Source organism: Microbacterium sp. B35-30 (genome assembly GCF_010634855.1).
Taxonomy (GTDB): domain Bacteria; phylum Actinomycetota; class Actinomycetes; order Actinomycetales; family Microbacteriaceae; genus Microbacterium.
This window is the reverse complement of record NZ_MWLQ01000011.1, coordinates 1-113,292: the sequence shown is the minus strand read 5'-3', so window position 1 is coordinate 113,292 and position 113,292 is coordinate 1. Positions and strand designations below refer to the sequence as shown.

Here is a 113,292-nt window from a genome sequence, read left to right as displayed (position 1 = left end):
CTCGGCTCCGAGGCCGCCGTGGTGGCACTCGGGGCGGTGGTGAACGACCGTCCCGTCGTGATCGTCGCGACCAACGACGCCGCGCGGACGGCCGGCGCCAAGGCGGGCGCGCTCGCGAAGGGCGCGGCCGGTGTGCTCGGCGGCGGCGGCGGCGGACGCGACGACGTCGCCCAGGGCGGTGGGACGGATGCCGCGGCCCTGCCTTCGGCGCTGACCGCCGTGAAGGACGCGCTCGCCGCGTGAACGGCCGGTGCCGATGAGCGATTTCAGGCGGGGCCGGCGGCTCGGCATCGACGTGGGCAAAGCCCGCGTGGGTGTGGCGACGTGCGATCCCGACGGTCTGCTCGCCACGCCGGTCGAGACGGTGCCGCGTGACGACGCATCGGTGGCGCGGATCACGGCCCTCGCCGAGGAGTATTCCGCGGTCGAACTGCTCGTGGGCCTGCCGATGAATCTGCGCGGTGAGGACACTGCGTCGACGCAGGACGCCCGGGACTTCGCCGCGGCCCTGGCTGCGGCATCCGCTCTTCCGGTGCGGCTCGTCGACGAGCGGCTGTCGACCGTGTCGGCACACGCGGCACTGCGCAGTTCGGGCAGATCCCAGCGTTCTTCGCGTACCATCGTTGACCAGGTCGCCGCGGTCGTCCTGCTCCAGCAAGCGCTCGACGTCGAGAAGAGCACCGGACGACCCCCCGGAACCCCCGTCCCCCAGGAGCCCGCCTGATGCCCGACTCATCGCCCGACGGCGAAGCAGTTCCCCCGTCGCGCCGCGCTGCCCGCGAAGCGGCGAGGCGAGCGGCGACGGGTGAGACGCCGACTCAGGCTGGGGCTGCGCCGACTCCCGCGCCGGCGGCTCCCGCACCGGCGGAGGCGGCAACGACCTGGGAATCGCTCATCACAGGCGCCACACCCATCGTCGGGAGCGGTCCCACCGCGCCGGCCGCTCCGGCGGCCCCGCCGCCCGCCGCGGAGCCCGCGCCGGGGAGCGGGTTCCAGCCCGTCCCGTTGCGCACGCCCCGGCCGACGACGGAGCCGGTCGACATCGTCGAATCGTCCGCCGCGGACGACTCGTGGATCTTCGCCGGTGCCGGCGTGGGTCCCGCCATGCCGTACAGCCGTTCCGGGGCCGCCTCGACCGCGCCGGCCTCCGCCGCATCGCCGGCGGGGCCGACCGCGTCGGCCCCATCAGCGGCACCTCGGGATGCCCGGCGCGAGCAGGCGCGACAGGCGCCCGTCGCGACCCTCGACGATCTGTTCAGCGGTTCGACCTCGACGGAGGACATCGGGAACGTGCCGCCAGCGAAGAACAAGAAGCGCCGCCGCATCGGCGGCTGGATCGCCCTCGGCGTCGTGCTGCTGATCCTCGGCGGCATCGCCGGCGGCGCGTACTACGTGTGGACGACGTACGAAGACCAGATCCGCGAGGTCATGGGCTGGGAAGAGCCCAAGGACTACGAGGCGGGCCTCGCGAACGGCGAGACGTACGTGACGATCGCCCAGGGCGACACCGGCTCGCCGATCTCGCAGTCGCTGTTCGACGCCGGTGTGACGAAGACCGCCGACGCGTTCTACGACTACCTCATCACGAGCGGGCAGAACCCGATGTTCCATCCGGGCGTGTACAAGCTCCAGAAGCAGATGACGAGCGAGGCGGCGCTGGCGGCGCTCCTCGATGCGGCGAACAAGCAGGAGTTCACCGCGCAGATCCCCGAGGGCTACACCGTCGACGGCACGCTCGAGCGGATCTCCGAGGGCACCGGCATCCCGCTCGCCGATCTGCAGGCCGCCGCCGCCGACGCGTCTGCGTACGGCGTCCCCGTCGATCCGGCGATCGTCGCGACAGGGGGGCAGCCGCTCGAAGGATGGCTGTTCCCGGCGACGTACACGTTCGACCCCAGCGTGACGGCGCAGTCGGCGATCCAGACGCTCGTCGACCGCACGGTGCAGTCGCTCGATGCCGCCGGCGTTCCCGTCGAGAGGCGCCAGGAGATCCTCACGACCGCGTCGATCATCCAGCGCGAGGCGCGCTACGAGGTCGACATGCAGAAGGTCTCGCGGGTCATCCTCAACCGTCTCGATCCCGGCAACCAAGAGACCTTCGGCAAGCTGCAGATGGACTCGACGGCGCAGTACGGCTTCGGCGAAATGCACGACGGCACGGTGAGCTCGTCTGAAGAGGCGCTGAACGATCCGAACCCGTGGAACACGTACTACCACACGGGGCTGCCGATCGGTCCGATCTCCAACCCCGGCGACGTCGCCATCAACGCCGCGATGCACCCGGCGGACGGGCCGTGGCTGTACTTCGTGACGGTCAACCTGGACACCGGCGAGACCCAGTTCACGAGCACGTACAGCGAGCACCTGAAATACGTGGACCAGTGGCAGCAGTGGTGCAGCGAACACCCGGACCAGGGGTGCTGAGCACGCGCGCGACGCGTCTGGAGGTCTGGGGCGATCCGATCGCGCACAGCCGCTCGCCGCAGCTGCACGCCGCCGCCTATGAGGTGCTCGGCCTGGACTGGTCGTACGGGCTCCGCCGGGTCGACGAGGCGTCGTTCGCGGCGGAGTTCGCCGACCTCGACGACAGCTGGCGCGGCCTCTCGCTCACGATGCCGCTCAAGGGCGTCGCGTTCGCGGCGGCGTCCACCCACGACCGCCGGGCCGAGCTGACGGGAGCCGTCAACACACTGCTGCTCGACCTCGCCGGCGCGCGCGGCTTCAACACCGATGTCGGCGGCATCGTGCGGGCCCTGGCCGATGACGACATCACCGACGTGGCACGCGCCCGCATCGTCGGCGCCGGCGCGACGGCGACCTCGGCCCTCGTCGCACTGTCCGAGCTCGGCGTCGAAGAAGTCGACGTGGTCGCGCGCCGGCCGGAGGCGGTGGCAGCGCTGACCGAACTCGGTCGTCGACTCGGGATCGCGGTGCGGACGGCCTCGTTCGCCGTAGGCGACCACTCCGCCGTGCCGCTCACGATCGCGACGCTGCCGGGTGATGCGCCGATCGCGGATGCCGCGGCCGACGCGCTGGCAGGCGGCGGCGGTCTGCTCCTCGACGTGGTTTACGGGCACTGGCCGACGGCACTGTCGGCCGCGTGGGACCGTGCCGGGAACCCGGCGCGGTCGGGACTCGGGATGCTGCTGCACCAGGCACTGCTGCAGGTCCGGATCTTCCGCAACGGCGACCCGGACGCGCCTCTCGCGCGTGAGGACGAATCGCTGGAGGCGATGCGCCGCGTGCTCGAGGAGCCCACGACGGCGTAACGGCGGTCCGGGGCGTGGGAGACTGGACCAATGCTCCGCGTGCTCACGGCCGGCGAATCGCACGGCCCCGAACTCATCGCCGTCATGGAGGGCCTGCCCGCGGGCGTCCCCATCTCCCGCGCCGCGATCCAGGCGGATCTCGCGCGCCGCAAGCTCGGCTACGGCCGCGGCTCGCGGATGAAGTTCGAAGAGGACGAGCTGACCATCTCGTCCGGCGTCGTGCACGGCACGAGCCTCGGCAGCCCGATCGCCCTGCGCATCGGCAACACCGAATGGCCCAAGTGGGTCGAGGTCATGAGCCCCGAGCCCGTGGAACTCACCGAGAAGTCCCGCGGCCGCGGCGCCGCGCTCACGCGCCCTCGTCCCGGCCACGCCGACCTCGTCGGCATGCAGAAATACGGCTTCGACGAAGCCCGGCCGATCCTCGAGCGCGCGAGCGCCCGCGAGACGGCCGCCCGCGTCGCCCTCGGCGCACTCGCACGAGCGTTCCTGGCCGAGCTCGGCATCCGTCTCGTCAGCCACACGCTCTCGATCGGGCCCGTGCGCGTGCCCGAGGGCGCGGCCCTGCCCACGCCGGACGACGTCGAGGCACTCGACGCCGATCCGCTCCGCTGCTTCGACGCCGCGACGAGCGCCGCCATGGTGGCCGAGGTCGACGACGCGCGTAAAGAGGGCGACACGCTCGGCGGCATCGTCGAGGTGCTGGCCTACGGCCTGCCGCCCGGACTCGGCTCGCACGTGCACTGGGACCGCCGCCTCGATGCCAAGCTGGCACACGCGCTCATGAGCATCCAGGCCATCAAGGGCGTGGAGGTCGGCGACGGGTTCGAGACCACGCGCCGTCGCGGCTCCGCCGCCCACGACGAGCTGTTCGTGGCGCGGGACGGCATCACGCGCTCGAGCGACAAGGCGGGCGGCACCGAGGGCGGCATGTCGACCGGTACCGTCCTGCGGGTGCGCGCCGGCATGAAGCCGATCGCGACCGTGCCGCGGGCGCTGCGCACGGTGGACGTCGCGACCGGCGACGCCGCGTCGGCGCACCACCAGCGCTCGGACGTGTGCGCCGTGCCGGCGGCGGGCGTCGTCGCCGAGGCCATGGTCGCCGTCGTCCTGGCCGAGGTCGTGCTGGAGAAGTTCGGCGGCGACAGCGTCGCCGAGACGCGACGCAACCTCGAGGGCTACCTCGCGGCGATCCCCGACGCGCTGCACAGCGCCGCCGAGAGCGACGCCGGCCTCGCCGAGCATGACCTCGCACTCTGACGCCGTCGTGCTGATCGGCCCGATGGGGGCCGGAAAGACCAGCATCGGCAAGAAGGCCGCGCGCGCGCTCGGCCTGCCCTTCTTCGACACCGACGCCGCGGTCGTGCGCGACCACGGACCGATCGACCAGCTCTTCGTCGAACACGGCGAAGCGCGCTTCCGTGCGGCGGAGCGCGATGCCGTCCGCGAGGGCCTGGCCACAGGCGGCATCGTCTCGCTCGGCGGCGGGGCGATCATGGACGCCGACACCCGTGCAGAGCTCGCAGGTCTCCGCGTCGTGCTCCTCACCGTGTCGCCGCGCGTCGTGGCGGGCCGCGTGCGCGACTCGAACCGACCGCTGCTGCAGGGGGGCGACGACGCCATCGAGCGCTGGACCGCGATCTTCGAAGAGCGCCGGCCCGTGTACGAAGAGCTCGCCGACGTCACGTTCGACACGTCCACCGGCCCGCTGCAGGACGTCGTCGACGCCCTCGTCGCGTGGGTGCGCGGCCAGAGCACCCCGCCGCACGACCACGCCGCCGGCGGCTCGGCCGGACCGAGTGAGATCAGCCCGCGCGACAGCAGCCCCCGCGAGAAGGAGCAGACGCCATGACCGACGCCACGACCATCACCGTGAGCGGCGACGCGAGCTACGACATCACCGTGGGCCACGGCATCCTGTCCTCCCTCGGCGAGGCCTTGCCGGCCGCTGCCCGCAAGGTGCTCGTGATCCACCCGCCGACGCTCGCGGCACAGGCCGAGAGTCTGCGCGCGCAGCTGGTCGGCGACCGCGAGGTGCTGCTCGCCGAGATCCCCGACGCCGAGGCGGGAAAGCGCATCGAGGTCGCCGCCTTCTGCTGGCAGGTGATGGGCAAGGCCGATTTCACGCGGACCGACGTCGTCGTGGGCTTCGGCGGGGGAGCGGTCACCGATCTCGCCGGCTTCGTCGCGGCCACGTGGCTGCGCGGCGTCGAGGTCGTGCAGGTTCCCACCACCGTTCTCGGCATGGTCGATGCGGCAGTCGGCGGCAAGACCGGCGTGAACACCGCCGAGGGCAAGAACCTCGTCGGAGCCTTCTGGGCGCCGCGCGCCGTCATCTGCGACCTCGATCTGCTCGGCTCGCTGTCGCGCAACGAGCGCGTCGCAGGCTACGCCGAGGTGGTGAAGGCCGGATTCATCTGGGCGCCCGAGATCCTCGACCTGGTCGAGGCCGACCCCGAGACTGCCGTCGACCCGCAGAGCGCCGCGTTCCGCCGCACCATCGAGCTCGCCATCGAGATGAAGGCGCGCGTCGTGGGGGAGGACCTGCGCGAGGCGGGTCTGCGCGAGATCCTCAACTACGGACACACGCTCGGCCACGCCATCGAGCACGCCGAGCGCTACCGCTGGCGTCACGGCGCCGCGATCTCGGTCGGCATGGTCTTCGCCGCCGAGCTGTCGCGGCTCGCCGGCCGGCTTCCGGATGCCGCCGCCCAGCGCCACCGCGACATCCTCGGCTCGCTCGGCCTGCCGACGACGTACGGCGCCGGGCGCTGGCCTACGCTGCTCGCGACCATGCAGCGCGACAAGAAGAGCCGAGGAGGCATGCTGCGCTTCATCGTGCTCGACGACGTCGCCAAGCCCACGGTGCTGCAGGCACCCGACGAATCACTGCTCTTCGCCGCCTACCAGGAGGTCTCGGGCGGATGAGCACCCGGCAGCACCGCGGTAGGGTGCTCGGATGACGGCATCGCCCGATCCGCGCCTGACGGTGCGCCGCATCCGCTCCGATGAATGGGCTGCCGTGCGGGCACTTCGGCTGGAGTCGACGAGCGACCCCGATGCCGGGATCGCGTTCCTCGAGACGCCCGAGCAGGTGGCCGAGCGCCCCGATGAGTTCTGGCGCGACCGCGCGGACAAGGCGGCGACGAGCGAGACCGCCGCGCAGTTCGTCGCGGTCGTCGACGATGTCTGGGTCGGAAGCCTGTCGGTGCTGATCCGGGCCACGGGACAGAAGGACGCACTCGGCCGGTACGTCGACGATCGCCGAGCCGACGTCGTGGGCGTGTACGTGAACCCCGGCCACCGCGGGACGGGTGCGGTCGACGCCCTGCTCGCCGCGGCCGCCGCATGGGCGGCGAGCCTCGGGCTCGACCGGATCTCGCTCGACGTCCACCGCGACAACCCGCGCGCCGAGGGCGCCTACCGACGTGCCGGCTTCGCGCGCACCGGCGAGACCTACGCCAGTGTGATCGGGCCCCAGATCGTCATGGAGCGCCCCCTGCCGTGACGGGTAACCGGTCCGAGCGCGCTGATATCGTGCGAACATGACCCACCCCCGCCGCCTGCTCCTCGTCAACGGGCCCAACCTCAACCTGCTGGGCACCCGGGAACCCGGCATCTACGGCACCGCGACGCTGGCCGACGTCGAGCGCGTGACGACGGATGCCGCCGCGCAGCGCGGCTTCGAGGTGCGGGCTGTGCAGAGCAACCACGAGGGCGTGCTCCTCGATGCGATCCACGAAGCCCGCGAGGACTGCGCCGGCATCGTGATCAACCCCGGCGGCCTCACTCACACGTCGGTGGTGCTGCGCGACGCACTGTCGGGCGTCGGCCTTCCGGTCGCCGAGGTGCACATCTCGGATGTGAGGTCCCGCGAGGAGTTCCGCCGTCATTCCTACGTCGCCGACGTCGCCGTCGTGCACGTCATCGGCGAGGGCGTGCCCGGCTACGCGACGGCCGTCGCACGCCTCGTGGACATCCTCACCGGGCAGGCCGAGGGCTGAGGAATCGCCCGGGACCAGGCATCCCGTAGAATCGAACGTCGGCGCTGCCGGTCCTCGAGCATGTCGACGGGCAGCGACCGCCTCTCGCTTCACGTCGCTCACACCACAACGAAACGGATTCGCACCCTCATGGCATCCACCGCAGACATCAAGAACGGCGTCGTCCTCAGCATCGACGGTCAGCTCTGGAACGTCATCGAGTTCCAGCATGTCAAGCCGGGCAAGGGTGGCGCGTTCGTGCGCACGAAGCTCAAGAACGTCGTCTCGGGCAAGGTCGTCGACCGCACGTACAACGCCGGCGCCAAGATCGACATCGAGAACGTCGACCGTCGCGACTTCACGTACCTGTACAACGACGGCGACAACTTCGTCTTCATGGACGTCGCCGACTACGACCAGATCAACGTGGGAGCCGCCACGGTGGGCGACGCCGCCAACTTCCTGCTCGAGAACCAGCAGGTGCAGATCGCTCTCAACAACGGCAACCCGCTCTACGTCGAGCTCCCGGCGTCGGTCGTCCTCGAGATCACGTACACCGAGCCCGGCCTGCAGGGCGACCGCTCGTCGGCCGGAACCAAGGCCGCCACCGTCGAGACCGGCTACGAGATCCAGGTCCCGCTGTTCGTCGAGACCGGCACCAAGGTCAAGGTCGACACGCGCACCGGCGACTACCTCGGCCGCGTCAACTGAGGTCGGCGGCCGCTGACCGATGAGTGCCCGCACGAAGGCGCGCAAACGCGCGCTCGACATCCTGTTCCAGGCCGACGTCCGCGGCGATGCGCCGGCGACCGTCCTCGCCGCCGAGGCGAAGCGGGCCGCGAACGAGCCCGCCCGCGAGGCCTCGTGGCTGTACGCCCGTGAGATCGTCGACGGGGTGATCGACAACCAGGACGCCATCGACGAGCAGATCACCACGTTCGCCAAGGACTGGAGCATCGCCCGCATGCCTGCGGTCGACCGCGCCGTCCTGCGAATCGGCGCATGGGAGATCCTCTACAACGACGAGGTCCCGACCGCGGTCGCCATCGACGAGGCGGTCGAGCTCGTCAAGGAGTTCTCGACCGACGAATCGGGACCCTTCGTCCACGGCGTGCTCGCCCGGATCGCGCGCGCAGGCTGACCGCGATGCATCCGCCGCGGTGTCGGCGGGCCTCGGCAGGATGGATGCCGTGACCCCGCCGTCCGCCGGACCCCCGCCGTTCGTCGACCCCGGGCACATCCGCCGGCACACCGACAGCGGCTCGTACGAGCGGGGCGCCGCGTACTTCGCCGACGGCGCGGTGCAGCGACTCGATTGGGACCCGGTCACCTGCGTGATCGAGGCCGTCGTGGCCGGCAGCGCCGGGCGGACGTACCGCTGCCGCGTCCGGCTCGACCCGCAGCGCACGGACCACCCCATCGCCGCGACCTCGTGCACGTGCCCGGTGCAGTTCGACTGCAAGCACACGGTCGCGACGCTGCTCGCAGCCAACCGGCTGGCGGCGTCGGCCCCGGCGTCGCCCGGTGAATCGTCGTGGCGGACGGTGTTCGCGTCGCCGGCGCCCGCGCCGCGGGCCCACACGCCCCTCGCGCTGGGCGTCGAGCTGCGTCAGCGCATCCGTCGCGGCGCGTCGGCGTGGGCACCGGCGCGTGTCGAGTCCGCCACTCCCCGCGGCCTGCATCAGCACGGCGCCGACGTGCTGGTCGGGCTTCGCCCGCTGGAGCGCTCCGCCCGGTCCGACGCATGGATCAAGGGCGGCGTCTCGTGGGATGCCCTGCGGCGGCCGAGCACGGCGTTCGACCCTGTACAGGCGCGGTGGTTCGCCGAGCTGCACAGCATCGGCCGCGACGTCCGCTCGTTCGGCGCCTTCTCCGACGTCTCGGACTGGCTCACCCTCGACGACATCGAGTCGAGCCTTCTCTGGCCGCACCTGGCGTCCGCCGCGGACCGCGGCATCCCGTTCGTCCCGACGAAGCGCAATGCGACGGTCGCACTGGCGTCCGCGGCGACCGTCGCGGTGCAGGCGCAGCGCACCGGGCGCGGCCTCGAGATCGTCCCGGTCGTCACTATCGACGGCGAGCAGACCCTCGCAACGCCCTCTCCGGCCGCCGGCGCGTCGTCCGGAGCCTCGGGGCGCGTAGGCCCAGCCGCGACTCTGCGTCCGGTCGGCCGCACGGGCGTCTACCGGTTCGCGGTGCAGCGCGAGCGTATCGAGCTGGTGCTGGCGGCCGTCGCGCTGCCCGACCCGGTGCCCGCGCTGCTCACCGCCCGCGAAGCCGTGACCGTCCCGGCGGACGAGGCTGAGGAGTTCGTGCGCGAGCACCTGCCGCGCATCGCGCGCCGGGTGGATGTCGACGCGCCTGGAATCGACGTCGCCCCGCCGCCCCGGCCCACGCTCGTGGTGCTGGTGCGATTCGAACCGGGGCATCGGCTCGTCTACACGCTCTCGTGGCGCTACGGCGACGGCGAGCTGCTCGGCCTCGATGCGACCGGCGACGACGGCGACCCGGCGCTGGAGCGCGAGATCCGCGACCGCGTCGAGTCGCTCTGGCGCGATCATGCGCCGGTCGACCTCGCGAGCGCCGACACGCTGTCGGGGATCGTGGCGGCGGAGTTCGCGTCGCAGCTGCTGCCGCTGCTCGAGGCCGACGCCGACGTCCGTGTGGAGATCTCAGGCGAACGTCCGCATTACCGTGAGCTCGCCGGCGATCCGCGCATCGACATCACGTCCGTCGAGACGACCGACGCCGACTGGTTCGACCTGGGCGTCGTCGTGACGATCGATGGCCGCAGCATCCCGTTCGGGACGCTGTTCACCGCGCTCTCGCGGGGTCGCAAGAAGATCCTGCTGAGCGACGGGGCGTACTTCTCGCTGTCGCATCCCTCGCTCCAGCGCCTGCGCGACCTCATCGACGAGGCGGGCGAGCTCGACGAATGGGAGACCGGGCCGCGCATCAGCCGGTATCAGACCGCCCTGTGGGCGGATTTCGAGGATCTCGCGGACGAGGCGCAGCCTGCGGTGTCGTGGCGGGCCACCGTGGAGGCGCTGCGCGACGCCGACGGGGTTCTCTCCGCACCGCTCCCTGCCGCGCTGCAGGCGGATCTCCGCCCGTACCAGCGGGTCGGCTACGACTGGCTGGCCTTCCTGTGGCAGCACCGGCTCGGCGGCATCCTGGCCGACGACATGGGCCTCGGCAAGACGCTGCAGCTGCTCGCCCTCATCGCGCACGCGCGCGAAACCGGTGAGAAGCGCCCGTTCCTGGTGGTGGCGCCGACATCCGTCCTCTCGACGTGGCGGAGCGAGGCGGCGCGCTTCGTGCCCGACCTGCGCGTGGCCGTCATCGACTCGACACGTGCGAAGCGCGGGACGACGGTGACGGATGCCGCAGCCGCCGCCGACATCGTGGTCACGTCGTACACGCTCCTGCGACTGGACGAAGCCGAGTTCGCACGCGTCACATGGGCCGGCCTCATCCTCGACGAGGCGCAGTTCGTCAAGAACAGCCAGACCAAGGCGTACCGGGCGGCGCGCGATCTGCCGGCGGACGTCGTCTTCGCCGTCACCGGCACGCCGCTCGAGAACAGCCTCACCGAGCTGTGGGCCCTGCTCTCGCTGGCTGCTCCCGGGCTGTTCGCCTCCGCGCGGCGGTTCCGGGAGGAGTACGTCGGCCCCATCGAGAAGGGCAAAGTGCCCGAGAACCAGGAAGGCGGCGCCTATCGCGCGGGCCGCCTGGCGCGCCTTCGGCGCCGCATCCGTCCGCTGGTGCTGCGGCGCACGAAGGAACTGGTCGCCGCCGACCTGCCTGCCAAGCAGGAGCAGGAGGTGCGGATCGAGCTCGGGGCGGCCCACCGCGCCCTGTACGACACGGTGCTGCAGCGCGAGCGCCAGAAGGTGCTGGGGCTGTTGGAGGACCTCGACCGCAACCGGTTCATCGTGTTCCGCTCCCTGACGCTGCTGCGCATGCTGAGCCTCGCCCCCGAGCTCGTCGACCCGGCGTACTCCCACATCGCGCCGAGCAAGCTCGGCGCGCTCTTCGAGCAGCTCGACGAAGCCCTCGCCGAGGGGCACCGTGCCCTCGTGTTCAGCCAGTTCACGTCGTTCCTCGGCCTCGTCTCCGCCCGGCTCGACGAGCGCGGCATCCCGTACGCGTATCTCGACGGGTCGACGCGCGATCGCGATGCCGCCGTCGACGCCTTCCGCGGGGGAGAGGCGCCGGTGTTCCTCATCAGCCTCAAGGCGGGCGGCTTCGGTCTCACGCTGACGGAGGCCGACTACGTGTTCCTGCTCGATCCGTGGTGGAACCCCGCAGCCGAGGCGCAGGCGGTCGACCGGGCGCACCGCATCGGCCAGCACCGCAGCGTGATGGTGTACCGGCTCATCGCGAACGGGACCATCGAGGAGAAGGTCATGGCGCTGCAGCAGCGCAAGTCGCGGCTGTTCCGTTCCGTGATGGACGACGACGCCCTGTTCGGCCAGGCGCTCACCGCCGACGACATCCGCGGACTCTTCGACGAGTGATCCGGGCCATCCCGGTCCGGAGCGCGCGGGGACGGGGCGGGATCTGCTTTTGCACGGCCGGGCCGCGCGGTGGCGTCGGCCGGCCTCGCCTAGACTCGTCTGGTTCGACGGTACGACTGCTGGATAGGGGAGGAGTCCCATGCGCATCACGGGCCTCGGCCACGCCGGAATGTTCATCGAGACGGCGGGAGGAAGCATCCTCTGCGACCCGGTGATCGGCCCGACCTTCTTCGGGTCGTGGTTCCCGTTCCCCGACAACCGCGGGCTCGACTGGGCGAAGTACGGCAACGCCGACTTCCTCTACATCTCGCACCGCCACCGCGACCACTTCGACCCGGCGCTCATGCAGCGCCACGTGCCGAAGGACATCAAGGTCCTGCTGCCGGATTACCCGACCGACGATCTCGAGCAGGACCTGCGACGGCTCGGCTACGACAACATCGTCTACACGCAGGCCGGGGTGCCGCTCGAGTTCGGCCCGCTCAAGCTCATGGTGACGCCCCTCCGCGCCCCCAGTGACGGGCCGATCGGCGACTCCTCGCTGAGCGTCGACGACGGGACCGCCAGCATCCTGAATCAGAACGACTCGCATCCGCTCGACCTCGAGAAGCTGATGTCGTTCTCGAAGCCCGAGGCGTACTTCACGCAGGTGTCGGGCGCCATCTGGTGGCCGATGGTCTACGACCTGCCGCAGGATGCCAAGCAGAACTTCGCGAAGCTCAAGCGCGACGCGCAGAACAAGCGGGCGATGTACTACATCGAGAAGGTCGACGCCGAGCACGTCTTCCCGATGGCCGGCCCGCCGATGTTCCTGCGCGAGGAGCTGTTCAAGTACAACGGCTACGGCCTCGACGGCGACGCCATCTTCACCGACCAGCGGCAGTTCCTGCAGCACATGAAGGACCTCCGCCCCGACCAGAAGGGCTACGAGTTCGTGCCCGGCACCGTGGTCGAGCTGAACGACGGCGCGCTCTCGGTCACGCAGACGCTCTACACGGATGCCGAGATCGACCGGATCTTCGACGACAAGTGGTCGTATCTCGCCGAACAGCAGGGCAGCCGCCAGGACGAGATCCGCGCCGAGGAGGCCACCCGCGCAGCGGTGCTGCCTCCGGACGAGATGCTGGCCGCGATCAAGGAGTGGTGGGAGCCGCTACTGCGCCGTGCCCGCACCATCCGCAACGGCGTCGGCGGCGTCGTGCGCTTCCGCATCGGCGACCTCGACATGGTCGTGGACTTCCCGAAGGCGAAGGTCCGCGAGTACCAGGACGACGAGTGCATCTACTGGTACACGATCCCGGCCGACCTGGTCTCGACCAACATCGCCGACCACGAGATCGACTGGTCGAACTCGATCTTCCTCTCGATGCAGTTCGAGGTCGGCCGCAGCGGCAAGTTCAACGAGTTCCTGACGACGTTCCTCAAGTGCCTTTCGCGAGACCGGATCGAGTACGTCGAGAACTGGTACGCGGAGCAGACCGATCAGACCGAAGACGCCCGGCTGGGCGAGTGGAAGGTGCAGCGCCGCTGCCCGCACCTGCGTGCGGACCTCACCAAGACCGGCAAGATCGAGGACGGCGTGCTCACCTGCTCCCTCCACGACTGGAAGTGGGACCTGGCCAGCGGCAAGTGTCTCACCAGCCAGGGGCACCCGATCCGTGCGTCGCTGGTCGAGGACGACGCGCACCGCGAGGTGACGACGCCCGCCGCCTGAGCGGACCGCGGCGCCGTCTGGTTGTAGACCTTCTACAACCAGACGGCGTTTCTGCGCCCGAAGGTGTGTATCCCCGGTGCCAATCCGTGCCGATCCGTATCACCGTGCGGCCGAGGGAGTCCTGATCACCGTGCCCGCGATCGCGGGCGATCAGAACCCGAAGGAGTCACGCCATGACCACCGTTCCCGTCCGCGGCGCCGCCGGCGTCGTCGCCCCCGCACGCACCGGCCGTCCGAGCACGATCCGCACCCTGCTGTCATGGGAGGCGCGCGCCGAAGCTGCGACCAAGACCGCGCTGCAGCGCTGGAGCATCCCGGCGCTGCGCATCGCCCTCGGCGGTGTGTTCGTCGTCTTCGGCGCGATGAAGTTCTTCCCCGGAGTGAGCCCCGTCGAGGCTCTCGTGAGCCAGACGTGGGAGAAGCTGACGTTCGGACTCGTGAGCGGCCAGGCGGCGCTCGTCGCCACCGCGCTGATCGAGGTCGCGGCGGGAGCCCTCCTCATCGCCGGGGGCGCCTTCGCCCGCGTCGGCCTCGTGGTGCTCGCGCTCGCGTTCGTCGGCATCCTCTCGCCGCTCGTGCTGCTGCCTGCCGAGGTGTTCGGCACCGCCGGCCCGACGCTCACCGGACAGTACATCTTCAAGAACGTCGTGCTGATCGCCGCCGCCCTCGTCGTCGCCTCGCAGGTGCTGCGCGGGCCTGCCACGCGCCCCTGACGATCACGAGGCGCACCCCGAAGGCCGGTCCCGATTGGGGCCGGCCTTCGCGGTGACGTAGACTGGGCGGCGATCACAGCAACCTTTAACCCCGTCCCGTGAGGCGGAGAAGGGAGCGGCGGATGAGCACGCGCACCGTGCTGCACGAGGCCGACATCGCCCGGGCCCTGACTCGGATCTCCCACGAGATCCTCGAGTCCAACAAGGGTCCCGAGGGCCTGGTCCTCCTCGGCATCCCCACTCGCGGCGTTACCCTCGCCCACCGCATCGGCGCGCTCGTCGAGCAGTTCGGCGGCGTCACCGTCCCGATCGGGGCCCTCGACGTCACGATGTACCGCGACGACCTGCACCGCAATCCGACGCGTGCCCCGCAGCGCACCCAGATTCCGCCAGGCGGCATCGACGGCAAGGTGGTCGTGCTCGTGGACGACGTCCTCTTCTCAGGACGCAGCATCCGTGCCGCCCTCGACGCCCTGCAGGACATCGGCCGGCCCGCTGCGGTGCGGCTGGCGACGCTCGTCGACCGGGGCCACCGCGAACTGCCGATCCGCCCCGACTTCGTCGGCAAGAACCTGCCGAGCTCCCGCGAAGAGCGCGTGAACGTGCGCCTGCACGAGACCGACGGCGCCGAATCCGTCACGATCGAAGGACGGTGACCGGAGCATGAGGCACCTGCTCGACACCCGGACGCTCGCCCGCCAGGACGCGCTGCGCATCCTCGACGTGGCCGAGGACATGGCCGACACGCAGCGGCGCGAGGTCAAGAAGCTCCCCACCCTGCGGGGCAAGACCGTCGTCAACCTGTTCTTCGAGGACTCGACACGCACGCGCATCTCGTTCGAGGCCGCCGCGAAGCGACTGTCGGCCGATGTCATCAACTTCTCGGCGAAGGGCTCGAGCGTCTCGAAGGGGGAGTCGCTGCAGGACACGGCGCAGACCCTCCAGGCGATGGGAGCGGATGCCGTCGTCATCCGCCACGGCGCGTCCGGCGCCCCCCGCACCCTCGCGACCAGCGGCTGGATCAGCGCCGGCGTCGTCAACGCCGGCGACGGCACCCACGAGCACCCGACACAGGCGCTCCTGGACGCCTTCACGATCCGCAAGCGCCGGTTCGGCGACGACAGCCGCGGCCGCGACCTCGCGGGCATGAAGGTCGCGATCGTCGGCGACATCCTGCACTCGCGGGTGGCCCGGTCCAATGTCTGGCTGCTGCACACCCTCGGCGCTCACGTGACCCTCGTCGCGCCCCCCACCCTCGTGCCGCAGGATATGTCGCGCTGGCCGGTGCGGACGCTCTATGACCTCGACGAGGCGATCGCGTCGGCACCGGACGCGCTCATGATGCTGCGCATCCAGCTGGAGCGCATGAACGCCGCGTATTTCCCCACTGAACGGGAGTATTCGCGCCGCTGGGGCCTCGACGCACGCCGCCTTCAGGCGCTCGGAGCGGATAGCATTGTCATGCACCCCGGACCCATGAACCGGGGTCTGGAGATCTCCGCAGAAGCCGCGGACTCGCCGCGCTCGACCGTGCTCGAGCAGGTGGCGAACGGCGTCTCGGTGCGCATGGCCGCGCTCTACCTGCTGCTGGCGGGCGCGGAGCACGACGCAGCCGACAGCACACCCGCGATGAACGCGCCCGCCCCGGTGGGCTCAGAGAAGGAGAACACCCCGTGAGCGAGACCCTTCTCTTCCGCGGCGCCCAGGTCGAGGCCACCACCCTCGCCGACGTGATCGTCGCGGACGGCGTCATCGCCGAGATCGGCCCCGGCCTGAGCCGCGCCGGCGCGACCGTGGTCGACGTCGACGGCCTCGTGCTGCTGCCGGGCCTGGTCGATCTGCACTCGCATCTGCGCGAACCCGGGTACGAGGCATCCGAGACGATCCTGACCGGATCGCGCGCCGCCGCGGCGGGCGGCTACACCGCCGTGTTCGCGATGCCCAACACCTCGCCGGTCGCCGACACGGCCGGTGTCGTCGAGCAGGAGCTCGCCCTCGGTGAGGCGGCCGGCTTCGTCACGGTGCAGCCGATCGGTGCGGTGACCGTCGGGCAGAAGGGCGAGCGCCTGGCCGAGCTCGGCGCCATGGCCGACTCCCGCGCCCGTGTGCGCGTCTTCAGCGACGACGGCTTCTGCGTCTGGGACCCGCTCATCATGCGGCGAGCGCTCGAGTACGTGAAGGCGTTCGACGGCGTCGTCGCGCAGCACGCGCAGGACCCGCGCCTCACCGAGGGCGCGCAGATGAACGAGGGCGCCGTGTCCGCGGAGCTGGGACTCGCCGGCTGGCCCGCGGTCGCCGAAGAGTCGATCATCGCCCGCGACGTGCTCCTCGCCGAGCACGTCGGCTCGCGCCTGCACGTCTGCCACCTCTCGACGGCGGGCTCGGTCGACATCATCCGCTGGGCCAAGCGCCGCGGCGTGGACGTGACGGCCGAGGTCACCCCGCACCACCTGCTCCTGACCGACGAGCTGGTACGCGACTACGACGCCCGCTTCAAGGTCAACCCGCCGCTGCGCCGCGAGGAGGACGTGCTCGCGGTGCGCGAGGGCCTCGCCGACGGCACGATCGACATCGTCGCGACCGACCACGCCCCCCACCCCGCCGAGTCGAAGGCGTGCGAGTGGCACGCGGCGGCCAACGGCATGGTGGGCCTCGAGAGCGCGCTGCGGGTCGTGCAGCAGTCGATGGTCGACACCGGACTGCTCACCTGGGGCGATGTCGCACGGGTGATGTCGCGCGAGCCCGCGCGCATCGGCCGCCTCGCGGGGCACGGCACCCCGCTCACCGAGGGCCAGCCGGCATCCCTCGCGTTCTACGACCCGGCGCCCCGCCGCACCTTCACGACCGACGATCTGCGTGGTCGGAGCCTGAACTCGCCGTACCTCGGCCGCGAGCTTCCCGGCGAGGTGCGCTGGACGCTCCACCAGGGAACGGTCACCGTCGCCGACGGCGCTCTGCTCGACACCCCGGGGGTGCGCGCGTGACCCGTGAAGGGGCCCTGGCCGTCATGATCGCCGTGGCCGTCGTGCTGCTCGCCGCGCTCGCGTGGGCGTGGTGGCGGCGGACGCGACGGGATGCCGCGCCGCTCGTCCATTCGGGCGAGCTGCCCGCCGACGCACACGTGCGTGCGTCCTTCGACGCCCTGTACGTCGCGACGACCGCCCGCGACACTCCGCTGGAGCGGATCGCGGCCCCCGGCATGGCGTTCCGCTCGAAGGCGACCGTCATCGTCGCCGACGAGGGTGTGGCCATCGGCCTCACCGGACAGGACCCGTTCGTGCTGACGCCCGACCGCATCGTCGACGTCGACCAGTCCACCGTCGCGATCGACCGGGTGGTCGAGCCGGGCGGACTCACCCGGCTGACCTGGCGCACCGACGCCGGCACGACCGTCGACAGCTACTTCCGACCCCAGGATGCCTCGGCCCGCGCTCTCGCGGACGCTGTGGCCGGCATCCTTCCGCCGAACCAGACGGGAACCGACTCATGACCTCCCTCTTCCAGACCGACCCCGCAGTCCTCGTGCTCGAGGACGGGACCCGTCACACCGGACGCGCGTACGGCGCCCAGGGCACCTCCATCGGCGAGGTGGTGTTCTCCACCGGCATGACCGGGTACCAGGAGACGCTCACCGATCCCTCGTACGCGGGCCAGATCGTGCTGCAGACCGCGCCGCACATCGGCAACACCGGCATGAACGACGAGGACCCGGAATCGCGCCGCATCTGGGTGGCGGGGTACATCGTGCGCGACCCCTCCCGCGTCGTCTCCAACTGGCGCGCCGACGAGGAGCTCGACGCGGCCCTGGCGAGGGACGGCGTGGTGGGCATCAGCGGCATCGACACGCGCGCCGTGACCCGCCACATCCGCTCGGCGGGCAGCATGCGCGGCGCGATCTTCTCCGGCGACGCGGCGGGCATCGACGCCGAGGAGCAGCTGCGCCTCGTCCGCGAGGCTCCGCAGATGGCCGGTCAGAACCTCTCCGCCCAGGTGTCGGTGGCCGCCGCCGAGGTGACGAAGGCGACCGGCGAGCGCATCGGCAACCTCGCCGTGCTCGACCTCGGCGTGAAGCAGGCGACCGTCGACAACCTCGCCGCGCGGGGATTCGACGTGCACGTGCTGCCGCAGGACGTCACGATCGACCAGATCCGTGCGATCGACCCGGTGGCCGTGTTCTACTCCAACGGCCCGGGCGACCCGGCGGCTTCGGGCGACCACGTCGACCTGCTGCGCGGCGTGCTCGACGACGGACTCCCGTTCTTCGGCATCTGCTTCGGCAACCAGCTGCTCGGCCGGGCGCTCGGCCTCGGCACCTACAAGCTGCCCTTCGGCCACCGCGGCATCAACCAGCCGGTGCTCGACAAGTCCACGGGCCGCGTCGAGATCACGGCCCACAACCACGGCTTCGCGGTGGACGCCCCGGTCGACGGCGAGTTCGACAGCCCGAACGGCTACGGCCGCATCGAGGTCAGCCACGTCGGGCTGAACGACCAGGTGGTCGAGGGCCTGCGCGCCCTCGACATCCCGGCGTTCTCCGTGCAGTACCACCCCGAGGCCGCCGCCGGCCCGCACGACGCCAACTACCTGTTCGACCGCTTCCGCGACCTCGTCGTCGCGAACCTCCAGAAGAAGGCCGCGAAGTAATGCCCAAGCGCGACGACATCAACTCCGTCCTGGTCATCGGCTCCGGCCCGATCGTCATCGGGCAGGCGTGCGAGTTCGACTACTCGGGCACGCAGGCCTGCCGCGTGCTGCGCGAAGAGGGCGTGCGCGTCATCCTCGTCAACTCGAACCCGGCCACCATCATGACCGACCCCGACTTCGCCGACGCGACGTACATCGAGCCGATCAACTGGCGTGTCATCGAGACGATCATCGCGAAGGAGAAGCCCGACGCGATCCTGCCGACCCTGGGCGGGCAGACGGCGCTCAACGCCGCGATCGACCTGCACACGCACGGGATCCTCGAGAAGTACGACGTCGAGCTCATCGGCGCCGACTTCGAGGCGATCAACAAGGGCGAGGACCGCCAGATCTTCAAGCAGCTGGTGCTGGATGCCGGCGCCGACGTTGCGGCCTCCCGTATCGCGCACACGATGGACGAGGTGCTCGCCGCCGCCGACGAGCTCGGCTACCCGCTCGTCGTGCGCCCGTCGTTCACGATGGGCGGCCTCGGCTCGGGCTTCGCATACGACGAGAAGGACCTCCGCCGCATCGCCGGCGCGGGCCTGCGCGACTCGCCGACCACCGAGGTGCTGCTCGAGGAGTCGATCCTCGGGTGGAAGGAGTACGAGCTCGAGCTGATGCGCGACACGGCCGACAACACGGTCGTCGTCTGCTCCATCGAGAACGTCGACCCGGTCGGCGTGCACACGGGCGATTCGATCACCGTCGCGCCGGCGCTCACCCTCACCGACCGCGAGTACCAGAAGCTCCGTGACATCGGCATCGACATCATCCGCGCGGTGGGCGTCGACACCGGCGGATGCAACATCCAGTTCGCGGTCGATCCGGCCACCGGCCGCATCATCGTCATCGAGATGAACCCTCGCGTGTCGCGGTCGTCGGCCCTCGCCTCCAAGGCGACCGGCTTCCCCATCGCGAAGATCGCCGCGAAGCTCGCGATCGGCTACCGCCTCGACGAGATCCCCAACGACATCACGAAGGTCACGCCGGCGAGCTTCGAGCCGACGCTGGACTACGTCGTCGTGAAGGTGCCGCGCTTCAACTTCGAGAAGTTCCCCGCCGCCGACACGACGCTGACCACCACGATGAAGTCCGTGGGCGAGGCGATGGCGATCGGCCGCAACTACGCCACCGCGCTGCAGAAGGCGCTGCGCTCGCTCGAGAAGCGCGGCTCCAGCTTCCACTGGGGCGACGAGCCGCGCTCGGCCGACGAGCTGCTCGAGATCGCCCAGACCCCGACCGATGGCCGCATCGTCGTGCTCCAGCAGGCGCTCCGCAAGGGCGCCACGGTCGAGCAGGCGTTCGAGGCGACCAAGATCGACCCGTGGTTCCTCGACCAGATCGTGCTCATCAACGAGGTCGCCGAGTTCGTGCGCCAGGCGGGGGAGCTGGATGCCGCCACCCTGCGCATCGCGAAGGAGCACGGTTTCAGCGACGCCCAGATCGCCGAGCTGCGTTCCGACGCCGAAGCCCAGGTCCGCAGCATCCGTCACGCCCTCGGCATCCGTCCCGTGTACAAGACCGTCGACACCTGCGCGGGGGAGTTCCCGGCGCTCACGCCCTACCACTACTCGAGCTACGACTTCGAGACGGAGGTGACGCCGTCGGAGCGGACCAAGGTCGTCATCATCGGGTCAGGCCCCAACCGCATCGGGCAGGGCGTCGAGTTCGACTACTCGTGCGTGCACGCGTCGTTCGCGCTGGCCGACGCCGGCTACGAGACGGTCATGGTCAACTGCAACCCCGAGACCGTGTCGACCGACTACGACACCTCCGACCGCCTGTACTTCGAGCCGCTGACCCTCGAGGACGTGCTCGAGGTGCTGCACGCCGAGGCGCAGTCGGGCGAGATCCTCGGCGTCATCTGCCAGCTCGGGGGCCAGACGCCCCTCGGCCTCGCCAAGGGGATCGAGGACGCCGGCTACACGATCCTCGGCACCAAGCCCGCCGCGATCGACCTCGCCGAGGAGCGCGAACTGTTCTCGCGCCTGCTCGACGACGCCGGTCTGGTGGCACCGCGCAACGGCACCGCGATCGACGTCGACGGGGCCGTCGCGGTCGCCGAGGAGATCGGCTACCCGGTGCTGGTGCGCCCGAGTTTCGTGCTCGGCGGCCGCGGCATGGAGATCGTCTACTCGACCGAGGCGCTGCGCGACTACTTCGTGCGCATCGCCGACGCCGCGATCATCGGCCCGGGGCTCCCGCTCCTGGTTGACCGCTTCCTCGACGATGCGATTGAGATCGACGTCGACGCGCTGTTCGACGGCGACGAGCTGTACATCGGCGGCGTCATGGAGCACCTCGAGGAGGCCGGCATCCACTCCGGCGACTCCAGCTGCACGCTGCCGCCCGTCAGCCTCGGCCGCACCGACATCGACCGCGTCCGCATCGCGACCCACGCCATCGCCGAGGGCGTCGGCGTGCGGGGCCTCCTCAACGTGCAGTTCGCCATCTCGGCCGGCGTGCTGTACGTCATCGAGGCGAACCCCCGCGCCAGCCGCACCGTGCCATTCGTGTCGAAGGCGCTCGGCATCCCGCTGGCGAAGGCCGCCTCGCGCATCATGGCGGGCTCGACGATCGCCGAGCTGAAGTCCGAGGGGATGCTGCCCGAGCAGGACGGCTCGCGCGTGCCCCTCGACGCCCCCGTCGCCGTGAAGGAGGCCGTGCTGCCCTTCAAGCGGTTCCGCACGGCGGACGGTCAGACCGTGGACTCGGTGCTCGGCCCCGAGATGCGCTCCACCGGCGAGGTCATGGGCATCGACCGCGACTTCCCCACGGCGTTCGCGAAATCGCAGGAGGCCGCGTACGGCGGCATGCCGCAGTCGGGCACCGTCTTCATCTCGGTCGCCGACAGCGACAAGCGCGCCGTGATCCTCCCGGCCCACCGCCTGCAGGAGCTCGGCTTCGACCTGGTCGCGACCGAGGGCACCGCCGAGATCCTCGCCCGCAACGGCATCGCGGTGCGCGTGGTGAGCAAGTACTCCGAGACCCAGGAGTCGGGCGGAACCAACATCGTCGACCTCATCAACGCCGGCGAGATCGACATCGTGGTGAACACCCCGAGCGGCGGTAGCGCCCGCGCCGACGGCTACGAGATCCGCGCGGCGGCGGTGGCCGGCGACAAGGCGCTGTTCACGACCATGGCTGTGCTCGGTGCCGCGGTGAGCGCCCTGCCGGTGCTGCGCGAAGGCTTCCGCGTCAAGAGCCTCCAGGAGTACGCGGCCGATCGGGCGGCGCGGGCATGACCTCGTTCGGCGAGCGCGTCCGCGCGGCGACGGCGACGCACGGGCAGCTGTGCGTCGGCATCGATCCGCACGCGCACCTCCTCGCCGAGTGGGGGATGGATGCCTCCGCCGCCGGTGCGCGGGAGTTCGGCCTGCGCGTCGTGGACGCGGCTGCGGGCCGTGTCGGGGTCGTCAAGCCGCAGGTCTCGTTCTTCGAGCGCTATGGGTCCGCCGGGTTCGCGGCGCTCGAGACCGTGATGGCGGCAGCGCGCGCGGCAGGGCTGCTCGTGATCGCCGACGCGAAGCGCGGCGACATCGGCACGACGATGGACGCCTACGCAGAGGCGTGGCTCACGCCGGGCTCTCCGCTCGAGGCCGACGCGGTGACGGCGAACCCCTTCCTCGGCGTGGGCGCTCTCGAGGGGACGTTCGTCATCGCTGAACGCCACGGCAAGGGCGTGTTCGTGCTCGCCGCGACGAGCAATCCCGATGCCTTCACGGCGCAGCGCGCGGTGCTCCCGAGCAGCGAGACGGTGTCGGCAGCGATCATGCGCGAGATCTCGGAGCGCAACGCCGGCACGACCCCGGACGGGCAGTGGGCGAGCCTCGGGGTCGTCGTCGGCGCGACGGTGGACTGGACGGATGCCGGGCTCCGGGTGTTCTCGCCGGTCGCCCCGATCCTCGCTCCGGGCTTCGGTCATCAGGGTGCCGAACCGCACGACCTCCGCGCGCGCTTCGGCGACCTGGCGGAAGCGGTGATAGCGTCGGAGAGCCGCAGCATCCTGGCTGCCGGACCCGACCGGCTCGCCGCGCGCATCTCCGAGCGCGCCCTTCTCTACCGTGGTGATTGACATGCCCGATTCGCGCACCCCTTCTGAAGGGGCCTCGCCCCATACTTCCGGCGCGCACGCGCGGCCGCCCGAGGTCGACCGTGTGGCGGCCTCCCGCCGCGCCGTCGCCGCGCGCCGCGAGCGCGCCGCGCTGAAGAAGGACGTCGCCATGCGGGTGATCACGCCGCAGGAGCTCCTGCGTCGCGCTCTCGCCGATCCCGCGTCACCCGCCGGCGCGATGCGCGTGCCGGAGTTCCTCACCGCCATCCCCGCGATCGGCGAGGGCAAGCGCGACCGCATCCTGCACGATCTCGAGATCTCGCCCGTCAAGCGGCTCGGCGGCCTCGGTTCCCGTCAACGGGAGGACCTTCGAGGCTTCCTGGACGCCCGCTGGCCCGAGCTCGAGCCTCGGGGCGGTCGCAGCCGCCTGGTCGTGCTGGCCGGCCCCACCGCGGTCGGCAAGGGCACGGTCGCCGCGCACATCAAGGCGCATCACCCCCAGATCCTGCTGTCGGTGTCGGCGACGACGCGCGCGCCGCGTCCGGGCGAGATCGACGGCGAGCACTACTTCTTCGTCGACGACGCCGAATTCGACCGGATGATCGCCGACGGCGAGCTGCTGGAGCACGCGACCGTTCACAACGCGTACCGCTACGGCACGCCGCGCAAGCCGATCGAGAAGGCCCTGGCCGGGGGGCGCACCGTCCTGCTCGAGATCGACCTCCAGGGCGCCCGTCAGGTGCGCGAGGCGGATCCGTCGGCGACGCTCGTGTTCCTGCTCCCGCCCAGCTGGGACGAACTGGTGCAGCGCCTGGTCGGCCGTGGCACCGAGGACGCCGCCGAGCGTGCGCGGCGCCTGCGCACCGCGAAGACCGAGCTCGCCTCGCAGGGCGAATTCGACTATCGCGTCGTGAACGACGACGTCGCCCGTGCGGCCGATGAGGTCGCCCGCCTCGCGCACTGACGGCGGCGTGCCGCGGCGATCCGACCCGCCCGCGGTGGCCGCACATCCGCCGGACGGGATCCGTCCCGTAGAATGGTGGGATGCCTCGGCACCCCGAGGCCCGCAGACTCCCATTCCGACATCCGATCCAGGAGGTTTCGCCATGGCCGGAACGAACCAGGGCATCATCGAGCCCCCCATCGACAGCCTGCTCGAGAAGGTCGACTCGAAGTACCAGCTCGTGATCTTCGCGTCCAAGCGCGCTCGTCAGATCAACGACTACTACTCCGACCTGCACGAAGGCAACCTGTTCGACAACGTGGGCCCGCTCGTCGACTCGACCGTCGAGGACAAGCCCCTCACGATCGCGATGCACGAGATCCACGAGGACAAGCTGCGGCTGCGCCGCGCGGAGTAATCCCGTTACGACCCTTGTGCCCTCGAAGACGGTGATGTCCGTCTCCGGGGGCATACTGGTGTCCGCCCCCGGCGTCGGACACCAGCGCGACCGGCGCCACGACAACTGGAGTACCGATGACCGACCTGCGGCTGTTCACGTCTGAATCCGTCACCGAGGGACACCCCGACAAGATCTGCGACCAGATCTCCGACTCGATCCTCGACGCGATCCTGGAGGCGGACCCGAACGGTCGGGTGGCCGTCGAGACGCTCGTCACCACCGGACTCGTCCACGTCGCCGGTGAGGTCTCCACCTCCGCCTACGTCGAGATCCCGGCGATCGTGCGCGGGGTCGTCAACCGCATCGGCTACACGTCGAGCGAGACCGGCTTCGACGGCGACTCGTGCGGCGTCAGCGTGTCGATCGGCGCGCAGTCCTCTGATATCGCCGCCGGTGTCGACAAGGCGTTCGAACGCCGCGAGGACGGCTCGCAGGACCCGCACGACCTGCAGGGTGCGGGCGACCAGGGCATCATGTTCGGCTACGCCACCACCGAGACGCCGCAGCTCATGCCGATGGCCGCCTGGACGGCGCACCGCATGGCCGAGCGCCTCGCCGAGGTGCGCCGCTCGGGCGAGCTGCCCTTCCTCCGTCCCGACGGCAAGACCCAGGTCACGCTCGGTTACGACGGCGCCACGCCGAAGACCGTCGAGTCGGTCGTGCTCTCGACCCAGCACCACCCCGACATCTCGCAGAAGGCGCTGCGCGCCGCGGTCCGCGCCGAGGTCATCGACCCCGTGCTCGAGGCCACCGGCCTCGATCTGCCCGACGTGAAGTTCTACATCAACCCCGCCGGCCCGTTCGTCATCGGCGGCCCGAAGGGCGACGCGGGCCTCACCGGGCGCAAGATCATCATCGACACCTACGGCGGCGCCTCGCGCCACGGCGGCGGGGCGTTCAGCGGCAAGGACCCCTCGAAGGTCGACCGCTCGGCGGCGTACGCGATGCGCTGGGTCGCCAAGAACGCGGTCGCGGCCGGCCTCGCCGACCGCCTCGAGGTGCAGGTCGCCTACGCGATCGGCAAGGCCAAGCCGGTCGGGCTCTACGTCGAGACGTTCGGCACCGGGCGCGTGGCCGACGACGTGATCACGAACGCGATCCTCGAGGTCTTCGACCTGCGGCCCAAGGCGATCATCGACCAGCTCGACCTGCTGCGCCCCATCTACGCGCAGACGGCCGCCTACGGCCACTTCGGCCGCGAGCTGCCCGACTTCACCTGGGAGCGCACGGACCGCGCCGACGCCCTGCGCGCGGCCGCCGGGCTCTGACGCCGGCCGCGTGACCGCGGTGCCCGACGACGAGCACGGCCCCACCGGGGGCCCGAGGCCGCTTCGCCGCGTCGCACGTGTGCTGCTCGACTCGCCGCTGCCGCAGCTGGACCGGCTGTTCGACTACGAGATCCCCGCGGAGCTCGCCGCCGACGCGCAGCCCGGCGTGCGGGTGCGCGTGCCACTGCGCAGCGCGGGACGTGTCGTGGACGGCCTGCTTGTCGAGCTGGGGGAGCCGGATGCCTCGGACCGGCCGCTCTCGCAGCTCGAGGCGGTCGTCTCGCCGGTGCCGGTGCTGACGCCCGCACTGTACGCACTGGCGCGCCGCGCCGCCGATCGCGCGGCGGGATCGGCCGGCGACATCCTGCGGCTGGCGATCCCCAAGCGCATGGTCCGCGCTGAGAAGGCATGGCTGGCTGCCGAGCCGCCCACGCATCCTCACGTCGAGGATGAGGATGCCGCCTGGGCCTCCGAGGTGCTGGCCGTCTATCCGGGCCTCGCCGACGCGCTCGAGCGTGGCGAGCGGCTCGCGCTGGACGCGCCACCGGTGCCGTCGCAGCTGGCCGACGGCCCCGTCGTCGGATCGTGGGCCGTACTCCTCGCGGCCGCGGCGACCCACGTGCTCGCCGCTGGGCGCAGCGCCGTCATCGCCGTCCCCGACCATCGCGACCGCGCACAGCTCGAGGCGGCTCTGCTGAGCCGCATCCCTGCCGACGCCTTCGTGCGCGACGACGCCAAGCAGAGCGGTCCGGCGCGGTATGCCGCGTTCCTGCGCACCCTCGCAGACGCCCCCTGCGTGGTCATCGGGAATCGCTCCACGGTCTACGCGCCGGTCGCCGACCTCGGGCTGGTCGCGCTGTGGGACGACGGCGACCCGCTGCTCGCCGAGCAGCTCAGTCCGGGCGTGCACGCCCGCGACGCCGCACTGCTGCGGCAGGAGCTGCACGGCGGCGCCCTCGTGTTCGCGGGGCACACGCGCACCACCGATGTCGAGCGTCTGGTCGCGGTGGGCTGGGTGCGCGATCTTCCGGCCGCACGCCGGCTCAGCCCGCGCGTGGTGCTCAGCGCGCACCGCGAGGGCGAGTCGCGGGGGGCGCGCGTCCCGTCGTCGGCCTTCGCCGCCGCTCGCGAGGCTCTCGCCGAGGGGCCCGTCCTCGTACAGGTCGCGCGCCCGGGTTATGCCCCGGTCCTGGTGTGCGCGAAGTGCCGCCACCCCGCCCGGTGCCCGCACTGCGGCGGGCCGCTGCACGCCGCGCGACAGGGCGCGGTGCCGACGTGCACCTGGTGCGGTCGCGCCGCGCACGCGTGGGCGTGCCCGGAGTGCTCGTCGACGCTGCTGCGCATGGCGTCCTCGGGCAGCGAGCGCACCGCCGACGAGCTCGGGAGAGCCTTTCCGGGGACACGCGTGATCATCGCCGATGGCGATCATCCGGTCACCGAGATCGATGGGCGCCACGCGCTGGTGGTCGCGACGCGTGGTGCCGAGCCGCTCGCTATCGGCGGCTACCGCGCGGTGATCCTGCTCGACGGGGATCGGATGCTGATGGCCGAGGATCTGCGCATCGGCGAATCGTGCCTCCGGTGGTGGTCCAACGCAGCCGCTCTCGCCGCACCCGGCGCGCCCGTGCATCTCGTCGGCGTCGGCGGCGAGATCGCGCGCGCCCTCGCGACCTGGACGCAGGCCGCGTACGCCCGTGCGGAGCTCGCCGACCGGGCGCCGCTGCGCATGCCGCCCACGGTGCGGGTGGCGGCGGTGGAGGGGCCACGGCGCGCCGTGGACGCCGCGCTGGCCGAGCTCCGCCAGACGGTGCCCGAGCTCGACTCCGAGGCGGTGCTCGGCCCGCTCGCGCACGGCGAATCGGTTCGTGCCCTGGTGCGGTTCGACTACGGGCTGGGCGGGCGGGTGACGGAGAGCCTGCGGGCGTCCGTGGTGAGCCAGGCGGTCAAGGGTCGCAGGCCGGCGAAGGGACGCACGCCGGGAGCCGCCCATACACTGAAGGTTCGGGTCGACGTGCCCGACCTCGACCTCTGACCCTCGATCGTTCAGGAACGTCATGCGCCTCGTCTTCGCCGGCACACCCGAGCCGGCCGTGCCGTCACTGCGCCGGCTCACCTCCGCGCATGACGTGCTCAGCGTCGTCACCCGTCAGGATGCCCCGCTCGGGCGCAAGCGCGTGCTCACACCGTCGCCCGTCGCCGCGGCCGCCGACGAGCTCGGGCTGCCCGTGATCCGCGCCGACCGGCTCGACGCGGCCGTGACAGCCGACATCGCCGCCCTCGAGCCCGATCTCGGCGTGATCGTCGCCTACGGCGGGCTAGTCCGCGAGCCGCTTCTGTCGACCCCGAAGCACGGGTGGATCAACCTGCACTTCTCGCTCCTGCCGCGTTGGCGCGGCGCCGCGCCCGTGCAGCACGCCCTCATCGCCGGCGATGCGCGCACCGGTGCGAGCGTGTTCCAGCTGGTGCCGGAGCTCGACGCCGGCGACGTCTTCGGCGAGCTCGCGGTCGACGTGCCGGCCGATGCCACGGCGGGCTCCCTGCTCGCGGCGCTGGCCGAGGACGGCGCCGCGCTGCTCTCCGACGTCGTGGATGCGATCGCCGCGGGCTCCGCGGTCTCACATCCCCAGCAGGGAGAGACGACGTACGCCGCCAAGCTCGGCGACGACGACGGCCGGGTGCGCTGGGACGAACCCGCGCGGGCCGTGCTCGGACGCATCCGCGGAGTCACTCCCGAGCCCGGCGCCCACACGACGATCGGCGGCGCGCGGCTCAAGGTGCTCGCCGTCGCACCGGCCCCCTCGGACGCGCCGCGCCTGGCGCCGGGCGCCCTCGCGCTGCATGGCGGCAACGTCATCGCCGGCACCGCGTCGACGCCCATCGTGCTCGACACGGTCCAGCCGGCGGGCAAGGTCGCGATGCGCGCCGCAGACTGGTGGCGGGGCCTCCGCGACGCGACCCCGGTGGCCGGATCGTGAGCCGCACGGTCGCGGCGCGACGCGTCGCCTACGAGACGCTGCGGGCGGTGCACGAGTCCGACGCCTACGCCAACCTCCTGCTGCCGACCGCGATCTCGCGCGCCGGGCTCGCCACGCCCGACGCCGCACTGGCCACCGAGCTCACCTACGGAACACTCCGCCGCCAGGGCACCTACGACGCGGTCATCGCGATCGCCGCCGACCGCCCCGTCGCCGACATCGACCCGGCCGTGCTCGACGCGCTTCGGCTGGGCGTGCACCAGCTGCTGTCGACGCGCGTCGCCTCACATGCCGCCGTGAACGAATCCGTCGAGCTCGCGCGCGGCGCCGGTGGACGCGGCGCCGCGGGCTTCGCTAACGCCGTGCTCCGGCGGGTCGCCCGGGACACGCCGGGGGACTGGATGACGCATGTCGCCGAGAGCGCACGCTCCGATGACGAGCAACTCGGGCTGCTCTTCTCGCACCCGGTGTGGGTCGTGCGCGCGTTCCGGCGGGCGCTGGCGGCCGAAGGACGCGCCGAGGAGCTCGAGGCGCTGCTCACCGCCGACAACGCGTCGCCCCGGGTCACGATGGTGGCGCTGCCCGACCTCGCCGACGTGCCCGAGGATGCGCGCCGCACCCCGTTCTCGCCGATCGGCTTCCGCCTCGGCGGGGGCGACCCGGACTCGGTCGTCCGCGGCTCCGGCGGCCGCATCCGCGTCCAGGACGAGGGCTCGCAGCTCGCGGCGCTCGCCTTGACCCGTGCCCTGCCCATCGCACCGGGTGAGCGGTGGCTCGACCTGTGCGCTGGCCCGGGCGGCAAGACCGCCGTGCTCGCCGCCGAGGCGCTCGCGCACGGCGCGTCGCTCGAGGCCAACGAGATCTCGCCGGCTCGTGCCGGGCTGGTGCGCCAGGCGCTGGCCGGTGTGCCGCTGGACGTGCCGGTGTCGGAAGAGGACGGCCGGCTCCGTGCGCAGGACGCCCCCGAAACTTACGACCGCATCCTGGTCGACGCGCCCTGCACCGGCCTCGGCGCCCTCCGCCGCCGCCCGGAGGCGCGCTGGCGCAAGGCGCCCAGCGACGTACCGGCGCTCACCCAGCTGCAGCGCGAGCTGCTCACCGAAGCCGTGAGCGCCCTCAAGCCCGGCGGCGTGGTCGCCTACATCACGTGCTCGCCGCACCTGGCCGAGACGTCGGGCGTGGTCGCCGACATCCGCCGCGAATGGGACGGGGCCGTCGAGGAACTGTCTGCGCGGGACGTCATCACCTCGGTGGCGGATGCCGACCCCGGGCTTCCGTCGCAGGCCGACGGCAGCGGGCGCGCCCAGCTGTGGCCTCACCGTCACAACACCGACGCGATGTCGGTGTCGCTCCTGCGCCGCGTCTGAGCCGGCGCAGCACACCCTCACTCGCGCAGGCGGATCCCGTGGGGCATCTGCTCGAACTCCGTGCGCAGCGCGACGAGCGCCGCGCTGTGCGTGCGGCCCAGGTCGCGGGCGTCGACCGTGACTTCGGCACCCTCCGGCAGCGCTTCGGCGATCTCGCGCAGCACGGCGACGACACGCTCTGTGCCCGCCAGCCCGAGCTCGCCCGCCAGGCGGAGCACTCGTCCCGTGTCCGTGTCCTCGACGGTGAAGGCCGGAACCGCCACGCTCTCGTGCGGCTCGAGCATGTGCATGCCGAACCGCTCGCCGAGCGTCTCGAGGAGGGCGATGCCGCGCACGGAGTTGCCGTGCTCGTCGAGGCGGGGGCTGAATGCGGCGATCCCGAACTGCGACGGCGCGACGGCGAGAAGACCGCCGCTGACCCCGCTCTTCGCCGGCAGGCCGACGCGCAGCAGCCATTCGCCCGAATAGTCGTACATGCCGCAGCTCGTCATGATCGACAGCACGTCGCGGGCAACGCCCTCGGCGACGACCCGCTCGCCGGTGACCGGATTGAGGCCGCCGAAGGCGAGGGTCGCCGACATCACGGCGAGATCGCGCACGGTCACAAGCAGCGAGCACTGACGGAAGTAGGTCTCGACGGCGATCTCGACCGAGCCGTCGACGATCCCGTACGAGTGCAGGAGGTGTGCCAGCGCGCGGTTGCGATCGCCGGTCGCCGACTCCGAGGCGTAGACCTGCTCGTCCACCCACAGCGAGCGTCCCGCGAAGGCCGAAAGACCCTCGACGATGCGGGACGTGCGGTCGTCGACGGCGTCGCCGGGGATCAGTGACGAGGTCGCGATCGCCCCCGCGTTGACCATCGGATTGGCCGGCCGCCCGGTGTCGGGTTCGAGACTGATGGCGTTGAAAGGCTCGCCGCTCGGCTCCGCACCGACCTTGCTCAGCACCGCGTCGCGGCCGCGGTCGGCCAGGGCGAGGGCGAGCACGAACGGCTTCGAGATCGACTGGATCGTGAACTCGTGTGTGACGTCGCCGACCGCCCGCACGCGTCCGCGAGGACCGACCACCGCGAGCGCCAGCCGCTCCGGATCTGCCGCGGCGAGTTCGGGGATGTATCCCGCAGGGGCGCCGTCGTCCTGCGGCCGGATGTCTTCGAGAACCTCGTGCAGCAGTGCCGTGATGGGATCCACGGGTCGACCATAATGGACGCGTGCTTCCGATCGACGCCAACGGCCACGAGGTCGACATCCGCATCAACCCCAGCATCCTGGCCGCCGACTTCGTGAACATGCAGGTCGAGCTCGCACGGATCGCGACGGCGGACTTCGTCCACGTCGACGTCATGGACAACCATTTCGTGCCCAACCTCACGTTCGGGCCGCAGATGGTCGAGCGCATCCAGGCCACCAGCCCGGTGCCCCTCGACGTGCACCTCATGATCACGAACCCCGACCGCTGGGCACCCGGCTACGCGGAGCTCGGCGCGGCATCGGTCACCTTCCACCTCGAGGCGGCGAAGGAGCCGGTCGCCCTCGCGCGTCGCCTCCGCGAGATCGGCGCCCGCGCCGGTGTGGCTGTCAAGCCTGCGACCCCCGTCGACGGCCTCTTCGACCTGCTCGACGACTTCGACCAGATCCTCGTGATGACGGTCGAGCCCGGGTTCGGCGGCCAGTCGTTCATGCCCGAGACCTTGCCGAAGCTCCGCCGCCTGGCCGATGAGGCGCGGCGTCGCGGGTCGTCGGTCTGGCTGCAGGTCGACGGCGGCATCGGCGAAAGCACCATCGCCCAGGCGGCCGAGGCCGGCGCCGACACGTTCGTCGCCGGTTCCGCGGTGTTCGGCGCGGCCGACCCGGATGCCGCCATCGCGGGTCTCCGGGCGTCTGTCGCGCAGCACCGCCACTGAGCGCACCGCCACTGAGCGCACGCTATTCCGTCCGCGGGGCTGCAGCAACAGGCCCGGGACCGACCGGCGACCCCTTGCGCGGCCGCATGTCAGGGCCGGCGCGTCACGCGGCGCCGCGGCATCCGTCCGGTTCGATACCCTGGCATGGTGAAGACGTTCGACACGCTGTACGCCGAGCTCGCCGCGAAAGCGGCTGAGCGCCCCGAGGGATCGGGCACCGTCGCGCAGCTGGACGCGGGCGTCCACGCGATCGGCAAGAAGATCGTGGAAGAGGCCGCCGAGGTCTGGATGGCGGCCGAGTACGAGTCGACGGATGCCGCAGCCGAGGAGATCTCGCAGCTGCTGTACCACCTGCAGGTGCTGATGCTCGCGAAGGGGCTGAGCCTCGAGGATGTCTACCGACATCTCTGAGCCCGCGTCCCCTCCCGTCCTCGAACCCGAAAGCCACGCTGCCATGCTGCGAATCGCCGTGCCGAACAAGGGATCGCTCGCCGAGACCGCCTCAGAGATGCTTCACGAGGCGGGCTACACCGGGCGTCGCGATCCCAAGGACCTCCACGTCATCGACCCTCAGAACGAGGTCGAGTTCTTCTACCTCCGACCGAAGGACATCGCCACCTACGTCGGCTCGGGCGCCCTCGACGTCGGAATCACCGGCCGCGACCTGCTGCTCGACGCCCGGATGCCCGGCGCCCGAGAGATCGAGCAGCTCGGGTTCGCGGCATCCACCTTCCGCTTCGCCGCACCCGCCGGGCGCTTCTCGGAGGTGACCGACCTCGAGGGCGCGCGCATCGCGACCTCGTATCCGGGCCTCGTCGACGGCTTCCTCGACGAGCACGGCGTCGCGGCCGACCTCGTCCCGCTCGACGGTGCGGTGGAGTCGGCCGTCGAGCTGGGCGTCGCGGACGCGATCGCCGACGTCGTGGAAACGGGCACGACGCTGCGGCAGGCGGGCCTCGTCGTCTTCGGGCCGGTGATCCTCAAGTCCGAAGCCGTGCTGATCGGCGCGCCGACAGAGGCGGAAGGCACCGCCACGCTCCTGCGGCGGCTGCGCGGCGTGCTGGTCGCCCAGCGCTACGTCATGGTCGACTACGACCTGCCCGCGGAGTTCGTCGACGCGGCGGTGAAGATCGCGCCCGGCATCGAGTCGCCGACGATCTCGCCGCTGCGCGACCCGGCGTGGGTCGCCGTCCGGGTGATGGTGCCCCGCAAGGGCGTCAACCAGGTCATGGACGGGCTGTACGCGATCGGCGCCCGCGCCATCCTCGTGACCGCGATCCACAACGCGAGGCTCTGATGAGCCTCGTCTGCCGCGTCATCCCGTGCCTCGACGTCGCCGCGGGGCGGGTCGTCAAGGGCGTCAACTTCCAGAACCTGCGCGACATGGGCGATCCCGTCGAGCTCGCACGGGCGTATTTCCTGCAGGGCGCCGACGAGATCACGTTCCTCGACGTGACCGCGACGGTCGACGAGCGGTCCACGACCTACGACGTCGTCCGGCGCACCGCCGAAGAGGTCTTCATCCCCCTCACCGTCGGCGGGGGAGTCCGCTCCGCCGACGACGTCGCGCGACTTCTCTCGGTCGGCGCCGACAAGATCGGCGTGAACTCCGCGGCGATCGCGCGGCCCGACCTCCTCGACGAGATCGCCGACCGCTTCGGTGCGCAGGTGCTCGTGCTCTCGCTCGACGTCAAGCGCGCCTCGCCCGAGCTCCGCGATCGGATCCCCTCCGGCTTCGTGGTCACGACGCACGGCGGCCGTACCGAGACGGAGCTCGACGCGCTGGAGTGGGCCCGCGAAGCGGTCGAGCGCGGCGCGGGGGAGCTCCTCGTGAACTCGATCGACGCCGACGGCACGAAGCAGGGGTTCGACCTCGAGCTCGTGGCCCTCATGCGCGAGGTCGCCAGCGTGCCGGTGATCGCCTCCGGCGGCGCAGGCTCGGCCGCCGACTTCGGCCCGGCCATCGTCGCGGGCGCGAACGCCGTGCTCGCGGCATCCGTCTTCCACTCCGGCCAGCTCACCGTCGGCGAGGTGAAGGCTGCGATGGCCGCCGAGGGCATCGCCGTGCGGGAGGTGGCCTCGTGACCGAGACAGTCGACGAACGCATCGCACGCGTGACGTTCACGGCCGACGGCCTGGTCGCGGCGATCATCCAGCAGTGGGACACCCGCGAGGTGCTCATGCTCGGATGGATGGATGCCGAGGCCCTCCGCCGCACGCTCACCGAGGGGCGCGTCACCTTCTGGTCGCGCTCACGCCAGGAGTACTGGCGCAAGGGCGACACGTCCGGGCACATCCAGCTCGTGCGCGAGGCGCGGCTGGACTGCGACGGCGACGCCGTGCTCGTCGAGGTCGAGCAGGTCGGACCCGCCTGCCACACCGGCACCCGGACCTGCTTCGATGCCGACGACCTCGCCGCCGTCCGCGGCCCTGAGGCTGCCGCGTGATCCGCAGGGCGCGGCTGCTCGCCGTCGCCGCAACGGTCCTGTGCGGCGCGCTCGGCGTGATCTCTTCCACCCAGACGTGGCTGACGGTCATGCTCGCGGACGGCGCTCAGCAGGCGCTCGAGGTGCCGGGCGCGTCCGCCGTGCCGGTGCTGGCGCCGCTCAGCCTCGCCGTCCTCGCCCTCGGTGCCGCGCTCTCGATCGCCGGGCTCGTTCTGCGCTACGTGTTCGGCGCGCTGGCGGTTCTCATCGGGGGCGTGCTGGCCTGGCAGACCGCGCGCGTCGTCTTCGAGCATCCGGTCTCCGCCGTCGCCGCCGTCGTCACCGAATCCACCGGGATCGCAGGCGAGTCGTCCGTCGCGAAACTCGTCGCCTCCATCGATGCCACCGCATGGCCGGCCGTAACCCTCGTGGTGTGGGTCGTGCTGATCGCGGCAGGTGTCTTCGTGCTCTGCACCGCGCACGGCTGGTCGCGCACCGGGCGCCGTTACCGCACGGACGACGTCGCGAACCCCGCCGCTCGAGAAGCTTCGCGGACCGGTGGCGGCGACGGTCCGCGCCCCCACGACGCCGCCGGATCCCGGGCCATCGACGACTGGGACGACCTGTCGCGTGGCGAGGATCCGACCGCCTGACCGCTAGACTGGCGGCAGCCCGCGCTTCCCAGGCTTCACGAGGAGATACCCATGAGCAACAACATCGGCGACCCCGGCCACGGACACTCGCCCGCCGCCTGGACGGCCGTCGTGATCATGCTCGTGGCCGTCGCTCTCGGCACCCTGTTCTACTTCCTCGACCTGCCCGCTCTGGTCTGGGCCTCGGCCGCCCTCCTCGTCGTCGGCGCCATCGTCGGCTGGGTGATGTCGCGCGTCGGCTACGGCGTGAACGGCTCGAAGTACGCGGCGAAAGAGCACTGATCGTGCTCGCCGACCTGACGGCCGGCGCGGTGGAGGATGCCGAGGCTCGCGCCTCGGAGCGGCCCCTGGCCACGGTCGAGGCCGCAGCACTGGCTCAGCGTCCCGCGATCGATGCCCTCGCCGCCCTCGCACCCTCCGACCGTGTCAAGATCATCGCCGAGGTCAAGCGCGCGAGCCCATCGCGCGGCGACCTCGCAGCCATCCCCGACCCGGCTCTGCAGGCGCGCCGCTACGAAGAGGGCGGCGCGTCGGCGATCTCCGTGCTCACCGAGGGGCGGCGCTTCAAGGGGAGCCTCGCCGACCTCGAGGCGGTCAAGGGCGCGGTCTCCCTGCCAGTGCTTCGCAAGGACTTCATCGCCACCGAATACCAGGTGCTCGAGGCCCGCGCCGCCGGCGCCGACCTCGTGCTCCTCATCGTCGCCGCGCTCGAGCAGGATGTGCTCGCTCGCCTGCACGCACTCACGCGGGAGCTGGGCATGACGGCCCTCGTCGAGACGCACTCCGCCGAGGAGGTCGACCGTGCCGCTGAGCTGGGCGCACAGCTCGTCGGCGTCAACGCTCGCGACCTGTCGACCTTCGAGCTCGATCGCGACCTGTTCGGGCGGCTGGCGGAGCGCATCCCCGCCGGCGCCGTCCGCATCGCGGAGTCCGCGGTGCTCGTCCCGGCCGATGTCGCCCACTACCGTGCGGCGGGCGCCGATGTCGTGCTCGTCGGCGAAGCCCTCGTCACCAATGACCCCGTATCCACCCTGCGCGCCTTCCTGGAGGCGGGCACGGGCGATGCACTGAGCGAAGGAAGGGCGACGTCGTGAGTCTTCGCGAGGCCCCTGGGCCGCTGTTCGGCGAGTTCGGCGGGCGCTACATGCCCGAATCCCTGATCGCCGCCATCGACGAGTTGGCGGCCGAGTACGAGGCGGCCAAGGCGGACCCCGCGTTCCAGGCGGAGTTCGTCCGCCTGCTGCACTCCTACGCCGGCCGCCCGTCGCCGATCACCGAGGTCGCGCGGTTCGCCGAGCACGCCGGCGGGGCCCGGGTGTTCCTCAAGCGCGAGGACCTCAACCACACCGGTTCGCACAAGATCAACAACGTGCTGGGCCAGGCGCTGCTCACGCAGCGCCTCGGCAAGACCCGCGTGATCGCCGAGACCGGGGCGGGCCAGCACGGCGTCGCCACTGCGACGGCTGCGGCGCTCTTCGGCTTCGAGTGCACGATCTACATGGGCGAGGTCGACACCGAGCGCCAGGCGCTCAACGTCGCGCGCATGCGTCTGCTCGGCGCCGAAGTCGTGCCGGTGAAGACCGGCTCTCGCACGCTGAAGGACGCCATCAACGACGCCTACCGCGACTGGGTCGCGAGCGTCGAGACGACCAACTACATCTTCGGCACGGCGGCCGGGCCGCACCCGTTCCCCGCGATGGTGCGCGACTTCCAGAAGGTCATCTCCGAAGAGGCGCGCGCGCAGCTGCTCGAAGAGGCCGGCCGGCTTCCGGATGCCGTCATCGCCTGCGTCGGTGGCGGCTCCAACGCCATCGGCATGTTCGACGCGTTCCTCGACGACGACGTCAAGCTGTACGGCGTCGAGGCGGCCGGTGACGGCGTCGACACCCCGCGGCACGCGGCATCGATCGAGCGCGGTCGTCCCGGCGTGCTGCACGGCGCGAAGACGTTCGTGCTGCAGGACGACGACGGCCAGACCGTCGAGTCGCACTCGATCTCGGCGGGCCTCGACTATCCCGGTGTCGGACCCGAGCACGCATGGCTCGCCTCCATCGGGCGCGCCGAGTACATCCCGGCGACCGATGACGAGGCGATGCAGGCCCTGCGACTGCTGTCCCAGACCGAGGGCATCATCCCGGCGATCGAGTCGGCGCACGCCCTCGCCGGCGCGCTGCGTCTCGGGCGCGAGCTCGGCCCCGACGCGATCCTCGCCGTGTGCCTCTCCGGGCGAGGCGACAAGGACATGGACACCGCCGCGCGGTATTTCCACCTGTACGACGCCGCTGCGGCAGAGACCGCGGCAGCGCCGGGTGCCGGTGCGGTCGCGACCCCACCGTCGGACGATGCCGCCAAGGGGGAGGGCACCAAGCTATGAGCTCCCGTGTCGCCGAGGCGATCGCCGCCGCTCATGCCGCAGGCCGCGGCGCGTTCGTCGGCTACCTGCCCATCGGCTTCCCCGACCTGCGCACGAGCATCGACGCGGCGGTCGCGCTGGCCGAGAACGGCGCCGACGTCCTCGAGCTCGGCCCGCCCTACTCCGACCCGGTGATGGACGGCACGGTCATCCAGGAGGCGACCGAGGCGGCCCTGGCCGCCGGCTTCCGTGTGCGCGACACGTTCACCGCGGTGCGCGAGATCACGCGCCGCGTGGACGTGCCGGTGCTCGTGATGACGTATTGGAACCCGGTCCTGCAGTACGGCGTCGACCGCTACGCCGACGATCTGCTCGCCGCCGGGGGAGCGGGCCTCATCACGCCCGACATCACCCCCGAGGCCGCACCCGAGTGGATCGCCGCGAGCGAGCGCACCGGACTCGACCGCGTCTTCCTCGCCGCGCCGACATCGACCGACGAGCGCCTCGAGCTCATCGTGCGGAATTCCACCGGCTTCGTGTACACCGTCTCGACGATGGGCATCACGGGCGAGCGCGCGCAGTTGGATGCCGCCGCCCGCACGCTCGTCGCCCGGCTGCGCGATCACGGGGTCGAGCACGCGTGCGTCGGCATCGGCATCTCGAACGCCGATCAGGTGTCGGGCGTGCTCGAGTACGCCGACGGCGCGATCGTCGGCACGGCGCTCGTTCGGGCGCTGCGCGAGGGCGGGGTCGACGGCCTCGCCCAGACCGCGCGCCGCCTCGCCGACGGCACCGCGCGCCGCGCGAACTAGACTTCTGTGGTCGGCGCGTGCGCCGATCCCTCCCGCACGGATCCAGCAAGGACACGGTTCTCCCATGATCACCGCCGCCGCGAGCGTCGTCGCCAGCATCCCGAGCCCGTCGATCAGCTATTTCGAGATCGGGCCTCTGCGGATCCACATCTACGCCCTGTGCATCATCACGGGCATCATCATCGCGGTGCTCTGGACCAACGCCCGCCTGACCAAGCGCGGCGCCGAGCCGTGGGTCGTCATCGACATCGCCCTGCTCGCCGTGCCGCTCGCGATCATCACGGCCCGCATCTACCACGTGCTCACGCACTGGAGCTTCTACTTCGGCGAGGGCGCTGACCCGCTGTCGGCGCTGTACATCTGGGAGGGCGGCATCGCGATCTACGGCGCCCTCATCGGCGGCGCGGTGGGAGCCTGGCTCGGCTGCCGCTGGACCGGCATCCGCTTCTGGACCTTCGCGGATGCCCTTGCGCCCGCACTGCTGCTCGCGCAGGCGATCGGCCGCTTCGGCAACTGGTTCAACCAGGAGCTGTACGGCCTGCCCACAGACGTGCCGTGGGGCCTCGAGATCGACTATCCGAACCCCGCCTGGCCGATTGGCCTGCCCGAGGGCACGCTCTACCACCCCACGTTCCTGTACGAGGTGCTCTGGAACGCGCTCGGCGTGCTGGTCATCGTCTGGGTCGGCCGCCGCTTCCGCCTGCAGTGGGGGCGCCTGTTCGCGGTGTACCTCATGTGGTACAGCGCCGGGCGCATCGTGTGGGAGTCCATCCGCATCGACCCGAGCGACATCTTCCTGGGCCTGCGCACGAACGTCTGGGCCGCCATCCTGGGGGTCATCCTCGGTCTGGTGATCTTCTTCGTGCAGAAGCGCCGTCACCTCGGGTTGGAGCCGTCGCCCTATGTGTCCGGCCGCGAGTGGAACGCCGGACAGGCTGTACAATCGCAGAACACCGACGACTTCGTCGACGTCAGCGAACCCCCGACGTCCGAGGTCGGCGAGGCCGGCGCCACAAGCGCAGCCCTGAGCCGCTCAGAATAAGCAGAGTTGCCACCAAATAACGCCGCTCAGTTCCCGAGGAGCGTGCGCCCAGGGCCGACGTCGTCCCATCTTGACTATCAACGTGAGGACGGTAGGTATGGCTTCGAGCCCCCGTCACGACGCCTCTTCGGAGGCTGACTTCCCCGCTTCGTCCGGCCGCGCCGGATTCCCCCGGAAGCAGGGGATGTACAACCCTGCGTTCGAGAAGGACGCCTGCGGACTGGCCATGGTCGCGACCCTGCGCGGCGAGGCCGGCCACGACATCGTCGATCTCGCCCTGACGGCCCTCCGCAACCTGGAGCACCGCGGCGCGATCGGTTCGGACGCCGGCACCGGCGACGGCGCAGGCATCCTCACTCAGATGCCCGACGCCTTCCTGCGTGCGGTGGCCGGTTTCGAGCTGCCGCCGGTGGGCGAGTACGCCGCCGGCATGATCTTCCTGCCGCGCGACGCCGAGGCGCGCGCCACGCAGAAGGCGGGCATCGAGCGGATCGCGGCATCCGAGGGCCTCACCGTCCTCGGCTGGCGTGAAGTGCCGACGTCCGAGGAGCACCTGGGCAAGCTGGCCTTCGAGGCCCGTCCGGTCTTCGAGCAGCTCTTCGTGTCCGACCCGGGCTCCGGCGAGCGTGCCGCGCTCTCGGGGGTCGCGCTCGATCGACGTGCCTATCGCCTGCGCGCCCGCGCCCGCACCGAGCTCGACGCCTACTTCGTCTCGCTGTCGGCGCGCACGCTCGGCTACAAGGGCATGGTCACGACGCTGCAGCTCGAGCCGTTCTACCCCGACCTGCAGGACGAGCGCTTCGCCTCCGAGCTCGCCGTGGTCCACTCGCGCTACTCGACCAACACCTTCCCGTCGTGGCCGCTCGCGCAGCCGCTGCGCATGCTCGCCCACAACGGCGAGATCAACACCGTCAACGGCAACCGCAACTGGATGCGGGCGCGGCAGTCGCAGCTCGAGTCCGAGCTCCTGGGCGACATCCGCCCGCTGCTGCCCATCTGCACTGCCGGCGCCAGCGACTCGGCCTCCTTCGATGAGGTGCTCGAGCTCCTCACCCTGACCGGCCGCAGCCTGCCGCACGCCATCATGATGATGGTGCCGGAGGCGTATGAGAAGCAGGCCGACATCGACCCCAAGCTGCGCGCGTTCTACGAGTTCCACTCGATGCAGATGGAGCCGTGGGACGGCCCGGCCGCTCTGATCTTCACCGACGGCACCCTCGTCGGCGCGACGCTCGACCGCAACGGCCTGCGCCCCGGTCGCTGGACCGAGACGACCGACGGCCTCATCGTCATCGGCAGCGAGACCGGCGTGCTGGACTTCGCACCCGAGCGCATCAAGCGCCGCGGGCGCCTGCGCCCCGGCCGCATGTTCCTCGTCGACACGGCCCAGCGCCGCATCATCGAGGACGACGAGATCAAGGCGCAGCTCGCCGAGCAGGAGCCGTGGCAGGAGTGGCTCGACGCGGGCCGCGTGCGCCTGGCCGACCTGCCGGAGCGCGAGCACATCGTGCACCCCATCGCCTCGATCACCCGTCGTCAGCGGACGTTCGGCTACACCGAGGAAGAGGTCAAGATCCTCCTCACCCCGATGGGGCAGAACGGGGCGGAGCCCCTCGGCGCCATGGGTTCCGACACGCCCGTAGCGGTGCTCAGCGAGCGTCCGCGACTGCTGTTCGACTACTTCACGCAGCAGTTCGCGCAGGTCACCAACCCGCCGCTCGACTCGATCCGCGAAGAGGTCGTCACCTCCCTCGGCCTGGGCCTCGGTCCGGAGCGCAACCTTCTCGAATGGGGCGCGGAGCACACGCGTGTCGTGACGCTCGACTTCCCGGTGATCGACAACGACGAGCTGGCCAAGATCCAGCACATCGACACCGCCCTCCCTGGGCGGACGTCGGTCACGATCCGCGGCCTGTACCGCGTCGAGGCCGGCCACAAGGGCATGAAGAAGCGCCTCGAGCAGATGTGCCAGGAGGTCGACCAGGCCATCGAGGACGGCGCGGAGTTCATCGTGCTCTCCGACCGCGACTCCAACAAGGATCTCGCGCCCATCCCGTCGCTGCTCATGCTGGCCGCCGTGCACCACCACCTCATCCGCAAGGAGACGCGCATGAAGTGCGGCCTCGTGGTCGAGGCAGGCGATGTGCGCGAGGTCCATCACGTCGCGACGCTGATCGGGTACGGCGCATCCGCGGTCAATCCGTACCTCGCCATGGAGACCGTCGAGTACCTGGTCCGGGCGGGCTTCATCACGGGCATCGCGCCGGAGAAGGCCGTCAAGAACCTGATCTACGCGCTCGGCAAGGGCGTGCTGAAGATCATGTCGAAGATGGGCATCTCGACCGTGTCCTCGTACGCGGGCGCCCAGGTGTTCGAGGCCGTCGGCCTGTCGGACGGCCTCGTCGACACCTACTTCACCGGCACCGAGTCCAAGCTCGGCGGCGTCGGCCTCGACGTCATCGCGGCCGAGAACGCGGCGCGTCACGCGTACGCGTACCCGCAGGATGCCGCGGTCCGCGCCCACGAGCGACTCTGGACGGGCGGCGAGTACCAGTGGCGCCGCGACGGCTCACCCCACCTGTTCAACCCCGACACGGTGTTCCGGCTGCAGCACTCGACGCGCACCCGCCGGTACGACATCTTCCGCGAGTACACAAAGCTCGTCGACGACCAGGCCAGCGAGCTGAAGACGCTGCGCGGTCTGTTCGCCCTCAAGACCGAGGGCCGCACGCCGGTGCCGATCGACGAGGTCGAGTCGGTCTCCTCGATCGTCAAGCGCTTCTCGACCGGTGCGATGAGCTACGGCTCGATCTCGCGCGAGGCTCATGAGACCCTGGCCATCGCGATGAACCGCATCGGCGGAAAGTCCAACACCGGCGAGGGCGGCGAGGATGCAGACCGCCTGCTCGACCCCGAGCGGCGCAGTTCGATCAAGCAGGTCGCCTCGGGGCGCTTCGGCGTCACGAGCCTGTACCTCACCGAGGCCGACGACATCCAGATCAAGCTCGCCCAGGGCGCGAAGCCCGGCGAGGGCGGTCAGCTGCCGCCGACCAAGGTGTACCCGTGGGTCGCCCGCACGCGTCACGCGACCGCCGGCGTCGGGCTCATCTCGCCGCCGCCGCACCACGACATCTACTCGATCGAAGACCTCAAGCAGCTGATCTACGATCTGAAGCGCGCCAACCCCGGCGCCCGCGTGCATGTCAAGCTCGTGAGCCAGTCGGGCATCGGCGCGGTCGCAGCCGGCACCGCCAAGGCGCTGGCCGACGTCATCCTGGTGTCGGGCCACGACGGCGGCACGGGCGCGAGCCCGCTGAACTCGCTCAAGCACGCGGGCACCCCGTGGGAACTGGGTCTCGCCGAGACGCAGCAGACGCTCATGCTCAACGGCATGCGCGACCGCGTGGTCGTCCAGGTCGACGGACAGCTCAAGACCGGGCGCGATGTCATCATCGGCGCTCTGCTCGGAGCGGAGGAGTTCGGCTTCGCGACGGCGCCGCTCGTGGTGTCGGGCTGCATCATGATGCGGGTCTGCCACCTCGACACCTGCCCGGTGGGCGTGGCGACGCAGAACCCGGTGCTTCGCGCACGGTTCAACGGCAAGCCCGAGTTCGTCGTGAACTTCATGGAGTTCATCGCCGAAGAGGTGCGGGAGTATCTGGCCGCGCTCGGCTTCCGCTCGCTCGACGAGGCGATCGGCCGCAGCGACCTGCTCGACGTCAACGGTGCGGTCACGCATTGGAAGGCGAACGGCCTCGACCTCGCGCCGGTGCTCGAGGGCCCGGTCTTCGCCGAGGACGAGCCGCGGCGCAACACCACGGCGCAGCTGCACGAACTCGACGAGCACTTCGACGTCGCCCTCATCGAGCGCGCGCAGGATGTGATCGCGAAGGGCGGCGAGATCACGATCGATCTGCCGATCCGCAATACCGAGCGGGCGGTCGGCACGCTCCTGGGTCATCACGTCACCAAGGCGCGCGGCGAGAACGGCCTCCGCTCCGGCAGCATCGTCGTCAACCTCACGGGGTCGGCGGGCCAGTCCTTCGGCGCATTCATGCCGTCGGGCATCACGCTGCGTCTCGAGGGCGACTCCAACGACTACGTCGGCAAGGGTCTCTCGGGCGGTCAGATCGTGGTCCGGCCGCCGCGCGGCGCCACCTTCGACGCCTCCAAGAACGTCATCGCCGGCAACGTGATCGGCTACGGCGCGACCCTGGGCACCATGTTCCTGCGCGGGGTGGTGGGCGAGCGCTTCTTCGTCCGCAACTCCGGCGCCACTGCGGTCGTCGAGGGAGTGGGAGACCACGCCCTGGAGTACATGACCGGTGGCCTCGCGGTGATCCTCGGCGCGACCGGACGCAACCTCGGGGCCGGCATGTCCGGCGGCACCGCCTACGTGTACCGGCTCGACAGCAAGCTCGTCAATCGCGAGGCGCTCGCCTCCGGCGAGCTGGAGCTCGGCGACCTCGGCTCCGGAGACGCGGAGATCCTCCGCGACCTTCTCCAGCAGCACGTCGCCGAGACCGAATCAACTCTCGCCCAGGCTCTCCTCGACGACTTCGAGGCCGAGCTGGCGAACTTCGTCAGGGTCATGCCGCGCGACTACGCCGCGGTGCTGCAGACCCGCCAGACGGCCGTCGCAGAGGGGCTCGACCCCGACGGCGATGTCGTCTGGACCCGCATTCTGGAGGTGACGGGTGGCTGACCCGAAAGGCTTTCTCAAGGTCACCGAGCGCGAGCTGCCCCCGCGGCGGCCGGTGCCGGTGCGCATCATGGACTGGAAAGAGGTCTACGAGCCGGGTGACGGCGCGGTGCTCCGCCGGCAGGCGGGTCGCTGCATGGACTGCGGCGTGCCGTTCTGCCACCAGGGCTGCCCGCTCGGCAACCTCATCCCGGAGTGGAACGACCTGACGTGGCGCGGTGAGGGCCGCGCCGCCAGCGAGCGTCTGCACGCGACGAACAACTTCCCCGAGTTCACGGGGCGGCTGTGCCCCGCGCCGTGCGAGAGCGCCTGCGTGCTGGGCATCAACCAGCCCGCGGTGACGATCAAGCAGGTGGAGGTGTCGATCGCCGACGAGGCCTTCGCGAACGGCTGGATCGAGCCGGAGCCCCCGGGGCGCCTCACCGGCAAGACCGTCGCCGTCGTCGGCTCGGGTCCCGCCGGTCTCGCCGCGGCCCAGCAGCTCACGCGCGCTGGCCACACCGTCGCCGTGTTCGAGCGCGACGACCGCATCGGCGGACTCCTGCGCTACGGCATCCCTGACTTCAAGATGGAGAAGAAGCACCTCGAGTCGCGTCTTCGCCAGATGCGGGACGAGGGCACCCGCTTCCGCGCGGGCGTCGAGATCGGCCGCGACATCTCGTGGGCCGACCTCCGCGCCCGCTACGACGCGGTCGTCATCGCCACCGGCTCGACCGTCCCGCGCGAGCTCGCCATCCCGGGGCGCGACCTCGCCGGCGTGCACTTCGCGATGGAGTACCTCGTCGAGTCCAACAAGGCCGTCGCCGGCGACTCCGTGCCGAACCAGATCACGGCCGAGGGCAAGCACGTCATCGTGATCGGCGGCGGTGACACCGGCGCCGACTGCATCGGCACGGCCCACCGTCACGGCGCGCTGAGCGTGACCAACCTCGCGATCGGCCGCCGCCCTCCGGGCGAGCGTCCCGAGCACCAGCCCTGGCCGATGGACCCCCTCGTGTTCGAGATGCAGTCGGCCCACGAAGAGGGCGGCGAGCGCACCTACCTCGCCTCGACCGTGGAGTTCCTGGCGAACGGCGCAGGCGAGGTGCGCGCCCTGCGCGTCGCCGAGACCGAGTTCGTCGACGGCCGCCGCGTGCCCAAGAGCGGCACCGAGCGCGAGATCCCCGCCGACCTGGTGCTCATCGCGATGGGCTTCACCGGTCCCGAGCGCGCGGTCCTCGAGGAGCAGCTCGGCGCCCGCTTCACCGAGCGGGGCAACGTGCGCCGCGAGGACGACTACCAGACGACCGCCCCGGGCGTGTTCGTGGCCGGCGATGCCGGCCGCGGGCAGTCGCTCATCGTGTGGGCGATCGCCGAGGGACGTGCCGCCGCAGCCAGCGTCGACCGCTTCCTCATGGGGGAGACGGAGCTGCCTGCTCCGGTCCGCCCGACCGATGTCGCCATCGGCATGCAGCCCGCGTAGGCTTGCCGAGGCACTCGCCACCTTCAACCCACCCGGAGATACCACGGATGAGACGCGCCAAGATCGTCGCCACCCTGGGGCCCGCCACGTCGACATATGAGATGGTCCGCGCGATCATCGATGCCGGCGTCGACGTCGCCCGCTTCAATCTGAGCCACGGGGACTACTCGGTCCACGACAACAACTTCGCCAACGTGCGCAAGGCCGCCGACGACGCGGGACGAGCGGTCGCGATCCTCGTCGACCTGCAGGGGCCCAAGATCCGCCTCGGCAAGTTCGAGAACGGACCCCACGAGCTCGCTGTCGGCGACATCTTCAAGATCACCACCGACGACATCCTGGGCACCAAGGAGATCGTCAGCACGACGTTCAAGGGTCTTCCGCACGACGTCAAGCCGGGAGACTTCCTGCTGATCGACGACGGAAAGGTGCGCGTCGAGGTCATCGAGACCGACGACACCGTCGTCACCACCAAGGTGATCGTCGCGGGGCCCGTCTCGAACAACAAGGGCATCAACCTCCCGGGTGTGGCCGTCAACGTCCCCGCGCTGTCGGAGAAGGACGAGGCCGACCTGCGCTGGGGCCTGCGCGCCGGCGCAGACCTCATCGCGCTGTCCTTCGTGCGTGACGCGAAGGACGTCCAGCGCGTGCACGTCATCATGGCGGAGGAAGGGCGCCACATCCCGGTCATCGCGAAGATCGAGAAGCCGCAGGCCGTCGACAACCTCGAGGAGATCATCGACGCGTTCGACGGCATCATGGTCGCCCGCGGCGACCTGGGCGTCGAGCTGCCCCTCGAGGCGGTGCCGATCGTGCAGAAGCGCGCGGTGGAGCTCTGCCGTCGCATGGCGAAGCCCGTCATCGTGGCCACGCAGATGCTCGAGTCGATGATCGAGAACCCGGTGCCCACCCGCGCCGAGACCAGCGACGTCGCCAACGCGGTGCTCGACGGCGCGGACGCGGTCATGCTCTCGGGCGAGACGAGCGTCGGCAAGTACCCGGTCGTCGTCGTCGAGACGATGGCGCGCATCGTCGACTCGACCGAGGAGCACGGGCTGGATCGCATCCTGCCGCTCACGACCAAGCCCCGCACCCAGGGCGGCGCGATCACGCTCGCCGCGATGGAGGTCGCCGAGTTCGTCGACGCGAAGTTCGTCTGCATCTTCACCGAGTCCGGTGACACGGCGCGCCGCATGTCACGGCTGCGCCCGCGCATCCCCATGATCGGCTTCGCACCCGAACCGGCGATCCGTCGCCGCATGGCGCTGACGTGGGGCGTGCAGTCGACGCTCGTCGAGCACGTCGCGCACACCGACCTGATGTTCATCCAGGTCGACGACTACCTGCTGTCGAACGACCTCGCGAAGGTCGGCGACAAGGTGGTCGTGATCTCGGGATCCCCTCCCGGAATCATCGGCTCCACGAACGACATCCGCATCCACAAGGTGGGCGATGCGGTGCACGGCAAGGCGCCGATCTACAAGACACGGGAGTGACACCTCTCTCCAGCGGACGGCTGCGACCACTACTGTGGTCGCAGCCGTCCCGGCTTTTTCGAGAAAGGTGACGCCGATGTTCTTCGGTGACTTCTGGTGGTTCCTGCTGTGGAGCTTCTACTTCATCGCCTACCTGTATGTGGTGATCGTGATCATCACGGACCTGTTCCGCGACGATGACCTCAACGGCTGGCTCAAGGCGCTGTGGATCATCGCCCTGGTGTTCGTGCCCTTCCTGACGGCGATCGTCTACATCATCGCGCGCGGCAAGGGGATGGCGGCCCGCGCTCAGTCCGTCCGCGGGGGAGTGGTCGCCGAATCCGACGACTATCGCCCGAGCGCGTCGGCCAGCCCCGCGGAAGACATCGCGAAGGCCAAGGCCCTGCTCGACGCCGGCACGATCTCGCAGGGCGAGTTCGATGCCCTCAAGAGCAAGGCGCTGGGCAACCAGTACTTCGGCGCGTAGCCGGACGACAACAGCAGAGCGGATGCCTCGGGTCGAGGCATCCGCTCTGCTGTGCGTGCGGCGCGTGAGGGCTCAGCTGATCTTCTTGCGATAGATCGACATCGAGATGACGTACGCGACGATCAGGATGCCGACCAGCCATGCCATCGCGACCCAGATGTCGCTGCCGACGGGCTGGCCCGCGAAGAGCGCCCGCATCGAGTCGACGATCGAGGTGACCGGCTGGTTCTCGGCGAACCACTGCACAGGCCCCGGCATGCTCTCGGTCGGGACGAACGCGGAGCTGATGAACGGCAGGAAGATGAGCGGGTACGAGAACGCGCTCGCGCCGTCCACCGTCTTCGCCGACAGTCCCGCGATCACCGCGAGCCACGTGAGGGCCACTGTGAAGAGGACGAGCATGCCGATGACGCCCAGCCAGGCGCCGAAGCCGGCCCCCGTCCGGAACCCCATGAGCAGCGCTACGCCGATGACGACGGCGAGTGACACGAGGATGGAGACGAGCGACGTCAGCACGTGCGCCCACAGCACTCCCGATCGCGCGATCGGGAGGGACTGGAACCGCTCGAAGATGCCGCCCTGCATGTCCAGGAACAGCCGGTAGGCCGTGTAGGCGATGCCGGACGCGATCGTGATGAGAAGGATGCCGGGCAGCATGTAGTCGATGTACGATCCCTTCCCGGTGTTGATCGCCCCACCGAAGACGTAGACGAACAGCAGCATCAGGGCGATCGGCGTGACCGCGGTGGTGATGATGGTGTCGGGGCTGCGCAGGATGTGGCGCAGCGACCGGCTGGTCAGAACCGCGGTGTCGCGGATGGTGTGAGCGGTCATCGTCCTTCCTTCCGTGTCGTGGGAGCGCCGCTCTCGGCGTCTCCGGATTCTGCGGGCTCTTCCTCGCCGGTGAGTGCGAAGAAGACGTCCTCAAGACTGGGCTGCTTCTCGACGTACTCGACCTTCGCCGGCGGCAGCAGCTGCTTGAGCTCCTGCAGGGTGCCGTTGACGATGATGCGTCCCTTGTGCAGGATCGCGATGCGGTCGGCGAGATGCTCGGCCTCTTCGAGGTACTGGGTGGTCAGCAGCACGGTCGTGCCGCTGCGGGTCAGCTCCTTGACGGCATCCCAGACCTCGAGGCGCGCCGCCGGGTCGAGGCCGGTCGTGGGCTCGTCCAGGAAGATCACCGGCGGGTTGCCGATGAGGCTCATCGCGATGTCGAGTCGACGGCGCATGCCGCCGGAGTAGGTCGACGCCCTGCGGGAGCCGGCCTCGATGAGCGAGAAGCGGGCGAGGAGCCCGTCGGCGATCCCGCCGGGGTCGGGAAGGTGCCGCAGCTGGGCGATGAGCACCAGGTTCTCGCGTCCGGTCAGGACCTCGTCGACGGCGGCGAACTGCCCGGTGAGGCTGATCGTCTCGCGCACCTTCTGCGACTGGGCGACGACGTCGAACCCCGCGACGGCTGCCGTGCCGGCATCCGCCTTGAGAAGCGTCGCCAGGATCCGCACGACCGTGGTCTTGCCGGCGCCGTTCGACCCGAGGAGCGCGAAGATACTCCCTCGCGCCACCTCGAAGTCGACGCCGCGCAGCACGTGGAGGTCCTTGTAGGACTTCTCGAGCCCCTGAACCTTGATGGCGGTGTCGGTGGTCATCTCTGCTCTCCTTCTGCCTCGTCGATCGCCTTGTTGAGGCGAGCGCGCTCCTTGTCGATCCACTGCTTGCCGGAGTATGCGGCGGTGAACTCCTCGGCGAACGTCGCGGGCTCGTCGCCCACGATGTCGCGCACCGGCGTGCCGTCGGCGGCGGCGCGCTCCCAGAGGTCGGCGGAGTCGCTGAGCATCTGGATCATCGTCTCGCCGTCGGTCATCCCGCCGGAGTACATGAAATAGCGGTCCAGCGCCTTCGCGGCCGCGCGGTAGGGCTCGGGGAGAGCCTCGATGCGGGCCTTGTACTGGCGGTACTGCTTCTTCTGCTCGAGCGAGCCGGTGACGATCTCGTACCACTTGGCGGCCATGATCAGTCCTCTTCCTTGGGGGTGGGGTTGTTGTCTGCGTTCTGGTGGTGAAGCTGTTCGATGCGTTCTGCGAGGAAGGTCCACGTCCTCCAGAACTCCGCGAGCTGGTCGCGGCCCTGCGCATTGAGGGAGTACACCTTGCGAGGCGGTCCCTTCTCCGACGGAACCTTCTCGACGTCGACGAGGCCACGCTGCTCGACCCTGACCAGCAGGGCGTACACGGTGCCCTCGGCGATGTCGGAGAAGCCCTGGTCGCGCAGCCACGAGGTGATCTCGTACCCGTAGGCGGATCGGCCGGACAGGATCGCCAACACGATGCCCTCCAGCGTGCCCTTGAGCATCTCGGTCTCCTGCTTGCCCATCGCGCACCTCCTTGATCTACTCAGTGATGTTGACTACCGGTAGACAGTAACACTAGGTACCAGTACTTAGCAACACCGAATACCGAGCTTTTTCGCGGAGCCCGGAAAGACGAAGAGCGGATGCCTCTCATGAGGCATCCGCTCCTTGGGGATGTTTCTTGGTGCCGGTGGTGGGAGTCGAACCCACACGCCCTTGCGGGCAACCGAGTTTGAGTCGGTCGCGTCTGCCATTCCGCCACACCGGCCCGCGCGGCATGCCGCGCGTCCGCGAACGACCATACCGTAGGATTCAATGGTGACTGAGCAGGAGCAGACCGCCGCATCGACGGCATCCACCCCCCGTCGAGTCGTCGTTGCGGAGGATGAGTCGCTCATCCGGCTCGACATCGTCGAGATCCTCCGCGACAACGGATTCGACGTCGTGGGAGAGGCCGGAGACGGTGAGACGGCGGTGGCCCTGGCCACGGAGCTGCGTCCTGATCTGGTGATCATGGACGTGAAGATGCCGCAGCTCGACGGCATCTCGGCCGCCGAGAAGCTCAGCAAGAACCACATCGCCCCCGTCGTGCTGCTCACCGCCTTCAGCCAGAAGGAGCTCGTCGAGCGCGCGAGCGAGGCGGGCGCCCTCGCCTACGTCGTCAAGCCGTTCACCCCGAACGACCTGCTGCCGGCCATCGAAATCGCCCTCGCCCGCTACGAGCAGATCATCACGCTCGAGGCTGAGGTCGCCGACATGGTCGAGCGCTTCGAGACCCGCAAGCTCGTCGACCGCGCCAAGGGCCTCCTCAACGAGAAGATGGGCCTCTCCGAGCCCGAGGCGTTCCGCTGGATCCAGAAGGCGTCCATGGACCGCCGGCTCACCATGCAGGACGTCGCCAAGGCGATCATCGAGCAGCTGGCCCCCAAGAAGGGCTGACCGCCTCACGAGTTTCCAGAAGCGGGTGCCTCCACCGGAGGCATCCGCTTGTCGTTTCGACAGGCTCAGCGACCAGGGGTCGGCAGCGCCTTGATGTGGTTCGTGATGCGCACGGTCGAGCAGCGGCGGCCCTGGTCGTCGGTCACGACGATCTCGTGCACGGTGAGGCTGCGACCGAGGTGGATCGGCGTGCACACCCCCGTGACATAGCCGGAGGTCGCCGAGCGCGTGTGCGTGGCGTTGATGTCGACGCCGACCGCGAGGCGTCCTGGGCCGGCGTGGAAGTTCGCGTGCATCGACCCGAGCGACTCACCCAGCACGACGTAAGCGCCGCCGTGGAACAAGCCGACCGGCTGCGTGTTGCCCTCGACCGGCATGCGGGCCACGGCGCGTTCGGGCGTGAACTCGAGCCATTCGAAGCCCATCTTCTCGGCGAGAGCGCCGAGCCCACGGCCCCGCGCCCATTCGATTCCGTCGACGGCGACGGGGGAGTGGTCGGGCATGGCACACCTTCGCATGGGGCGGCAGCCGGGGGTGCTGCGTGGAAATCGGCTGTCGTCTGCCCTGGCTAGGCTTGCAGGGTGACGGACTCCGCAAAGCCTACCCTTCTCGTCGTCGACGGCCATTCGCTGGCCTACCGGGCTTTCTACGCCCTCCCGGTCGACAACTTCTCCACGAAGGACGGGCAGCACACGAACGGGATCTACGGGTTCCTGGCGATGCTGATCAACCTGATCAAGGCGGAGAAGCCGACCCACCTCGCCGTGGCTTTCGACACGTCCCGCCAGTCCTTCCGCACCCGCGAGTACACCGAGTACAAGGCCAACCGCTCCGAGACGCCGTCCGAGTTCAAGGGCCAGATCCCGCTCCTGCAGGACTGCCTCGCGGCCATGAGCATCCGGATCCTCCAGCAGGAGGACATCGAGGCCGACGACATCCTCGCGACCCTCGCCACGCAGGGCGTCGCTAAGGGCTTCCGCGTGCTCGTGTGCTCGGGCGACCGCGACACCATCCAGCTGGTCAACGACGACGTGGTGCTGCTCTATCCCAACGTGCAGGGCGTCTCGCAGCTCAAGCGCTACGACCGCGACGCCGTCATCGAGCGCTACGGCGTGCCGCCCGAGATGTACCCCGACGTCGCGGCGCTCGTCGGCGAGACGAGCGACAACCTGCCCGGCGTGCCGAAGGTGGGCGAGAAGACCGCGGTGAAGTGGCTGAACCAGTTCGGCTCGCTGGACGCGCTCCTGGACGGCGCCGACACCATCAAGGGCGTGGTGGGCGGCAACCTGCGCGACCACGTCGAAGATGTGCGCCGCAACCGTCGCCTGAACCGGCTGATGACCGACGTGGAGCTGCCGCTCGGCCCCGACGACCTCGAGGTGCAGCCGATGGACGCGCAGGCCGTGCGCGACATCTTCTCGCGGCTCGAGTTCAAGACGCTCATTCCGCGCGTCGCCGAGCTCGCGGGCATCGAGCAGCAGATGGCGGCGGTGTCATCCGCCGCCGCCGAGCTCGCGCCGGTCGCCGCCGAGCTCGCCCCGGCGGACTTCGCCGCGTGGCTCGAGGGCCAGACCGCTGAGGTCGGGGTCACGATCGCCGTCGAGGGCGGCGTTCCGTCGCGCATCGGCGTGGCGACGCTCGACGCTGCGGCCGAGGCATCCTGGACCCCGGAGCTCGCCGCCGCGCTCGAGCCCTGGCTCGCGTCCGACGCGCCGAAGGCCTTGGCCGACGCCAAGCCGCAGGTGAAGGCGCTCCGCCGCGCCGGCCTGCGGGTGGGCGGCCTGGCCTTCGACGTGATCATCGCCGGCTGGCTGCTGCGACCGAGCTTCCCCGACAAGACGCTCGCCGATCTGGTGGACCGCTACCTCGACGAGAAGCTTCCCGAGGCCGACCCCGCCCAGCTGGTGCCCGAGACCGAGGGCGCCACCACGGGCCAGCTGTCGTGGTACCTGGTGCGCGTCGTCCGTGCGGTGCGGGCTGAGCTGCCCGACAGCGTCTCGGCAGTCCTCACCGACATCGAGCTGCCGACGCTGCACACCCTCGCCGACATGGAGCTCGCCGGTGTCGCGGTCTCGCACGACCGGCTGTCGGCGTTCTCCGGCGAACTCGCCGCCCGGGCGGACACCCTCGCCCTGCAGGCGTATGCGGCGATCGGCCGCGAGGTGAACCTCGGCTCGCCGAAGCAGCTGCAGGAGGTCCTGTTCGAAGAGCTGCAGCTGCCGAAGACGCGCAAGACCAAGACCGGCTATTCGACGGATGCCGCGGTCCTGGCCGATCTGCAGGAGACCAACCCGCATCCGTTCCTCGACCTGCTGCTCCAGCACCGCGAGGCGACCAAGCTCCGGCAGATCATCGAGTCGCTCGACAGCGCCATCGGCGGCGATCGGACGAGCGGGGCTGACGGCCGGATCCACACCACGTACGTCCAGACCGGCAGCCAGACCGGCCGGCTCTCGAGCACCGACCCGAACCTGCAGAACATCCCCATCCGCACCGAGGAGAGCCGCCGCATCCGTTCCGCCTTCATGGTGGGCGAGGGGTACGAGACGCTGCTCACCGCCGACTACTCGCAGATCGAGATGCGGATCATGGCGCACCTCTCGGAGGATCCCGGCCTGATCGAGGCTTTCAACTCCGGAGAGGACACGCACCGCTTCGTCGGCTCGCGCGTGTTCGGGGTCGCTCCCGAGGATGTCACCCCCGCCATGCGCACCAAGGTCAAGGCGATGTCGTACGGTCTCGTCTACGGCCTCTCCGCGTTCGGGCTGTCGAAGCAGCTGCGCATCGAGCAGGCCGAGGCCAAACAGCTCATGATGGAGTACTTCGCCCGCTTCGGCGCCGTGCGCGACTACCTCCGCTCGTCGGTCGAGCAGGCCCGCATCGACGGCTACACCGAGACGATCTTCGGTCGCCGGCGTCCGTTCCCCGACCTGGCCAGCCCGAACCGCGTGCTGCGGGAGAACGCCGAACGGGCGGCGCTCAACGCGCCCATCCAAGGCAGTGCCGCCGACATCATGAAGATCGCGCTGTTCCACATCCACGACGACTTCGCCGTCGAGCAGCTGCGTTCGCGCGTGCTGCTGCAGATCCACGACGAGCTCGTGATCGAAGTCGCCGCAGGGGAGTGGGATGCGGCGGAGCGTATCGTCCGCGCGCGCATGGGCGACGCGGCGCAGCTCACAGTGCCCCTCGACGTCCAGATCGGCCGCGGCGACGACTGGAACGCCGCCGGCCACTGAGTCGTCCTGAGCGATCCGAGGCTCGGACCGGGACTCTCGTTTGTCGGCACTGCGTCTCATGCCTAGGCTCGGAGCCATGACAGACGAAACCCGCACGCCCACGCAGATCGACAAGATCGCTGATGCGTGGGTCGACACCCTCGCCGAACTCGAGCCCACGCTCGCGACCTACATCGGTCGGTCGGAGTACAACGACCGGTTCGGCGACTACAGCCCGGCCGGGCAGGAGGCCCTCGCCGACGCGGGCCGCAAGACCCTCGCCGCCCTCGACGCCGCGGCCGCCGCCGACGACGTCGACGCCGTGACGAAGGACGACCTCTCGCGCGAGATCCGGCTCGCGCTCGACCTGCACGATGCGAAGTGGCATCTGCGCGACATCAACGTGATCGCCTCGCACGCCCAGGACATCCGTTCCGCGTTCGACCTCATGCCGACGGCGACCGCCGACGACTGGTCGGTCATCGCGACGCGCCTCGGCGCCGTCTCCGGCGCGATCGACGGCTACGTCGCCACATTGCGCGAAGGCATCTCCCAGGGCGTCGTCCCCGCGCGCCGCCAGGTGACCGAGGTCGCGACCCAGATCGCCCGCTACACCGCCGACGGCGGGTTCTTCTCGACGTTCGCCGCGGAGGCGACCCCCGAAGAGGGGCAGCTGCCGGCGTCGCTCGCCCGCGACCTGGCCGACAACGCCAACGCGGCACGGGTCGCCTACGACGAGCTGGCGGCCTTCCTCACCGCAGAACTCGTACCCGCCGCAGCCGAAGAGGACGCCGTCGGCCGCGAGCTGTACGCCCTGCACTCGCGCCGGTTCCTGGGTGCGACGATCGACCTCGACGAGACGTACGACTGGGGCGTCGAAGAGCTCGCCCGCATGGTCGCCGAGCAGGAGTCGATCGCGCAGGAGATCAAGGCCGGCGCCACCGTCGAAGAGGCCGTCGCCTTCCTCGAGCAGGACGCCAGCCGCAAGCTGTACGGCACGGACGCGCTGCAGAAGTGGATGCAGGAGACCAGCGATCGCGCGATCGCCGAGCTCGGCAAGACCCATTTCGACATCGCCGAGCCGATCCGCAGCCTCGAGTGCATGATCGCGCCGACCAAGGAAGGCGGGATCTACTACACGGGCCCGACCGACGACTTCTCGCGCCCGGGCCGTATGTGGTGGTCGGTGCCGGAGGGCGTCGAGGAGTTCGACACGTGGCGCGAGCTCACGACGGTGTACCACGAGGGCGTCCCGGGCCACCACCTGCAGATCGCGCAGGCGGTGTACAACCGGGCACAGCTCAACACCTACCGTCGCCTGCTCGCCGGGACGTCGGGTCACGCCGAAGGCTGGGCGCTGTACGCGGAGCGGCTGATGGAGCAGCTCGGCTACCTGTCCGACCCGGCCGACCGGCTCGGGATGCTCGACGGTCAGCGCATGCGCGCCGCGCGCGTCGTGCTCGACATCGGCGTGCACCTCGGCAAGCCACGCCCCGATGGTCAGGGCACGTGGGACGCCGACTTCGCGCTCGACTTCATGCTGCGCAATGTCAACATGCCGGAAGAGTTCGTCAAGTTCGAGGTGAACCGCTACCTCGGCTGGCCGGGGCAGGCGCCGTCGTACAAGGTGGGCCAGCGCATCTGGGAACAGCTGCGCGACGAGGTCGCCGAGCGCGAAGGCGACGCCTTCTCGATCAAGCAGTTCCACAAGCGCGCTCTCGACATCGGCGGTGTCGGCCTCGACACGCTGCGCATGGCGCTCGCGCACTGACCCCGCGGCCCGGTTGTTGAGCGAGCTCGCGAGTCGAAACGCAGAGACGGAACGCCCCTCACCCGGGGCAGCCCGTCGGCCCGGTGCGTTTCGTCTCGGTCGCTGGCGCTCGCTCGCTCAACGACCGGGATCGGCGGCGCCCAGCAGTCGCAGGACCTCCGCATCGCCGGTCTGCCCGAAGTGGTCGTAGTACTCGCCGACCGCCCAGAAGTCGGATTCGCGGTGCGGGCAGACGTAGTCGTCGACCACGTCCGCCGGTGGGACGAACCGGTCCGGAGCGACGGGGACCGCGAGCACGACGCGAGCCGGGCCGCGGGCACGCACGGACCGACATGCGGCCACCGCGCTCGCACCCGTCGCCACACCGTCGTCGACCACGAGCGCGGGGCGCCCGGTCAGTTCCCGGCTGTGCGGGCCGTACACGACCGTCCGCCGGGCCAGCTCGTCGCGCTCCGCGGCTTCCACGCGTTCCAGGTCCTGCGACGACATGCCGGCCCAGCGCATGGCCTCGGGCGTGACGATCCGCACACCGTCGGCGATCGCTCCGACGGCGAACTCCTCGTGGCCGGCCGCTCCGAGCTTGCGCACCACCACGGCATCCAGGTCGAGCCCCAGCGCCTCCGCCACCGCGGCCGCGACCACGACACCGCCGCGCGCGATGCCGAGGACCACAGCATCGGTTCCCCGCCAGTCTGCGAGCTCTACGGCGAGCTCTCGGCCGGCGGCCCGCCGATCCGCGAAGAGGGCCATGCCTCCACGCTACGCTCGCGACGACCGCGCGTCTCGGGAATGCCGCGTCGGCTCCGCCGGTTCATTCAACCGAATAGAAGGAGCACGCCATGACCTCCATCGACCCCCTGACCCTCGAACTCGGTCTCGACACCTTCGGCGACGTGACACGCGCTGCCTCCGGCGAGCTCGTCAGCGGTGCGCAGACCATCCGCAACGTGGTCGAGCAGGCGGTGCTCGCTGACCGCGTGGGGCTGTCGTTCTTCGGCGTGGGGGAGCACCACCGGCGGGAGTTCGCCGTGTCGAGCCCGGAGATCGTGCTGGCCGCCGCCGCCGCGCGCACCGAGCAGATCCACCTCGGCACTGCCGTCACCGTGCTCTCGAGCGACGATCCGGTGCGCGTGTTCGAGAGGTTCTCGACGCTCGACGCGGTGTCGAACGGCCGCGCCGAGGTCATCCTCGGACGTGGATCGTTCATCGAGTCGTTCCCGCTGTTCGGCTACGACCTGCGCGACTACGAGGCCCTCTTCGACGAGAAGCTCGATCTCTTCTCCCAGCTGCTCGCGGAGAAGCCGGTCACCTGGAGTGGCAACCTGCGCGCTTCCCTGGACGCCGCCGATGTCTTCCCCAAGACCGAGAACGGGCTGCGCGCGTGGGTCGGCGTCGGTGGCACGCCCGAGTCGGCGGTGCGTGCCGCACGCTACGGCTACGGTCTCATGCTCGCCATCATCGGCGGCCCGTCGGCGCGCTTCCGTCCGTTCGCCGACCTGTACCGCCGCTCGCTCGATACCTTCGATCAGCCGCAGCTCCCGGTCGGGGTGCACTCGCCGGGCCACATCGCCGAGACCGACCAGCAGGCGTGGGATGAGGCGTACGAGGGCTTCGAGGCGATGAACAACTCGATCGGCCGCGAGCGCGGCTGGCCCACCTACAACCGGCTCCGCTTCCAGCATGACGTCGGCCCGGAGGGCGCGCTGTACGTCGGCTCGCCCGAGACGGTCGCCCGCAAGATCGCCGACACCGTCCAGACGCTGGGCGCTTCACGCTTCGACATGAAGTTCTCGACCGGCACGCTCTCGCACGAGCGGATGCTGCGATCCATCGAGCTGTTCGGCACCGAAGTCGCCCCGCGCGTCCGCGACATGCTGTCGTAGCGCCGTCACGGGCGCGACATGCTGTCGTGGCGCCCGCGGCCGCTCCAGCATCCGTAGCATGACGCTATGACGGATGCCGGAACCCGAGTCTCGTCGACGCTCTCGGAGCGCCTCGACCGCCTGCCGTTCACCCGCCCGCACCTGCGGGTGCTCACGGGCTCAGGGATCGGCTGGGCCCTGGACGCGATGGACGTCGGGCTCATCTCGTTCGTGATCGCCGCGCTGGCGGCGCAGTGGGACCTGGTGCCGAGTGAGACGGCGTGGATCGCGTCGATCGGCTTCGTGGGGATGGCGATCGGCGCCAGCGTGGGCGGTCTGCTGGCGGACCGCTTCGGCCGGCGGCAGGTGTTCGCGCTCACGCTGCTCGTTTACGGCGCGGCGACTGGGGCGAGCGCCCTCGTGGGCGGGCTGACGGCCCTGCTCATCCTGCGCTTCCTCGTCGGCCTGGGGCTCGGCGCCGAACTGCCCGTCGCCAGCACCTATGTCAGCGAGTTCGCTCCGGCGCGCATTCGCGGACGGCTCATCGTCATCCTGGAGGCCTTCTGGGCTGTGGGCTGGACGCTCGCCGCGCTCATCGGGTACTTCGTGATCCCCGCATCCGAGGACGGCTGGCGGTGGGCATTCGCGCTCGGGGCGATCCCCGCCGCCTATGCGCTCGTCGTGCGTTGGGGTCTGCCCGAGTCCGCACGGTGGCTGGAGCGACGCGGACGCTTCGCCGAGGCGGAGTCCGTCGTCCGCAGGTTCGAGGACGCCGCCGGCACCGTCCCCGCGGCCGCGCCCACACGCGCCGACGTCCCGCCCGCGGCGGCGACCTCCCTCGGTCAGCGCCTGGGTGCCCTCTGGGCGAAGGAGTTCCGGGTGCGCACGGCGTGCCTCTGGCTGGTGTGGTTCTGCGTCAACTTCTCGTACTACGGCGCGTTCATCTGGATCCCGTCGATCCTGGTCGCGCAGGGGTACGACCTCGTGCGCTCCTTCGGCTTCACCCTGGTGATCACGCTGGCCCAGCTGCCGGGCTACGCGGTCGCCGCGTGGCTGATCGAAGTATGGGGACGCCGGGCGACGCTCTCGGTATTCCTGGTCGGCTCCGCCGTCTCGGCGATCTTCTTCGGCACGGCGAGCGGCCCCGGAGCGATCATCGCCGCCGGGATGGCGCTGTCGTTCTTCAACCTCGGCGCCTGGGGCGCGCTGTACGCGGTGACCCCCGAGATGTATCCGACGTCGCTCCGCGCTACGGGAACCGGATGGGCGGCGGGCGTGGGCCGCATCGCATCGATCGTGGCACCCCTCGTGGTGCCGCCGCTGCTGATCGCGGGCGGCGCACCGGTGCTGTTCGTCGTGTTCGCGGTGTTCTTCGCCGTGGCGGCGGCGGCCGCGTGGGGGCTGGTCGACCGCCGGGGCGCAGCGCTCGATGATCGCTGAGCGGGGCCGGGCGTTCGCCGCACCGCACATAGGCTGGGGTCTGTGGCATCCGTTCGACCCGAGGCAGCTGATCGACCCGTGGCACCCGTGAGATACGTCGCCATCGGCGACTCCTTCACCGAGGGCGTGGGCGACGAGCTTCCCGACGGCCACATGCGCGGCTGGGCCGATCTCGTGGCGCAGGGCTGGGCCGACGCGCGGGGCGAGTCGATCGAGTACGCGAACCTCGCGATCCGCGGCAAGCTCGTGTGGCCCATCGTCGAACAGCAGCTCGAACCGGCGCTCGCACTGAAGCCGACCCACCTGTCGTTCAACGGCGGCGGGAACGACATGCTGCGGCCTCGCACGAGCCTCGCGCACGTGGTGGCCGCGTTCGAGACCGTGCTGCGTCGCTGCGACGAGGAGGGCGTGCAGCTCATCGTGCTGTCGGGGGCGAACCCGACGCGGCAGCTGCCCCTGCGTCGAGTCATCCAGCGCCGCGGCGACCTGCTGTCTCACGCTGTCGAGAAGCGTCTGGCGTCGCGCACCGACGTCGTGCAGGCGTACAACTGGTTCGACGAGGAGCTCGCGAGCCCGCCGTTCTGGTCGGAGGACCGTCTGCACATGAACTCGCGGGGCCACCACCGCGTCGCTGCACGCGTGCTGACCGAGCTGGGCGTCGAGCCGCCGCCGGCATGGTGGTCGTTGCCGCCGCTGCCGCCGATGGGCGCGCGGGGCGCGGCCTACTACCGAGAGCACGTCGGTCCCTGGGTGCGCCGGCGACTCACGGGCACCTCATCGGGCGACGGACGCGAGCCGAAGTTCGCTCAGTGGAGCGAGTTCGCCCCCCGCGAGAGCTGAGCGACGCCGAGCCACCTCACGCTGGGCGCGCTCCGCCGGACACCGCGTAAGTCAGCTCGGCGAACGCGCCGGCCTGCCGAACCGAGGTCAGCTCCAGCCGGTCGGGGCCGAGGTTGCGGGGGAGGAGCGGCTTGCCCGAGGTCAGAGTCGCGGGTGCGATCGAGACACGGATCTCGTCGAGCAGACCGGCATCGGCGAACTGGCCGGCGAGATCGCCGCCTCCCACGACCCAGACGTCGCCGTCGCCGGCCGAGTCACGGATCTGCGGCCAGACGTCGCCGACGCTCCCGGATGCGAAACGGATGTCGACGCCGGGCACGACCGGCTGCTCCCTGCTCGAGAACACCCACGTCGGACGCTCGCCGTAGTACGACGGCCATTTCTCCGGGTGTGCGACGAGATCCTCATGCTCGAGCACCCATCGGTAGGTGGAGGAGCCCTGGACGAGCACGCCGATGCCGGACAGGAAGCGCTGGAAGTCGTCATCACCGCCTTCGCCTCCCGGAGCAGCGAAGAGCCACTCGAGCGAGTCGTGGTCGTCGGCGAGAAAGCCGTTCAGCGTGGTGGCCGTATAGAAGATCACACGAGGCATGCCGCCACCGTAGCGCGGACGTCCGACAGACGATTGACACTCATTCAACCGATCGGTACTGTACTAATCAGTTGAACAAGGAGGGAAGAGATGGCCGATCCACTGAGTGCGACGTTCTCGGCCCTCGCCGACCCCACGCGCCGTGCCATCCTCGCGCGGCTGAGCCACGGCGAGGCGACGGTGGGGGAGCTCGCCGCACCGTTCGATATGACCTTCGCCGCCGTGTCGAAGCACCTCCGCGTCCTCGAGGGGGCGGGGCTCGTCACGCGGGGCCGCAACGCGCAGTACCGTCCGGCGCGGCTCGACGCACGACCGCTGGCGGCCGCATCCGACTGGATCGGCGGCTACGCGCAGTTCTGGGACGACAGTCTCGGCGCCCTCGACCACTACCTCAACGCCCTGCAGCAGCTGGGCGCCCCCACCAGCACACCGACGGGTGGCGACGCCACCGCATCCATCGAGAAGGAGAATGACCATGACTGAGTACTTCACCGTCACACGCACCCTGCGAGCGCCCCGCGAACTGGTGTTCGAGGCGCTGACCAAGCCCGAGCACTTCGCCGTGTGGTTCGGCACGGCGGCCGTGGAGGTGCCGCAGGAGAGCCTGACGATGGAGGTGCGCCCGGGCGGCGCCTTCCGTGCCGTCATGCTGCTGCCCGACGGCAACCGCATCGATTGGGCGGGGGAGTACAAGGTGGTCGACCCGCCGTCGCACCTCGCGATGACGCTGACCGACCAGCCCGGCGACGATGCAGGGCTGCCGGTGCTGTTCGACCTCGAAGAGACCGGCGACGGCACGGTGCTCACCATCCGTCAGGACCGGAGCGACTTCACCGACGAGCAGGTCGCGGCGACCATCGCCGGCTACAACGCCTTCATCGACGACATCGAAGACGTGCTGGAGCACCTCCAGACCGCCTGACTCTCAGATCGCCCGCGCACAGCGGTCTGATCACAGAGCGCCCGGGCGGCGCAGCGCACTCATCGCGAGCACACTGCCCGCCCGGGCGCTCTCACGGGGGCCGGCGCCGCCGAGCGCGGCCACGATGAAGCCGGCTGCGAAGGCGTCACCAGCTCCTGTCGAGTCCAGCACGTCGTCGACCCTGTCGACCGGCACGGCGGAGGTCTGCCCGTCCACGCCGACGAGCACCGGCTCGGGCCCGCGCTTGATCACGTAGACGCCCTCCGGCGCGACGTCGAGCTCGGACGCCGTACGCGCCTCCTCCTCGTTCGCGAAGACGACGTCCGGGCAGATCTCTGCGAGGATCCGCCGCAGATCCGCGCCGCCGAGCTCACGCAGCGTCGCCACGCTCGACAGGTCGAGGCTGACGCGCGCACCGTCCGCAGCGGCGCGGGCCGCAGCATCCGTCACCGCCCGTCGCGAGCCCGTCGACGCGAAGCCGTACAGCGGCAGATGCACCCAGTCGGCGCCGGCGAGCCACCCCGGGTCGATCGATCCGAGTTCCGCGGCGGCGCCGCGGTCGGTGATCATGGTGCGCTCGCCCACGGCGTCGACGAGGACCACGATCGACCCGGTGCGACCGCCGCGCTGCACCTTGACGTCGACTGCCGCCGCCGCGAGCTCGCCGACCAGTGCGTGCCCGAGCGGGTCGTCTCCCACACGGCCGATGAAGCGTGAGGGATGCCGCGGCGCCGCCGCCGCCGCAACATTCGCGGCACTCCCGCCCCGGGTGAGGCGCACCTCGGCCGGGTTGTCGGTGCCGCGCTCGAGCGCCGCGCCGCCGAGCACGATCAGATCGGCGACGAGGTCACCGATCACGACGAGCATCAGGCCGTGCCCGCGAGGGCCACGGCGATGCGTGCACCGAGAGCGACGTTGCCGCGGTACACCTCGACGTTGACGTCGAGGCTGCGTCCGCGCGTTTCGCGCTGCAGGAAATCGAGGAGGAACGGCGTCGTGTCGTGGCCGGAGACGCCGTTCGCCTCCGCCGCCGACAGCGCCCGCGTGAGGACGGCATCGTGCAGGGCCGGGTCGAGCTCATGATCGGCGGCGACGGGGTTCGCGACGAGCAGCGTGGAAGCGATGCCGAGGCCGTCGCGCGTGCGCGCGATCGCCGCGATCTCGGCGGGCGAGTCCACCGAGTACTCGATGTCGTGGCCGGAATCGGCGATGTAGAAGCCGGGGTAGTCGGTGGTCCGGTAGCCGACGACGGCGAGGTTGAGCGTCTCGAGCCGTTCCAGCGTCAGGGGGATGTCGAGGATGGACTTGACGCCGGCGCTCACCACGACGAGCGGCAGGCCGGCGAGGGTCGGGAGATCGGCCGATTCGTCGAAGGTCTGCGCGGCACCGCGGTGCACGCCGCCGAGGCCGCCGGTCGAGAGCACCCGTACCCCGGCGCGCGCCGCGAGGTAGCCCGTCGCCGCCACCGTGGTGCCGGCGCTCAGCCCCTTCACCGCGACGACGGGAAGGTCGCGGACGCTCGCCTTGACGACGCCGTCGACGGTCGAGAGTCGTTCGATCTCGTCAGGGGAGAGCCCGACGGTGACCCGGCCGTCGATGACGCCGATGGTCGCCGGCACGACGCCGAGTGCGCGCACGCGCGCCTCGGCCTCGAGGGCGACATCGAGGTTGCGTGGGCGTGGGAGGCCGTGGGTGAAGATCGTGGACTCGAGCGCGAGCACCGGCTCGCCGCTCGCGACGGCGTCCCGGACCTCGGCGGCGATCACGAGGGGAGCGGACACGGGAATCCTTTCGATCCGGCGCAGCTGACGCACCGAATACGCTCACAGTACCGATCGGATGCCGCAACGCGCCGAGTTGCCCGGTTCGGCGCTCGAGGGCGCTCAGCGCCGGGGACGCCGAGCCCTCGGGGGATCCATTCCGAGGCGAATGCGGGTGCGCTTGCGCTCGATCACGATGAACACGCTGCCGAGGAGCCACAGCGGCACCTGCATGAGGAAGGCGATGCGGAAGGCGTCGAGACTGTAGGTCGCCGGGGTGCCGGCGCCCTGCAGATCGAGAGCGAGACCGATGAGGAGGATCGCCAGAAGCGCCGCGAGGAAGCCCCCGGCATTCGTCACGCCGGTGGCGGTGCTGAGGCGGTGGGAGGGGTTGTGGGTGCGCGCGTGGTCGAACGCGATCATCGAGGCGGGTCCGCCGGTGGCCAGCGCGACGGCCAGCGCCAGCAGCAGCCAGAGCGGCGCCGGCCCCGGATACGCGATGACGGCGAGCCAGGCGACCGCCTGCACCGCCACGGTAGGAAGCACCAGTGCGCGTGAGCGCAGGTGCGGCACCCGTCGCGAGAGCTCGCCCATGATCGGCCCCAGCGCCATGCCCACCACGACGTACAGCGACATGATCGAGGCGGCCTCGGCCGTCGTGCGCCCCTCGCCCGCAGTGAGGAAGGGCATGCCCCACAGCAGCACGAACGCGGTCCCCGCGAACGGCGTCGTGAAGTGGGACCAGAAGGCGAGGCGGGTGCCCGGATGAGCCCACGCGGCACGGATGCCGACCCCGGTGTCGACCGATGACGTCACGACCCGGATCGCCCCGGTGTCGGTGTCGACCGACACATCCTCGTCGCGGTCCGGCGGGTGATTGCGGATGAGGAGGAACACGAGGATCGCGAACAGGACCCCGAGCCCGGCGATGCTGCCGAACGTGATCGTCCACGAGGTGGCGTGCAGCAGCGCGGCGAGGGGGAGCAGCGCGACCAGCTGTCCTGCCTGCCCGACGATGCCGGTGAGCTGCACCATGACGGGTGCGCGCTGCGCGGGGAACCACGTCGCGATGAGGCGCAGCACCCCGGGGAAGATGGCGGCGTCGCCGGCACCCAGCAGCATGCGGGCGAGGATCGCGATGCCGACGCTGGGGGAGAATGCCATGGTCACCTGCCCCAACGCCATGAGCAGCATCCCGACCGTCATGATCGGCCGTGCCCCGTAACGGTCGAGGAGCACCCCGACAGGGATCTGCATGCCGCCGTAGACGGCGAGCTGTACGACGGCGAACATCGACAGGGTGGCCGCGTCCGCGTCGAACCGGGCTGCGGCATCGACGCCGACGGCGCTCAGCGACGAGCGGTTCGTGATCGCGAGGACATATGCGGCGACGCCGACCGTCCAGATCAACCAGGCGCGCATTCCCGGCCCCGTCACACGGGGACGGGACAGGCTGGGCACCATTCCACAGTAGTCACGGCGACGGATCCCGCGGCCGCAGGCCTCGGCTGATCGACGCCCGCGATGGGGGTGGATCGCACGTCGCCAAGCGGTTCCGGCGGCGGCGGGGAAGGCATCCGTCATCTGTCAACCCCCTCTTCCGACCACCGGGGATGCGGAAAGGTGACTGTGGGACCCCGCGTCCCAGAACAGGGGAGGGCTGACCGCCGCGCCCCGGAAAGGACACCTCGCATGAGTATCGGAGCAGGCATTGCCCTCTTCGCCATCGGCGCCATCCTCGCCTTCGCGGTGAACGTCGAGGTCGAGTGGGTGAATCTCGACATGATCGGCTACATCCTCATGGGTGCCGGAGCCGTCATCTTCATCGTCGGCATCGTCCTACTGGCGCGCCGGCGCCGGTCGGAATCCGTCACCCACACGGCGGTCGACCCGAACGTCAACGAGCAGGTGACCCGCCGCAGCACGAGCACGACGGACGACGCCGCCGGACTCTGACCAGCACCCTGACGAAACCTCTGACCGCGGGCGCCTCGGCGCCCGCGGTCAGGCGTCTGGGGACTCGGGCAGCGATGGAGGCGTCTCGAGCTGCGTGAGGAGGCCGTCGACCCCCTGAAGCTCGATCGGCGAGCCGAGCCGGGTCACATGGTCGGCGCGGAGCGACTCCCAGCGCTCGCGCGACATGACGTATCGACGATGAAGCGCCGCCTCGCCCTCCCGCGCCATGTGGAATGCACCGTCGGAGTCGTAGCCGACGCGGCGCGAGACGCCGTTCGACGACTCGTTGTCGGCGAAGGCCCCCGACGTCGCCTCCCGCGCGCCCAGCCCCTCGAAGGCGAGATGCAGAGCGAGCATCCTCATCCGAGTGCCGATTCCACGTCCTTGGTGATCACGTCCGAGCCACGACCCGGTCGTGACGCGCCGCAGCACCGACCAGTCTCTCGCGGTGATGCCCTGGATCCCCACGGGTATTCCCTCGTGCACCACGGCGAGCTCGAGGACGAACTCCGTGGGGGAGAGCCGGTTGCGGATGCCCCACTGGTATGCCAGCACGCTGCGCGCGACCTCGTCGGCGGAGCCGCGGGTCCACGGATGCGCGAACGGCATCTGGTCGGGATCATGGATGCCGCGTCCGGCCAGATCGGACAGCTCGACCAGGAGGTCGTCGTCGATCCAGCGCAGCTCCAGGTCGCCGGCACGCACCCGTACGGCAGAAGCGGGCCAGAGCCGGGCGAGCGCGTCGGAGTGCGGCATCCCGGAAGTCTGCCAGAGTCTCTGGGCAGCCGGTGGGCGGATCAGGACTCGGGAACGGCCGGGATGAGGTCGGCAAGCAGCCGGAACACGGCCGCGAGCTCGTCGGCGGTCGTCGCGGGATACGCGACCGTCGCACCGATCACGACCAGATGGGGGACCAGTGCCGCCACCCTCGCACGATCGGGATCGGCGACGCGCCCGGCCCACGCATGCTGAAGCGCCGCCAGACGCGCGCGGTCGACCTGTTCCAGCGCGACGGCAGCGGACTCATCGTGTGAGGCCCACGCACGGATCGAGCGTTCGAGATCGACATCGATCGGCGCATCGAGGCGGGTCGCGAGCTCAGCGAGGTCCGACAGCGCCGGCGCATCGCCGATCTGATCCAGGGTGCGCGTGCGCCATGCGTCGAGGAGCGCGGCCCGATACGCGGTGGCGTTCGCGAAATGGTGGAAGAACGAGCCCTTGCTCAGCCCCACGCGCGCCGCGATCCGATCGATCCTGACCCCTGAGATTCCCTCGTCGGCAAGGACTCGGAGTCCCTCGTCGATCCACCGCTCATTCGACATGAACCCACCATACCAAACCGTATGGTATGGTCGGCGAATGACGCTCCTGCCGGATCCCGTCTGGCCCGTGATCGTCCTCGCGGCGATCTCGTTCATCGACGGTGTGCTCTGCCTCAAGCCCGTGCGCTTCATAGCGAGATGCTTCGAGGATGTGGGCTGGCCACGGCGGCTGTGGTGGCTGATGCCGCCGATCAAATTCGCGGCCGCCGGGGGACTGCTGCTGGGGATCCTTGTTCCTGGACTCGCGGCGCTCACGACAGCGTGCCTGGTGGCGTACTTCCTGTTCGCGATCGGCATGCACATTCGCGCCCGAGATTTCGGCCGCAACCTCTTCGTCAATGCGACGGGGATGCTCGTCCTCTGCCTCGCGACAGGTGTGTTCTGCTTCTTGGTCTAGCCCTCGACGGATGGACTCCCACGAGAACTCGGCGGACGATGCGTCGGCTGCTCAACGCGCGACGTGGTCGTCCGGCTCGTCCTCGAGGAGCATGCCGACCGAGGTGGCGCAGGCATCGCCGCGCCACGCTTCTCTGCCCTCGCGGACGGCGAATCCGGCGATGACGAGGCCGGCGATCGCGTCGGCCCACCACCACCCGAAGCCGGTGTTCAGGAGAAGCCCGATCAGTACGGCGGCCGAGAGGTAGGTGCAGATCAGGGTCTGTTTGGAGTCGGCGACCGCGGTGGCGGAGCCGAGCTCGCGGCCCGCGCGCCGCTCGGCGAGGGACAAGAGCGGCATGATGATCACGCTGAGCGCGGTGATGAGGATGCCGAGGGCACTGTGTTCGGCCTCCACCCGGCCGATAAGCGTGAGCAGCGACGTGGAGATGACGTAGGCAGCCAGGGCGAAGAAGGCGATTGCGATGACGCGGAGTGTGGGCTTCTCCCAGCGTTCCGGGTTACGGCGGGTGAACTGCCAGGCGACGGCGGCCGCGGAGACGACCTCGATGGTGGAATCCAGCCCGAACGCGATGAGTGCGCCGGAGGATGCGACAGTACCCGCGGTGATGGCGACCACCGCCTCGATGACGTTGTAGCCGATGGTGACGGCGACGATCCAGCGGATCCGACGCTGCAGCGTCTCTCGACGCTCAGGGATGAGTGACGCAGTCATGCGCAACTGCAGCCTTCATCCGTGCAGCACTCGGGGTCGACCGACAGCACCAGCTGCAGGAGTTCGCCGAGAGCGGGCGCGAGGTGTTCGTCAGCGAGCCGATAGGAGGACCGACGCCCTTCCTGAACGGCCTCGACCAGTCCGCATCCCCGCAAGCAGGCCAGCTGATTCGACATCACCTGTCGGGAAACGCCGATGGCGTCGGCGAGGTCGGACGGGTAGGCGGGTCCACTGCGCAGCGCGAGCAGTACGCCGGTGCGTGTGGAATCGGACAGGGCATAGCCGAGCCTGGCCAGCGCGGCGGTGTGGGTGACGGTCGCGGTTGCCATGAGTGGGATAGTACATGGACGCGTGAATCAACGAAACCCTGAACCAACTGCCGCACCGTCCTCGCGTTTCGGAGGGACATGCGGGGATCGGCTGGCCGGCGTCCTCTCTCGGGCGGCTATGGTCGTCCGGTGACTCGTTACAGCTTGATTCCCGCGGCGTATGTCTACATGGTGCGCGACGGCAGGGTGCTGTTGCAGCTGCGCCGCAACACCGGATACATGGACGGCTTCTGGACCGCTGGCGCAGCGGGCCACCTGGAACCGGGGGAGACCGCAGTGCAGGCGGCCACTCGGGAGCTCTCTGAGGAGCTCGGCCTCAGCGTGTCGGCGAGTGAGCTTGTTCCTTCAGCCGTCATGCAGCGTACGGACGGAACGTCCAATCCGAGGGAGCAACGCGTCGACTGGTTCTTCGCCTGCGCGTCGTGGAGCGGCGAGCCCTCGATCATGGAGCCGGAGAAGTGCGCCGAACTGCGGTGGTTCGATCTGACGGACCTGCCCCCGCAGATTCCGGCCTACGAACGCGCCGCCTTGGTGTGGCTCCGCGAAAACGACTCTGTCGGATTGCTCGACGTGGGCTTCTCACTGCCGCGAACCTGAGCCGCGAAATCTCGCGCTCGCGCTCGCGCCGACAGGGCGCACCGAGGCCGCGAAACCCCAGGCGCCGACGGGGGCCCGGCGATTAGGCTGGCCGGATCCGATGGACGGCAGTCATCGCAACGAGGACCATCGAGCCGGGCGCGACGCGTCCAGGCCGCCGGGAAGGGATCATGAAGCTTCTTCTCACGTCGGCGGGCGTCACCAATCCGACCATCCGTCACGCACTCGAGGACCTGCTCGGCAAGCCGATCAGCGAGTCCAGCGCACTGTGCATACCGACCGCCCAGTACGGTCACCCCTGGCTGGGACCCGGCATCAAGGCATGGGAGTTCATCAGCGGAAGATCCGAGAATCCCATGGTCGATCTCGGCTGGAAGTCCGTCGGAGTGCTGGAGCTTACCGCGCTGCCGAGCATCGATGAAGAGCGCTGGAAGCCGCTCGTACTCGAGACCGACGCGCTGCTGGCTGCCGGCGGCGACGCGCTCTACCTCAGCCACTGGCTGCGGGAGTCGAGACTTGCCGACATGTTCCCGTCGCTGGCGGAGACGGTGTGGCTGGGAATGAGCGCGGGAAGCATGGTGATGACACCGCAGATCGGCCGGGAGTTCGTGGGCTGGAAGCCGCCGACCGGCGATGACAGCGCGCTCGGGATCGTCGATTTCTCGATCTGCCCGCACCTTGCGGCCGACGGTGAACCCGGCAACTCCCTCGCCGCAGCGGAGAATTGGGCTGCCGGCATCCGCTACTCGTCATACGCCATCGACGACCAGACGGCCCTCCTGGTGACCGCCGACGGAATGAAGGTCATCACAGAAGGTCAGTGGAAGTACTTCCCAATCAGCCAGGGCGGCTGACTTCGTCGCAACCTGCCCGCGAGCGATCCACGGAGGCTTCATGAGTGGCGAGTTCGACTACGTCGGCCAGCCCCAGGCCCTCGCCGCCAAGCTCCGGGAGACACTGAACCACCCTTGAACTTCACGTGCGGGGGAGTGGTGGGTACGACGTTCACTCGGTCTGGGATACCGGTAGACGTACACATCAACGCGGTCCTCGCGGTAATGAAATCGGATCATGCTCCCCGCAGGGAGTGGTTCGTTGTTCTCGTCGACCAACTGGCGCCAAGAGCTGATGTCTGCGAACAGATCCACTCCGGGTGGCACGCCATTGGCTCCGTCCACCGTGGCGGGACCAGTGATCAGCATGAAGCAGTGGAAGCCCTGCTCATTCTTGAAGAACCAGGGTTCAATTCCCCGGAAGCTGTCGTAGCCGCGGATGGTCGATGCGGCAGGCTGAGCCTCGAGGAAGCCGAGGGCAAGAACCCCAAGCCAACAGCCGGGTTGAGGGGAGCGCGGTTCGGCATCCGTTTTCGCTCTCTGCGCGAACCTCGCACAGAGAGTCTCTACAAGCTGACATAATGTGCATTATCGGCGCAGTCACCAAGCACCCACGGCCCAGCGCATCCCGGACGATTCCGCGCGGGAGTCCGCGCGAGAGATGGCCTGACCGGAGCCACTTCCCAACATCCACCGCGCCGTACCGCCGAACACCGTCGCGGAGCCGACACCAGCGCCGCTTGTAAAAGAAAAGCCAGCTCGCACCCGACGACCCGTTCGCGGCCCATCGGGCGCAGGCGGCCGGAATCAGATGAGCCAGGCGCCGTCGCGCATGAGGACGCGTCCGGCGAGCTCATTCGACTCGCGCCAGGCCTGGATGCGTGTCGGCCGCAGCACGAGGAAGACGTATCCCGCAGCTCCCCGCGGGTCCCAGTCCGCCTGCGCCGCGTATGGCTCTCCCAGCGAATCGTCGTCGTCGACGCCCACCGACCGCTCGAGCACGGCGTCGATCAGTGCGACATCGCGGGTCGGACCCACCGCGAGGCGCGTGACACCCGACGCAGCGATGTTGCGGGCCGTCACCGAGCGCTCCTCGAGTGCGATGACCGCACGGTCGTCGATCCACGCCAGCGACAGCGGCACCAGGTACGGCGCCGCCTCGGGCGACGAGGTCGCCACCCAGACGTCGGCGGCGGGCGCAGTCAGCGCGGCGAGCAGATCCGCCTTGCGGCTCGCGCGGTCACGGGGTTCCGGCATCCGTGGCTCCCTTCGTTCAGCGCGTGCCAGTCTGTCAGACGGCGACGCGCGATTGGCCCCCGAGAGAACGATTTCCTAGGCTCGGAGCATGCTGGAGTCGCTCACCGGGTTCGTCGTGGTGGGCGTGGCGATCCTCGTGGGATGGATCCTCGGCCGCATCGATCTCCTCGGCGAGCACGCGCGCCCCGTTCTGGCCCGGCTGACGTTCTTCGTGCTGTCGCCGTTCCTCCTCTTCGTCGTGCTCGCGCAGGCCGACGTCCGCACACTGTTCTCGGCACTCCTGCCCGTGTCGGCGATCGCGGCCGTCGCGGTCATCTTCGTCTACACGCTCATCGCACGCGTCGCCTGGAAGCGCTCGATCGGCGAGACCGTGATCGGAGCCCTCAGTGCAGGCCAGGTGAACTCCAACAACATCGGCATCCCGCTGTCGCTGTACCTGCTCGGCAGCGCGGCGTATCCCGCGCCGGTGATCCTGTTGCAGCTGCTGGTCTTCACTCCCATCACGATGGCGATCCTGGATGCCGTCACCACCGCCCGCGCGTCGCTCTGGCGTGCGATCGGGCGCGTGGTGACGAACCCGATCGTGCTCGGATCGCTGCTGGGCACGATCGTCTCGGTATCGGGGATCCAGCTGCCGCCGATCGTGATGGAGCCGGCCGTCCTCATCGCGAACGCGTGCGTGCCGATCCTGCTGATCGCGTACGGCATCTCATTGCACGGACAGCGCGTGCTCGGGCCATCGGGTCGCCGGCGCGACATCGTGCTCGCGAGCAGCCTGAAGCTCGTGGCGATGCCCGTGATCGCCTGGGCGGTCGCCGAGTTCGTCTTCGGCCTCACCGCACACGACGTCCTGGTGGTGACGGTGCTCGCTGCGCTTCCCACCGCGCAGAACGTCTTCAACTACTCGCAGCGCTACGACGTGGGCGAGACGATCTCGCGCGACACCGTGTTCCTGACCACGATCGGGTGCGTGCCCGTGCTCATCCTGGTGACACTGCTGCTGGGATAGGCCGGATACTCCCCCGTCAGGGCCGGACGATCTCGTGCAGCGTGCCGATCACGAGCCGCACGCCCCCTTCGTGCCGGAGCACGGTGAAGAGCGTGTGCGTGCAGGCGCGGCAGCGCACGATGGCGGCCGTGTCATCGATCTCGACGACCGCCTCTGCGACCGGCGCCCCCTCGTGACACCCGCCGCACACCGCGATCAACGCGGTGACATCGGCTTCGAACACATCCCACAGCAGACCTGCGGCGGCGTTGCCGTCGACCGTACTGGTCGCGATCTCAGCGCGCATCATGCACCTCCGAAGCGTTCGGTCCTGATCCGGGCGGACGGATGCCCCAACCCGACGAGCGCGTCGGCGACGTGCTCGACGAAGCCCGTCGGGCCGCACACGAAGATGATGGGCTCCCGTCCGGGCTCCCAGACGGCCGCGCGCAGCAGGTCGTCGTCGACCCGCCCCACGTGTCCTGTCCAGCCGCTCGGCGCCGCACGCGTGAATCGCCAGGTCAGCCCCACTCCCCCGTCGCCGGCCGTGCGCGCCAGCTCATCACGATATATCGCGTCTTCGGTGGTTCGGACCGAATACAGCAGGCGGACGGATGCCGCAGCCCCGGCATCCGTCGCCGCCCGCACCATCGCCATCAGCGGCACGATGCCCGAACCGCCCGCGATGAGCTGCACGGGCGCCGCTCCCCCGGGCCGCCACACGAAATAGCCGCCCAGCGGACCCTTGACCTCGAGCTCGTCGCCGGGCAGCACATCCCGCACCAGGTAGGGCGAGACCTCGCCGTCGGGGATCTCGTCCACCGCGAGCTCGATGGTCTCACCCGGCCCGTACGACCCGATCGAGTAGGACCGCACCGCCTGATAGCCGTCCTCGGCGGTCAGCCGGATGTCGACATGCTGGCCGGCGTCGTTCCCCGGCCACCCGGGCACCTGAAGACGCAGTAGGCGAGCCGACGGCGTCACACCGACGGCCTCGACCACGCGAGCGGGCTGCCAGCCACCGACCGTCACCAATACCGTTCCTCGGTCCAGGGATCACCGTGCATGTTGTAGCCGTTCTGCTCCCAGAAACCCGGCTCGTCGTCACCCATCAGGGTGAGGCCACGCACCCACTTCGCGCTCTTCCAGAAATAGAGGTGCGGGACGAGCAGCCGGGCGGGACCGCCATGCTCGGGGTCGAGCGGCGCGCCGTCGAACTCGAACGCGACCCACGCCTGGCCGTCGCGCAGCTCGTCGAGCGGGATGTTCGTCGTGTAGCCGCCGTACGAGTGAGCCATGGCGTACTCGGCCTCGGACTCGACCGATTCGAGAAGCGTGTCGAGCGAGACGCCGCGCCACGACGTTCCGAGCTTCGACCACCGTGTGACGCAGTGGATGTCGGTGTCGACATCCTCGATCGGGAGAGCCTGGAACTCCTCCCACGTCCACGAGACCGCGTTGCCGGTCTCAGTGCGGATGCCGAAGCGCCACTCATCCAGGTCGATGCGGGGCGTGGGCCCCGCCGACAGCACCGGGAAGTCCTCCGTCAGATACTGACCGGGCGGCAGCCGCGGATCGCTCTCGCGACGCCGTGCTCCGAATCCCCTCGAAACGACGGCCATCGAAACCCTCCTCCTGCGCCCTGCGGAGCGCACATACTCACGGTCACGCACGCTCACGGTAGCGCGCCGCACCCCGGCGGTGCGATGGGCATTGGGCAACACACGTTCACGCTCGTTGCGAAGTTCGACGACGGGTCTAAGCTTTAGCCGCACCGCATACAGGGAACTCTCAGAAAGGCCCCCCATGTCTACTGCATCCGAAGCCGAGAAGTCGGCCGTCAACGGGATCCGCACGGCGCTGGGCGTCGGCGGCGTCCTCGCGCTCATCGTCGGCATCCTGATCCTGGTCTGGCCCGGCAAGACCGCAGCCGTCGTCACCGTCATCATCGCGATCTACGCGATCGCCGCCGGGCTCGTCTACGCCGGGCTCGGGATCTTCTCGAAAACGAAGGGCGGCTGGGCTCGTGTCGGCCACATCGCGCTCGGCATCCTGTTCATCATCGCCGGCGTCGTGGCGCTGTTCAACATCGGTCAGACGACCGCGTGGCTCGCACTGTTCCTCGGCATCCTGATCGGCATCATGTGGATCGTCGAGGGCATCGTCGCGCTGTCGACGCTCGGTGACGCCGCCTCGAAGGGCTGGTCGATCTTCTTCGCCATCCTGAGCATCATCGCGGGCATCATCGTGCTGTTCGCCCCGGTCTGGGGCGTCATCGTGCTCTGGTGGATCCTGGGCATCTCGCTCATCGTCCTCGGCATCATCAACATCGTGCGTGCGTTCACCTTCAAGGGCGACATCTGATCAGACGTCACCCACGATGACGGCCCCGGGAGCGATCGCTCCCGGGGCCGTCATCATTCTCTGCTCGTATCAATCGACGGGCAGGTAGCGGCGCCACCAGTCGAGCACGGCAGCGAACCGCTCGACGCGGTGGCGCGGCTGGCCCGATCGCGTGAGCTCGTGGTTCTCGCCGGGGAACACGAGCAGCTCGGCCTCGGTGCCCTGGCGCTTCAGCGCCGAGTAGTACCGCGTCGCCTGCTCGAGCGGGCAGCGGAAGTCGAGCTCGGAATGCATCACGAGCGTCGGCGTCGTCACCTGGCTCACGACGGCCATGGGGCTCTGCCGCGCGATGTCGTCGGCCGAGATGCCCACGTACTCGTCGCCGAAGAACGATCCGATGTCGCTCGTGCCCTGGAACGACACCGGTTCGAGGAAGCCCCGTTCGACGATCGCGCCGGCGAAGCGGTGGTCGTGCGCGATCACCCAGGCGGTGAGGTACCCGCCGTACGAGCCGCCCTGCACGCCGACGCGGTCGCCGTCGAATCGCTCGTCGGAAGCGATGGCCCCCTCGAAGAAGTCGATGACGTCGGCGAAGTCGACGGTGCCCATCTGCTGACGGATGCTGCGCCCGTGGGCCCGCCCGTATCCCGCCGAGCCGCGGGGGTTCGAGTAGACCACGGCGTAGCCGGCATCCACCAGCACCTGCGTCTCATCGAACAGGTGCACGCCGTACGACGCGAACGGACCGCCGTGGATCTGCAGGATGACCGGGAACGGACCGTCGCCCTCCGGCGTGGCGACCCACCCGTGCACCGGGTAGCCGTCGCGACCCGTCACGGTCAGCTCGCGCGGCAGGGCGATGCCGGATGCCGCGGCCCGCGCACCGAATGACGTCAGGGTTCGCGCTACCCCGCTCTCGACGAGCACGAGCTCGCCGAAGGAGTCGGGGCGCGCCACGGCGGCGACGACGCGATCGCCGACGGCGGCGTGGCCGTTGACCTCGAGGTCGCCGCCGAGGATCTCCGAGATGGCGCCGTCGCGGGCGACGCGCATCAGCCGCACACGGCCACGCGTGCGGTCCTGCACGAGGAAGGCATCGCCGACGGCGGTGACATGGCTGCCGACCTCGCCGAGGTCGATCTCGTCGGCATCCGTGAGACGCACCGGGCTGCCCTCTTCGAGCAGCCACAGGCCGACGCCCGGTGCGACGAAGTCGACACCCTCCCCCACCTCGCTGGCCAGCAGGGCGATGGTGCCGTCCTCAGCGACGTCCAGCGCCGACAGCGACAGGCCGGCGTCCGCCGACAGCACTTCACGCTCGCCGGAGCCGTCGATTGCCACCGCGATGACGCGATTGCGGAGGTCACGACGGTCGGGCTCGATCTCGTCCGGCACGGTCAGCACCTCGCGACCGTCTGCGGTGAACACCAGGCCGCTGTGTGAGGTGGCGCCGTCGGTCAACCCGCGCGGCTCGGCGGCCACCACGGGCTTCTTCGGCGGCGTCTCGTCGTCGGGGCGCACGGCCGCCGCGGGCTCGTAGAACGGCTCCGAGTCCGGCTGCGGCGCGGCGATCACGAAGACGTGCGCGGGCCGGTCGCCGAGGTAGCCGAGGCCGTTCGCGTGCCAGCGGACACCCGTGATGTGCCGGGGCGCCTCGGCCGAGGCATCCATCCCCTCCACGCTGCCGTAGCGGCCCTTCTCGGGCACGCGCGCGAGATAGGCGATCGTCTCGCCATCGGGCGACCACGCGAAGTCCTCGACGCCCAGCACCGCATCCGTGGCCTGCACCGGCTCGCCGCCGGCCGCCGCGACGACGTGCACCTGAGGCTTGCCCTTGGCGTCGCCGCGCACGAACGCGATGCGGGAGGCATCGGGCGACAGCTTCGGAGAGCCGTCGGCGATGCCGCGGGTGAGGCGGCGCGGCGCGGCGTCCGGAAGATCGACGCGCCAGAGCTGGCCGACGGCCCGGTTGGCGGCGATGTCGGGGCGAGACGAAGCGAAGACGGCGAACGAGCCGTCAGCGGCGATCTCGGGGCGTCCGACGGAGACCAGGGTCTCGATGTCCTGTGCCCGCACCGATCACTCCGTCCCGAAGGACGCGACGTCGCCGACCAGACGCGTGTTGTCGGCGGGCACCGGCTCGAGCGCGGCGAGGGCGACCTCGGCGGCGAACTCCGACACGTTGTAGAGCTTGCCCGCGTCCTCGCGACGGGCGGCGATCGCACCCGGGTTCGCACGCTCGAGCAGCGTCGCGGTGATGGTGCCTTCGATCATGTCGCCCGAGACGACCACGAACTCGACACCGCGCTCGGTCAGCGCCGGAATGCGCTCGCGCAGTGCGTCCTCGCCGGCGCGCTTGGAGAGCGCGACCGGCTCGTACTCGGGCATCGTCGGCGTCGTGCGGATGAAGTGCGCCTGGTGACTCGTCACGAAGACGACGCGCGAGCCCTCACCCAGCAGCGGCAGCGCGGTCTCGAGGACGCTCACCTGCGCATCGCGGTTGAGCAGCAGCGCGTAGTCCTCTGCCATGCCGGACTCCATGCCGCCCGACGCGTTGAGCACGAGGATGTCGAGGGTGCCGAACGTGCGGGCGACCTCGTCGATCATCGCCTGGACGGATGCCGCGTCCGTGAGATCTGCACCGACCACCAGCACCTGCACGCCGAGGTCGCGCAGCTCCGTCGCGAGCTTCTCGGCCCGCGGCGCCTTGTTGCGGTAGTTGATGACGACGTTCGCGCCTGCCTGCGCGAGGTAGCGCGCGGTGTCGGCTCCGATGCCGCGGGACGAGCCTGTCACGAGGGCGGTCTTGCCGCTCAGCGAGCTCTCGGGAAGCGGTGTGGATGTCTCAGTCACGTGTAGACACTACCTGCTAGGTTCGAGCTCAGGAGGCGCATCGTGGAGCTCATCGAGACCGTCGAACAGTGGGCGTGGATCGGCTGGCTGGTGCTGATCCTGGTCTTCCTCGTGATCGAGATGCTGACGCTCGATTTCACCTTCCTGATGCTGAGCATCGGCGGGCTGGCGGGCCTGGTCGCCGACCTGCTGGGAGCACCGATCTGGCTGCAGGTGATCATCGCCGCCGCTGTCTCCGCGATCCTCCTGCTCGTGCTGCGGCCCCCCTTGCTGCGGCGGCTCCGACGCGGGGAGGACCCGACCCCGTCCAACATCGATGCCCTCATCGGCCTGCGGGGCACCGTCATCTCCTCCATCGGCGCACACGGCGGGCAGGTCAAGCTCGCCAACGGCGATATCTGGACCGCCCGGACCGAGTCCGGCGACCTCGACCCCGGCACGCCTGTGCGGGTGAGCCGCATCGAGGGCGCGACGGCGGTGGTCCGCTCCGACTCCCCCACTCCCCTTCCCCCCACACCTGAGGACCCGCTCGCATGAACGACGTCAGCTCGGTCATCCCCACCGCGATCGGATGGATTCTCGCGATCGCGGTCTTCATCTTCGTGCTGGTCGTGATCTTCCGCTCCATCCGGATCATCCCGCAGGCCAGCTCCGGCGTCGTCGAGCGCCTCGGCCGCTATCACAAGACCCTCATGCCGGGCCTCAACCTGCTCGTCCCCTTCATCGACCGGCTGCGCCCGCTCATCGACATGCGCGAGCAGGTCGTCTCGTTCCCGCCACAGCCGGTGATCACCGAGGACAACCTCGTCGTGTCGATCGACACCGTGGTCTATTTCCAGGTCACCGACGCCCGCGCCGCCACCTACGAGATCGCGAACTACCTGGGTGCCGTCGAGCAGCTCACCACCACGACGCTCCGCAACGTCGTCGGTGGGCTGAACCTCGAAGAGGCCCTCACCAGCCGCGACAACATCAACGGGCAGCTGCGCGTCGTGCTCGACGAGGCCACGGGCAAGTGGGGCATCCGCGTCTCCCGCGTGGAGCTGAAGGCGATCGACCCGCCGCACTCGATCCAGGACTCGATGGAGAAGCAGATGCGCGCCGAGCGTGAGCGTCGCGCGACGATCCTCACCGCCGAAGGCTCGAAGCAGTCGCAGATCCTCGAGGCCGAGGGCCGCCGGCAGGCCGAGATCCTCAAGGCCGAGGGCGACAAGCAGGCCGCGGTGCTGCGCGCGCAGGGCGAGGCCGAGGCGATCCAGACCGTCTTCGACGCGATCCACTCGGGCAACCCCGACGACAAGCTGCTGGCATACCAGTACCTGCAGACCCTGCCGAAGATCGCCGACAGCGCGTCGAGCAAGCTCTGGATCATCCCGAGCGAGTTCACCGAGGCGCTCAAAGGTCTGACGGGGTCGTTCGCCGGTGTGATGACGGATGCCGCCGCCAAGGGTCGTGGGCAGTCCACGGGTGCCGCGTCTAGCGGTGCCGCCTCGAGTGGTCCTGCACTGGGCGGCCCGCCGCCGGCAGTCACCCCGCCCACCCCGTGACCCACCCGTGGTTCGCCGGCGTCGCGACGCCGCGCGTTCTCGCGCACCGCGGGCTCGTCACGCCGGAGGCCGCGCACAGCGGCGTCGTCGAGAACTCCTTCGCCGCCGTGGCCGCCGCGCACTCCGCCGGCGCTCTCTATGTGGAGTCGGACTGCCACCTCACCGCCGACGGCACGGTGGTGCTCTTCCACGATGACGATCTGTCGCGCGTGACGGGCGACCCGCGCAAGGTGGCCGACGTCTCCGCGCGCGAGCTCGAACAACTCATGACGGGCCGCGGCGGACTGATCACGCTGGCGCAGGCTCTCGAGGCCTTTCCGACTCTGAGGTTCAACCTCGACGTGAAGGCGACGGATGCCGCATCCGCCGTCGGCACGACTGTCGCGCCCTTCGCCGATCGCGTCTTGGTGACGAGTTTCTCGGACGAACGCCGGCGAGCCGCACTGCTCGCGGCGGCCGCCACCAACAGCACGGTGCGCCCCGCGACCTCCGGCGGTCGTGGCGCCATCGCCCGCGTGCTCGCGGCCGTCGCGGCGCGGTCGGACCGGCTCGTCGCCCATGCCCTTGCCGGCATCGACGCGCTGCAGGTTCCGGAGCGCCAGGGGCGCCTGCGGATCGTCACGCCCAGGCTCATCGCCGCCGCCCATCGGCACGGCGTCGAGGTGCACGTCTGGACCGTCAACGAGCCCGACGACATGCGCCGACTCGTCGCGATGGGCGTCGACGGCATCGTCACCGACCGGGCGGACGTCGCGCTGGCCGCACTCACCTAGCACGACCCGGTGGCCGGGCGTCTGCCCCGCTGTGCATCCACTGTGAAAGGTCGATGAACGGGGGTGCTTCGGATGATCCGCTCAGGTCACTTCGTTATACCTATACAGCGACGAGAGGACCACAAAATGGCAGACCGCAGTCTGCGCGGCATCCGACTCGGCGCCCAGAGCCTACAGAGCGAAGAGGGCGTCGTGTTCCATGAACGCGCACAGCACATGTACACCTGCACCGTGTGTGGACGTGACACGACTTTGACCTTTGCGGCCGACGCCGAGGTTCCGCCCGCCTGGGAGTGCCGCACGTGCGGCGCCGAGGCGCTGCTGCGCGTGGGCGACGGCACCGCGACCGTCGATCACTCCGGCGACAAGACCCCGCGCAGCCACTGGGACATGCTGCTGGAGCGCCGCACGCTTCCCGAGCTCGAAGAGCTCCTGGAAGAGCGCCTCGCCTACGTCCGTGCCCGCCGCGGAGCAGGCGAGAACGTCACGGCGGACAAGCTCAGCGCCTGAGCCGCGATCCACGCGACGCCGGCCCTACGGGGCCGGCGTTTTCGTGTCCCCGCGGGGGCGAAGGCGCGCGAACACCCCGAGGCCGGCGAGCACGATCACGCTGCCCCACGACAAGGTGGCGTTGATCCATGCCCCGATCACCACGGCGGGCGTGAGGCCGGTCCGCAGCGGCACGTCGGTGAGCATGTGCCCGGGCGCATCCGCCACGAGCCCGTCGATGGTGGTGCCGTCCGGTGCGATCACCTGGCTCGTGCCGACCGTCGAGAGGTTCACGACCGCGCGACCGGTCTCGATGGCGCGCAGCCGCGCGACGGCGAGCTGCTGCAAGTTCTCGTCGGTGCCGCGGAAGTCGGCGTTGTTGGTCTGGAACAGGTAGACCTCGGCGCCTTCCGCGGCGCCTTCCCAGACGAGCGCGTCGTAGATCACGTCGAAGCAGATGGCCAGACCCGCGATGGTGCCGTCGATGTCGAAGACGGGCGCGTTGGTGCCCGGCGTGTAGTCTCGGCCGATCATGCCGATGAGGTCGGGGGCGATCGCGTCGTAGAACTCGCGATCCGGCACGTACTCGCCGAAGGGCACGGGATTGCGCTTGTCGTACGTCTGCTCGATCCCTGTGCCGTCCCGCCACAGGAACGACATGTTGAAGTACTCCTCCTCGCCGCGCTGGTCGACCCGGTTCGCCACCAGCGGCGCTCCCAGCTGCCGCGTGACCCGGTCCAGCGCAGCCGCGGCGGCGACCGAGCCTTCGGGGTCGAGGTCGACGCTTCCCTCCGGCCACAGCACGACGTCGACGTCCTCGGAGCCGAACAGCGGCTTGGTCGCGTCGTACTGCGACTCCAGCACGTCGCCCGCATCGCGCACGTCGAAGTAGCCTGCCGGGCCGTTGCCCTGCACACTGGCCACGCGCATGGTGCCGGCCGGCGTGGTCGCCCAGGCCGGGACGACCAGCATCGCCGTGGCGACCAGCGCGAGCACGGCGACCGGCAGGAGCCACCGGATACTGCGGCCTCTGCGCCGGGGCGCACGGACCAGCTCCACCGCGGCCGCGACGACGGCTGTCACGAGGAACGTCAGGCCCGCGGTGCCCGTCCACGAGACGACCTCTGCAAAGGGACCGTTCACCTGTGAGGTTCCCACCCGTCCCCAGGGGAAGCCTCCGTAGGGGAATCCGCCGGTCACCGCCTCCCGCGCGGTCCACAGCCCCGCGACCAGGAGAGATGTCACCAGCACCCGGCCCCGGCGTGGCACCGCTCGCGGCACCCACCGATAGGCCAAGGCGATGAGCACCGCGCCGCCGGCGACGATCAGCGCCTCCAAGCCCGACAGCGCCAGCCACGGAATCGGCCCGACCCAGGCCGCCGTGAAGTCGAGGTTGAGCAGGTAGAAAGCGAGGCCGAAGACCAGGCCGGTGAGCAAGGCAGCGCCGACGCGTCGGCCGACGAGTGCCACCAGCGCCAGCGCAACGGACACCCACGCCATCGGCCACCACGCCAGCGACGGGAGGGCGACGTCCAAGAGCGCCCCGCCGATCCCCGATACCGCCACGGCGGCCCAGAGCGGCAGCAGCGGGCGCGGCAGCGGCGGACGGGACGACGCGTCGGGTGGCACGGATTCCACCCTAGGCGAGCCCGACGGCGACCCTTTGCCCGTACCCGGTCTCTGACCTTGTCGAAGGGCTTTAGACGGTGGAGTACGCGACGATGCCCCGCCGTACGGCATCCAGCGCCCTGCGTGCCGTGCCGGCGATCGGCTGGTCGGCGACGATCGACAGCTGGTCGAGCAGGTCGATCGTCTGCTTCGCCCAGCGCACGAAGTCTCCCGCCGCCATGTCGGCCTCGGTCAGCACCCGGTCGAGCGTGCCGCCGCGTGCCCAGGAGTGCATCGCGAGCGCCAGACCGGCCGAGACCGGCTCGGTCCCGGGAAGGCGGTTCTCCTCCTCCAGGTCCTGGAGTTCCTGCCACAGCGAGATCGTGGCGTCGAAGGCGGGCCGGAAGGCGCCGCGAGGCAGACCCCGCTCCCCCGGACCGGCGTCGTCCCGGCGCGGCTCGTACACCAGCGAGCAAGCGAGCGCCGCGAGGGAGGCGGCATCCAGGTCCTTCCAGATCCCGCGGCGCAGCGACTCCGCGACCAGCAGATCGCGTTCCCCGTAGATGCGGCGCATCGTGCGCCCCGAGGGGGTGAGCGTCGTCGCCCCGTCGTCGGCGACCGCGACGTACTCGAGTGCGGCGAGCACATCGACAACACGATCGAAGATGCGGGCCACCGTGCCGGTGCGGGTGTCGATCTGACGGCGGATCCTGTCGATCTCGCGCTTGAGCTTCCAGTAGCGCTCGGCCCACCGCGCATGATGCTCCCGATCGGGGCACTGATGGCACGGATGCCGCAGCATGCGCTTGCGCAGGCTCGCGATGCGGCGCTGCCGCTCGTCGCGGGTGCGCCGTGCGGCGCTGACGTCCTTGCGGTGCACCTTCTCGAGGTCGCTCAGCTCACGACGGATGCCCGAGTACTCCGCGAAGTCGCCGCGGTCGCACGTCATCGCCTTCTCGTACCCGGCGAGCGACTCCTCCTGCTCGCGCACCTGCCGAGCGAGCCCCACCACGGCACGATCCGCCTGGAACTGCGCGAACGACGACTCGAGGATCTCGCGGGCTCTCGCCCGGCCGAACTGGTCGATGAGGTTGACAGCCATGTTGTACGTCGGGCGGAAGCTGGAGTTCAGTGGATAGGTGCGCCGCGACGCGAGCGCGGCGACGGCCTGCGGGTCGAGGGCCTCAGTCCACTGGACCACCGCGTGACCCTCGACGTCGATGCCCCGGCGTCCGGCGCGTCCGGTGAGCTGGGTGTACTCCCCCGAGGTGATCGCGACGCGCGCCTCGCCGTTGAACTTCTCGAGCTTCTCCAGCACGACCGTGCGGGCGGGCATGTTGATGCCGAGCGCCAGCGTCTCGGTGGCGAACACGACCTTCACGAGTTTGCGCTGGAACAGCTCCTCGACGACCTCTTTGAAGGCCGGCAGCAGCCCCGCGTGATGGGACGCGACGCCGCGCTCGAGGTTCTCACGCCATTCCCAGAAGCCCAGCACCGCGAGGTCCTCTTCGAGCAGGCTGCGGGTGCGCTCCTCGATGACGGCCCGGATCTCGAGCCGCTCGTCCTGCGACGTCAGCCGTACGCCGGCGCGCCGGACCTGCTGCACGGCCGCGTCGCAGCCGACCCGGCTGAAGATGAAGAAGATGGCGGGCAGCAGGTTCGCCCGCGACAGCAGCTCGACGACGTCGGGGCGATCGAGCCGCTCGATGCGCTGCACGTTCGCCGAGCGCACCGGGCGCTTGTTGCCGCGGCTCGGACGACGACGGGATGCCTCGTATCCGCCGCCCGCGTAGTGAGCGCGTTCGCCGCGGTCGCTGCTGCGCAGCTGCTGCGCGCGCCGGTTGTTCTCGAAGTTCGAGCCCTTGAACGACCGGATGCGCATCAGCTCCTGGTTCACCTGCGCGGTCGCGATGCCGGCGCGGTCGTCGAACAGCGGCAGCAGGTCGCCTCTCACGAGCACGTGCTGCTCGAGCGGCACCGGGCGCGTCTCGGAGACGATGACCTCTACCGCGGGGTTGCCGTCGCTGCCCCCGCGCACCGTGTCGAGCCAGTCGCCGAACTCCTCGGCGTTCGACACGGTCGCCGACAGCGACACCAGCCGTACGCTCGGCGCGAGGTGGATGATGACCTCCTCCCACACGGCGCCGCGGAAGCGGTCGGCGAGGTAGTGCACCTCGTCCATGACGACGTACCTCAGGCCTCGCAGCGCCGGGGAATCGGCGTAGAGCATGTTGCGCAGCACCTCGGTCGTCATGACGACGATGCGCGCGTTGCCGTTGATGTTCGTGTCGCCGGTGAGGAGGCCGACATCGTCGGGCCCGTAGACGTCCTGGAGCTCACGGAACTTCTGGTTCGACAGCGCCTTCATCGGCGTCGTGTAGAACGCCTTGTCTCCGGGCGTCTGCATCGCCAGGTGCACGGCGAACTCGCCGACGATGGTCTTGCCCGCGCCGGTGGGCGCGGCGACCAGCACGCTGCGGCCGTCTTCGAGCGCGCGGCACCCCTCGATCTGGAACGGGTCGAGCGTGAACCGCTGCGCCGCCGCGAACGCGGCCGTGAGCGGGTGCGTGCGGTCGAGCCGGGCGGCGTCGCTCGCGCGCGCGTAGCGCTCAGCGGGAGCGGGGTCGCTCACGACACCTCGGGCGGAAGGAGCCCTGCGGCCCTGTCGCGCTTCGCCTTGCGCCGGTCGAACAGCATGGACAGGCCGACCGCGGCGAAGTACAGCACGCACAGGATGCCGCCGAGAAGCAGCATCGAGGTGACGTCGGCGGCAGGGGTCGCCATGGCCGCGAAGACGGTGATGATGATGATCGCCACGCGCCACCCCTTGAGGATGTCGCGGCCCGACACCACCCCGGCGAGGTTCAGGGCGACCAGGAAGACCGGGGTCACGAAGGACACCCCGATCACGAGCAGCAGCTTGAAGACGAAGTCGTAGTACGTGGCGTAGTCGTAGAACTGGGCGATGCCCTGGTCGTTGGGCACGAAGTTCGCCATCAGCACGACCATGTGCGGCATGATGAGCCAGCCGACGTAGAGGCCGGCCATGAACAGCGGGATCGCGGCCCCGAGGAAGCCGATGGTGTGGCGGACCTCCTTGCGGGTGAGCCCGGGCATGATGAACGCCCAGATCTGCCACAGCCACACCGGCGCCGAGATCAGCAGGCCGATCGCGAAGGCGATCCGCATGTGCAGGTCGAAACCACTCGCGACGGTCGTGAAGTTGAGGGCGATGTCCTGCTCGCCCCGCTCCTTTGCGATCTGCACGATCGGCTGCGCGAGCAGGTCGATCACCCAGCCGCTGATGAGGAAGGCGATGACCATGCCGACGACGAGGCCGGCCGCAGCGATGAAGAATCGCTTCCGCAGTTCGCGCAGGTGCCCGCCGAGCGACATGCGCCTATCGCGCCGAGGCTGCTCGGGCTCCCCGATGCGCGGTGGCTCCGTGGTGACCACGCCGGGTCAGGAGGACGGGTCTGCGGTGCTGCTGCTCGGGCTCGCGGGAATGTCGGCCTTCGGGGTCTCCGACGCCACATTCTCGGCCTTCGGCTTGCCCGAGGCGTCCTCGTCCTTCATCGCCTTCATCTCACCCTTGAACACCCGGGCGGACTGACCGACGCTCTTGGCGAGGGCCGGGAGCTTCGCAGCCCCGAAGAGGAGCAGGATCACCGCGAGGATGATCAGAAGATGCGGCCATCCGAATGCGCCCATGCGGAGTCTCCTTGTCGGTGCGGATGTGGTCCAGTGTAACCCTGTCGCGACGGCTCCGAGCCGCGCTCACCGGTACTGCGCCAATCCGGCTTCGGCCCAGTCGGCGACCGCACGTCGCGCGGCGGCGGGTTCGAGCACCTCGACGGCGCCGCCCCGGCGCGCGGCGAGGCGCCGCAGGCTCAGTTCGTCCGCGACGCGCATCGTCGCGATCGTGACGCCGTCGGATGTCGCGAGCGTCGCGCGGTCGAGGTAGTCGCCCAGCAGCGGTGCGACATCCTCCGCGAAGCGGATGCGGGCGACCACGTCGCCGGCGTCGGTGTCGAACCAATCCGGCGCCTGCTCCCCCGCGTGAGTGCTCGGGATGCCGGTGAGCTCCAGGTCGCTCACCCGATCGAGGTGGAACGTGCGCATCGCCTCTCGGAGATGGCACCAGCCCTGCAGGTACCACTGCCCGCTGGCGATGTGCACCTTGACGGGATCGACGGTGCGGGTTGTGGGACCGGCATCGGGGGCCTTGTACGTGAAGGAGACCGCAACACCCCGCCTCAGGGCGTCGGCCACGAGGTCGCGCACCGCGTCGACCGGCTCCGGGGCGAGGATCACCTCGGCAGGGGTGCCGGAGGCTCCGCGAGAGAGTTTCGCGAGGAGAGCGGCATAGAGCTCGGTGTCGCCCACGCCCGGGATGGAGCGAGCCAGCTGCAGCCCCGCGAGCAGCGCGGCCGCCTCGCGGGCGGTGAGCTTCGGGGACCGCTCCAGACCGACCGCGTTCGTGATGACGATGAGGTCGCGCTCGTCGAGGAGGTCCCAGTCGATGTCGAACAGGTCGTTCGACATCTGCCAGTAGCCCCGGTCACCGGGCAGGCCGATGACGGTCAGCTTCTCGACCATGGAGCGCATCTGCTCGGGTGACACGTCGAACTCGGCGGCGGCATCGGCGAGCGAGACCTCCCCCTTGCCGATGAGGTACGGCACGAGCTGCAGCATGAGGGCGGCGCGATCCGTCGCGACGAGCGGCCGCTTCGCGGTCATGACAGACTCCCCGCGTTCATGCCGCCCCCTCGTGCAGCGCACGGGTGGCGGCGAGGCGATCGATCACGCGATCGCGCAGCTCCACCGGTGCGACGACGCGCACCTCCGGCCCGTACGAGGCGAGCTCGTCGGCGAAGATGTGGGCATCGACGTAGGGCACGCGGATTCCCTGCTCGGCCGGTTGCGCCCGGCGGGCGAGCCGCAGTGCAGCCTCGGTGCCGGGGTTGACCTCCAGGAGGGCGGAGTTGCGCGCGGCGACCTCGTCGAGACCGGCGAGGGCGCGGTCTCCGGCTCCCTCGCGGAGCGCGGGGTCGAACGAGGCGCGCGTGAGCGAGACCGGCCCGACGATGCGCTGGAGGAGGAAGGTGCGATCGGCGTGGACGTCGAGATCGATGCCGAACACGTGCCATCGGCCCTCGTACTCGATCAGCGCCAGTGGCTGGATGCGGCGCGTGCGCGGCGCGTCCTCCCCTGGCTTGAGGTACGGGAAGGTGACGACGCGGCTGGACTCGATCGCCTGCTGCAGCGCGGGAAAGGCGGGATCGCGCAGACTGAGGCGGGGTGAGAAGCCGATGATCGGCTCGTCGACGAGGTCGCCGAGCGCCCGGATCTTGCGCAGCCCGCCGCGCGCGTCGTCCGACATGGAGCTCTGACTCCATACCCCGCCCGCAAGGGTCAGCAGCGCCAGCTCGGCAGGAGTGAACTCGATGTCTTCGGGAAGCTCATACTCGGCGGTGGGCACGCGGTATCGCGCCTCGCGCAGGTCGTCGGGGTCGGCCCAGTCGCCGATCGTCTCGATCGGCACGCCGAGACCGCGCAGCGACTCCTTGTCACGCTCGAACATCTTCTCGAGCGCATCCTTGGATGCCCCGGCCTCACTCTGCTCGCGGTAACCCGCGACGGAGGTCAGGATGGTGTCCTTCGTCAGCCCCTGGTCGGTCGCGATGAGGGCCACCACGAGGTTGACGAGGCGCTCCTCGGGTGGGATCTTCGCGGCGGCAGTGGCGGGCACCCAGCTATCTTAGGGCCGCGCGCGGCACGGCAGCCGAACCCCCGGGTCACTCCTCGGGTGCGACGTCCAGACCAAGGATGTCGATCACGAACACGAGCGTCGAGTCCGCCGGGATCGCGCCCTGCGCCTGATCGCCGTATCCCTGGTCGGGGGGCACCACCACCATGACCTGCGAACCCACCGTCTGGCCCTCGAGGGCCTGGGCGAAGCCGGGGACGACGCCGTCGAGCGTCAGCGACGCGGGCTCGCCGTCCCAGCTGCTGTCGAAGGCCTCGTCCTCGCCCCAGACGACGCCGGTGTAGTGGACGCGCACCGGCTGGTCACCGGTCACCGTCTCACCGGTGCCCTTCTTGAGCGTCTGGACGACCACGTCCTCCGGCCGGGCGCCATCGGGGATGATCAGGCCGGGCCGGCCGTCGGGCGCGCGCACGACGCTGGGCAGCCCGAATCCGCTGTTGAACTGGTTCTGACCGTCGGCGGCCGCGAGGTAGACCTTGCGGACGTCGATGACCGCCACCGCGGTGTCATCCTCCGTCAGTCCGAACCCCTGCGCGACGCCCTCCGCCATGTCGTCGGGTGAGAGGGCGACCGCGACACGCGAGCCCTCGGTCGCACACTGCAGCGCGTCTTCGAAGCCGGGGAAGTTCGTGGTCCACTGCGACGGGGACGAGACGGTCGACAGATCGCCGTCGTAGGCGGTGGCGACGATCGGCTCGCCGGTGGCACCGCTGAACAGGGCGACGTCGACGACCATGAGCTGGTTCTGCACGGTGATCGCGGTGCCCTCGCCGGTCACCACGTCCTCGTAGGCCAGCTGCGGCGCGTGCAGCGGCGTGTACATGTCGACCTCGGGCTGGTCGCTGCTGTCGCCCGTGACGTCGATGAGCTCCATCACGTCGGCGTCGGAGACAGCGGGACGGGAGCAGTCGGACGAGCCGGGCAGCGAGCATCCGGTCAGGCCGACGGTCACCAGTCCCAGGACAACGAGGGCAGCGGGGATCTTGCGCACCGGATCAGTTTAGGCGGACTCGTCGGGGGCGTCTGAACGCCCAGCCGCCTGGCGGGCGCCCTCGGCCGCGCGCTCCGCCTCGCGGACGCGCTTGCGCAGGTTCTTGTCGGTGATCTGCCGATCGCCGACCGCGCCGGGCGTCCAGAGCTCGACGTCCTGGTCGCCGTAGCTCGACTTCGACGCCCGGCGCTTGACCTCGGGGGCGACGGCGCCCGGCGCCAGCCGGCGCGCCCAGATGAGAAAGCCGGTGTGCGCGACCATGCGGTGGTCGGGACGCACCGCGAGTCCCTCGACGTGCCAGCCCCTGACGATGGTCTCGTTCGCGTCGGGTTCGGTGAAGAGCCCGGTGCCGCGGATGTACTCCGCGACGCGGCTCAACTGCGTCGCGGTGGCGACATAGCAGACCACCACGCCGCCGGGTGTGAGGGCATCGGCGACCGCATCGATGCACTCCCACGGCGCCAGCATGTCGAGAACGACGCGGTCGACGGATGCCGCGGCCACCGCATCGGTCAGCTCCTCGGCCAGATCGCCGACGACCACGTCCCAGTTCGGGGGCACCTCTCCGATGAACGTCTCGACGTTCGCGCGGGCGACGGCTGCGAAGTCGTCTCGGCGCTCGAACGACACAAGGCGCCCGGTGGCGCCGATCGCCCGCAGGAGCCACAGCGACAGCGCTCCGGAGCCGACGCCGGCCTCGACCACCGTGGCCCCCGGGAAGATGTCGGCCTCGGCGAGGATCTGCGCGGCATCCTTCGGGTACACGATCGCGGCGCCGCGCGGCATCGACATCACGAAGTCGCGCAGCAGCGGGCGCAGCGCCAGATACTCGTGGCCGCCGCTGTTGGCGACCACGGAGCCGTCCGGCTGGCCGATGAGCTGCGTGTGCTTGAGCACGCCGTGATGCGTGTGCAGCTCGCCGTCCTCGCGCAGCGTGATGGTGTGCAGGCGGCCCTTCGGGCCCGTGAGCTGAACGCGATCGCCGAGGCGGAACGGGCCGCTCGGTCGGGTGATCTCGTCGGTCATCGCGCATTCTCCTCGACGTCGTTGGCGCCGCCGGCGCGCAACCGCGCGCGGTGCGACTGGTGGAAGGCGGCGAGGTCGTCGACGGTTCGCCCGTCGAGGGTGTCCCACAGCGCGTGTGCGCCGGCCCCGGTCAGCGACACCATGAGCGGCACGCCGATCACCGACGCACCTGATGCGACCGCCGCGCGCACGCCCGTCGACGAGTCCTCGATCGCGACGGCGTCTCCCGGGCTGACCCCGAGGAGCTCGCACGCCTGCAGGTAGGCGTCGGGGAACGGCTTCGGGCGCGTCGCGTCGTCGCCGGCGATGACGACATCGAAAGCGTCGAAGTCGATCAGATCCACGACTGCCCGCGCCATCCGACTCAGCGACATCGTCACCAGCGCCGTCTTCACGCCGTTCGCGCGCAGATCCGCCAGTAGTTCGCGAGCGCCGGGGCGGAACGGCACGCCCGTGGTGGCCAGCTGGCGCATCACATCGTCGGTCAGATGGTCGACGATGTCGCGGACGCCCATGCGAACACCCTCGGCTTGGAAGATGCTCGCCGAGTCCTCCAGTCCCGCACCGACGAGCTGCAGCGCCTGCTCGTGCGACCAGGTGCCGCCGAAGCTCTCGACCAACGTCGTCTCCGCTGCCATCCAATAGGACTCGGTGTCGACCAGGGTTCCGTCCATGTCCCAGAGGACGGCGGCAAGAGGAGGCGCATTCACCGTGCAATCCTACCGACGGGTCTCCGGCCCTCCGTCGAGAGGGGGGCATATCCTGGAGGGAGCCTGCGGCCGATGCGGGCGGAGGGGGTCCCGTGGACGGACTGGGTCGTCGTGTTCTCGTCGCTGCGTTCGACGGATGGAATGACGCGGGCGAAGCCGCGTCCTCCGCGATCACGCAGCTGCGCGAGGGCGGCTCGTACGAGACCGTGTTCTCGGTGGATCCCGAGCTGTACTTCGACTACCAGTACACGCGTCCGCACATCGCCGCCGACGGCGACGGCCGACGCGCTCTCCGCTGGCCCGAGGCCTCGCTGCTCCGCCCCGCTCGCGCGACGCGCGGCACACAGCTGTGGCTGCTCACGGGTGTCGAGCCGGCCCGCGCCTGGCAGGCGTTCTCGTCCGAGTTCATCGACATCGCGTTGCGGGAGGACATCACCGGCTTCATCGCGATCGGCTCGATGATGTCGGACGTGCCGCACACGCGCCCGATCTCGGTGTTCGCCGGCAGCGACAACGAGAACCTCCGCACCACGCTCGAGCTCGAGCGCAGCTCGTACGAGGGACCGGTCGGAATCCTCAGCGTGCTCGGAGATGCGGCGGAGCGCGCCGGCATCCCGACGGCGAGCCTCTGGGCCAGCGTGCCGCACTACGTCGCCGGTCACACCCCGTCGCCCAAGGCGACGCTCGCGCTGCTCGACAAGCTCGAAGACCTCACCGGCGCGCCGGTGCCGCGCGGCGACCTCGCGACCGAGGCTGCGGCCTGGGAGGCATCCATCGACGCGGCCGCCGCGGACGATGAGGAGATGACCGACTACATCCGCCAGCTCGAGCGCACGCGCGACACGTGGGATTCGCCCGAGGCCTCGGGCGACGCGATCGCGCAGGAGTTCGAGCGCTACCTCCGCCGCTCCGACGGCAAGCCGGGCGAAGGGCCGAACAAGCCGGGCCGCGACGACCCGCGCCGCTGAGCGGCATCCGCGGCGCTATCGGTCGTTGAGCGAGCTTGCGAGACGAAACGTCTTGATCCGACGCTGAACACCGGGTGCGGGCGTTTCGTCTCGCTCGTGCCTCGCTCGCTCAACGACCGAGATCGAAGTCACGGGTTGATGACGCCCATGCTCAGCAGCACCAGGAGGAGTGAGCCCAGCGCGACGCGGTACACCACGAACGGCAGGAAGCTGTGCTTGGAGATCCAGTTCATGAAGAACGCGATCACGCCGAGCGCGACGATGAACGCGATGCCCGTGGCGACCGCCGTCTCGCCGAGCGTGAACATCCCCGGCTCGCCGAGGCTCTTGAACAGCTGGAAGAAACCGCTGCCGAAGACGGCCGGGATCGCGAGCAGGAACGCGTACCGGGCGGCGGCTGCGCGCTCGTACCCCATGAAGAGCCCGGCGGTGATGGTGCCGCCAGAGCGCGATACGCCCGGAATGAGCGCGAGTGACTGCGCGAAGCCGTAGATCACGCCGTGGCCGATCGTGATGTCCTGGAGCTTGCGCTTCTTGGCGCCCACGTGATCGGCGATGCCGAGCAGCACGCCGAAGAAGATCAGCATGCCCGCGGTGATCCAGAGCGACCGCAGCACGGTCTCGATCTGATCCTGGAAGAGCAGGCCCAGCACGACGATCGGGATCGAGCCGATGATGATGAGCCAGCCGAGCTTCGCGTCGGGGTCGTTACGCGGGATGCGGCCGACCAGCGCGCGGAACCAGTGCCCGATGATCCGCACGATGTCGCGCCAGAAGAACACCACGACCGCCGCCTCGGTGCCGATCTGCGTGATCGCGGTGAACGCGGCACCGGGATCCTGCGCCGACGGCAGGAACTCGCCGAGGATGCGCAGATGCGCGCTCGACGAGATCGGCAGGAACTCGGTCAGTCCCTGGACGAAGCCGAGGATGATCGCTTCGAGGAGCATGGACGCCTTTCAGCCGGGCATGGCGGATGCCGCGAGCCGCGGCATCCGTCGGATGTTCAGTAGGTGCGGAGCAGGTCGGTGAGCACGGCCTGGCCGAACACCAGCGCGTCGATCGGCACGCGCTCGTCCACGCCGTGGAACATGCCCGTGAAGTCGAGGTCGGCCGGCAGGCGCAGCGGTGCGAAGCCATACCCGGCGATGCCGAGCGTCGCGAGGGCCTTGTTGTCGGTTCCGCCGCCCATGAGGTACGGCACGACCGGTGCTCCGGGATCGTGGCGGCCGAGCGCGGCGACCATGGCGTCGACGAGGTCTCCCGAGAACGGCACCTCGAGGCCGATGTCCTGGTGGACCACCTCGACGTCCACGCCGTCGCCGACGATGCGGCGGATGTCGGCCAGGGCCGCTTCCTCGGTGCCCGGCAGCACGCGCACGTCGATGAGCGCCTCGGCGCGGTCGGGGATGACGTTGTGCTTGTAGCCGGCGACGAGGCCGGTCGGGTTGGTCGTGGTGCGCAGCGTCGAGCGGAGGAATCCGGATGCCGCGCCCGTGGCAGCGGCGACCGCGTCCGGGTCGTCCGGGGCCAGTCCCGTGAGCTCAGCCAGGCGCTCGGTCATCTCGCGGGTGGTGTCGGTGAGCGTCACCGGCCATGCGGTGCGTCCGAGCGCCGCGACGGCCTCGGCGAGCCGCGTCACCGCGTTGTCGGAGTGGAAGCTGGAGCCGTGGGCGGCACGGCCCCGTGCGACGAGCCGGATCCACAGCAGCGCCTTCTCCCCCACCTGGAGGAGGTACGCGTGGCGATCGCCGAGCGGGATGGAGTACCCGCCGACCTCGCTGATGGCCTCGGTCGCCCCCGTGAACCAGTCCGGGCGGTGCTCGACGACGAGCGCGGAGCCTTCGACGCCGCCGTTCTCCTCGTCGGCGAAGAACGCCAGCACGAGGTCGCGCTCGGGCTGCTCGCCGGCGCGGAGGAGGTCGGCGACCGACGTGAGGATCATGGCGTCCATGTCCTTCATGTCGACGGCGCCGCGGCCCCACAGCATCCCGTCCCGGATGACGCCCTCGAACGGGTCGACGCTCCAGTCCTCGGCGATCGCGGGGACGACGTCCAGGTGGCCGTGCAGTACGAGGGCAGGCTTGTCGCGGTTCTGGCCGGGCACCCGCGCCATCACGTTGGTGCGACGCGGGATCGGCTCGTAGAACTCGGGCTGCAGACCGAGGTCCGACAGATAGGCGCCGACGTACTCGGCTGCCTCCCGCTCGCCCGCGGCGCGGCCGCCACCATGGTTCGTCGTGTCGAAGCGGATGAGATCCCGTGCCACCGAAGCGACTTCGGGGAGGCCGAGATCGGGAGAAGGCATGCGGACAAACCTACCGGACCGCGTGTGACGGACGCGTTTCGAGGCGGTCGCCTGCGGCGCCGCCTCGAAACCACGCCACGTCTCGCCGATCAGTGGACGACGTACATCGCGCCGCCCACGACGAAGGTCAGCAGGGTCGTCCACGCGACGATGGCCAGGCCTTGCCAGAAGAGGATGCGTGCGGTCTTCACGCCCGCGCCGGCGAGCATCGTCGCCGTGAACTGCGTGGGCAGCAGCAGCGGTCCGAGCAGGCTGACGCCGGGGACGCCGTACCGCTCGAAAGCCCGCTGGAACTTGGCCCTGCGCGCCGACCCGCGCTCGTCGCCGACCTCCGGCGACGGGACCTCGGCGACGTCACCTCCGCCTGCGGCGACGAGGCGGCGCGTGCGAGTGCGTGTGACGACCGCCGAGCGCGTCCGCGCCGTCAGCAGGACGAGCACGGTGACGCACACGAAGTTGCCGATGATGCCGGCCGCGGCGGCGATCGCCGGGTGGATGCCGCCGATGATTCCGATCACGGCCGCGCCCTCGCCCTCGATGAAGGGGACAGCGCCTGCCGCGGCGACGATGAGCGGCTGGACGAGGTCGGGCACCTGGGCGACGAGGTCCTGGAAGGTGTCGACGAGACTCATGACGTGCTCCTGATGGTAGATGCGGGCCGATCCTGATGGCGACGGTGCCCGGTGTCCTCCGTCGCAAGACCAGTCCATCGGCGCACCGCCGGTGCGGGAAGTGCCGCGGTGTCACCGCCTTCCGTGCGGTTCGCACGCGCCGTGGGTGACATGTGTCATGGATCTATGGTGGGACCCATGAGCACCTCCCCCGCGCCGGCTGCGGACACCGAGACGGCGGCGCAGCGGCGCGGAAGGCTGCGCTTGTCGCGCGGAATCACCGCGACCTGGTGGTACACCGTCTCTGCGGTCGTGTTCCTCGAGTTGATGATCGTGGTGGTCTGGACGGCGGCGCTCGCCGAAGCGGGTCGCAGCACCGCGGCCGTCGCGACGGTCGGCCTCGGCGGCCTCCTGTGGTGGGTGTCGACCTTCCTGCTCATGCGCGACTACCGGCAGCGCACCGAGCACGAGCAGTTCGTTCCCCGGCCGCTGGTCCTCGCGTCCCTCGTGGTCGCCGCGTGCTTCGGCCTCATCGCCGGGCTCGTGTCGGGGCTCTGGCTGTTGGGCGTCGTCCCCCTCGTCCAGACATCGATGTTCCTCAACTGGCCGTCGGGGGTGCGGCTGCGCGTGGTGATCGCCGCGACCGCCCTGCTCGTCGTGCTGTGGTTCATCGACGGCCGCCTGGTCGATCCTCCCGACGCGGGATCGACCTGGCCGCTGCTCGGTTTCTTCTCCGTGTCGCTTCCGGGCATGACGGTACTCACGCTGTGGTGGTGGGACGTCCTCATGACGGTCGATCGCGCCCGCGCCTCCGAATCCCGCCTCGCAGCCACGCAGGAACGCCTGCGCGTGGCCACCGACGTCCATGACCTGCAGGGTCACCACCTGCAGGTCATCGCCCTTCAGCTGGAGCTCGCCGAGCGCCTCATGCCGAACGATCCCGATGCGGCTCTCACTCAGCTGCAGGCGGCTCGGCGCAGTGTCGACGAGGCGCGCCAGGGCACCCGAGACCTCGCCCTGCGCTTCCGCTCGGTGCCGCTGCCGGATGAGATCGCGAACGCCGCCGATCTGCTGCGTGCCGCGGGCACATCGGTGCAGGTGACGGTGGATGCCGACGCAGACCGGGCTCCGGCATCCGTTCTCGGTCCTGTCATCCGTGAGACCACCACCAACGCGCTGCGCCACGGCGGCGGCCGGTGGGCGCGCCTCTCGCTCACGCGCGAGACGGACGCCTGGCGTTACGAGATCGAGAACGACTCCGCGGATGCGCTGCCGAGCGCCGACGGCGCGGGGCTGGAGGGGATCGGTCGTCGCGTCGACGACGGCGGCGGGTCGGTCGAGACACGGCGCGGCGCGCAGGAGTTCGCCGTCGTGGTGCGCGTCCCCGTCTCGCCGGAGGAGACGCGGTGATCCGGGTGCTCCTCGCGGACGACGAGGCGATGATCCGCTCCGCGCTGGCCGCCCTGCTGCGCCTCGAGGCCGACATCGACGTCGTCGCGGAGTGCGCCGACGGAGAGGAGGCTCTCGCCTCGGCCCTGCGCCTCTCCCCCGATGTCTGCCTTCTCGACCTCGAGATGCCCGGCCTCGACGGCGTGGAGGTCGCCGCGCGGGTGACCCGCGCCGGCGCCACGCGCTGCATCGTGGTGACGCGGCATGCGCGCCCCGGTGTGCTGCGGCGGGCACTCGCATCAGGCGTGTCGGGATTCCTCCCCAAGTCGCGGGGGGCCGACGAAGTGGCGGCGGTCATCCGACGTGTCGCGGCGGGCGGACGCTATGTCGACCCCGAGGTCGCCGCCGATGCATTGAGCGACGAACGCTCCCCGCTGACGGATCGCGAGCTCGACGTTCTTCGCGCCGGGCGCCGCGGCGAGACCACCGGGCAGATCGCGCGCACGCTCTCGCTCGCGCCCGGAACCGTGCGCAACCACGTGTCGGCGGTACTGAGCAAGCTCGGCGTGAGCACACGTCAGCAGGCGGTCCTGCACGCCGAGGAGCGCGGCTGGATCTGAACCCCGCCAGCGTGTCCCCGCAACGAAGAAGGCCCCCTTTCGGGGGCCTTCTTCGTTCTGTGCGCGAGGGGGGACTTGAACCCCCACGCCCTTTACGGGCACTAGCACCTCAAGCTAGCGCGTCTACCTATTCCGCCACCCGCGCAGGTGATTTCCGGTTTCGCAACCGAGGAATGACATTACCACGTCACCCGACGTTCAACGAATCGCGGGCCGCCCGGGCGCGTCACCCCATCGAGACGCCGAACAGCAGCCCGAGGGCGTATGTCACGGCGGCCGCGCCGAAGCCGATCGCGAGCTGACGCAGGGCGCGGCGCAGCGGCGGACCGCCGGAGAGGACCCCCACTGCGGCCCCCGTCGACATGAGCGCGATCCCGACGAGGACCAGCGCGAGAACGACGGCGGTGATGCCCGAGAGCCCGAAGATCCAGGGCAGCACCGGGATGATCGCGCCGGAGGCGAAGAACAGGAAGCTCGACAGCGCGGCGGCCCAGGCGCTGCCGACCACTTCGCCATGATCGGCGACGGCGATCGGCCCGGTGTCGGCGCGGCCTTTCCCCGCCGTCCGTGCCGCTTCGACGACGCGCCGTGCGCGAGCGGATGCCTCGGCCTCCGGCATCCCGCGCGTCCGGTACACGAGCGCCAGCTCGTTGGCGTCGATGTCGAGGTGCGGGATCCCGCTGTCGGCGAAGTCGCTCGGCTCGGTGGCCGTCAGCAGCTCACGTTGCGACCGCACCGAGACGAACTCCCCCGCCCCCATCGACAGGGCGCCCGCCAGAAGGCCGGCGATGCCGCTGAACAGCACGAACTGGCTCGACACGCCGGTCGCCCCGATGCCCATGACGAGGGCGAGATTGGACACCAGCCCGTCGTTCGCGCCGAAGACCGCGGCCCGGAAAGTGCCCGACAGGCGGCGTCGCCCGCGCGCCGCGAGGCCGCGCACGACCTCGTGGTGCACCTTCTCGTCGGCAGCCATCGTGGCCGTGGCATACGGCTCGTCGTCGTAGGGCGAGCGCGCCTCGGCGTTCTGGGCGAGGGCGAGCACGAAGATCGACCCGAAGCTCTTCGCCATCGAGCCGAGCAGTCGGGTGCGCACGTCGGGCCGCGGTAGCCGGGCAGGCTCTGCACCCAGCAGCGCGAGCCAGTGCGCCTCGTGCCGTCCCTCGGCCTCGGCGAGGGCGAGGAGGATCTCCCGCTCCTCGCCGGTGCGGCGGCCGGCGAGCTCGCGGTAGACGCGCGCCTCGGCCCGCTCGTTCACGAGGTAGGTCGCCCAGCGGCGTCGATCGCGGTCGGTGGGTGCGGGGGGCGTGCTCACTCGAGCCTCCAGTCGGCGGTGCGGGACCCGTCAACGCTAGTCATCGCGCGCAGCCCGACCCCCGCGAAACCGGGGATTGCCAGCATTTCGGGGATCCGAACAGCCGGGTACGCGTCCGTGGCGCGTCAGGAGTGCACGCGCTTGCGGAGCACGTCGATGCGCGACTGCAGCTGGGCGACCGTGGCGTGCGACACGGCGGGACCGCCGCAGATGCGGCGGAGCTCGGCGTGCACCAGCCCGTGCGGCTCGCCCGCCTGGCGGGCATAGAGCCCGACCAGGCTGTTCAGCAGCTGCCGCTGCTCTTTGAGCGTCCGGTGCAGGGCCTGCGGCAGGGCGGGCTCCGCGTCCGCGGGTGCGGATGCCTCGTGGGCCTCGCGGACGTGGCGGTGGCGCGTCTGCCTCGACTGGCGCTGCATGAGCAGCTCGTGCACGTGCTCGGGCTCGAGCAAGCCGGGGATGCCGAGGAACTCCTCCTCCTCCGGCGTGCCGGGAACGGCGAGCTGACCGAACTCCTTGCCGTCGAACAGCACGCGGTCGAAGTGCGCGCGCGAGTCGAGCGCCTGGTACGTGAACTCCTCGGTGAGCGCGTCCGACGCCTTGTCTTCGCGCTCGGCCGCATCCATCAGGTCTTCTTCGGCGTTCCACTCGTCCTCGCCGTCGGAGTCGCGGTCGAGCGCGTGATCGCGGTGCCGCTCCATCTCGTTGGCGAGCGCGAGCAGCTGCGGCACGTTCGGCAGGAACACGCTCGCCGTCTCGCCGCGTCGGCGGGCGCGCACGAAGCGGCCGATGGCCTGGGCGAAGAACAGCGGCGTCGACGCGCTCGTCGCGTAGACGCCCACCGCGAGGCGCGGCACATCCACCCCTTCCGACACCATCCGCACCGCGACCATCCACCGGCTCGTCGACGCGGAGAACTCCTCGATGCGGCTCGACGCCTCGGCCTCGTCCGACAGCACGACGGTCGGAGTCTCGCCGCTGATCTCCTTCAGGATCGCGGCATAGGCCCGCGCGGCCGTCTGATCGGTCGCGATCACGAGCCCGCCGGCATCCGGAACGTGTTCGCGCACCTCGGTGAGGCGCCGGTCGGCGGACCGCAGCACCGCGGGAATCCAGTCGCCCTCCGGGTCGAGCGCGGTGCGCCACGCCTGCGAGGTGATGTCCTTCGTGTTGTCCTGACCGAGATGCGCCTCCATCTCGTCGCCGGTCTTGGTGCGCCAGCGCATGTGGCCGGCGTACACGAGGAAGATCACGGGGCGGACCACGCCGTCTTCGAGCGCGCGCTTGTACCCGTACGCGTAGTCGCTGCGCGAGACCCGGATCCCCTTCGGGTCGGGGTGGTACTCGACGAACGGGATCGGGGCGGTGTCGCTGCGGAACGGCGTTCCACTGAGGAGCAGCCGGCGCGTCGCCCGCGCGTACGCCTCGCGCAGCGCGTCGCCCCAGCTCAGGGCGTCACCGCCGTGGTGCACCTCGTCGAGGATCACGAGGGTGCGCGCATCCATCGTGAGGCGTTGATGGACGGATGCCTTCACCGCGACCTGCGCGTAGGTCACGGCGACGCCGTGGTACTGGCGGGCCGGGGCGACGTGCCGGTTGCTGAACGCGGGATCGATGCGGATGCCGACGCGGGCCGCGGCATCCGCCCACTGTGTCTTGAGGTGCTCGGTGGGGGCGACCACGACGACGCGGTTCACGATGCGGCGCCGGAGGAGCTCGCTCGCCAGGCGGAGGGCGAACGTCGTCTTGCCGGCGCCCGGGGTCGCGGCCGCGAGAAAGTCGCGCGGACCGCCGCCGGGCCCGTCGGGGCCATCCATCCCGAAGTACAGGTCGAGCGCTTCGGCCTGCCACGCGCGCAGGCGCTGCGCCGTGCCCCACGGCGCGCGCTGGGGGTATGTGGGCGACAGGTGCTCCGCCGCGAAGCTGCCGATATGGGGCTCGGCGGTGTGGGGCTCGGCGGTGCGGGGCTCGGCGGTGTGGGGCTCGGCGGTGTGGGGCTCGGCGGTGCGGGTCGCGGCCGTGTCGGGCTCGGCGATGCGGGGCTCAGCAGTGCGCGATGCGGTCAAGTCGTGCGTCGGCCGTTCGGTGAGCGCGGGCGGCGATTCGACCGCCGTTTCGTCCGTCACCGAATGCACCTCCCCCGTAGACAACGAGTCACCACGATAGACGACCCGGACGACATCAGGGTGCCGAACCCCCGGGTGGCGGCGCTGCTCACGGCGTGGGTTGGCCGCCACGCCCCGCGGCGGGTGCAGGAGCCGTCGAACCGTCGGACGTCCGCCGTGCGCGGTACCCTGGGCACCGGCCGCGAGCCGAGGAACGGACGACGGATGCCGACGACAGAAGATGCCCCTACGCCCAACTACGCCGACAACGCGGGGCCGCACCCGTGGCGGCGCTACGTCGCCATCGGCGACTCGTTCACCGAGGGCGTCGGCGACCCGGAGCCGGCGGCGCCGAACGGTCTCCGCGGGTGGGCCGACCGCGTGGCGGAGGTGCTGTCGGAGCAGGTCGACGACTTCGCGTACGCGAACCTGGCGATCCGCGGGCGCCTCATCGGGCAGATCGTGCAGGAGCAGATCGAGCCGGCGATCGCGCTCAAGCCCGATCTCGTGACGTTCTCGGCGGGCGGCAACGACGTCATCCGTCCCAACGGCGATCCCGACAAGGCAGCGCAGCTGTTCGAGGACGCGGTCGTGCGGCTCTCGCGCGACGGTGCGACGGTCGTGGTCTTCACCGGCATCGACACCGCATTCACACCGGTGTTCCGCGGCATCCGCGGCAAGGTCGCGATCTACAACGAGAACATCCGCTCGATCGCCGACAGGTACGACTGCATCGTCGCCGACCAATGGGCGCTCAAAGAAGTGCAGGACATGCGCTTCTTCGACGACGACCGCCTGCACTACAACTCGCTCGGTCACCACGAGGTCGCGCGAATGGTGCTGCGCGCGCTCAACGTCCCCAACGACCTGCAGCCGATGCAGCCCGGCCCGCTCCCGATCCGCACGTGGCGCGAGGCGCGCGCCGTCGACCTGGTGTGGGCGCGCGCGCATCTGGTGCCCTGGGTGCTTCGTCGCCTCCGTCACCAGTCCTCGGGCGACACCGTCACCGCCAAGCGCCCTGACCCGTTGCCGGTCACGACCCTGACGTCCCCGCCCGACGCCGCTTCCCTCCCCTCGCTCAGCCCAGGGGCAGCCGCCTCCCGCGACGAGGAGGACTGACATGGCGACGCATCTCATCACCGGAGCGGGCTCCGGCATCGGCGCCGCGCTCGCAGACCGTCTCGCCGAGCGCGGCGACGACCTGTGGCTCCTCGCACGCGACGCCGGGCGGGCCGCGCAGCTGCGCGAGCGGTTCCCCGGGGCACAGACGCTGGCGGGCGATCTGGCCGACCCAGCGCGGCTGTCTTGGGCGTTCAGCCATCAAAGCACCCCTGCCCGGCTCGACTCGCTCATCCACGTCGCCGGCGTCGTCGAACTCGGCGCCGTCGCCGAGACGCCCGTCGCCACGTGGCAGCAGCAGCTCGCCGTGAACGCCATCGCCCCTGCCGAGCTCACCCGTCTCTTGATCCACGCGCTGCGGATCTCGCGCGGTCAGGTGGTCTTCGTCAACTCCGGCGCCGGTCTTCGCGTGAGCCCCGAGTGGGGCTCGTACGCCGCGAGCAAGTTCGCGGTGCGCGCCATTGCCGACGCGCTGCGCGAGGAGGAGCGCGCGAACGGCATCCGCGTGACGACGGTGTACCCGGGGCGCACGGCGACTCCGATGCAGGAGAAGGTGCACCAGCAGGAGGGGGCGGACTACGACGCCTCCCGCTGGATCGACCCCGCCTCGGTCGCGACGACGATCCTTGCGGCGCTCGATCTGCCGCGCGACGCCGAACTCACCGAGGTGACCGTCCGCCCCGGCGTGTGAGCGCCCCGCGTCTGCGCGCCTCGGCCGAGGGGCGCCGGCTCAGCGAGCGCGGAGCTCCCACAGCGCCACCGCGCTCGCCGCCGCGACGTTGAGCGAGTCGACGCCGCCGGCCATCGGAACCGTCACCACCGTGTCGGCGGCCTCGAGGGCCTTCCGGGAGAGGCCGTCGCCCTCGGCCCCGAGGATGAGGGCGACACGCTCGGGCCGGCGGGCGCTGAACGCGTCGAGCGTGACCGCGCCGTCGGCGAGAGCGAGGGCCGCGAGCTCGAAGCCGGCGTCATGCAGCGCGCCGCGCGCCTCGCTCCACTCGGGCAGACGCGTCCAGGGCACCTGGAACACCGTGCCCATGCTCACCCGCACGCTCCGCCGGTACAGCGGATCGGCGCACCGGGGGCTGACGAGCACGGCGTCGGCGCCGAGTCCTGCCGCCGCGCGGAAGATCGCGCCGACGTTGGTGTGATCGACGATGTCCTCCAGCACGACGACGAGCCGGGCCCCTGCCACGACCTCGGCCACGGCGGGCAGCACCGGCCGATGCATCGCCGCGAGCGCGCCGCGGTGCACGGCATACCCCGTCAGCGCCTCGGCGATGTCGGGGGTGACGACGTACACCGGCACGGGGTCCGTCACGAGTTCCTCGATGTCGGCGAGCCATTTCTCCTGCACGAGCACCGACCGGGGGCGGTGCCCGGCCGCGATCGCCCGCGCGATGACCTTGGCCGACTCGGCGATGTACAGGCCGCCCTCGGGCTCGAGCACGCGCCGAAGGGCGACATCCGTGAGATCGCGATAGTCCGCGAGCCGGTCGTCGGCGGGGTCGGTGATCCTGGTCGCGCGCATCGCGTCCTATCGTCGCATGGGGGCGACGAGACTCATCCGGCGAGGCCGACCGCCGTCCAGCCCGTGCGGTGATCGAGAAGGCGACGTCGCCGAGACCGGCGACGGCGAGCGGCACGACAAGGGGCGCGGAGAATCGCCCCAGGAAGCGCGCGTACTCCTCGGCGCTGGCGCCCTCGAAGCTGCCCCCGCGCTCATCCTGGCACGCAGTGCGCCGGCGTAACATCCCCGAAAACCTCGGGGCCTACACTGACCCCGAAGGGGGTGCACAGTGACGACGATCGCGACCGGATTCGACGCCCGTGCGACGGATGCCGTCGCCGAGGCGATCGCCACGCTCGCCGGCCGCCGGATCGCGGTGCTCACGGGCGCGGGCGTCTCCACCGATTCCGGGATCCCCGACTACCGCGGAGAGGGCGCGCCCGTGCGCACCCCGATGACCGCGGAGCAGTTCCTCTCGAGCGACGCGTCGCGACGGCGGTACTGGGTGGGCAGCCACCTCGGCTGGAAGGCGTTCGCGGCGGCGGAGCCGAACGGCGGGCATCGCGCGCTCGCCGACCTCGAGGCGCGTGGCCTCGCCACCGGGGTCATCACGCAGAACGTCGACGGCCTCCACGTGCGCGCAGGCAGCCGGCGCGTGGTCGAGCTCCACGGCACGATGCGCCGCGTCTTCTGCACCCACTGCGGTCAGGTGTTCGACCGGCGTGATCTCGCACGTCGCGTCGAAGACGACAATCCGTGGATCCGGGTGCCGGAGAACGTCCCGCTCGGCCCCGACGGCGATGTGCTCCCCGAGAGCACCGACGGCTTCCGCATCCCGTCCTGCAGCATCTGCGGCGGGATGCTGAAACCCGACGTCGTGTTCTTCGGCGAGTTCATCCCCCCCGAGAAGTTCCGCGAGGCCGAGCAGCTCGTGCACACCAGCGAGGCGCTCATCGTGGCGGGGTCGTCGCTCGTCGTCAACTCGGGCATCCGCCTCCTCGAGCGCGCGCGACGTCGCCGCCTCCCCGTCATCATCGTGAACCGCGGCGCGACGCGCGCCGACGCCCGCGCGACGGTCAAGATCGACGCCGGCACGAGCGAGGTGCTCCGCGCGCTCGCCGACCGGCTGCCGGAGCTCGCCTGATCCTGCCCGGGTAGGCTCGGAGGGTGACCGCCCTGATCCTGATCCGCCACGGCGAGACCGACTGGAACCGCGACCGGCGCATTCAGGGCGCGACGGACATCCCCCTCAACGACACCGGGCGCGACCAGGCACGGGCGACCGCCGCGCTGCTCCGCGATCGCCTCGACCCTGGCGTCCCTGCCACGATCGTGTCGAGCGATCTCGCGAGGGCCCGCGAGACGGCGGAGATCATCGCCGCCGACCTGGGCCTGGCCGCTCCGCGGGCGTACCGCGGGCTCCGGGAGCGCTCGTACGGCGAGGCCGAAGGCGTCGGCCTCGACGAGTTCCGCGAGCGGTGGGGCGACTCGTACACCGCCGAGGTGCCCGGCGCGGAGCCGTGGACCGACCTGCGCACGCGCGGGATCGCCGCGCTCGGCCGCGCCGTGCGGGATCACCGCCGCGCGACCGCACCCGCCGCGTCATCGTTGATCGTGGTCAGCCACGGTGCGCTCATCCGCGAGATGATCCGCCACGCCACCGCCGACGAACTGCCTCCCGCCGGCGAGCGGCTCCTCAATGGATCCGCCCACGACTTCGTCTACGAGCGCGATCACCTCCGGCTCGTCGCGTACGCCGGGCTCATCGCCTAGGCTCGGCGCCATGGCCGCTCCCGCCACCGTCGACGAGTACATCGAGGGCTTCCCGCCCGACGTCTCGGCACGACTGACCCGCATCCGCACGGAGATCGTCGACGCCGTCACGGCGGCATCCGGCAGCAGGCCCGAAGAGAAGATGCGCTACGGCATCGCCGCCATCATGCTCGGCGGCCGCTATGCGCTGCATTTCGCCGGCTGGAAGAAGCACATCGGCCTGTACCCCGTGCCGCGCCTCCCGGAGCCGATGGAGTCCGAGATCGCCCCCTACCGCGCCGAGAAGGATTCGGTCGTCTTCCCGCACGCGAAGGACATCCCGTACGACCTCATCGGCCGTGTGGCACGCGAGGTCGCCGACGAGCGGGTGCGTCAGTCCGCGAAGGACTGACCGCGGGCGGCGAGCTCCTCGTCGAGGATCCGGATCGCCTTGGGACCGACGCCGTGGATCGCCAGCATCTCCGCGCGCGAGCGGGCGCCGAGCTGGTCGTACCGGGTGATGCCGTGAAGGGCGAGCTCTCGTAGCGCGACCTTGCCGAGGCGCGGGGTGAGCTCGGATTCGGCGCTCATGAGTCGGCGCGGGCCAGCACGCCGCGCGCGTGCCGCAGCACCGGCTCGTCGACCATGCGCCCGTCGTACGAGAACACGCCTCGTTCGCGCTCGGCGGCCGAGAGCACCGCGCGCGCCCACGCCACCGTCTTCTCATCGGGACGGTACGCGGAGCGGATGACCGGCACCTGGCTCGGATGGATGCAGGCGGTGGCACGGAATCCGGATGCCGCGGCATCCGCTGCCTCGATGGCCAGGCGCTTCACGTCGTCGATGTCGAGGTGCACGGCATCGATCGCCGCCTTGCCGCGTGCGCCCGCCGCCAGCAGCACGCGCGACCGTGCGTAGCGCGCGATGTCGCGATAGCGGCCGTTGGGCTTACGGCTGGACGTGCCGCCCAGGCTCGCCACGAGGTCTTCGGCACCCCACATCATGGCGACGACGTTGTCGAGCGCAGCGATGCGGTCGGCCTGGGCGACGCCCTTCGCGGTCTCGCAGAGGGCGACGACCTCGAAGCGCGCATCGATGCGGGCGATCCGCTTGGGCGACTCGGACTTGGCCACCATGATGCGCCGGTAGTCGGTCTGCGAAAGAGTCGCCATGTCGGCGATGAACGCATCCGTCTCCGGCGGGTTCACCCGCACGACGACGCGCGCGGGGTCGAGCTCCGATTCGATGAGGTGGCCGCGTGCCGCCGTCTTGTCGCCGGGTGCGACGGCGTCCTCCAGGTCGAGGATGACGGCGTCGGCGCGATCGAAGGCCTTGGCGTAGCGCTCGGGACGGTCGGCCGGGCAGAACAGCAGTGCGGGGCCGAGGTCGAAGCTCATGGGGTCCTCTCCGGGGTCGACGGCGCGCACCACATCAGGGCGGTCCGCGTGGCGACGGCGACGATCTCGTCGCGCTGGTTGCGGCCGGTGTGGCGCAGGGTGACGATGCCCTGCCCCGGCCGCGATGCCGACAGCCGCTTGTCGACGACCTCGGTCTCGGTGTAGAGCGTGTCGCCGTGGAACAGCGGTGCGGGGAACGAGATGTCGGAGAGCCCGAGCTGGGCGACCAGCGTGCCCTGCGTGATCTGCGAGACGGATGCCCCGACCATCGTCGCGAGCGTCCACATCGAGTTCATGAGGCGCTGACCGAACGGCTGGGTCTCGGAGAACGCGGCATCCAGGTGGAGGGCCTGCGTGTTCATGGTCAGCGACGAGAACAGCACATTGTCGGCCTCGGTGGCCGTTCGGCCGGGGCGATGCAGGTAGCGGGCGCCCAGCTCGAGCTCGTCGTAGTACAGGCCGCGTTGGATGATCGCCCGCGTCTCTTCGGTCACGCCTGTCACGCTACCCTCACGCCACTCCGAGCGCCCGCGCGATCACGAGCAGCTGCACCTCGTTCGTGCCCTCGCCGATCTCGAGGATCTTCGAGTCGCGGTAGTGACGCGCGACCGGGTACTCGTTCATGAACCCGTTGCCCCCGAACACCTGGGTCGCGTCGCGGGCGTTGTCCATCGCGGCGTCGCTCGCCGTGAGCTTGGCGATCGCGGCCTCCGTCTTGAACGGCTTGCCGGCGTCGCGCAACCGGGCCGCGTGGTGCCAGGCCAGGCGCGCGTTGTGCACGCGCAGCTGCATGCGCGCGAGCAGGAACTGGATGCCCTGTCGCGTCGCCAGCGCGTCGCCGAACACCGTGCGCTTCTTGGCGTAGTCGACGGCGGCCTCCAGGCATCCTTCCGCGGCACCGGTCGACAGCGCGGCGATGGCGATGCGTCCCTCGTCGAGGATGTGCAGGAAGTTCGCGAAGCCGCGACCGCGCTCGCCGAGGAGGTTCCCCTCGGGCACCCGCGCGTCCTGGAAGGTCAGCGGGTGCGTGTCGGAGGCGTGCCAGCCGACCTTGTCGTAGCCGGGCTCCACGGTGAACCCCGGAGTCCCGGACGGCACGATGATCGTCGAGATCTGCTTGCGGCCGTCCTGCTCCCCCGTGACCGCCGTCACGGTCACGAACCGGGTGATGGACGTGCCCGAATTGGTGATGAACTGCTTCGAGCCGTTGATCACCCACTCCCCGCCCTCCAGCATCGCCGTGGTGCGGGTCGCGCCCGCGTCGGAGCCCGCCTCCGGCTCGGTCAGCCCGAAGCCGGCGAGCCCACGGCCCGCCAGCAGATCGGGCAGCAGCGCCTGCTTCTGCTCCTCGGTGCCGAAGCGGAACACCGGCATGGCGCCGAGACTCACGCCGGCCTCGAGCGTGATCGCGAGGGACTGATCGACGCGGCCGAGCGCCTCGATCGCGAGGCAGAGGGCGAAGTAGTCGCCACCCTGCCCGCCGTACTCCTCGGGGAACGGCAGGCCGAACAGGCCCAGCTCCCCCATCTGGGCGACGACGTCCATCGGCAGCGTCTTCGTGCGGTCGGCCTCGTAGGCCTGCGGCGCGACGACCTGGTCGGCGAAGTCGCGCACCATGCGGGCGAGCTCTCGCTCGTCGTCGGTCAGGTTGGAGTGGTCCATGGGTTCCTCGGTTTCAGGAGGGGGTGTCGGATGCCTCGTGGGCGGGTTCTGCGGCGGTGACGTGCGCGAGCACCTGGTCGCGGCGCACCTGGTCACCGGTCGAGACGTCGAGGCGCAGGACGCCCGCGTGGGGGGCGACGACGGGGTGCTCCATCTTCATGGCCTCGATGGTCACGATGCGGTCGCCGCAAGCGACGGTCGCGCCGTCGGCGACGTGGAGCGCGACGACCGCGCCCGGCATCGGGGCACGCAGCTCGGGATCGGTGGCGGCGGCATCGCGCTCACGTGCGGCGAGGCGCTTCTCCATCGCCTGGCGACGGGTGAGGGGGCGAAGCCGGTGAGTCGCGGCGTCGGCGTGCACCCAGATCCACCCCGTCGGATCTGTCGCCACCGTCACGCCGGGGACGGTGGCGTACCCCGTCGAGGCGGCGTGCGACGGCACGCGGTGCGCGGCGTCGGCGCCGGCACCCTCCGGCGACGCGCTCACCCGCCGCGGATCCATGGCGGAGAACGACGCGGGGGCGAGGTCGGGAGCGGAGACGGCGACCACGGCACCACTCTCCTCCTCGATCGCGACCGTTCGGCCGACCGGTGCGCTTCCCGCGCGCCAACCGGTGCCGCCGAGCCACAGCGGGCCGGCCGCCGATCGGACCGGCTCCGCGCCTCGGACGCGAGCCAGCTCCCCCGCCACGGCTGCCGCGGCGAGCGCCGCCTCACCCGGCATCGGGGCCGCGTACGCGGGCAGGCGGTCGATGAGTCCGGTGTCCATGTCACCGGCGCGGACGCCGGGATCGGCCAGCAGCGCTCGCAGGAATCCGAGGTTGCTGTCGACGCCGAGGAGCACGGTCTCGGCGAGCGCGGCGTCCAGCCGCGCGATCGCCTCGGTGCGGTCGCCGCCGTGGGCGATGACCTTGGCGATCATCGGGTCGTAGTCGGACGACACGACGCTGCCCGATTGGACCGCGGCATCCGTCCGCGCCCCGCGGGGCTCACGCCACACGAGCACGTCGCCGGTCGCCGGCAGGAAGCCGCGCTCGGGACTCTCCGCGTACACGCGGGCCTCGATCGCGTGCCCGTCGAGGCGGATGTCGTCCTGCGCGAGCGCGAGCGGGCGGCCCGCGGCGACCAGGAGCTGCTGCTCGACGAGGTCGACGCCGGTCACGAGCTCGGTCACCGGGTGCTCGACCTGCAGGCGCGTGTTCATCTCGATGAAGAAGAACTCGTCGGGGCGGTCGCCCGCCACGAGGAACTCGACGGTGCCGGCGCCCCGGTAGTCCACGCTGGCGGCAGCCGCGCAGGCAGCGGCTCCGAGGCGCGCGCGGGTGGCGGCATCCACCACCGGCGAAGGCGCTTCCTCGATGACCTTCTGATGCCGGCGCTGCAGCGTGCACTCGCGCTCGCCGAGATGGATGACGGTGCCGTGCGCGTCCGCGAGCACCTGCACCTCGATGTGACGCGGGCGCTCGATGAGACGCTCCAGCAGCAGCGTGTCGTCGCCGAATGCCGCGGCGGCCACCCGCCGGGCCGTGGCCAGCGCCTCCGGCAGCTCGGTCGCCGCGCGCACCACCTGCATGCCCTTGCCACCCCCGCCCGCTGAAGGCTTGACCAGCAGCGGGTACCCCGCCTCGCCCGCCGCCGCGGCGATGTCGGCGTCGGTCATCGCAGTGCCGTCGTCTCTCAGGGCGCTGAAGCCGGGGACGGTCGGCACGTCGTGCGCGGTGACGTGCTCCTTCGCGCGGATCTTGTCGCCCATCACGTCGAGGGCGCGCTCCCCCGGACCGATGAACACGATCCCGGCGTCGGCGCAGGCGCGCGCGAAACCCGCGTTCTCGGAGAGGAACCCGTAGCCCGGATGGATCGCCTCGGCACCCGTCTCGCGGGCGGCGGCGATCACCGCGGCGATGTCGAGATAGGACGCGGATGCCGCAGCCGGCCCGATCCGCACCGCGACGTCGGCCTCGCGCACGTGCGGCGCAGCGGCGTCGGCATCGCTGTAGACGGCGACCGAGCGGATGCCGAGCCGCCGCAGCGTGCGGATCACCCGGCGTGCGATCTCGCCGCGATTGGCGACCAGCACGGTCGAGAAGGGCGGGCCGTCGGCGGGCTCGATGGTCGGGGCAGGAGTCACGGGGATCACATCCGGAAGACGCCGAAGCGCGGTTCGGGCAGCGGTGTGCGCGAGACGACGTCCAGCGCGAGTCCGAGCAGGTCGCGGGTGTCGAGCGGGTCCACGACGCCGTCGTCCCAGAGCCGGGCGGTGGCGTAGTAAGGGCTCCCCTGCTCCTCGTACTGGGCACGGACCGGCGCCTCGAACGCCGCCTGGTCAGCCTGCGACCAGTCCTCGCCGCGGGCCTCCAGCTGGTCGCGCTTGACGGTCGAGAGCACCGAGGCGGCCTGGTTCCCGCCCATCACCGAAATGCGGCTCGCGGGCCAGGTCCACAGGAACCGCGGCGAGTACGCCCGGCCGCACATCGAGTAGTTGCCGGCGCCGAACGAGCCGCCGATCACGACGGTGAGCTTCGGGACGCGCGTGGTGGCGACGGCTGTGACCATCTTGGCGCCGTCCTTCGCGATACCGCCGGCCTCGGCATCCCGTCCCACCATGAAGCCGGAGATGTTCTGCAGGAACAGCAGCGGCGTGCCGCGCTGGTCGCAGAGCTCGATGAAGTGCGCGCCCTTCTGCGCCGACTCGCTGAACAGCACCCCGTTGTTGGCGACGATGCCGACGGGATGCCCGTGGAGGCGGGCGAAGCCGGTGACCAGCGTGTCGCCGTACTCGCGCTTGAACTCGTGGAACTCGCTGCCGTCGACGAGGCGCGCGATGACCTCGCGCACGTCGTAGGGCTGGTTGACGTCGACGGGGACGACCCCGTACAGGTCGGACGGGTCGACCGCGGGCGGCACGCTCGGCACGACGTCCCATGCGGGCGCGGCCGGCAGCGGCAGGGTGGCGACGATGTCGCGGACGATCTCGAGGGCGTGCTCGTCGTCCTCGGCGAGGTGGTCCACGACGCCGGAGCGGCGGGCGTGCAGCTCTCCACCGCCGAGCTCCTCGGCGGTGACGACCTCGCCGATCGCGGCTTTGACGAGCGGCGGGCCGCCCAGGAAGATGGTGCCCTGGCCCCGGACGATGACCGTCTCGTCGCTCATAGCCGGGACGTACGCACCGCCGGCGGTGCAGGAGCCGAGCACCGCGGCGATCTGCGGGATGCCGGCGGCCGAGAGCCGTGCCTGGTTGAAGAAGATGCGCCCGAAGTGGTCGCGGTCGGGGAAGACCTCGTCCTGCATCGGCAGGAACGCGCCGCCCGAGTCGACGAGATAGACGCACGGCAGGCGGTTCTCGAACGCGATCTCCTGCGCGCGGAGGTGCTTCTTCACGGTGAGCGGATAGTACGTGCCGCCCTTGACCGTCGCGTCGTTGCACACCACCATCACCTGGCGTCCGTGGACCAGCCCGATGCCCGCGATGACACCGGCCGCCGGCGCGTCCCCGCCGTACAGACCCTCCGCGGCGAGGGGCGCGACCTCGAGGAACGGGCTCCCCTCGTCGAGCAGCCGCGCGACACGGTCACGCGGCAGCAGCTTGCCGCGGGCGACGTGGCGCTCGCGTGAGGCCGCGGGCCCGCCGAGGGATGCCGCGGCCAGCCGCTCGCGGAGCGCTTGTGCCAGCTCCTGCTGGGCGGCATGCGCCCGTGCGAAGGCGTCGTCGCGCACCGCCGCGGTGCTCAGCACGCTCATCTGCGCCTCCCGTGTCATCTGCGTCGACGTCACGATCGGATCACGCCCGTTGTCGGAACGCGATCGGATTGGTTAGTGTTCACTAACTGAGGTTCAGGTTAGCGATCCTTAACTGAAATGACAAGCCCTGACGGAACCGACAAGCGGAGTACGGAAATGACGAACGCCGGCACCGACCGCGACCGCGCGAAGGCGGACCGCCACGCCGCCATCCTCCGTGAGGCGGCCACCCTGTTCGCCGAGCGCGGGTTCAGCGGCGTCAGCCTCGAAGACATCGGCGGCGCCGTCGGCGTGAGCGGGCCCGCCCTCTACCGTCACTTCGCCAACAAGCAGGCGCTGCTAGGTGCCATCCTCCTCGAGGTGAGCGAGCGGCTGCTGGCGGGCGGACGGGCCGTGCTGTCCTCGCTCGACCAGCCGGCCGATCAGCTCGAGGCCATCATCGCGTTCCACGTCGAGTTCGCTCTCCGTGACGCCGACGTCATCCGGGTCCAGGATCGCGATCTGGCCAGCCTCAGCGACGACGACCGGCACACGGTGCGGCGCCTCCAGCGCGAATACGTCGAGGTGTGGATCGGCATCCTCTCCACCATCCATCCGGACCGCGATGACGACGATCTGCGCGTGCGCGCGCACGCGTGCTTCGGGCTCATCAACTCGACGCCCCACACCGTGCACGCGTCACGCTCGCGCCCCGGCGAACGCGACCTGCGCGGCATCCTCCACTCGATGGCCCACGCCTCGCTGACCGCCTGACCCGCCCGCGTGCCCTAATCTGGACCCACCATGGCGGGGGATGGCCACACGGACGACGCGCAGCCGGCGGCTCACGGTGAGGCGAGCGACGTCGCACGCCGGCACTCCGACGGCATCGACAGCTCGCGGCGCGACTTCCTGAAGCTCGGCGGCATCGCGACGGCCGGGCTCGTGGTCGGTGGAGCGGTCGGAGCGGCGGCAGGCGCCGCCATCGGGCATGAGCTCGGTGTGCGCGAGGGTTCGCTCGACCTGGCCGCCATGCCCGCGCGCTCCGAACCCGGCTTCGATCATGTGGTCCCGACGATGGATGGCTTCGTCCGCGACTACTGGAACAACGTCGAGCGGCTGCGTCGCGGGAAGGCGCCGACGCTGGAGGAGGCCTCCCACATCATGGGCGGCTTCTCGCCCGAGCAGTTGCCGGTGCTCTCCACTCTCGCGAAGGGCTTCGCGGTCTTCGACGCCTGGTTCGCCGCTGTGCCCTCGCAGACCTACTGCAACCGGTCCTTCTTCCACGCCTCCACGTCGCACGGATTCGTCACGAACAAGCACGGCGGCGGCTACGACAAATGGCTGGACGCGCCTGCGGCGCCCACGATCTTCAACCGCCTCGAAGAGGCCGGGATCCCGTGGAAGGTGTACTTCGACGAGATGCAGCTCGTCTCGCTCACCGGCATGATGCACGCGCCGGCTGTCGAGCAGTACTGGCGCACCGGCCGCTTCGGCCACATGTCGGAGTTCTTCGACGATGCCGCCGCCGGCCGGCTGCCCGCGTACGCGTTCATCGAGCCGCGGATGGTCTACAACCACAACGACTTCCACCCGCCCTTCGGCGTGTACCGCGAGAGCGAGGTCGACGGCGCGCCGGTGCTCGATTCCGCCGTCTCGGATGTGCGCGCCGGCGAGAAGCTCGTCGCCGACGTCTACAACGCCATCAGGGCCAGCACCACGCCGGACGGCTCGAACGCGCTGAACACGCTCCTGCTGATCACGTTCGACGAGCACGGGGGCACGTACGACCACGTCCCTCCCCCGGTCGCCGTGCCGCCCGTCGCTTACGACGCACCCGGTGAGATGGGCTTCACGTTCGATCGCCTGGGCGTGCGCGTTCCCGCGATCGCCGTTTCGGCGTACACGCGCAGCGGCACCATCGTGCACGACGAGATGCACCACGGCGCCGTGATCGCGACCCTCGCACGTCTGCACGGCCTGCGCCCGCTCACGCGCCGCGACGCGACCGCCCGCGACCTGTTCTCGGTGGTCAACCTCGACGTCCCGCGAGACCCGTCCACCTGGCCGCTCGTGCACCCGATGTATGTGCCGCCCAATCCGCACGAGGACGAGCGCATCGACCTCCGTGACGGCGCGCACCAGGCCAAGCCGCTCAGTCCTCCCGGGCGCGGGCTGCTGGGCCTCCTGCTCGCGCGGTACGGACCGCCGGACGCACCGGAGCCCGAGTCGTACGCCGAGGCGTACGACGTGCTCCAGCAGCACGGCCTCGGTCTCTTCTACCCGAAGAGGAGCTGACCGGCCGACCCCCAAGGTGCCGGCCGGTCAGTGGCCTGCTAGCGCAGCAGCATCGCCCGCCCGGGCTCGCGGAGGATGTCGGCGACGTCGACCAGGAAGCGGGAGCCCTGCTCCCCGTCGACCAGCCGATGGTCGAACGACAGCGCGAGCGTCATCACGTCGCGCAGGGCGATCTCACCGCGGTGCTCCCAGGGCTGGCGTCGTACCGCGCCGATCGCGAGGATGCCGGCCTCCCCCGGGTTGATGATCGGCGTGCCGGCGTCGACGCCGAACACGCCGACGTTGGTGATCGAGAATGTCCCGCCCATCATGTCGGCCGGGGCCGTCTTGCCGGCGCGCGCGGTCTCGGCGAGACCGCGGATGGCGTCGGCCAGCTCCACCAGGTTCAGCTCCTGTGCGTCGCGGATGTTGGGCACGACCAGCCCGCGCCCCGTAGCCGCGGCGATGCCGAGGTTCACATAATGGTGCTCGACGATCTCGCCGGCGTCTTCGTCCCACTTCGAGTTGAGGCCGGGGTGGCGCGCCAGCGCCAGGCACACGGCCTTCGCGGCGACGGCCATGACGCCGATCCGGTGGTCCTGCAGCTGGCGGTCGGCTCGCAGCGAGGCGATGAGCTCGCTCGTCGCGGTGACGTCGACCGTCAGGAAGGTCGTGACGTGCGGCGCCGTGAAGGCGCTGCGCACCATCGCCTCCGCCGTCATGCGCCGGACACCGCGGATCGGCGTGCGGGTCGTGCGCTCGCCTGCGCTGTCCGGTGCGGGCAGCTCGAACCGCTCGACCGGCTCACGCGACTCGGAGTCGACCACCGGGGCGGCGACCGCTCCCACCCGCTCGGCGTACGCCTCGACGTCGGCGCGGGTGATCACGCCGGACGCGCCGGATGCCTCGACGAGGGCGAGATCAACGCCCAGCTGTTTCGCGAACTTGCGCACCGGCGGCGTCGACCGCGGACGTTCGAGCGGACGCTCCACGACATCGGCGAACTGGATCGCGTCGTGCGGCGCGGCTTCCAGTACCGCGGTGTCGGCTGCCGGCGCAGGGGACGCGGCGACGCGGGCGCGAC

General features: G+C 70.5%; 113 protein-coding genes and 2 tRNA genes (1 of these 115 only partly in view). 70 read left to right on the top strand and 45 right to left on the bottom strand.

Features of this window, described 5'->3' with window-relative positions; all coding sequences use genetic code 11:
• The 27 genes from alaS to B2K11_RS04740 form a co-directional block, all read left to right on the top strand.
• Window positions 1-243: the final stretch of an alanine--tRNA ligase gene (gene alaS / locus B2K11_RS04870; protein WP_163617140.1), read on the top strand. The gene continues 2,415 nt to the left of window position 1, outside the view; the window shows 243 of its 2,658 coding nt (coding positions 2,416-2,658); its start codon lies beyond the left edge, outside the window; the stop codon is at window positions 241-243.
• Between the two features lie 13 nt (window positions 244-256).
• Window positions 257-724 carry a Holliday junction resolvase RuvX gene (ruvX, locus tag B2K11_RS04865; RefSeq protein ID WP_163617139.1) on the top strand — a complete coding sequence of 156 codons (468 nt, stop codon included), beginning with the start codon at window positions 257-259 and terminating at the stop codon, window positions 722-724.
• Window positions 724-2,424: an endolytic transglycosylase MltG gene (mltG, locus tag B2K11_RS04860; protein ID WP_239525737.1), complete on the top strand. Its 1,701-nt coding sequence runs from the start codon at window positions 724-726 to the stop codon at window positions 2,422-2,424. Before ruvX ends, mltG begins: the two co-directional genes overlap by 1 nt.
• Window positions 2,418-3,269: a shikimate dehydrogenase gene (locus tag B2K11_RS04855; RefSeq protein WP_239525735.1), complete on the top strand. Its 852-nt coding sequence runs from the start codon at window positions 2,418-2,420 to the stop codon at window positions 3,267-3,269. Before mltG ends, B2K11_RS04855 begins: the two co-directional genes overlap by 7 nt.
• A gap of 30 nt (window positions 3,270-3,299) precedes the next feature.
• Window positions 3,300-4,529 (top strand): chorismate synthase, encoded by a 1,230-nt coding sequence (gene aroC, locus B2K11_RS04850; protein WP_163617137.1) that lies wholly within the window; start codon window positions 3,300-3,302, stop codon window positions 4,527-4,529.
• The gene (locus B2K11_RS04845; protein WP_163617136.1) at window positions 4,513-5,121 is read left to right on the top strand and encodes a shikimate kinase; all 609 of its coding nucleotides are present in this window, start codon (window positions 4,513-4,515) and stop codon (window positions 5,119-5,121) included. The genes aroC and B2K11_RS04845 overlap by 17 nt, the downstream gene beginning before the upstream one ends.
• Window positions 5,118-6,197: a 3-dehydroquinate synthase gene (aroB, locus tag B2K11_RS04840; protein WP_163617135.1), complete on the top strand. Its 1,080-nt coding sequence runs from the start codon at window positions 5,118-5,120 to the stop codon at window positions 6,195-6,197. Before B2K11_RS04845 ends, aroB begins: the two co-directional genes overlap by 4 nt.
• 31 nt (window positions 6,198-6,228) lie before the next feature.
• Window positions 6,229-6,777: a GNAT family N-acetyltransferase gene (locus tag B2K11_RS04835; protein WP_163617134.1), complete on the top strand. Its 549-nt coding sequence runs from the start codon at window positions 6,229-6,231 to the stop codon at window positions 6,775-6,777.
• Between the two features lie 37 nt (window positions 6,778-6,814).
• Window positions 6,815-7,273 carry a type II 3-dehydroquinate dehydratase gene (aroQ, locus tag B2K11_RS04830; protein ID WP_163617133.1) on the top strand — a complete coding sequence of 153 codons (459 nt, stop codon included), beginning with the start codon at window positions 6,815-6,817 and terminating at the stop codon, window positions 7,271-7,273.
• A 129-nt stretch (window positions 7,274-7,402) separates the two neighbouring features.
• Window positions 7,403-7,963, top strand: a complete 561-nt coding sequence (gene efp, locus B2K11_RS04825) for an elongation factor P (protein WP_163617132.1) — start codon at window positions 7,403-7,405, stop codon at window positions 7,961-7,963.
• Between the two features lie 19 nt (window positions 7,964-7,982).
• Window positions 7,983-8,393, top strand: a complete 411-nt coding sequence (nusB, locus tag B2K11_RS04820) for a transcription antitermination factor NusB (protein WP_163617131.1) — start codon at window positions 7,983-7,985, stop codon at window positions 8,391-8,393.
• A gap of 49 nt (window positions 8,394-8,442) precedes the next feature.
• On the top strand, window positions 8,443-11,772 hold the full coding sequence (locus B2K11_RS04815; protein WP_239525734.1) for a DEAD/DEAH box helicase: 3,330 nt from the start codon (window positions 8,443-8,445) through the stop codon (window positions 11,770-11,772).
• 139 nt (window positions 11,773-11,911) lie between these two features.
• Window positions 11,912-13,486 carry a Rieske 2Fe-2S domain-containing protein gene (locus B2K11_RS04810; protein ID WP_163617129.1) on the top strand — a complete coding sequence of 525 codons (1,575 nt, stop codon included), beginning with the start codon at window positions 11,912-11,914 and terminating at the stop codon, window positions 13,484-13,486.
• A gap of 173 nt (window positions 13,487-13,659) precedes the next feature.
• Entirely contained in the window at window positions 13,660-14,199 is a 540-nt protein-coding gene (locus tag B2K11_RS04805) for a DoxX family membrane protein (protein WP_163617128.1), read from the top strand.
• A 122-nt stretch (window positions 14,200-14,321) separates the two neighbouring features.
• Window positions 14,322-14,855, top strand: a complete 534-nt coding sequence (gene pyrR, locus B2K11_RS04800; RefSeq protein ID WP_163617127.1) for a bifunctional pyr operon transcriptional regulator/uracil phosphoribosyltransferase PyrR — start codon at window positions 14,322-14,324, stop codon at window positions 14,853-14,855.
• A 7-nt stretch (window positions 14,856-14,862) separates the two neighbouring features.
• A complete protein-coding gene (locus B2K11_RS04795; RefSeq protein WP_163617126.1) occupies window positions 14,863-15,876 on the top strand; it encodes an aspartate carbamoyltransferase catalytic subunit in 1,014 nt (337 codons plus the stop codon).
• Entirely contained in the window at window positions 15,873-17,183 is a 1,311-nt protein-coding gene (locus B2K11_RS04790; protein WP_163617125.1) for a dihydroorotase, read from the top strand. Before B2K11_RS04795 ends, B2K11_RS04790 begins: the two co-directional genes overlap by 4 nt.
• Window positions 17,180-17,689, top strand: coding sequence for a hypothetical protein (locus tag B2K11_RS04785; protein WP_163617124.1), 510 nt, complete (start codon window positions 17,180-17,182; stop codon window positions 17,687-17,689). The genes B2K11_RS04790 and B2K11_RS04785 overlap by 4 nt, the downstream gene beginning before the upstream one ends.
• Window positions 17,686-18,843 carry a glutamine-hydrolyzing carbamoyl-phosphate synthase small subunit gene (gene carA / locus B2K11_RS04780; RefSeq protein ID WP_163617123.1) on the top strand — a complete coding sequence of 386 codons (1,158 nt, stop codon included), beginning with the start codon at window positions 17,686-17,688 and terminating at the stop codon, window positions 18,841-18,843. The genes B2K11_RS04785 and carA overlap by 4 nt, the downstream gene beginning before the upstream one ends.
• Window positions 18,843-22,130 carry a carbamoyl-phosphate synthase large subunit gene (gene carB, locus B2K11_RS04775; RefSeq protein WP_163617122.1) on the top strand — a complete coding sequence of 1,096 codons (3,288 nt, stop codon included), beginning with the start codon at window positions 18,843-18,845 and terminating at the stop codon, window positions 22,128-22,130. Before carA ends, carB begins: the two co-directional genes overlap by 1 nt.
• Window positions 22,127-22,960 (top strand): orotidine-5'-phosphate decarboxylase, encoded by an 834-nt coding sequence (gene pyrF / locus B2K11_RS04770; RefSeq protein ID WP_163617121.1) that lies wholly within the window; start codon window positions 22,127-22,129, stop codon window positions 22,958-22,960. Before carB ends, pyrF begins: the two co-directional genes overlap by 4 nt.
• A 1-nt stretch (window position 22,961) precedes the next feature.
• On the top strand, window positions 22,962-23,903 hold the full coding sequence (gene gmk, locus B2K11_RS04765; RefSeq protein WP_239525733.1) for a guanylate kinase: 942 nt from the start codon (window positions 22,962-22,964) through the stop codon (window positions 23,901-23,903).
• A 142-nt stretch (window positions 23,904-24,045) separates the two neighbouring features.
• Entirely contained in the window at window positions 24,046-24,300 is a 255-nt protein-coding gene (gene rpoZ, locus B2K11_RS04760; protein WP_018170775.1) for a DNA-directed RNA polymerase subunit omega, read from the top strand.
• A gap of 116 nt (window positions 24,301-24,416) precedes the next feature.
• Window positions 24,417-25,610 (top strand): methionine adenosyltransferase, encoded by a 1,194-nt coding sequence (gene metK / locus B2K11_RS04755; protein ID WP_163617120.1) that lies wholly within the window; start codon window positions 24,417-24,419, stop codon window positions 25,608-25,610.
• Between the two features lie 10 nt (window positions 25,611-25,620).
• Window positions 25,621-27,642, top strand: coding sequence for a primosomal protein N' (locus tag B2K11_RS04750; protein WP_239525732.1), 2,022 nt, complete (start codon window positions 25,621-25,623; stop codon window positions 27,640-27,642).
• A gap of 22 nt (window positions 27,643-27,664) precedes the next feature.
• Window positions 27,665-28,585, top strand: a complete 921-nt coding sequence (gene fmt, locus B2K11_RS04745) for a methionyl-tRNA formyltransferase (RefSeq protein ID WP_163617119.1) — start codon at window positions 27,665-27,667, stop codon at window positions 28,583-28,585.
• A complete protein-coding gene (locus B2K11_RS04740; RefSeq protein ID WP_163617118.1) occupies window positions 28,582-29,952 on the top strand; it encodes a transcription antitermination factor NusB in 1,371 nt (456 codons plus the stop codon). Before fmt ends, B2K11_RS04740 begins: the two co-directional genes overlap by 4 nt.
• A 17-nt stretch (window positions 29,953-29,969) precedes the next feature.
• Here B2K11_RS04740 and glsA read toward each other — a convergent pair whose 3' ends face one another.
• Window positions 29,970-31,142, bottom strand: a complete 1,173-nt coding sequence (gene glsA / locus B2K11_RS04735) for a glutaminase A (protein WP_163617117.1) — start codon at window positions 31,140-31,142, stop codon at window positions 29,970-29,972.
• A 20-nt stretch (window positions 31,143-31,162) separates the two neighbouring features.
• On the opposite strand from glsA, the gene rpe reads away from it, so the two are divergent.
• From rpe to B2K11_RS04660, 15 genes are all read left to right on the top strand, one after another.
• Window positions 31,163-31,855 (top strand): ribulose-phosphate 3-epimerase, encoded by a 693-nt coding sequence (rpe, locus tag B2K11_RS04730; RefSeq protein WP_275575856.1) that lies wholly within the window; start codon window positions 31,163-31,165, stop codon window positions 31,853-31,855.
• A 147-nt stretch (window positions 31,856-32,002) separates the two neighbouring features.
• Window positions 32,003-32,266: a phosphoribosyl-ATP diphosphatase gene (locus B2K11_RS04725; RefSeq protein ID WP_045302883.1), complete on the top strand. Its 264-nt coding sequence runs from the start codon at window positions 32,003-32,005 to the stop codon at window positions 32,264-32,266.
• Window positions 32,267-32,309: 43 nt separating this feature from the next.
• Window positions 32,310-33,152: an ATP phosphoribosyltransferase gene (gene hisG / locus B2K11_RS04720; protein WP_163617116.1), complete on the top strand. Its 843-nt coding sequence runs from the start codon at window positions 32,310-32,312 to the stop codon at window positions 33,150-33,152.
• Window positions 33,152-33,940, top strand: a complete 789-nt coding sequence (gene hisF / locus B2K11_RS04715; protein WP_163617115.1) for an imidazole glycerol phosphate synthase subunit HisF — start codon at window positions 33,152-33,154, stop codon at window positions 33,938-33,940. Before hisG ends, hisF begins: the two co-directional genes overlap by 1 nt.
• The gene (gene hisI, locus B2K11_RS04710; protein ID WP_163617114.1) at window positions 33,937-34,302 is read left to right on the top strand and encodes a phosphoribosyl-AMP cyclohydrolase; all 366 of its coding nucleotides are present in this window, start codon (window positions 33,937-33,939) and stop codon (window positions 34,300-34,302) included. The genes hisF and hisI overlap by 4 nt, the downstream gene beginning before the upstream one ends.
• Window positions 34,299-34,934: a Trp biosynthesis-associated membrane protein gene (locus B2K11_RS04705; protein ID WP_163617113.1), complete on the top strand. Its 636-nt coding sequence runs from the start codon at window positions 34,299-34,301 to the stop codon at window positions 34,932-34,934. The genes hisI and B2K11_RS04705 overlap by 4 nt, the downstream gene beginning before the upstream one ends.
• A 51-nt stretch (window positions 34,935-34,985) precedes the next feature.
• Window positions 34,986-35,216, top strand: coding sequence for a DUF6704 family protein (locus B2K11_RS04700; RefSeq protein ID WP_163617112.1), 231 nt, complete (start codon window positions 34,986-34,988; stop codon window positions 35,214-35,216).
• 2 nt (window positions 35,217-35,218) lie between these two features.
• A complete protein-coding gene (gene trpC, locus B2K11_RS04695; RefSeq protein WP_163617111.1) occupies window positions 35,219-36,028 on the top strand; it encodes an indole-3-glycerol phosphate synthase TrpC in 810 nt (269 codons plus the stop codon).
• A complete protein-coding gene (gene trpB, locus B2K11_RS04690) occupies window positions 36,025-37,308 on the top strand; it encodes a tryptophan synthase subunit beta (protein ID WP_163617110.1) in 1,284 nt (427 codons plus the stop codon). The genes trpC and trpB overlap by 4 nt, the downstream gene beginning before the upstream one ends.
• Window positions 37,305-38,099, top strand: coding sequence for a tryptophan synthase subunit alpha (gene trpA / locus B2K11_RS04685; protein ID WP_163617109.1), 795 nt, complete (start codon window positions 37,305-37,307; stop codon window positions 38,097-38,099). Before trpB ends, trpA begins: the two co-directional genes overlap by 4 nt.
• A gap of 64 nt (window positions 38,100-38,163) precedes the next feature.
• The gene (lgt, locus tag B2K11_RS04680; protein WP_163617108.1) at window positions 38,164-39,141 is read left to right on the top strand and encodes a prolipoprotein diacylglyceryl transferase; all 978 of its coding nucleotides are present in this window, start codon (window positions 38,164-38,166) and stop codon (window positions 39,139-39,141) included.
• Between the two features lie 184 nt (window positions 39,142-39,325).
• Window positions 39,326-43,846, top strand: coding sequence for a glutamate synthase large subunit (gene gltB / locus B2K11_RS04675; RefSeq protein WP_204260029.1), 4,521 nt, complete (start codon window positions 39,326-39,328; stop codon window positions 43,844-43,846).
• Window positions 43,839-45,305 carry a glutamate synthase subunit beta gene (locus tag B2K11_RS04670; protein ID WP_163617106.1) on the top strand — a complete coding sequence of 489 codons (1,467 nt, stop codon included), beginning with the start codon at window positions 43,839-43,841 and terminating at the stop codon, window positions 45,303-45,305. The genes gltB and B2K11_RS04670 overlap by 8 nt, the downstream gene beginning before the upstream one ends.
• Window positions 45,306-45,352: 47 nt before the next feature.
• Window positions 45,353-46,801 (top strand): pyruvate kinase, encoded by a 1,449-nt coding sequence (gene pyk / locus B2K11_RS04665; RefSeq protein ID WP_163617105.1) that lies wholly within the window; start codon window positions 45,353-45,355, stop codon window positions 46,799-46,801.
• Window positions 46,802-46,877: 76 nt separating this feature from the next.
• Window positions 46,878-47,267: an SHOCT domain-containing protein gene (locus tag B2K11_RS04660; RefSeq protein ID WP_163617104.1), complete on the top strand. Its 390-nt coding sequence runs from the start codon at window positions 46,878-46,880 to the stop codon at window positions 47,265-47,267.
• A 72-nt stretch (window positions 47,268-47,339) separates the two neighbouring features.
• On the opposite strand, the gene B2K11_RS04655 is transcribed toward B2K11_RS04660, so the two are convergent.
• From B2K11_RS04655 to B2K11_RS04635, 5 genes are all read right to left on the bottom strand, one after another.
• Window positions 47,340-48,101 (bottom strand): ABC transporter permease, encoded by a 762-nt coding sequence (locus B2K11_RS04655; protein WP_163617103.1) that lies wholly within the window; start codon window positions 48,099-48,101, stop codon window positions 47,340-47,342.
• Complete coding sequence (locus tag B2K11_RS04650) at window positions 48,098-48,913, bottom strand: ATP-binding cassette domain-containing protein (RefSeq protein ID WP_163617102.1); 816 nt, start codon at window positions 48,911-48,913, stop codon at window positions 48,098-48,100. Before B2K11_RS04650 ends, B2K11_RS04655 begins: the two co-directional genes overlap by 4 nt.
• Window positions 48,910-49,275, bottom strand: coding sequence for a DUF1048 domain-containing protein (locus tag B2K11_RS04645; protein WP_163617101.1), 366 nt, complete (start codon window positions 49,273-49,275; stop codon window positions 48,910-48,912). The genes B2K11_RS04650 and B2K11_RS04645 overlap by 4 nt, the downstream gene beginning before the upstream one ends.
• A gap of 2 nt (window positions 49,276-49,277) precedes the next feature.
• A complete protein-coding gene (locus tag B2K11_RS04640) occupies window positions 49,278-49,637 on the bottom strand; it encodes a PadR family transcriptional regulator (RefSeq protein ID WP_163617100.1) in 360 nt (119 codons plus the stop codon).
• Between the two features lie 159 nt (window positions 49,638-49,796).
• Window positions 49,797-49,882: transfer RNA gene (locus tag B2K11_RS04635), tRNA-Leu, on the bottom strand.
• A gap of 50 nt (window positions 49,883-49,932) precedes the next feature.
• Here B2K11_RS04635 and B2K11_RS04630 point away from each other — a divergent pair.
• Window positions 49,933-50,553 carry a response regulator gene (locus B2K11_RS04630; protein WP_056368239.1) on the top strand — a complete coding sequence of 207 codons (621 nt, stop codon included), beginning with the start codon at window positions 49,933-49,935 and terminating at the stop codon, window positions 50,551-50,553.
• 65 nt (window positions 50,554-50,618) lie between these two features.
• Here the strand turns inward: B2K11_RS04630 and B2K11_RS04625 are convergent, their stop codons facing one another.
• Complete coding sequence (locus B2K11_RS04625; RefSeq protein ID WP_163617099.1) at window positions 50,619-51,056, bottom strand: hotdog fold thioesterase; 438 nt, start codon at window positions 51,054-51,056, stop codon at window positions 50,619-50,621.
• A gap of 78 nt (window positions 51,057-51,134) precedes the next feature.
• Here B2K11_RS04625 and polA point away from each other — a divergent pair, with 78 nt between their 5' ends.
• Both polA and B2K11_RS04615 read left to right on the top strand, forming a co-directional pair.
• Window positions 51,135-53,792 carry a DNA polymerase I gene (gene polA / locus B2K11_RS04620; protein ID WP_163617098.1) on the top strand — a complete coding sequence of 886 codons (2,658 nt, stop codon included), beginning with the start codon at window positions 51,135-51,137 and terminating at the stop codon, window positions 53,790-53,792.
• A 76-nt stretch (window positions 53,793-53,868) separates the two neighbouring features.
• Entirely contained in the window at window positions 53,869-55,542 is a 1,674-nt protein-coding gene (locus tag B2K11_RS04615) for a DUF885 domain-containing protein (protein ID WP_163617097.1), read from the top strand.
• Between the two features lie 117 nt (window positions 55,543-55,659).
• Here the strand turns inward: B2K11_RS04615 and B2K11_RS04610 are convergent, their stop codons facing one another.
• Complete coding sequence (locus tag B2K11_RS04610; protein WP_163617096.1) at window positions 55,660-56,292, bottom strand: phosphoribosyltransferase family protein; 633 nt, start codon at window positions 56,290-56,292, stop codon at window positions 55,660-55,662.
• An 89-nt stretch (window positions 56,293-56,381) separates the two neighbouring features.
• Here B2K11_RS04610 and B2K11_RS04605 point away from each other — a divergent pair, with 89 nt between their 5' ends.
• From B2K11_RS04605 to B2K11_RS04595, 3 genes are all read left to right on the top strand, one after another.
• The gene (locus tag B2K11_RS04605; RefSeq protein WP_163617095.1) at window positions 56,382-57,425 is read left to right on the top strand and encodes an LLM class flavin-dependent oxidoreductase; all 1,044 of its coding nucleotides are present in this window, start codon (window positions 56,382-56,384) and stop codon (window positions 57,423-57,425) included.
• Between the two features lie 66 nt (window positions 57,426-57,491).
• Entirely contained in the window at window positions 57,492-58,844 is a 1,353-nt protein-coding gene (locus B2K11_RS04600; protein WP_163617094.1) for an MFS transporter, read from the top strand.
• A gap of 78 nt (window positions 58,845-58,922) precedes the next feature.
• The gene (locus B2K11_RS04595) at window positions 58,923-59,684 is read left to right on the top strand and encodes an SGNH/GDSL hydrolase family protein (RefSeq protein ID WP_204260007.1); all 762 of its coding nucleotides are present in this window, start codon (window positions 58,923-58,925) and stop codon (window positions 59,682-59,684) included.
• A 16-nt stretch (window positions 59,685-59,700) separates the two neighbouring features.
• Here the strand turns inward: B2K11_RS04595 and B2K11_RS04590 are convergent, their stop codons facing one another.
• Entirely contained in the window at window positions 59,701-60,276 is a 576-nt protein-coding gene (locus B2K11_RS04590; protein ID WP_163617093.1) for a dihydrofolate reductase family protein, read from the bottom strand.
• Between the two features lie 90 nt (window positions 60,277-60,366).
• On the opposite strand from B2K11_RS04590, the gene B2K11_RS04585 reads away from it, so the two are divergent.
• Together B2K11_RS04585 and B2K11_RS04580 are read left to right on the top strand one after the other, a co-directional pair.
• Complete coding sequence (locus B2K11_RS04585) at window positions 60,367-60,759, top strand: metalloregulator ArsR/SmtB family transcription factor (protein WP_163617092.1); 393 nt, start codon at window positions 60,367-60,369, stop codon at window positions 60,757-60,759.
• Window positions 60,752-61,198, top strand: a complete 447-nt coding sequence (locus B2K11_RS04580) for an SRPBCC domain-containing protein (protein ID WP_163617091.1) — start codon at window positions 60,752-60,754, stop codon at window positions 61,196-61,198. Before B2K11_RS04585 ends, B2K11_RS04580 begins: the two co-directional genes overlap by 8 nt.
• A 30-nt stretch (window positions 61,199-61,228) precedes the next feature.
• Here B2K11_RS04580 and B2K11_RS04575 read toward each other — a convergent pair whose 3' ends face one another.
• From B2K11_RS04575 to B2K11_RS04565, 3 genes are all read right to left on the bottom strand, one after another.
• On the bottom strand, window positions 61,229-62,065 hold the full coding sequence (locus B2K11_RS04575; RefSeq protein ID WP_163617090.1) for a PfkB family carbohydrate kinase: 837 nt from the start codon (window positions 62,063-62,065) through the stop codon (window positions 61,229-61,231).
• On the bottom strand, window positions 62,065-62,979 hold the full coding sequence (locus tag B2K11_RS04570; protein ID WP_163617089.1) for a pseudouridine-5'-phosphate glycosidase: 915 nt from the start codon (window positions 62,977-62,979) through the stop codon (window positions 62,065-62,067). The genes B2K11_RS04575 and B2K11_RS04570 overlap by 1 nt, the downstream gene beginning before the upstream one ends.
• Before the next feature lie 102 nt (window positions 62,980-63,081).
• The gene (locus tag B2K11_RS04565) at window positions 63,082-64,380 is read right to left on the bottom strand and encodes an MFS transporter (RefSeq protein WP_239525731.1); all 1,299 of its coding nucleotides are present in this window, start codon (window positions 64,378-64,380) and stop codon (window positions 63,082-63,084) included.
• 270 nt (window positions 64,381-64,650) lie between these two features.
• Between B2K11_RS04565 and B2K11_RS04560 the strand changes: the two genes are divergently transcribed.
• Window positions 64,651-64,914, top strand: coding sequence for a DUF6458 family protein (locus B2K11_RS04560; protein ID WP_163617087.1), 264 nt, complete (start codon window positions 64,651-64,653; stop codon window positions 64,912-64,914).
• Between the two features lie 48 nt (window positions 64,915-64,962).
• Here the strand turns inward: B2K11_RS04560 and B2K11_RS04555 are convergent, their stop codons facing one another.
• Together B2K11_RS04555 and B2K11_RS04550 are read right to left on the bottom strand one after the other, a co-directional pair.
• Window positions 64,963-65,670: a GNAT family protein gene (locus B2K11_RS04555; protein ID WP_163617086.1), complete on the bottom strand. Its 708-nt coding sequence runs from the start codon at window positions 65,668-65,670 to the stop codon at window positions 64,963-64,965.
• A 41-nt stretch (window positions 65,671-65,711) separates the two neighbouring features.
• Window positions 65,712-66,236: a TetR/AcrR family transcriptional regulator gene (locus B2K11_RS04550; protein ID WP_163617085.1), complete on the bottom strand. Its 525-nt coding sequence runs from the start codon at window positions 66,234-66,236 to the stop codon at window positions 65,712-65,714.
• A 37-nt stretch (window positions 66,237-66,273) separates the two neighbouring features.
• Here B2K11_RS04550 and B2K11_RS04545 point away from each other — a divergent pair, with 37 nt between their 5' ends.
• The gene (locus B2K11_RS04545) at window positions 66,274-66,633 is read left to right on the top strand and encodes a DoxX family protein (RefSeq protein ID WP_163617084.1); all 360 of its coding nucleotides are present in this window, start codon (window positions 66,274-66,276) and stop codon (window positions 66,631-66,633) included.
• 51 nt (window positions 66,634-66,684) lie between these two features.
• On the opposite strand, the gene B2K11_RS04540 is transcribed toward B2K11_RS04545, so the two are convergent.
• Entirely contained in the window at window positions 66,685-67,347 is a 663-nt protein-coding gene (locus tag B2K11_RS04540) for a cation transporter (protein ID WP_163617083.1), read from the bottom strand.
• Window positions 67,344-67,676, bottom strand: a complete 333-nt coding sequence (locus B2K11_RS04535; RefSeq protein WP_163617082.1) for a metalloregulator ArsR/SmtB family transcription factor — start codon at window positions 67,674-67,676, stop codon at window positions 67,344-67,346. Before B2K11_RS04535 ends, B2K11_RS04540 begins: the two co-directional genes overlap by 4 nt.
• Before the next feature lie 78 nt (window positions 67,677-67,754).
• Here B2K11_RS04535 and B2K11_RS04530 point away from each other — a divergent pair, with 78 nt between their 5' ends.
• Both B2K11_RS04530 and B2K11_RS04525 read left to right on the top strand, forming a co-directional pair.
• A complete protein-coding gene (locus B2K11_RS04530; protein WP_163617081.1) occupies window positions 67,755-68,273 on the top strand; it encodes an NUDIX domain-containing protein in 519 nt (172 codons plus the stop codon).
• Window positions 68,274-68,443: 170 nt separating this feature from the next.
• Window positions 68,444-69,127, top strand: coding sequence for a Type 1 glutamine amidotransferase-like domain-containing protein (locus B2K11_RS04525; RefSeq protein WP_163617080.1), 684 nt, complete (start codon window positions 68,444-68,446; stop codon window positions 69,125-69,127).
• Window positions 69,128-69,913: 786 nt separating this feature from the next.
• On the opposite strand, the gene B2K11_RS04520 is transcribed toward B2K11_RS04525, so the two are convergent.
• The gene (locus B2K11_RS04520) at window positions 69,914-70,363 is read right to left on the bottom strand and encodes a pyridoxamine 5'-phosphate oxidase family protein (protein ID WP_163617079.1); all 450 of its coding nucleotides are present in this window, start codon (window positions 70,361-70,363) and stop codon (window positions 69,914-69,916) included.
• Window positions 70,364-70,451: 88 nt separating this feature from the next.
• Here B2K11_RS04520 and B2K11_RS04515 point away from each other — a divergent pair, with 88 nt between their 5' ends.
• A complete protein-coding gene (locus B2K11_RS04515; protein ID WP_163617078.1) occupies window positions 70,452-71,372 on the top strand; it encodes an AEC family transporter in 921 nt (306 codons plus the stop codon).
• Between the two features lie 16 nt (window positions 71,373-71,388).
• On the opposite strand, the gene B2K11_RS04510 is transcribed toward B2K11_RS04515, so the two are convergent.
• The 3 genes from B2K11_RS04510 to B2K11_RS04500 are packed head-to-tail and all read right to left on the bottom strand — an operon-like array spanning window position 71,389 to window position 72,973.
• Window positions 71,389-71,661, bottom strand: coding sequence for a DUF6510 family protein (locus B2K11_RS04510; RefSeq protein ID WP_239525727.1), 273 nt, complete (start codon window positions 71,659-71,661; stop codon window positions 71,389-71,391).
• A complete protein-coding gene (locus B2K11_RS04505; protein WP_163617500.1) occupies window positions 71,658-72,383 on the bottom strand; it encodes a ferredoxin reductase in 726 nt (241 codons plus the stop codon). Before B2K11_RS04505 ends, B2K11_RS04510 begins: the two co-directional genes overlap by 4 nt.
• Window positions 72,380-72,973, bottom strand: a complete 594-nt coding sequence (locus B2K11_RS04500) for a sulfite oxidase-like oxidoreductase (protein ID WP_163617077.1) — start codon at window positions 72,971-72,973, stop codon at window positions 72,380-72,382. Before B2K11_RS04500 ends, B2K11_RS04505 begins: the two co-directional genes overlap by 4 nt.
• Before the next feature lie 184 nt (window positions 72,974-73,157).
• Here B2K11_RS04500 and B2K11_RS04495 point away from each other — a divergent pair, with 184 nt between their 5' ends.
• Window positions 73,158-73,715: a DUF308 domain-containing protein gene (locus B2K11_RS04495; protein ID WP_163617076.1), complete on the top strand. Its 558-nt coding sequence runs from the start codon at window positions 73,158-73,160 to the stop codon at window positions 73,713-73,715.
• 69 nt (window positions 73,716-73,784) lie between these two features.
• Here the strand turns inward: B2K11_RS04495 and B2K11_RS04490 are convergent, their stop codons facing one another.
• Window positions 73,785-75,770 (bottom strand): S9 family peptidase, encoded by a 1,986-nt coding sequence (locus tag B2K11_RS04490; RefSeq protein WP_163617075.1) that lies wholly within the window; start codon window positions 75,768-75,770, stop codon window positions 73,785-73,787.
• A 3-nt stretch (window positions 75,771-75,773) separates the two neighbouring features.
• Window positions 75,774-76,547, bottom strand: a complete 774-nt coding sequence (locus B2K11_RS04485) for an SDR family oxidoreductase (RefSeq protein WP_163617074.1) — start codon at window positions 76,545-76,547, stop codon at window positions 75,774-75,776.
• Between the two features lie 42 nt (window positions 76,548-76,589).
• Between B2K11_RS04485 and B2K11_RS04480 the strand changes: the two genes are divergently transcribed.
• The 4 genes from B2K11_RS04480 to B2K11_RS04465 all read left to right on the top strand — a co-directional run bounded on the left by B2K11_RS04480 (window position 76,590) and on the right by B2K11_RS04465 (window position 79,377).
• Window positions 76,590-77,084: an NfeD family protein gene (locus B2K11_RS04480; RefSeq protein ID WP_204260006.1), complete on the top strand. Its 495-nt coding sequence runs from the start codon at window positions 76,590-76,592 to the stop codon at window positions 77,082-77,084.
• A complete protein-coding gene (locus B2K11_RS04475; protein ID WP_239525725.1) occupies window positions 77,081-78,094 on the top strand; it encodes an SPFH domain-containing protein in 1,014 nt (337 codons plus the stop codon). Before B2K11_RS04480 ends, B2K11_RS04475 begins: the two co-directional genes overlap by 4 nt.
• Window positions 78,091-78,867 (top strand): glycerophosphodiester phosphodiesterase family protein, encoded by a 777-nt coding sequence (locus B2K11_RS04470; protein WP_163617073.1) that lies wholly within the window; start codon window positions 78,091-78,093, stop codon window positions 78,865-78,867. Before B2K11_RS04475 ends, B2K11_RS04470 begins: the two co-directional genes overlap by 4 nt.
• A gap of 126 nt (window positions 78,868-78,993) precedes the next feature.
• Entirely contained in the window at window positions 78,994-79,377 is a 384-nt protein-coding gene (locus tag B2K11_RS04465; protein ID WP_163617072.1) for an RNA polymerase-binding protein RbpA, read from the top strand.
• A gap of 24 nt (window positions 79,378-79,401) precedes the next feature.
• Here B2K11_RS04465 and lnt read toward each other — a convergent pair whose 3' ends face one another.
• The 9 genes from lnt to B2K11_RS04420 all read right to left on the bottom strand — a co-directional run bounded on the left by lnt (window position 79,402) and on the right by B2K11_RS04420 (window position 89,461).
• Window positions 79,402-80,985 carry an apolipoprotein N-acyltransferase gene (lnt, locus tag B2K11_RS04460; protein WP_239525723.1) on the bottom strand — a complete coding sequence of 528 codons (1,584 nt, stop codon included), beginning with the start codon at window positions 80,983-80,985 and terminating at the stop codon, window positions 79,402-79,404.
• Window positions 80,986-81,055: 70 nt separating this feature from the next.
• A complete protein-coding gene (locus B2K11_RS04455) occupies window positions 81,056-83,596 on the bottom strand; it encodes a DEAD/DEAH box helicase (RefSeq protein WP_163617071.1) in 2,541 nt (846 codons plus the stop codon).
• Window positions 83,593-84,360 carry a twin-arginine translocase subunit TatC gene (gene tatC, locus B2K11_RS04450; RefSeq protein ID WP_163617070.1) on the bottom strand — a complete coding sequence of 256 codons (768 nt, stop codon included), beginning with the start codon at window positions 84,358-84,360 and terminating at the stop codon, window positions 83,593-83,595. The genes B2K11_RS04455 and tatC overlap by 4 nt, the downstream gene beginning before the upstream one ends.
• Before the next feature lie 66 nt (window positions 84,361-84,426).
• Entirely contained in the window at window positions 84,427-84,675 is a 249-nt protein-coding gene (gene tatA, locus B2K11_RS04445; RefSeq protein ID WP_163617069.1) for a twin-arginine translocase TatA/TatE family subunit, read from the bottom strand.
• 66 nt (window positions 84,676-84,741) lie between these two features.
• Complete coding sequence (locus B2K11_RS04440) at window positions 84,742-85,704, bottom strand: WYL domain-containing protein (protein ID WP_163617068.1); 963 nt, start codon at window positions 85,702-85,704, stop codon at window positions 84,742-84,744.
• Window positions 85,705-85,720: 16 nt separating this feature from the next.
• On the bottom strand, window positions 85,721-86,716 hold the full coding sequence (locus B2K11_RS04435; RefSeq protein WP_163617067.1) for a WYL domain-containing protein: 996 nt from the start codon (window positions 86,714-86,716) through the stop codon (window positions 85,721-85,723).
• 46 nt (window positions 86,717-86,762) lie between these two features.
• The gene (locus tag B2K11_RS04430) at window positions 86,763-87,725 is read right to left on the bottom strand and encodes an FKBP-type peptidyl-prolyl cis-trans isomerase (protein WP_163617066.1); all 963 of its coding nucleotides are present in this window, start codon (window positions 87,723-87,725) and stop codon (window positions 86,763-86,765) included.
• A gap of 9 nt (window positions 87,726-87,734) precedes the next feature.
• Window positions 87,735-88,751, bottom strand: coding sequence for a tRNA (adenine-N1)-methyltransferase (locus B2K11_RS04425; RefSeq protein ID WP_163617065.1), 1,017 nt, complete (start codon window positions 88,749-88,751; stop codon window positions 87,735-87,737).
• Window positions 88,748-89,461, bottom strand: a complete 714-nt coding sequence (locus B2K11_RS04420; protein ID WP_204260004.1) for an HAD family phosphatase — start codon at window positions 89,459-89,461, stop codon at window positions 88,748-88,750. Before B2K11_RS04420 ends, B2K11_RS04425 begins: the two co-directional genes overlap by 4 nt.
• 92 nt (window positions 89,462-89,553) lie before the next feature.
• Between B2K11_RS04420 and B2K11_RS04415 the strand changes: the two genes are divergently transcribed.
• Window positions 89,554-90,429 carry a PAC2 family protein gene (locus B2K11_RS04415; protein ID WP_163617064.1) on the top strand — a complete coding sequence of 292 codons (876 nt, stop codon included), beginning with the start codon at window positions 89,554-89,556 and terminating at the stop codon, window positions 90,427-90,429.
• A 128-nt stretch (window positions 90,430-90,557) separates the two neighbouring features.
• Here B2K11_RS04415 and B2K11_RS04410 read toward each other — a convergent pair whose 3' ends face one another.
• The 3 genes from B2K11_RS04410 to B2K11_RS04400 all read right to left on the bottom strand — a co-directional run bounded on the left by B2K11_RS04410 (window position 90,558) and on the right by B2K11_RS04400 (window position 93,369).
• Window positions 90,558-91,379, bottom strand: coding sequence for an undecaprenyl-diphosphate phosphatase (locus B2K11_RS04410; RefSeq protein ID WP_163617063.1), 822 nt, complete (start codon window positions 91,377-91,379; stop codon window positions 90,558-90,560).
• A 56-nt stretch (window positions 91,380-91,435) separates the two neighbouring features.
• On the bottom strand, window positions 91,436-92,737 hold the full coding sequence (locus B2K11_RS04405) for a M20/M25/M40 family metallo-hydrolase (RefSeq protein WP_163617062.1): 1,302 nt from the start codon (window positions 92,735-92,737) through the stop codon (window positions 91,436-91,438).
• Between the two features lie 89 nt (window positions 92,738-92,826).
• On the bottom strand, window positions 92,827-93,369 hold the full coding sequence (locus B2K11_RS04400; protein ID WP_163617061.1) for a small multidrug efflux protein: 543 nt from the start codon (window positions 93,367-93,369) through the stop codon (window positions 92,827-92,829).
• Between the two features lie 177 nt (window positions 93,370-93,546).
• Here B2K11_RS04400 and B2K11_RS04395 point away from each other — a divergent pair, with 177 nt between their 5' ends.
• Window positions 93,547-94,758: a histidine kinase gene (locus B2K11_RS04395; protein ID WP_163617060.1), complete on the top strand. Its 1,212-nt coding sequence runs from the start codon at window positions 93,547-93,549 to the stop codon at window positions 94,756-94,758.
• Entirely contained in the window at window positions 94,755-95,357 is a 603-nt protein-coding gene (locus tag B2K11_RS04390; protein ID WP_163617059.1) for a response regulator transcription factor, read from the top strand. The genes B2K11_RS04395 and B2K11_RS04390 overlap by 4 nt, the downstream gene beginning before the upstream one ends.
• 60 nt (window positions 95,358-95,417) lie before the next feature.
• Here B2K11_RS04390 and B2K11_RS04385 read toward each other — a convergent pair.
• The 3 genes from B2K11_RS04385 to B2K11_RS04375 form a co-directional block, all read right to left on the bottom strand.
• Window positions 95,418-95,502 (bottom strand) — tRNA-Leu (locus B2K11_RS04385).
• An 81-nt stretch (window positions 95,503-95,583) separates the two neighbouring features.
• Window positions 95,584-96,672, bottom strand: a complete 1,089-nt coding sequence (locus B2K11_RS04380) for a VIT1/CCC1 family protein (RefSeq protein ID WP_163617058.1) — start codon at window positions 96,670-96,672, stop codon at window positions 95,584-95,586.
• A gap of 125 nt (window positions 96,673-96,797) precedes the next feature.
• Window positions 96,798-98,600: a DEAD/DEAH box helicase gene (locus B2K11_RS04375; protein WP_163617496.1), complete on the bottom strand. Its 1,803-nt coding sequence runs from the start codon at window positions 98,598-98,600 to the stop codon at window positions 96,798-96,800.
• A gap of 399 nt (window positions 98,601-98,999) precedes the next feature.
• Between B2K11_RS04375 and B2K11_RS04370 the strand changes: the two genes are divergently transcribed.
• Complete coding sequence (locus B2K11_RS04370; protein ID WP_163617057.1) at window positions 99,000-99,893, top strand: SGNH/GDSL hydrolase family protein; 894 nt, start codon at window positions 99,000-99,002, stop codon at window positions 99,891-99,893.
• A gap of 1 nt (window position 99,894) precedes the next feature.
• The gene (locus tag B2K11_RS04365; protein WP_163617056.1) at window positions 99,895-100,584 is read left to right on the top strand and encodes an SDR family oxidoreductase; all 690 of its coding nucleotides are present in this window, start codon (window positions 99,895-99,897) and stop codon (window positions 100,582-100,584) included.
• 39 nt (window positions 100,585-100,623) lie between these two features.
• Here B2K11_RS04365 and B2K11_RS04360 read toward each other — a convergent pair whose 3' ends face one another.
• Window positions 100,624-101,424 carry an RNA methyltransferase gene (locus tag B2K11_RS04360; RefSeq protein WP_163617055.1) on the bottom strand — a complete coding sequence of 267 codons (801 nt, stop codon included), beginning with the start codon at window positions 101,422-101,424 and terminating at the stop codon, window positions 100,624-100,626.
• Between the two features lie 277 nt (window positions 101,425-101,701).
• On the opposite strand from B2K11_RS04360, the gene B2K11_RS04355 reads away from it, so the two are divergent.
• Genes B2K11_RS04355 through B2K11_RS04345 form a run of 3 tightly spaced genes read left to right on the top strand, consistent with a single transcriptional unit; the run spans window position 101,702 to window position 103,567 of the window.
• Window positions 101,702-102,547 carry a Sir2 family NAD-dependent protein deacetylase gene (locus tag B2K11_RS04355; protein WP_163617495.1) on the top strand — a complete coding sequence of 282 codons (846 nt, stop codon included), beginning with the start codon at window positions 101,702-101,704 and terminating at the stop codon, window positions 102,545-102,547.
• Between the two features lie 23 nt (window positions 102,548-102,570).
• Window positions 102,571-103,176 (top strand): histidine phosphatase family protein, encoded by a 606-nt coding sequence (locus B2K11_RS04350; protein WP_163617054.1) that lies wholly within the window; start codon window positions 102,571-102,573, stop codon window positions 103,174-103,176.
• Window positions 103,177-103,186: 10 nt separating this feature from the next.
• Window positions 103,187-103,567: a DUF1801 domain-containing protein gene (locus tag B2K11_RS04345; RefSeq protein ID WP_163617053.1), complete on the top strand. Its 381-nt coding sequence runs from the start codon at window positions 103,187-103,189 to the stop codon at window positions 103,565-103,567.
• Here the strand turns inward: B2K11_RS04345 and B2K11_RS04340 are convergent.
• Genes B2K11_RS04340 through B2K11_RS04315 form a run of 6 tightly spaced genes read right to left on the bottom strand, consistent with a single transcriptional unit; the run spans window position 103,549 to window position 109,952 of the window.
• Window positions 103,549-103,746: a hypothetical protein gene (locus B2K11_RS04340; RefSeq protein WP_163617052.1), complete on the bottom strand. Its 198-nt coding sequence runs from the start codon at window positions 103,744-103,746 to the stop codon at window positions 103,549-103,551. The two genes, B2K11_RS04345 and B2K11_RS04340, sit on opposite strands and share 19 nt — an antisense overlap.
• Window positions 103,743-104,552: a CoA ester lyase gene (locus B2K11_RS04335; protein WP_163617051.1), complete on the bottom strand. Its 810-nt coding sequence runs from the start codon at window positions 104,550-104,552 to the stop codon at window positions 103,743-103,745. Before B2K11_RS04335 ends, B2K11_RS04340 begins: the two co-directional genes overlap by 4 nt.
• A complete protein-coding gene (locus B2K11_RS04330; RefSeq protein WP_239525721.1) occupies window positions 104,549-105,046 on the bottom strand; it encodes a MaoC family dehydratase in 498 nt (165 codons plus the stop codon). The genes B2K11_RS04335 and B2K11_RS04330 overlap by 4 nt, the downstream gene beginning before the upstream one ends.
• Before the next feature lie 16 nt (window positions 105,047-105,062).
• Window positions 105,063-106,214 (bottom strand): acyl-CoA dehydrogenase family protein, encoded by a 1,152-nt coding sequence (locus B2K11_RS04325; protein WP_163617049.1) that lies wholly within the window; start codon window positions 106,212-106,214, stop codon window positions 105,063-105,065.
• Between the two features lie 13 nt (window positions 106,215-106,227).
• Window positions 106,228-108,342, bottom strand: a complete 2,115-nt coding sequence (locus B2K11_RS04320; RefSeq protein ID WP_239525719.1) for a biotin carboxylase N-terminal domain-containing protein — start codon at window positions 108,340-108,342, stop codon at window positions 106,228-106,230.
• A gap of 5 nt (window positions 108,343-108,347) precedes the next feature.
• Window positions 108,348-109,952 carry a carboxyl transferase domain-containing protein gene (locus tag B2K11_RS04315; RefSeq protein WP_163617493.1) on the bottom strand — a complete coding sequence of 535 codons (1,605 nt, stop codon included), beginning with the start codon at window positions 109,950-109,952 and terminating at the stop codon, window positions 108,348-108,350.
• Window positions 109,953-110,108: 156 nt separating this feature from the next.
• Here B2K11_RS04315 and B2K11_RS04310 point away from each other — a divergent pair, with 156 nt between their 5' ends.
• Both B2K11_RS04310 and B2K11_RS04305 read left to right on the top strand, forming a co-directional pair.
• On the top strand, window positions 110,109-110,705 hold the full coding sequence (locus tag B2K11_RS04310; protein ID WP_163617048.1) for a TetR/AcrR family transcriptional regulator: 597 nt from the start codon (window positions 110,109-110,111) through the stop codon (window positions 110,703-110,705).
• A 30-nt stretch (window positions 110,706-110,735) separates the two neighbouring features.
• The gene (locus B2K11_RS04305) at window positions 110,736-112,229 is read left to right on the top strand and encodes an alkaline phosphatase family protein (protein WP_163617047.1); all 1,494 of its coding nucleotides are present in this window, start codon (window positions 110,736-110,738) and stop codon (window positions 112,227-112,229) included.
• Window positions 112,230-112,267: 38 nt separating this feature from the next.
• Here the strand turns inward: B2K11_RS04305 and B2K11_RS04300 are convergent.
• Window positions 112,268-113,292, bottom strand: a 1,025-nt coding sequence (locus B2K11_RS04300; protein ID WP_163617046.1) for a dihydrolipoamide acetyltransferase family protein, incomplete at its 5' end; no start/stop codon positions are given.

Coding starts and splice junctions, on each gene's coding strand:
- ruvX (WP_163617139.1), top strand. CDS start 257: ATGAGCGATTTCAGGCGGGGCCGGCGGCTCGGCATCGACGTGGGCAAA.
- pyrF (WP_163617121.1), top strand. CDS start 22,127: ATGACCTCGTTCGGCGAGCGCGTCCGCGCGGCGACGGCGACGCACGGG.
- B2K11_RS04495 (WP_163617076.1), top strand. CDS start 73,158: ATGTCTACTGCATCCGAAGCCGAGAAGTCGGCCGTCAACGGGATCCGC.
- B2K11_RS04645 (WP_163617101.1), bottom strand. CDS start 49,275: ATGGCCGCCAAGTGGTACGAGATCGTCACCGGCTCGCTCGAGCAGAAG.
- B2K11_RS04545 (WP_163617084.1), top strand. CDS start 66,274: ATGACGCTCCTGCCGGATCCCGTCTGGCCCGTGATCGTCCTCGCGGCG.
- B2K11_RS04580 (WP_163617091.1), top strand. CDS start 60,752: ATGACTGAGTACTTCACCGTCACACGCACCCTGCGAGCGCCCCGCGAA.
- B2K11_RS04795 (WP_163617126.1), top strand. CDS start 14,863: ATGAGGCACCTGCTCGACACCCGGACGCTCGCCCGCCAGGACGCGCTG.
- B2K11_RS04305 (WP_163617047.1), top strand. CDS start 110,736: ATGGCGGGGGATGGCCACACGGACGACGCGCAGCCGGCGGCTCACGGT.
- B2K11_RS04625 (WP_163617099.1), bottom strand. CDS start 51,056: ATGCCCGACCACTCCCCCGTCGCCGTCGACGGAATCGAATGGGCGCGG.
- B2K11_RS04660 (WP_163617104.1), top strand. CDS start 46,878: ATGTTCTTCGGTGACTTCTGGTGGTTCCTGCTGTGGAGCTTCTACTTC.
- B2K11_RS04610 (WP_163617096.1), bottom strand. CDS start 56,292: ATGGCCCTCTTCGCGGATCGGCGGGCCGCCGGCCGAGAGCTCGCCGTA.
- B2K11_RS04845 (WP_163617136.1), top strand. CDS start 4,513: ATGACCTCGCACTCTGACGCCGTCGTGCTGATCGGCCCGATGGGGGCC.
- B2K11_RS04395 (WP_163617060.1), top strand. CDS start 93,547: ATGAGCACCTCCCCCGCGCCGGCTGCGGACACCGAGACGGCGGCGCAG.
- mltG (WP_239525737.1), top strand. CDS start 724: ATGCCCGACTCATCGCCCGACGGCGAAGCAGTTCCCCCGTCGCGCCGC.
- B2K11_RS04340 (WP_163617052.1), bottom strand. CDS start 103,746: ATGAGCGCCGAATCCGAGCTCACCCCGCGCCTCGGCAAGGTCGCGCTA.
- B2K11_RS04335 (WP_163617051.1), bottom strand. CDS start 104,552: ATGAGCTTCGACCTCGGCCCCGCACTGCTGTTCTGCCCGGCCGACCGT.
- B2K11_RS04615 (WP_163617097.1), top strand. CDS start 53,869: ATGACAGACGAAACCCGCACGCCCACGCAGATCGACAAGATCGCTGAT.
- B2K11_RS04410 (WP_163617063.1), bottom strand. CDS start 91,379: ATGCTCCTCGAAGCGATCATCCTCGGCTTCGTCCAGGGACTGACCGAG.
- metK (WP_163617120.1), top strand. CDS start 24,417: ATGACCGACCTGCGGCTGTTCACGTCTGAATCCGTCACCGAGGGACAC.
- B2K11_RS04510 (WP_239525727.1), bottom strand. CDS start 71,661: ATGATGCGCGCTGAGATCGCGACCAGTACGGTCGACGGCAACGCCGCC.
- rpoZ (WP_018170775.1), top strand. CDS start 24,046: ATGGCCGGAACGAACCAGGGCATCATCGAGCCCCCCATCGACAGCCTG.
- B2K11_RS04565 (WP_239525731.1), bottom strand. CDS start 64,380: ATGCGCGCCTGGTTGATCTGGACGGTCGGCGTCGCCGCATATGTCCTC.
- aroQ (WP_163617133.1), top strand. CDS start 6,815: ATGACCCACCCCCGCCGCCTGCTCCTCGTCAACGGGCCCAACCTCAAC.
- hisF (WP_163617115.1), top strand. CDS start 33,152: ATGAGCCTCGTCTGCCGCGTCATCCCGTGCCTCGACGTCGCCGCGGGG.
- gltB (WP_204260029.1), top strand. CDS start 39,326: ATGTACAACCCTGCGTTCGAGAAGGACGCCTGCGGACTGGCCATGGTC.
- B2K11_RS04700 (WP_163617112.1), top strand. CDS start 34,986: ATGAGCAACAACATCGGCGACCCCGGCCACGGACACTCGCCCGCCGCC.
- aroB (WP_163617135.1), top strand. CDS start 5,118: ATGACCGACGCCACGACCATCACCGTGAGCGGCGACGCGAGCTACGAC.
- lgt (WP_163617108.1), top strand. CDS start 38,164: ATGATCACCGCCGCCGCGAGCGTCGTCGCCAGCATCCCGAGCCCGTCG.
- B2K11_RS04655 (WP_163617103.1), bottom strand. CDS start 48,101: ATGACCGCTCACACCATCCGCGACACCGCGGTTCTGACCAGCCGGTCG.
- B2K11_RS04550 (WP_163617085.1), bottom strand. CDS start 66,236: ATGTCGAATGAGCGGTGGATCGACGAGGGACTCCGAGTCCTTGCCGAC.
- B2K11_RS04465 (WP_163617072.1), top strand. CDS start 78,994: ATGGCAGACCGCAGTCTGCGCGGCATCCGACTCGGCGCCCAGAGCCTA.
- B2K11_RS04310 (WP_163617048.1), top strand. CDS start 110,109: ATGACGAACGCCGGCACCGACCGCGACCGCGCGAAGGCGGACCGCCAC.
- B2K11_RS04555 (WP_163617086.1), bottom strand. CDS start 65,670: ATGCCGCACTCCGACGCGCTCGCCCGGCTCTGGCCCGCTTCTGCCGTA.
- hisG (WP_163617116.1), top strand. CDS start 32,310: ATGCTGCGAATCGCCGTGCCGAACAAGGGATCGCTCGCCGAGACCGCC.
- B2K11_RS04400 (WP_163617061.1), bottom strand. CDS start 93,369: ATGAGTCTCGTCGACACCTTCCAGGACCTCGTCGCCCAGGTGCCCGAC.
- B2K11_RS04585 (WP_163617092.1), top strand. CDS start 60,367: ATGGCCGATCCACTGAGTGCGACGTTCTCGGCCCTCGCCGACCCCACG.
- B2K11_RS04575 (WP_163617090.1), bottom strand. CDS start 62,065: ATGCTCGTCGTGATCGGTGACCTCGTCGCCGATCTGATCGTGCTCGGC.
- B2K11_RS04600 (WP_163617094.1), top strand. CDS start 57,492: ATGACGGATGCCGGAACCCGAGTCTCGTCGACGCTCTCGGAGCGCCTC.
- B2K11_RS04370 (WP_163617057.1), top strand. CDS start 99,000: ATGCCGACGACAGAAGATGCCCCTACGCCCAACTACGCCGACAACGCG.
- B2K11_RS04405 (WP_163617062.1), bottom strand. CDS start 92,737: ATGCCTTCTCCCGATCTCGGCCTCCCCGAAGTCGCTTCGGTGGCACGG.
- B2K11_RS04835 (WP_163617134.1), top strand. CDS start 6,229: ATGACGGCATCGCCCGATCCGCGCCTGACGGTGCGCCGCATCCGCTCC.
- tatC (WP_163617070.1), bottom strand. CDS start 84,360: ATGTCGCTCGGCGGGCACCTGCGCGAACTGCGGAAGCGATTCTTCATC.
- B2K11_RS04475 (WP_239525725.1), top strand. CDS start 77,081: ATGAACGACGTCAGCTCGGTCATCCCCACCGCGATCGGATGGATTCTC.
- B2K11_RS04605 (WP_163617095.1), top strand. CDS start 56,382: ATGACCTCCATCGACCCCCTGACCCTCGAACTCGGTCTCGACACCTTC.
- trpA (WP_163617109.1), top strand. CDS start 37,305: ATGAGCTCCCGTGTCGCCGAGGCGATCGCCGCCGCTCATGCCGCAGGC.
- B2K11_RS04540 (WP_163617083.1), bottom strand. CDS start 67,347: ATGACTGCGTCACTCATCCCTGAGCGTCGAGAGACGCTGCAGCGTCGG.
- B2K11_RS04590 (WP_163617093.1), bottom strand. CDS start 60,276: ATGCCTCGTGTGATCTTCTATACGGCCACCACGCTGAACGGCTTTCTC.
- fmt (WP_163617119.1), top strand. CDS start 27,665: ATGCGCCTCGTCTTCGCCGGCACACCCGAGCCGGCCGTGCCGTCACTG.
- tatA (WP_163617069.1), bottom strand. CDS start 84,675: ATGGGCGCATTCGGATGGCCGCATCTTCTGATCATCCTCGCGGTGATC.
- carA (WP_163617123.1), top strand. CDS start 17,686: ATGACCTCCCTCTTCCAGACCGACCCCGCAGTCCTCGTGCTCGAGGAC.
- B2K11_RS04360 (WP_163617055.1), bottom strand. CDS start 101,424: ATGCGCGCGACCAGGATCACCGACCCCGCCGACGACCGGCTCGCGGAC.
- gmk (WP_239525733.1), top strand. CDS start 22,962: ATGCCCGATTCGCGCACCCCTTCTGAAGGGGCCTCGCCCCATACTTCC.
- B2K11_RS04805 (WP_163617128.1), top strand. CDS start 13,660: ATGACCACCGTTCCCGTCCGCGGCGCCGCCGGCGTCGTCGCCCCCGCA.
- B2K11_RS04345 (WP_163617053.1), top strand. CDS start 103,187: ATGGCCGCTCCCGCCACCGTCGACGAGTACATCGAGGGCTTCCCGCCC.
- B2K11_RS04515 (WP_163617078.1), top strand. CDS start 70,452: ATGCTGGAGTCGCTCACCGGGTTCGTCGTGGTGGGCGTGGCGATCCTC.
- B2K11_RS04810 (WP_163617129.1), top strand. CDS start 11,912: ATGCGCATCACGGGCCTCGGCCACGCCGGAATGTTCATCGAGACGGCG.
- B2K11_RS04650 (WP_163617102.1), bottom strand. CDS start 48,913: ATGACCACCGACACCGCCATCAAGGTTCAGGGGCTCGAGAAGTCCTAC.
- aroC (WP_163617137.1), top strand. CDS start 3,300: ATGCTCCGCGTGCTCACGGCCGGCGAATCGCACGGCCCCGAACTCATC.
- B2K11_RS04640 (WP_163617100.1), bottom strand. CDS start 49,637: ATGGGCAAGCAGGAGACCGAGATGCTCAAGGGCACGCTGGAGGGCATC.
- B2K11_RS04520 (WP_163617079.1), bottom strand. CDS start 70,363: ATGCCGGAACCCCGTGACCGCGCGAGCCGCAAGGCGGATCTGCTCGCC.
- carB (WP_163617122.1), top strand. CDS start 18,843: ATGCCCAAGCGCGACGACATCAACTCCGTCCTGGTCATCGGCTCCGGC.
- B2K11_RS04530 (WP_163617081.1), top strand. CDS start 67,755: ATGCGGGGATCGGCTGGCCGGCGTCCTCTCTCGGGCGGCTATGGTCGT.
- efp (WP_163617132.1), top strand. CDS start 7,403: ATGGCATCCACCGCAGACATCAAGAACGGCGTCGTCCTCAGCATCGAC.
- B2K11_RS04425 (WP_163617065.1), bottom strand. CDS start 88,751: ATGACCGACGAGATCACCCGACCGAGCGGCCCGTTCCGCCTCGGCGAT.
- B2K11_RS04440 (WP_163617068.1), bottom strand. CDS start 85,704: ATGACCGCGAAGCGGCCGCTCGTCGCGACGGATCGCGCCGCCCTCATG.
- B2K11_RS04365 (WP_163617056.1), top strand. CDS start 99,895: ATGGCGACGCATCTCATCACCGGAGCGGGCTCCGGCATCGGCGCCGCG.
- B2K11_RS04560 (WP_163617087.1), top strand. CDS start 64,651: ATGAGTATCGGAGCAGGCATTGCCCTCTTCGCCATCGGCGCCATCCTC.
- B2K11_RS04325 (WP_163617049.1), bottom strand. CDS start 106,214: ATGGACCACTCCAACCTGACCGACGACGAGCGAGAGCTCGCCCGCATG.
- B2K11_RS04315 (WP_163617493.1), bottom strand. CDS start 109,952: ATGAGCGTGCTGAGCACCGCGGCGGTGCGCGACGACGCCTTCGCACGG.
- B2K11_RS04535 (WP_163617082.1), bottom strand. CDS start 67,676: ATGGCAACCGCGACCGTCACCCACACCGCCGCGCTGGCCAGGCTCGGC.
- pyrR (WP_163617127.1), top strand. CDS start 14,322: ATGAGCACGCGCACCGTGCTGCACGAGGCCGACATCGCCCGGGCCCTG.
- B2K11_RS04500 (WP_163617077.1), bottom strand. CDS start 72,973: ATGGCCGTCGTTTCGAGGGGATTCGGAGCACGGCGTCGCGAGAGCGAT.
- B2K11_RS04525 (WP_163617080.1), top strand. CDS start 68,444: ATGAAGCTTCTTCTCACGTCGGCGGGCGTCACCAATCCGACCATCCGT.
- pyk (WP_163617105.1), top strand. CDS start 45,353: ATGAGACGCGCCAAGATCGTCGCCACCCTGGGGCCCGCCACGTCGACA.
- nusB (WP_163617131.1), top strand. CDS start 7,983: ATGAGTGCCCGCACGAAGGCGCGCAAACGCGCGCTCGACATCCTGTTC.